The 108,205-nt window shown below is 53.6% G+C and carries 130 protein-coding genes (2 of these 130 cut by a window edge); 85 read left to right on the plus strand and 45 right to left on the minus strand.

Annotated features, from left to right (window positions below; all coding sequences use genetic code 11):
• Positions 1-714, minus strand: the 5' portion of a protein-coding gene (locus QBD29_RS03165; protein ID WP_280099872.1) for a sterol desaturase family protein. The gene continues 54 nt to the left of window position 1, outside the view; 714 of the gene's 768 nt are visible here — the first part of the coding sequence; the start codon lies at positions 712-714; the stop codon falls past the left edge of the window.
• Positions 715-850: 136 nt separating this feature from the next.
• On the opposite strand from QBD29_RS03165, the gene QBD29_RS03170 reads away from it, so the two are divergent.
• Together QBD29_RS03170 and QBD29_RS03175 are read left to right on the plus strand one after the other, a co-directional pair.
• Positions 851-1,528, plus strand: a complete 678-nt coding sequence (locus tag QBD29_RS03170; RefSeq protein WP_280101024.1) for a nitroreductase — start codon at positions 851-853, stop codon at positions 1,526-1,528.
• Positions 1,529-1,661: 133 nt separating this feature from the next.
• A complete protein-coding gene (locus QBD29_RS03175; RefSeq protein WP_280099873.1) occupies positions 1,662-2,462 on the plus strand; it encodes a mechanosensitive ion channel domain-containing protein in 801 nt (266 codons plus the stop codon).
• An 82-nt stretch (positions 2,463-2,544) separates the two neighbouring features.
• On the opposite strand, the gene QBD29_RS03180 is transcribed toward QBD29_RS03175, so the two are convergent.
• Positions 2,545-3,744 carry a DUF2235 domain-containing protein gene (locus QBD29_RS03180; protein ID WP_280099874.1) on the minus strand — a complete coding sequence of 400 codons (1,200 nt, stop codon included), beginning with the start codon at positions 3,742-3,744 and terminating at the stop codon, positions 2,545-2,547.
• A 439-nt stretch (positions 3,745-4,183) separates the two neighbouring features.
• Here QBD29_RS03180 and rpsL point away from each other — a divergent pair, with 439 nt between their 5' ends.
• From rpsL to QBD29_RS03240, 12 genes are all read left to right on the plus strand, one after another.
• Positions 4,184-4,555 carry a 30S ribosomal protein S12 gene (gene rpsL, locus QBD29_RS03185; RefSeq protein ID WP_280099875.1) on the plus strand — a complete coding sequence of 124 codons (372 nt, stop codon included), beginning with the start codon at positions 4,184-4,186 and terminating at the stop codon, positions 4,553-4,555.
• Positions 4,556-4,567: 12 nt separating this feature from the next.
• Positions 4,568-5,038 (plus strand): 30S ribosomal protein S7, encoded by a 471-nt coding sequence (rpsG, locus tag QBD29_RS03190; RefSeq protein ID WP_280099876.1) that lies wholly within the window; start codon positions 4,568-4,570, stop codon positions 5,036-5,038.
• A gap of 15 nt (positions 5,039-5,053) precedes the next feature.
• On the plus strand, positions 5,054-7,171 hold the full coding sequence (gene fusA, locus QBD29_RS03195) for an elongation factor G (RefSeq protein WP_280099877.1): 2,118 nt from the start codon (positions 5,054-5,056) through the stop codon (positions 7,169-7,171).
• An 85-nt stretch (positions 7,172-7,256) separates the two neighbouring features.
• Positions 7,257-8,435 (plus strand): elongation factor Tu, encoded by a 1,179-nt coding sequence (gene tuf, locus QBD29_RS03200; RefSeq protein ID WP_280099878.1) that lies wholly within the window; start codon positions 7,257-7,259, stop codon positions 8,433-8,435.
• A 70-nt stretch (positions 8,436-8,505) separates the two neighbouring features.
• Positions 8,506-9,267: a hypothetical protein gene (locus QBD29_RS03205; protein ID WP_280099879.1), complete on the plus strand. Its 762-nt coding sequence runs from the start codon at positions 8,506-8,508 to the stop codon at positions 9,265-9,267.
• A 30-nt stretch (positions 9,268-9,297) separates the two neighbouring features.
• A complete protein-coding gene (locus QBD29_RS03210; RefSeq protein WP_280099880.1) occupies positions 9,298-10,023 on the plus strand; it encodes a hypothetical protein in 726 nt (241 codons plus the stop codon).
• Positions 10,024-10,215: 192 nt separating this feature from the next.
• Positions 10,216-10,530 (plus strand): 30S ribosomal protein S10, encoded by a 315-nt coding sequence (gene rpsJ / locus QBD29_RS03215; protein WP_280099881.1) that lies wholly within the window; start codon positions 10,216-10,218, stop codon positions 10,528-10,530.
• Between the two features lie 14 nt (positions 10,531-10,544).
• Positions 10,545-11,414 (plus strand): 50S ribosomal protein L3, encoded by an 870-nt coding sequence (gene rplC / locus QBD29_RS03220; RefSeq protein ID WP_280099882.1) that lies wholly within the window; start codon positions 10,545-10,547, stop codon positions 11,412-11,414.
• Positions 11,411-12,031 carry a 50S ribosomal protein L4 gene (gene rplD / locus QBD29_RS03225; protein ID WP_280099883.1) on the plus strand — a complete coding sequence of 207 codons (621 nt, stop codon included), beginning with the start codon at positions 11,411-11,413 and terminating at the stop codon, positions 12,029-12,031. Before rplC ends, rplD begins: the two co-directional genes overlap by 4 nt.
• Complete coding sequence (locus QBD29_RS03230; protein WP_280099884.1) at positions 12,028-12,324, plus strand: 50S ribosomal protein L23; 297 nt, start codon at positions 12,028-12,030, stop codon at positions 12,322-12,324. Before rplD ends, QBD29_RS03230 begins: the two co-directional genes overlap by 4 nt.
• A 131-nt stretch (positions 12,325-12,455) precedes the next feature.
• Positions 12,456-12,734, plus strand: coding sequence for a hypothetical protein (locus QBD29_RS03235; RefSeq protein WP_280099885.1), 279 nt, complete (start codon positions 12,456-12,458; stop codon positions 12,732-12,734).
• A gap of 230 nt (positions 12,735-12,964) precedes the next feature.
• Positions 12,965-13,243 carry a hypothetical protein gene (locus tag QBD29_RS03240; protein WP_280099886.1) on the plus strand — a complete coding sequence of 93 codons (279 nt, stop codon included), beginning with the start codon at positions 12,965-12,967 and terminating at the stop codon, positions 13,241-13,243.
• 73 nt (positions 13,244-13,316) lie between these two features.
• Here QBD29_RS03240 and QBD29_RS03245 read toward each other — a convergent pair whose 3' ends face one another.
• On the minus strand, positions 13,317-14,171 hold the full coding sequence (locus tag QBD29_RS03245) for an alpha/beta fold hydrolase (protein ID WP_280099887.1): 855 nt from the start codon (positions 14,169-14,171) through the stop codon (positions 13,317-13,319).
• Positions 14,172-14,584: 413 nt separating this feature from the next.
• On the opposite strand from QBD29_RS03245, the gene rplB reads away from it, so the two are divergent.
• The 11 genes from rplB to QBD29_RS03300 all read left to right on the plus strand — a co-directional run bounded on the left by rplB (position 14,585) and on the right by QBD29_RS03300 (position 21,046).
• Positions 14,585-15,424, plus strand: a complete 840-nt coding sequence (gene rplB, locus QBD29_RS03250) for a 50S ribosomal protein L2 (RefSeq protein WP_280099888.1) — start codon at positions 14,585-14,587, stop codon at positions 15,422-15,424.
• Positions 15,425-15,427: 3 nt separating this feature from the next.
• A complete protein-coding gene (rpsS, locus tag QBD29_RS03255; protein WP_280099889.1) occupies positions 15,428-15,706 on the plus strand; it encodes a 30S ribosomal protein S19 in 279 nt (92 codons plus the stop codon).
• Positions 15,707-15,709: 3 nt separating this feature from the next.
• Entirely contained in the window at positions 15,710-16,096 is a 387-nt protein-coding gene (gene rplV, locus QBD29_RS03260; protein ID WP_280099890.1) for a 50S ribosomal protein L22, read from the plus strand.
• Positions 16,096-16,797, plus strand: a complete 702-nt coding sequence (gene rpsC, locus QBD29_RS03265; RefSeq protein ID WP_280099891.1) for a 30S ribosomal protein S3 — start codon at positions 16,096-16,098, stop codon at positions 16,795-16,797. The genes rplV and rpsC overlap by 1 nt, the downstream gene beginning before the upstream one ends.
• An 11-nt stretch (positions 16,798-16,808) precedes the next feature.
• Positions 16,809-17,222, plus strand: coding sequence for a 50S ribosomal protein L16 (rplP, locus tag QBD29_RS03270; RefSeq protein ID WP_280099892.1), 414 nt, complete (start codon positions 16,809-16,811; stop codon positions 17,220-17,222).
• 200 nt (positions 17,223-17,422) lie between these two features.
• A complete protein-coding gene (locus tag QBD29_RS03275; protein WP_280099893.1) occupies positions 17,423-17,830 on the plus strand; it encodes a WYL domain-containing protein in 408 nt (135 codons plus the stop codon).
• Complete coding sequence (locus QBD29_RS03280) at positions 17,827-18,816, plus strand: TauD/TfdA family dioxygenase (protein ID WP_280099894.1); 990 nt, start codon at positions 17,827-17,829, stop codon at positions 18,814-18,816. Before QBD29_RS03275 ends, QBD29_RS03280 begins: the two co-directional genes overlap by 4 nt.
• Complete coding sequence (locus tag QBD29_RS03285) at positions 18,816-19,445, plus strand: DsbA family protein (RefSeq protein WP_280099895.1); 630 nt, start codon at positions 18,816-18,818, stop codon at positions 19,443-19,445. The genes QBD29_RS03280 and QBD29_RS03285 overlap by 1 nt, the downstream gene beginning before the upstream one ends.
• 9 nt (positions 19,446-19,454) lie before the next feature.
• A complete protein-coding gene (locus QBD29_RS03290; RefSeq protein WP_280099896.1) occupies positions 19,455-20,081 on the plus strand; it encodes a 2OG-Fe(II) oxygenase family protein in 627 nt (208 codons plus the stop codon).
• Positions 20,078-20,482: a hypothetical protein gene (locus QBD29_RS03295; RefSeq protein WP_280099897.1), complete on the plus strand. Its 405-nt coding sequence runs from the start codon at positions 20,078-20,080 to the stop codon at positions 20,480-20,482. The genes QBD29_RS03290 and QBD29_RS03295 overlap by 4 nt, the downstream gene beginning before the upstream one ends.
• 9 nt (positions 20,483-20,491) lie before the next feature.
• Positions 20,492-21,046 (plus strand): hypothetical protein, encoded by a 555-nt coding sequence (locus QBD29_RS03300; RefSeq protein WP_280099898.1) that lies wholly within the window; start codon positions 20,492-20,494, stop codon positions 21,044-21,046.
• 19 nt (positions 21,047-21,065) lie between these two features.
• On the opposite strand, the gene QBD29_RS03305 is transcribed toward QBD29_RS03300, so the two are convergent.
• From QBD29_RS03305 to QBD29_RS03315, 3 genes are all read right to left on the minus strand, one after another.
• Positions 21,066-21,923 (minus strand): hypothetical protein, encoded by an 858-nt coding sequence (locus QBD29_RS03305; RefSeq protein WP_280099899.1) that lies wholly within the window; start codon positions 21,921-21,923, stop codon positions 21,066-21,068.
• 199 nt (positions 21,924-22,122) lie between these two features.
• Entirely contained in the window at positions 22,123-23,013 is an 891-nt protein-coding gene (locus QBD29_RS03310; RefSeq protein WP_280099900.1) for a hypothetical protein, read from the minus strand.
• A gap of 3 nt (positions 23,014-23,016) precedes the next feature.
• Positions 23,017-23,499 (minus strand): hypothetical protein, encoded by a 483-nt coding sequence (locus tag QBD29_RS03315; RefSeq protein WP_280099901.1) that lies wholly within the window; start codon positions 23,497-23,499, stop codon positions 23,017-23,019.
• Positions 23,500-23,718: 219 nt separating this feature from the next.
• On the opposite strand from QBD29_RS03315, the gene rpmC reads away from it, so the two are divergent.
• From rpmC to rpmD, 11 genes are all read left to right on the plus strand, one after another.
• Positions 23,719-23,925 carry a 50S ribosomal protein L29 gene (gene rpmC, locus QBD29_RS03320; protein ID WP_280099902.1) on the plus strand — a complete coding sequence of 69 codons (207 nt, stop codon included), beginning with the start codon at positions 23,719-23,721 and terminating at the stop codon, positions 23,923-23,925.
• Positions 23,926-23,939: 14 nt separating this feature from the next.
• Positions 23,940-24,170, plus strand: coding sequence for a 30S ribosomal protein S17 (gene rpsQ / locus QBD29_RS03325; protein WP_280099903.1), 231 nt, complete (start codon positions 23,940-23,942; stop codon positions 24,168-24,170).
• Positions 24,171-24,242: 72 nt separating this feature from the next.
• The gene (rplN, locus tag QBD29_RS03330) at positions 24,243-24,611 is read left to right on the plus strand and encodes a 50S ribosomal protein L14 (protein ID WP_280099904.1); all 369 of its coding nucleotides are present in this window, start codon (positions 24,243-24,245) and stop codon (positions 24,609-24,611) included.
• Positions 24,612-24,613: 2 nt separating this feature from the next.
• A complete protein-coding gene (rplX, locus tag QBD29_RS03335) occupies positions 24,614-24,928 on the plus strand; it encodes a 50S ribosomal protein L24 (RefSeq protein WP_280099905.1) in 315 nt (104 codons plus the stop codon).
• Positions 24,921-25,472 (plus strand): 50S ribosomal protein L5, encoded by a 552-nt coding sequence (gene rplE, locus QBD29_RS03340; RefSeq protein WP_280099906.1) that lies wholly within the window; start codon positions 24,921-24,923, stop codon positions 25,470-25,472. Before rplX ends, rplE begins: the two co-directional genes overlap by 8 nt.
• A gap of 19 nt (positions 25,473-25,491) precedes the next feature.
• Positions 25,492-25,797 (plus strand): 30S ribosomal protein S14, encoded by a 306-nt coding sequence (gene rpsN / locus QBD29_RS03345; RefSeq protein WP_280099907.1) that lies wholly within the window; start codon positions 25,492-25,494, stop codon positions 25,795-25,797.
• 12 nt (positions 25,798-25,809) lie between these two features.
• Positions 25,810-26,202, plus strand: a complete 393-nt coding sequence (gene rpsH, locus QBD29_RS03350) for a 30S ribosomal protein S8 (protein WP_280099908.1) — start codon at positions 25,810-25,812, stop codon at positions 26,200-26,202.
• Between the two features lie 10 nt (positions 26,203-26,212).
• Positions 26,213-26,746 carry a 50S ribosomal protein L6 gene (gene rplF / locus QBD29_RS03355; protein ID WP_280099909.1) on the plus strand — a complete coding sequence of 178 codons (534 nt, stop codon included), beginning with the start codon at positions 26,213-26,215 and terminating at the stop codon, positions 26,744-26,746.
• A gap of 11 nt (positions 26,747-26,757) precedes the next feature.
• On the plus strand, positions 26,758-27,117 hold the full coding sequence (rplR, locus tag QBD29_RS03360) for a 50S ribosomal protein L18 (protein WP_280099910.1): 360 nt from the start codon (positions 26,758-26,760) through the stop codon (positions 27,115-27,117).
• 130 nt (positions 27,118-27,247) lie between these two features.
• Positions 27,248-27,829 (plus strand): 30S ribosomal protein S5, encoded by a 582-nt coding sequence (gene rpsE / locus QBD29_RS03365; protein ID WP_280099911.1) that lies wholly within the window; start codon positions 27,248-27,250, stop codon positions 27,827-27,829.
• Between the two features lie 5 nt (positions 27,830-27,834).
• Positions 27,835-28,023, plus strand: coding sequence for a 50S ribosomal protein L30 (gene rpmD, locus QBD29_RS03370; RefSeq protein ID WP_280099912.1), 189 nt, complete (start codon positions 27,835-27,837; stop codon positions 28,021-28,023).
• A 115-nt stretch (positions 28,024-28,138) separates the two neighbouring features.
• Here the strand turns inward: rpmD and QBD29_RS03375 are convergent, their stop codons facing one another.
• Positions 28,139-28,864, minus strand: a complete 726-nt coding sequence (locus tag QBD29_RS03375; protein ID WP_280099913.1) for a hypothetical protein — start codon at positions 28,862-28,864, stop codon at positions 28,139-28,141.
• 300 nt (positions 28,865-29,164) lie between these two features.
• Between QBD29_RS03375 and QBD29_RS03380 the strand changes: the two genes are divergently transcribed.
• Positions 29,165-29,506, plus strand: a complete 342-nt coding sequence (locus QBD29_RS03380) for a DUF805 domain-containing protein (protein ID WP_280099914.1) — start codon at positions 29,165-29,167, stop codon at positions 29,504-29,506.
• On the opposite strand, the gene QBD29_RS03385 is transcribed toward QBD29_RS03380, so the two are convergent.
• From QBD29_RS03385 to QBD29_RS03400, 4 genes are all read right to left on the minus strand, one after another.
• Complete coding sequence (locus QBD29_RS03385; RefSeq protein ID WP_280099915.1) at positions 29,503-30,123, minus strand: hypothetical protein; 621 nt, start codon at positions 30,121-30,123, stop codon at positions 29,503-29,505. The two genes, QBD29_RS03380 and QBD29_RS03385, sit on opposite strands and share 4 nt — an antisense overlap.
• Before the next feature lie 74 nt (positions 30,124-30,197).
• The gene (locus tag QBD29_RS03390) at positions 30,198-31,061 is read right to left on the minus strand and encodes a sterol desaturase family protein (RefSeq protein WP_280099916.1); all 864 of its coding nucleotides are present in this window, start codon (positions 31,059-31,061) and stop codon (positions 30,198-30,200) included.
• Positions 31,043-31,606 carry a helix-turn-helix domain-containing protein gene (locus QBD29_RS03395; protein ID WP_280099917.1) on the minus strand — a complete coding sequence of 188 codons (564 nt, stop codon included), beginning with the start codon at positions 31,604-31,606 and terminating at the stop codon, positions 31,043-31,045. Before QBD29_RS03395 ends, QBD29_RS03390 begins: the two co-directional genes overlap by 19 nt.
• 54 nt (positions 31,607-31,660) lie before the next feature.
• Positions 31,661-32,092, minus strand: a complete 432-nt coding sequence (locus QBD29_RS03400) for a hypothetical protein (protein WP_280099918.1) — start codon at positions 32,090-32,092, stop codon at positions 31,661-31,663.
• A gap of 182 nt (positions 32,093-32,274) precedes the next feature.
• Between QBD29_RS03400 and rplO the strand changes: the two genes are divergently transcribed.
• The 17 genes from rplO (at position 32,275) to QBD29_RS03485 (ending at position 49,441) form a co-directional block, all read left to right on the plus strand.
• Complete coding sequence (gene rplO, locus QBD29_RS03405) at positions 32,275-32,757, plus strand: 50S ribosomal protein L15 (protein WP_280099919.1); 483 nt, start codon at positions 32,275-32,277, stop codon at positions 32,755-32,757.
• Between the two features lie 137 nt (positions 32,758-32,894).
• Entirely contained in the window at positions 32,895-34,259 is a 1,365-nt protein-coding gene (secY, locus tag QBD29_RS03410; RefSeq protein WP_280099920.1) for a preprotein translocase subunit SecY, read from the plus strand.
• 167 nt (positions 34,260-34,426) lie between these two features.
• The gene (locus QBD29_RS03415; protein WP_280099921.1) at positions 34,427-35,077 is read left to right on the plus strand and encodes an adenylate kinase; all 651 of its coding nucleotides are present in this window, start codon (positions 34,427-34,429) and stop codon (positions 35,075-35,077) included.
• A 235-nt stretch (positions 35,078-35,312) separates the two neighbouring features.
• The gene (locus tag QBD29_RS03420; RefSeq protein ID WP_280099922.1) at positions 35,313-37,004 is read left to right on the plus strand and encodes an AMP-binding protein; all 1,692 of its coding nucleotides are present in this window, start codon (positions 35,313-35,315) and stop codon (positions 37,002-37,004) included.
• A gap of 609 nt (positions 37,005-37,613) precedes the next feature.
• Positions 37,614-37,982 (plus strand): 30S ribosomal protein S13, encoded by a 369-nt coding sequence (gene rpsM / locus QBD29_RS03425; protein ID WP_280099923.1) that lies wholly within the window; start codon positions 37,614-37,616, stop codon positions 37,980-37,982.
• 14 nt (positions 37,983-37,996) lie between these two features.
• Entirely contained in the window at positions 37,997-38,386 is a 390-nt protein-coding gene (gene rpsK, locus QBD29_RS03430) for a 30S ribosomal protein S11 (RefSeq protein WP_280099924.1), read from the plus strand.
• Between the two features lie 111 nt (positions 38,387-38,497).
• Entirely contained in the window at positions 38,498-39,514 is a 1,017-nt protein-coding gene (locus tag QBD29_RS03435) for a DNA-directed RNA polymerase subunit alpha (RefSeq protein WP_280099925.1), read from the plus strand.
• A 145-nt stretch (positions 39,515-39,659) separates the two neighbouring features.
• Positions 39,660-40,079: a 50S ribosomal protein L17 gene (gene rplQ, locus QBD29_RS03440; RefSeq protein WP_280099926.1), complete on the plus strand. Its 420-nt coding sequence runs from the start codon at positions 39,660-39,662 to the stop codon at positions 40,077-40,079.
• 152 nt (positions 40,080-40,231) lie between these two features.
• Positions 40,232-41,542 carry a replication-associated recombination protein A gene (locus QBD29_RS03445; RefSeq protein ID WP_280099927.1) on the plus strand — a complete coding sequence of 437 codons (1,311 nt, stop codon included), beginning with the start codon at positions 40,232-40,234 and terminating at the stop codon, positions 41,540-41,542.
• A gap of 211 nt (positions 41,543-41,753) precedes the next feature.
• On the plus strand, positions 41,754-42,131 hold the full coding sequence (locus QBD29_RS03450) for a hypothetical protein (RefSeq protein WP_280099928.1): 378 nt from the start codon (positions 41,754-41,756) through the stop codon (positions 42,129-42,131).
• Positions 42,132-42,153: 22 nt separating this feature from the next.
• Positions 42,154-42,564 carry a fluoride efflux transporter CrcB gene (gene crcB, locus QBD29_RS03455; RefSeq protein ID WP_280099929.1) on the plus strand — a complete coding sequence of 137 codons (411 nt, stop codon included), beginning with the start codon at positions 42,154-42,156 and terminating at the stop codon, positions 42,562-42,564.
• Complete coding sequence (locus QBD29_RS03460; protein ID WP_280099930.1) at positions 42,561-43,613, plus strand: RluA family pseudouridine synthase; 1,053 nt, start codon at positions 42,561-42,563, stop codon at positions 43,611-43,613. Before crcB ends, QBD29_RS03460 begins: the two co-directional genes overlap by 4 nt.
• Before the next feature lie 2 nt (positions 43,614-43,615).
• Positions 43,616-44,332, plus strand: a complete 717-nt coding sequence (locus QBD29_RS03465; protein ID WP_280099931.1) for an ATP12 family protein — start codon at positions 43,616-43,618, stop codon at positions 44,330-44,332.
• 305 nt (positions 44,333-44,637) lie between these two features.
• Entirely contained in the window at positions 44,638-45,657 is a 1,020-nt protein-coding gene (locus QBD29_RS03470) for an amino acid ABC transporter substrate-binding protein (RefSeq protein WP_280099932.1), read from the plus strand.
• A gap of 145 nt (positions 45,658-45,802) precedes the next feature.
• Positions 45,803-47,020, plus strand: a complete 1,218-nt coding sequence (locus QBD29_RS03475) for an ABC transporter permease subunit (RefSeq protein WP_280099933.1) — start codon at positions 45,803-45,805, stop codon at positions 47,018-47,020.
• Between the two features lies 1 nt (position 47,021).
• Positions 47,022-48,638: an amino acid ABC transporter permease gene (locus tag QBD29_RS03480; RefSeq protein WP_280099934.1), complete on the plus strand. Its 1,617-nt coding sequence runs from the start codon at positions 47,022-47,024 to the stop codon at positions 48,636-48,638.
• Positions 48,639-48,649: 11 nt separating this feature from the next.
• Positions 48,650-49,441 carry an amino acid ABC transporter ATP-binding protein gene (locus QBD29_RS03485; protein WP_280099935.1) on the plus strand — a complete coding sequence of 264 codons (792 nt, stop codon included), beginning with the start codon at positions 48,650-48,652 and terminating at the stop codon, positions 49,439-49,441.
• Between the two features lie 93 nt (positions 49,442-49,534).
• Here QBD29_RS03485 and QBD29_RS03490 read toward each other — a convergent pair whose 3' ends face one another.
• From QBD29_RS03490 to argB, 5 genes are read right to left on the minus strand one after another with little or no spacing between them, the layout of a single operon-like run.
• The gene (locus tag QBD29_RS03490) at positions 49,535-50,959 is read right to left on the minus strand and encodes a M20 family metallopeptidase (RefSeq protein WP_280099936.1); all 1,425 of its coding nucleotides are present in this window, start codon (positions 50,957-50,959) and stop codon (positions 49,535-49,537) included.
• Positions 50,960-50,963: 4 nt separating this feature from the next.
• Positions 50,964-51,467 carry a histidine phosphatase family protein gene (locus tag QBD29_RS03495; protein ID WP_280099937.1) on the minus strand — a complete coding sequence of 168 codons (504 nt, stop codon included), beginning with the start codon at positions 51,465-51,467 and terminating at the stop codon, positions 50,964-50,966.
• Positions 51,464-52,123: a ferredoxin gene (locus QBD29_RS03500; RefSeq protein ID WP_280099938.1), complete on the minus strand. Its 660-nt coding sequence runs from the start codon at positions 52,121-52,123 to the stop codon at positions 51,464-51,466. The genes QBD29_RS03495 and QBD29_RS03500 overlap by 4 nt, the downstream gene beginning before the upstream one ends.
• Positions 52,120-52,914, minus strand: coding sequence for a sterol desaturase family protein (locus tag QBD29_RS03505; protein WP_280099939.1), 795 nt, complete (start codon positions 52,912-52,914; stop codon positions 52,120-52,122). The genes QBD29_RS03500 and QBD29_RS03505 overlap by 4 nt, the downstream gene beginning before the upstream one ends.
• A 17-nt stretch (positions 52,915-52,931) precedes the next feature.
• Positions 52,932-53,795: an acetylglutamate kinase gene (gene argB, locus QBD29_RS03510; RefSeq protein WP_280099940.1), complete on the minus strand. Its 864-nt coding sequence runs from the start codon at positions 53,793-53,795 to the stop codon at positions 52,932-52,934.
• Positions 53,796-53,889: 94 nt separating this feature from the next.
• Here argB and QBD29_RS03515 point away from each other — a divergent pair, with 94 nt between their 5' ends.
• Entirely contained in the window at positions 53,890-54,621 is a 732-nt protein-coding gene (locus QBD29_RS03515; RefSeq protein WP_280099941.1) for an SDR family oxidoreductase, read from the plus strand.
• A gap of 74 nt (positions 54,622-54,695) precedes the next feature.
• Here the strand turns inward: QBD29_RS03515 and maiA are convergent, their stop codons facing one another.
• Positions 54,696-55,313, minus strand: coding sequence for a maleylacetoacetate isomerase (gene maiA, locus QBD29_RS03520; RefSeq protein WP_280099942.1), 618 nt, complete (start codon positions 55,311-55,313; stop codon positions 54,696-54,698).
• Positions 55,310-55,738: a MarR family winged helix-turn-helix transcriptional regulator gene (locus QBD29_RS03525; RefSeq protein ID WP_280099943.1), complete on the minus strand. Its 429-nt coding sequence runs from the start codon at positions 55,736-55,738 to the stop codon at positions 55,310-55,312. The genes maiA and QBD29_RS03525 overlap by 4 nt, the downstream gene beginning before the upstream one ends.
• A gap of 133 nt (positions 55,739-55,871) precedes the next feature.
• Between QBD29_RS03525 and hmgA the strand changes: the two genes are divergently transcribed.
• From hmgA to QBD29_RS03550, 5 genes are all read left to right on the plus strand, one after another.
• Positions 55,872-57,236: a homogentisate 1,2-dioxygenase gene (gene hmgA, locus QBD29_RS03530; RefSeq protein WP_280099944.1), complete on the plus strand. Its 1,365-nt coding sequence runs from the start codon at positions 55,872-55,874 to the stop codon at positions 57,234-57,236.
• 57 nt (positions 57,237-57,293) lie between these two features.
• Positions 57,294-58,565, plus strand: coding sequence for a fumarylacetoacetase (gene fahA / locus QBD29_RS03535; protein WP_280099945.1), 1,272 nt, complete (start codon positions 57,294-57,296; stop codon positions 58,563-58,565).
• A 96-nt stretch (positions 58,566-58,661) separates the two neighbouring features.
• Complete coding sequence (locus QBD29_RS03540; protein ID WP_280099946.1) at positions 58,662-59,612, plus strand: MBL fold metallo-hydrolase; 951 nt, start codon at positions 58,662-58,664, stop codon at positions 59,610-59,612.
• A gap of 101 nt (positions 59,613-59,713) precedes the next feature.
• Positions 59,714-61,300 carry an FAD-dependent oxidoreductase gene (locus QBD29_RS03545; RefSeq protein WP_280099947.1) on the plus strand — a complete coding sequence of 529 codons (1,587 nt, stop codon included), beginning with the start codon at positions 59,714-59,716 and terminating at the stop codon, positions 61,298-61,300.
• Between the two features lie 4 nt (positions 61,301-61,304).
• Positions 61,305-61,499 carry a DUF2783 domain-containing protein gene (locus QBD29_RS03550; protein WP_280099948.1) on the plus strand — a complete coding sequence of 65 codons (195 nt, stop codon included), beginning with the start codon at positions 61,305-61,307 and terminating at the stop codon, positions 61,497-61,499.
• Positions 61,500-61,769: 270 nt separating this feature from the next.
• Here QBD29_RS03550 and QBD29_RS03555 read toward each other — a convergent pair whose 3' ends face one another.
• Complete coding sequence (locus tag QBD29_RS03555) at positions 61,770-62,522, minus strand: metallophosphoesterase (RefSeq protein ID WP_280099949.1); 753 nt, start codon at positions 62,520-62,522, stop codon at positions 61,770-61,772.
• 42 nt (positions 62,523-62,564) lie between these two features.
• Between QBD29_RS03555 and QBD29_RS03560 the strand changes: the two genes are divergently transcribed.
• On the plus strand, positions 62,565-64,118 hold the full coding sequence (locus tag QBD29_RS03560; protein ID WP_280099950.1) for a hypothetical protein: 1,554 nt from the start codon (positions 62,565-62,567) through the stop codon (positions 64,116-64,118).
• 628 nt (positions 64,119-64,746) lie between these two features.
• Here QBD29_RS03560 and QBD29_RS03565 read toward each other — a convergent pair.
• The 7 genes from QBD29_RS03565 to QBD29_RS03595 all read right to left on the minus strand — a co-directional run bounded on the left by QBD29_RS03565 (position 64,747) and on the right by QBD29_RS03595 (position 72,206).
• Complete coding sequence (locus tag QBD29_RS03565; RefSeq protein ID WP_280099951.1) at positions 64,747-65,706, minus strand: acetyl-CoA carboxylase carboxyltransferase subunit alpha; 960 nt, start codon at positions 65,704-65,706, stop codon at positions 64,747-64,749.
• Positions 65,707-65,834: 128 nt separating this feature from the next.
• Positions 65,835-66,668, minus strand: a complete 834-nt coding sequence (locus QBD29_RS03570; RefSeq protein WP_280099952.1) for a class I SAM-dependent methyltransferase — start codon at positions 66,666-66,668, stop codon at positions 65,835-65,837.
• 93 nt (positions 66,669-66,761) lie between these two features.
• A complete protein-coding gene (locus QBD29_RS03575) occupies positions 66,762-68,696 on the minus strand; it encodes a malonate decarboxylase subunit alpha (protein WP_280099953.1) in 1,935 nt (644 codons plus the stop codon).
• 164 nt (positions 68,697-68,860) lie between these two features.
• Positions 68,861-69,832: a CoA ester lyase gene (locus QBD29_RS03580; protein WP_280099954.1), complete on the minus strand. Its 972-nt coding sequence runs from the start codon at positions 69,830-69,832 to the stop codon at positions 68,861-68,863.
• 118 nt (positions 69,833-69,950) lie between these two features.
• Positions 69,951-70,427 carry a hypothetical protein gene (locus QBD29_RS03585; protein ID WP_280099955.1) on the minus strand — a complete coding sequence of 159 codons (477 nt, stop codon included), beginning with the start codon at positions 70,425-70,427 and terminating at the stop codon, positions 69,951-69,953.
• Positions 70,428-70,444: 17 nt separating this feature from the next.
• Positions 70,445-70,981, minus strand: a complete 537-nt coding sequence (locus QBD29_RS03590) for a L,D-transpeptidase family protein (RefSeq protein WP_280099956.1) — start codon at positions 70,979-70,981, stop codon at positions 70,445-70,447.
• A 52-nt stretch (positions 70,982-71,033) separates the two neighbouring features.
• Positions 71,034-72,206 carry a MalY/PatB family protein gene (locus QBD29_RS03595; RefSeq protein WP_280099957.1) on the minus strand — a complete coding sequence of 391 codons (1,173 nt, stop codon included), beginning with the start codon at positions 72,204-72,206 and terminating at the stop codon, positions 71,034-71,036.
• Positions 72,207-72,314: 108 nt separating this feature from the next.
• Here QBD29_RS03595 and def (QBD29_RS03600) point away from each other — a divergent pair, with 108 nt between their 5' ends.
• The 3 genes from def (QBD29_RS03600) to fmt are packed head-to-tail and all read left to right on the plus strand — an operon-like array spanning position 72,315 to position 74,250.
• Positions 72,315-72,833, plus strand: coding sequence for a peptide deformylase (gene def, locus QBD29_RS03600; protein ID WP_280099958.1), 519 nt, complete (start codon positions 72,315-72,317; stop codon positions 72,831-72,833).
• Positions 72,830-73,333, plus strand: coding sequence for a peptide deformylase (gene def / locus QBD29_RS03605; RefSeq protein ID WP_280099959.1), 504 nt, complete (start codon positions 72,830-72,832; stop codon positions 73,331-73,333). Before def (QBD29_RS03600) ends, def (QBD29_RS03605) begins: the two co-directional genes overlap by 4 nt.
• Complete coding sequence (fmt, locus tag QBD29_RS03610) at positions 73,330-74,250, plus strand: methionyl-tRNA formyltransferase (RefSeq protein WP_280099960.1); 921 nt, start codon at positions 73,330-73,332, stop codon at positions 74,248-74,250. Before def (QBD29_RS03605) ends, fmt begins: the two co-directional genes overlap by 4 nt.
• Before the next feature lie 70 nt (positions 74,251-74,320).
• Here fmt and QBD29_RS03615 read toward each other — a convergent pair whose 3' ends face one another.
• The 8 genes from QBD29_RS03615 to QBD29_RS03650 all read right to left on the minus strand — a co-directional run bounded on the left by QBD29_RS03615 (position 74,321) and on the right by QBD29_RS03650 (position 79,766).
• A complete protein-coding gene (locus QBD29_RS03615) occupies positions 74,321-74,944 on the minus strand; it encodes a trimeric intracellular cation channel family protein (RefSeq protein ID WP_280099961.1) in 624 nt (207 codons plus the stop codon).
• Positions 74,941-75,396, minus strand: coding sequence for a ribonuclease HI (rnhA, locus tag QBD29_RS03620; RefSeq protein ID WP_280099962.1), 456 nt, complete (start codon positions 75,394-75,396; stop codon positions 74,941-74,943). Before rnhA ends, QBD29_RS03615 begins: the two co-directional genes overlap by 4 nt.
• Positions 75,389-75,979 (minus strand): class I SAM-dependent methyltransferase, encoded by a 591-nt coding sequence (locus tag QBD29_RS03625; RefSeq protein WP_280099963.1) that lies wholly within the window; start codon positions 75,977-75,979, stop codon positions 75,389-75,391. Before QBD29_RS03625 ends, rnhA begins: the two co-directional genes overlap by 8 nt.
• A 5-nt stretch (positions 75,980-75,984) precedes the next feature.
• Complete coding sequence (locus QBD29_RS03630) at positions 75,985-76,599, minus strand: LysE family translocator (RefSeq protein ID WP_280099964.1); 615 nt, start codon at positions 76,597-76,599, stop codon at positions 75,985-75,987.
• A gap of 178 nt (positions 76,600-76,777) precedes the next feature.
• Positions 76,778-77,215, minus strand: coding sequence for a DUF3429 domain-containing protein (locus QBD29_RS03635; protein WP_280099965.1), 438 nt, complete (start codon positions 77,213-77,215; stop codon positions 76,778-76,780).
• Positions 77,212-78,165, minus strand: coding sequence for a 4-hydroxy-3-methylbut-2-enyl diphosphate reductase (gene ispH, locus QBD29_RS03640; protein ID WP_280099966.1), 954 nt, complete (start codon positions 78,163-78,165; stop codon positions 77,212-77,214). Before ispH ends, QBD29_RS03635 begins: the two co-directional genes overlap by 4 nt.
• Before the next feature lie 76 nt (positions 78,166-78,241).
• On the minus strand, positions 78,242-78,595 hold the full coding sequence (locus QBD29_RS03645) for an MmcQ/YjbR family DNA-binding protein (protein ID WP_280101025.1): 354 nt from the start codon (positions 78,593-78,595) through the stop codon (positions 78,242-78,244).
• A 136-nt stretch (positions 78,596-78,731) separates the two neighbouring features.
• Entirely contained in the window at positions 78,732-79,766 is a 1,035-nt protein-coding gene (locus QBD29_RS03650) for a prolyl oligopeptidase family serine peptidase (RefSeq protein WP_280099967.1), read from the minus strand.
• 135 nt (positions 79,767-79,901) lie between these two features.
• Between QBD29_RS03650 and QBD29_RS03655 the strand changes: the two genes are divergently transcribed.
• Complete coding sequence (locus tag QBD29_RS03655; protein ID WP_280099968.1) at positions 79,902-80,867, plus strand: AraC family transcriptional regulator; 966 nt, start codon at positions 79,902-79,904, stop codon at positions 80,865-80,867.
• Positions 80,868-80,914: 47 nt separating this feature from the next.
• Here the strand turns inward: QBD29_RS03655 and QBD29_RS03660 are convergent, their stop codons facing one another.
• A complete protein-coding gene (locus QBD29_RS03660) occupies positions 80,915-81,496 on the minus strand; it encodes an NYN domain-containing protein (RefSeq protein WP_280099969.1) in 582 nt (193 codons plus the stop codon).
• A 133-nt stretch (positions 81,497-81,629) separates the two neighbouring features.
• Between QBD29_RS03660 and folK the strand changes: the two genes are divergently transcribed.
• From folK to QBD29_RS03725, 13 genes are all read left to right on the plus strand, one after another.
• Entirely contained in the window at positions 81,630-82,193 is a 564-nt protein-coding gene (gene folK, locus QBD29_RS03665; RefSeq protein WP_280101026.1) for a 2-amino-4-hydroxy-6-hydroxymethyldihydropteridine diphosphokinase, read from the plus strand.
• An 88-nt stretch (positions 82,194-82,281) separates the two neighbouring features.
• Complete coding sequence (gene rpoZ, locus QBD29_RS03670; protein ID WP_280099970.1) at positions 82,282-82,632, plus strand: DNA-directed RNA polymerase subunit omega; 351 nt, start codon at positions 82,282-82,284, stop codon at positions 82,630-82,632.
• A 36-nt stretch (positions 82,633-82,668) separates the two neighbouring features.
• Positions 82,669-84,792, plus strand: a complete 2,124-nt coding sequence (locus QBD29_RS03675; RefSeq protein ID WP_280101027.1) for a bifunctional (p)ppGpp synthetase/guanosine-3',5'-bis(diphosphate) 3'-pyrophosphohydrolase — start codon at positions 82,669-82,671, stop codon at positions 84,790-84,792.
• A gap of 73 nt (positions 84,793-84,865) precedes the next feature.
• A complete protein-coding gene (locus QBD29_RS03680) occupies positions 84,866-85,501 on the plus strand; it encodes a DUF2062 domain-containing protein (protein WP_280099971.1) in 636 nt (211 codons plus the stop codon).
• A gap of 10 nt (positions 85,502-85,511) precedes the next feature.
• Positions 85,512-86,264, plus strand: a complete 753-nt coding sequence (locus QBD29_RS03685; protein ID WP_280099972.1) for a pyridoxine 5'-phosphate synthase — start codon at positions 85,512-85,514, stop codon at positions 86,262-86,264.
• Positions 86,264-86,887: a LysE family translocator gene (locus tag QBD29_RS03690; RefSeq protein ID WP_280099973.1), complete on the plus strand. Its 624-nt coding sequence runs from the start codon at positions 86,264-86,266 to the stop codon at positions 86,885-86,887. Before QBD29_RS03685 ends, QBD29_RS03690 begins: the two co-directional genes overlap by 1 nt.
• A complete protein-coding gene (acpS, locus tag QBD29_RS03695) occupies positions 86,884-87,291 on the plus strand; it encodes a holo-ACP synthase (protein WP_280099974.1) in 408 nt (135 codons plus the stop codon). Before QBD29_RS03690 ends, acpS begins: the two co-directional genes overlap by 4 nt.
• Before the next feature lie 50 nt (positions 87,292-87,341).
• On the plus strand, positions 87,342-88,148 hold the full coding sequence (lepB, locus tag QBD29_RS03700) for a signal peptidase I (protein ID WP_280099975.1): 807 nt from the start codon (positions 87,342-87,344) through the stop codon (positions 88,146-88,148).
• A complete protein-coding gene (gene rnc / locus QBD29_RS03705) occupies positions 88,145-88,834 on the plus strand; it encodes a ribonuclease III (RefSeq protein ID WP_280099976.1) in 690 nt (229 codons plus the stop codon). The genes lepB and rnc overlap by 4 nt, the downstream gene beginning before the upstream one ends.
• Positions 88,827-89,753 carry a GTPase Era gene (gene era, locus QBD29_RS03710; protein ID WP_280099977.1) on the plus strand — a complete coding sequence of 309 codons (927 nt, stop codon included), beginning with the start codon at positions 88,827-88,829 and terminating at the stop codon, positions 89,751-89,753. The genes rnc and era overlap by 8 nt, the downstream gene beginning before the upstream one ends.
• Positions 89,754-89,756: 3 nt before the next feature.
• A complete protein-coding gene (locus QBD29_RS03715) occupies positions 89,757-90,086 on the plus strand; it encodes a DUF1491 family protein (RefSeq protein ID WP_280099978.1) in 330 nt (109 codons plus the stop codon).
• 84 nt (positions 90,087-90,170) lie between these two features.
• Positions 90,171-90,626 (plus strand): methylated-DNA--[protein]-cysteine S-methyltransferase, encoded by a 456-nt coding sequence (locus QBD29_RS03720; protein ID WP_280099979.1) that lies wholly within the window; start codon positions 90,171-90,173, stop codon positions 90,624-90,626.
• Positions 90,627-90,635: 9 nt separating this feature from the next.
• The gene (locus QBD29_RS03725) at positions 90,636-91,472 is read left to right on the plus strand and encodes a peptide ABC transporter permease (protein WP_280099980.1); all 837 of its coding nucleotides are present in this window, start codon (positions 90,636-90,638) and stop codon (positions 91,470-91,472) included.
• On the opposite strand, the gene QBD29_RS03730 is transcribed toward QBD29_RS03725, so the two are convergent.
• Genes QBD29_RS03730 through fsa form a run of 4 tightly spaced genes read right to left on the minus strand, consistent with a single transcriptional unit; the run spans position 91,462 to position 94,534 of the window.
• The gene (locus QBD29_RS03730; RefSeq protein WP_280099981.1) at positions 91,462-92,160 is read right to left on the minus strand and encodes a CDP-alcohol phosphatidyltransferase family protein; all 699 of its coding nucleotides are present in this window, start codon (positions 92,158-92,160) and stop codon (positions 91,462-91,464) included. The genes QBD29_RS03725 and QBD29_RS03730 overlap by 11 nt on opposite strands.
• Positions 92,161-92,219: 59 nt before the next feature.
• The gene (locus tag QBD29_RS03735) at positions 92,220-93,140 is read right to left on the minus strand and encodes a tyrosine recombinase XerC (RefSeq protein ID WP_280099982.1); all 921 of its coding nucleotides are present in this window, start codon (positions 93,138-93,140) and stop codon (positions 92,220-92,222) included.
• Positions 93,140-93,856, minus strand: coding sequence for a DUF484 family protein (locus QBD29_RS03740; RefSeq protein ID WP_280099983.1), 717 nt, complete (start codon positions 93,854-93,856; stop codon positions 93,140-93,142). The genes QBD29_RS03735 and QBD29_RS03740 overlap by 1 nt, the downstream gene beginning before the upstream one ends.
• Before the next feature lie 24 nt (positions 93,857-93,880).
• Entirely contained in the window at positions 93,881-94,534 is a 654-nt protein-coding gene (gene fsa / locus QBD29_RS03745) for a fructose-6-phosphate aldolase (protein WP_280099984.1), read from the minus strand.
• An 83-nt stretch (positions 94,535-94,617) separates the two neighbouring features.
• Between fsa and QBD29_RS03750 the strand changes: the two genes are divergently transcribed.
• From QBD29_RS03750 to QBD29_RS03765, 4 genes are read left to right on the plus strand one after another with little or no spacing between them, the layout of a single operon-like run.
• Positions 94,618-96,840 (plus strand): primosomal protein N', encoded by a 2,223-nt coding sequence (locus tag QBD29_RS03750; protein ID WP_280099985.1) that lies wholly within the window; start codon positions 94,618-94,620, stop codon positions 96,838-96,840.
• A gap of 57 nt (positions 96,841-96,897) precedes the next feature.
• Positions 96,898-97,989: a histidinol-phosphate transaminase gene (hisC, locus tag QBD29_RS03755; RefSeq protein WP_280099986.1), complete on the plus strand. Its 1,092-nt coding sequence runs from the start codon at positions 96,898-96,900 to the stop codon at positions 97,987-97,989.
• Positions 97,986-98,909, plus strand: a complete 924-nt coding sequence (locus QBD29_RS03760) for a prephenate/arogenate dehydrogenase family protein (protein WP_280099987.1) — start codon at positions 97,986-97,988, stop codon at positions 98,907-98,909. Before hisC ends, QBD29_RS03760 begins: the two co-directional genes overlap by 4 nt.
• The gene (locus QBD29_RS03765) at positions 98,910-99,872 is read left to right on the plus strand and encodes an extensin family protein (protein ID WP_280099988.1); all 963 of its coding nucleotides are present in this window, start codon (positions 98,910-98,912) and stop codon (positions 99,870-99,872) included.
• On the opposite strand, the gene QBD29_RS03770 is transcribed toward QBD29_RS03765, so the two are convergent.
• Positions 99,869-100,882, minus strand: a complete 1,014-nt coding sequence (locus tag QBD29_RS03770) for a DUF2125 domain-containing protein (protein WP_280099989.1) — start codon at positions 100,880-100,882, stop codon at positions 99,869-99,871. The genes QBD29_RS03765 and QBD29_RS03770 overlap by 4 nt on opposite strands.
• A gap of 65 nt (positions 100,883-100,947) precedes the next feature.
• Between QBD29_RS03770 and QBD29_RS03775 the strand changes: the two genes are divergently transcribed.
• Positions 100,948-101,490, plus strand: a complete 543-nt coding sequence (locus QBD29_RS03775) for a gamma-glutamylcyclotransferase (protein WP_280099990.1) — start codon at positions 100,948-100,950, stop codon at positions 101,488-101,490.
• Between the two features lie 4 nt (positions 101,491-101,494).
• On the opposite strand, the gene QBD29_RS03780 is transcribed toward QBD29_RS03775, so the two are convergent.
• Together QBD29_RS03780 and QBD29_RS03785 are read right to left on the minus strand one after the other, a co-directional pair.
• The gene (locus QBD29_RS03780; protein ID WP_280099991.1) at positions 101,495-101,965 is read right to left on the minus strand and encodes an NfeD family protein; all 471 of its coding nucleotides are present in this window, start codon (positions 101,963-101,965) and stop codon (positions 101,495-101,497) included.
• Between the two features lie 9 nt (positions 101,966-101,974).
• Complete coding sequence (locus QBD29_RS03785; protein ID WP_280099992.1) at positions 101,975-102,916, minus strand: SPFH domain-containing protein; 942 nt, start codon at positions 102,914-102,916, stop codon at positions 101,975-101,977.
• A gap of 151 nt (positions 102,917-103,067) precedes the next feature.
• Between QBD29_RS03785 and QBD29_RS03790 the strand changes: the two genes are divergently transcribed.
• Together QBD29_RS03790 and QBD29_RS03795 are read left to right on the plus strand one after the other, a co-directional pair.
• Entirely contained in the window at positions 103,068-104,261 is a 1,194-nt protein-coding gene (locus tag QBD29_RS03790) for a biopolymer transporter ExbB (protein WP_280099993.1), read from the plus strand.
• 3 nt (positions 104,262-104,264) lie between these two features.
• Entirely contained in the window at positions 104,265-106,202 is a 1,938-nt protein-coding gene (locus QBD29_RS03795) for a peptidoglycan -binding protein (protein ID WP_280099994.1), read from the plus strand.
• Here the strand turns inward: QBD29_RS03795 and QBD29_RS03800 are convergent.
• The 3 genes in view from QBD29_RS03800 to QBD29_RS03810 are tightly spaced (at most 12 nt apart) and all read right to left on the minus strand, a layout consistent with a single transcriptional unit that may run on beyond the window.
• Complete coding sequence (locus QBD29_RS03800; RefSeq protein WP_280099995.1) at positions 106,189-106,860, minus strand: glutathione S-transferase N-terminal domain-containing protein; 672 nt, start codon at positions 106,858-106,860, stop codon at positions 106,189-106,191. The genes QBD29_RS03795 and QBD29_RS03800 overlap by 14 nt on opposite strands.
• Positions 106,857-107,276 (minus strand): GFA family protein, encoded by a 420-nt coding sequence (locus QBD29_RS03805; RefSeq protein WP_280099996.1) that lies wholly within the window; start codon positions 107,274-107,276, stop codon positions 106,857-106,859. The genes QBD29_RS03800 and QBD29_RS03805 overlap by 4 nt, the downstream gene beginning before the upstream one ends.
• A 12-nt stretch (positions 107,277-107,288) precedes the next feature.
• Positions 107,289-108,205 carry the 3' portion of a DNA polymerase IV gene (locus tag QBD29_RS03810; protein WP_280099997.1) on the minus strand. 337 nt of this gene lie beyond the right edge of the window, so the window shows 917 of its 1,254 coding nt (coding positions 338-1,254); its start codon lies off the right edge, out of view; it ends in the stop codon at positions 107,289-107,291.

The raw sequence follows: 108,205 nt of genomic DNA on the forward strand, positions 1-108,205 counted from the left end.
TGTTTCACGTGCCGTGATAAGCCGTGGATCATCCGGGGCCATGCCCAATGTGCGGATAAATTCAGAGCGCGACAGCCGATCACGGGTATCCGGGTCGATTTCGGTTCCCATGGCTCGGTCGATGATTTGGCCGCCCCATGACACGTGATAGTTGCGGGTGAAATCTTTGAAATGATGGATGTTGTGGCGCCGTGTGACGGCCACTTCGGGCATGAATTTGCGGATATTGAGGTGCGCGGTCATATGGTACCACTCATATCCCAGAAACGTGGCCACATGCCCCACGAAAACAAAGGCAACTGCCATGGGCAGGGCGCTGTCAAATCCAAGCAGTGCGAAAACGCCCCAGTAGATGAAAAAACCCGCCATGAGAACGGGTAGCATAAACCAGATCGGCACAAAGAACAGTTTCGGATTTGTTGGAAAATCGTGATGGCCATAGTGGCACAGGTACAAAAGGTTAAACAACCGTTGGTTTTTCGGTGGTGGCAGGTGAAAGGTATACCGGTGGATGTTGTATTCTGTTGTCATTTGTCCTGCGACGCCCGCCAACATCAACAGGATCAAAGCGTTTGACCAATGCGTGGCGCAATACCAAACCGCCCCGAATAAAATGCAGGTCATAATCCAGATCGACGCATGACTGTACAGCAGTCGAAACCGCAGGCCGATGGCGCGGGTTCTTGGGGATAAGGCAGAGGTATCAGCAAACATAGCCTCAACTTACGCCTGTTCCCCCTGTTCTGAGAAGGGGTGACTTTGCGATAACTGGCGACGCTACGGCGTTTTGTCGATCTGTTGACGCCCATGGCCCATCAGGCCAGTGTTTGGCAAAACAGGGAGAGCGATGATGAACCTAGAAGAGGCGATGCAAGATCGGCGCAGCATTCGGGGATTTTTGGACAAACCCGTGCCAAGGCCCTTGCTGGAAGAGATTATCGCTCTGGCCAATCGCGCGCCCAGTTCTATGAACACGCAGCCGTGGCATTTGCATGTGCTGACGGGCGCGCCGCTGGAAGCTGTGCGAAACGGAAATTCCGAACGGATGTTGGCGGGTGTTCCGCCCGTGCGCGAAATTTCGGCCCATGCGGCGTATACGGGCCCGCACCGTGAACGCCAGATTGAAATTGCCGTGCAACTGTTTGAGGCCATGGGCATTGAGCGCCACGACAAAGAGATGCGACAGGATTGGGTCATGCGTGGATTTCGCCAATTCGATGCGCCCGTGTCCATTGTGGTGTGCTTGGACAAAGCGCTTGAACAAGACACCATTGGACATTTCGATTTAGGTGCTGTGACCTATGGCTTGACGCTGGCCGCGTGGTCCAAGGGGCTCGGTTGTGTGATCAATGGGCAGGGTATTATGCAGTCCCCTGTGGTGCGCGAACATGCTGGCATTCCTGATGATCAGATTATCATGACCTGTGTGGCGATGGGCTGGCCAGATGAGGGTTTTGCCGCAAACAGCGTTGTGTCGCGCCGTCGCCCCGTTGATAATGTCACCCGATTTGTCGGCTTTGATGACTAAGGTCCTGTAATCTTACCCGCGGTTCGCTTTCTTGCAGAAATTGGACAACCACGCCGTTGAAATTCGGATTATGATCCCCAAATAGGGTCCAATGCCGTTTGGGCATAAGAAACTGATTTGGGGGAAAAATCACATGGAAACGATGTCTTCTTGGGGGGCGTGGGCCTCTGGCAATGGGATGAACATTTTATACGCGATTATTATTATTCTGGTCGCGCTTTGGCTGTCGGGGTTTGTCAAAGCGATGATCGTGCGTATGGGCAAAAGCTATGAAGCGCTTGATGAAACGCTGTTCCATTTTTTAGGATCGTTGGCGCGATATGCTGTTTTGGCTTTTGCAGGCATCGCTGTTTTAGGACGGTTTGGCGTTGAAACCACTTCGCTTGTGGCGCTGATCGGTGCAGCGGGTTTGGCCATTGGTTTGGCGTTGCAAGGCACGTTGTCGAATTTGGCCGCAGGAGTCATGTTGTTGATGTTCCGCCCGTTCAAAGTGGGTGACTTTGTGGATGTGGCAGGCACAGGGGGCAAAGTGGAAGGCATCACATTGTTCACCACGGATTTGGTGACGTTTGACAATCAACAAATCATCGTTCCGAACGCCGAAATCTGGGGCACAAAAATCACCAACCATTCTCATCACCCTGTGCGTGGTGTGGATATGATTGTGAACGTGGCCTACGGCACGGATATCAAAAAGGCCAAGGCGTCTATTGCCAAGGTTTTGGAAGCAAACGCAAATGTGTTGGCAGAGCCTGCGCCGTTTGTCGAAGTGGAAAGCCTTGGGGCATCTTCCGTTGATATTCTGGTGCGTCCGTTCGCCCAAGGGGCTCATTATTTCGATGTGAAATATTCACTGCCCCAAGAGGTGTATGAACAGTTCAAGAAGGACAAAATCGAAATCCCGTTTCAACAGATTGTCGTTCACAACGCGTAAGGTTTGCTTGTAACGAGTATCTGATTTCCGAAAGGGCCGCGCGGTATGCGCGGCCCTTTTTGGTTTTGCGGGCCTGTGTGGACTAGAACGGTTTCAAATTTGGCGGATCGTAGGTGTTGGCTTTATCCGCCCGGCGTTCAAGTGCGGTTGGATGAATGTCAGACTCAGGCGGGATGTAGCGGTATTGGCCCCATGGGATGTAATATCCAAGGATCGACCATTGTTTGGGCCAGCGGCATCGGCGACGTAAACGAGGGAAAATTTCGAGGATGAACCACCCTTTTTTCATCTGACTGTGCAAAGGGGCGGATGGATCGGGCTTGGAAACCGTGAGGCCCATTTTCGCCGTAACTTTATCCTCTTTACCCAAGACATAGCGGTTGTAGCTGATGGTGCGGAAGGCAAGTTTATCGACTTTGAGCCCATCGAGTTCTTGGCGCATCCAGTTCATGGTAATTTTGGCAAGGCCTGCTTCGGGTTCATAGACGCTGCCTGCGACATCTGTGTGCGTGCCTGCAAACCAGACTTGTTTCACGTCTTGGTCTGGCGGGTTCTTTTTGGATTTGAACCGATTACCGTAATATTTTTGCCCTTCGGTCCAGAACTGGTGCCGGAAAAAGCGGCGGGTTTCGTCGATGGCCAACACGTGGCGCACGGATTCCACTGATGGGTTTTCATCGACGCTGGAATGTGTGCCGTATTGGATGAACGTGCCCTTGCCGAGTTTGACACGCAACAGCGAGCTGACGGTATCCCACAGGCCCAAGAAACGGATCGCGGGGTAGCGCATGGTAAAGGCATGTTCGAGCATTCGAATTTTGGCATAAGCCTTGCGATCATCTGCGTTGCTGATGGCGCGCCATGCGCGAAACACAGGGGCGACGAGGTGAAATTCCTGAGGGTCCACGAGGCCGAAATCATTGATGAACCCCGCCAACGCACGGGCGGTATAGGCGCCACGAGAATAGCCAAAGAAGTAGAGGCGATCCCCGTCGATATTGTTCTTTTTGTCGCCTTCTTGGTAGTGGCGGCACAAAAATTCATAAGCGCGTAGGACGTTGGTTTCGAGCCCTGCGCCAAAAATCAGCCCAGCGATAAGTTTGGGTTTGGACCAGAACAATTTGGCAAAGGGGTTGGTGTCCATTGTGCCGACACCAGGATGATAATAGACCAGCTGATCTTCGGATCGTTCCAGCGTTTTATAAAGGCGAAGAACGTTCGATTCATTGGTTTCAATTTCGTTTCCCGTGCCATCGAGGCACACGATAATCTTGCGCGACATGGGGTAAATCCTTAACTCTCAAAATATGGAGCCTAGGCTAGCGTGGTTGGGCTATCTGCTCAACTGTTAATAGTTGTGGGATTTGTTGAGCCCGGCGACGCATGGGCAACACCTGCGGTGCGTCGAGCCATGATTTCAGTCTCTGGGTAAATGGGGCGGCTGGTATTGTGATTGGGTGGCCTGTTTGATTAGCGGTTAACCCCACCCCTGTTGACACACAAACCGACTCCCCCTATACGCGCGGCACACGGAATGGTTCCTGTCTTGGGAATCGTTTCTAGCCATAATTTGGCGGTCATGATCCGAGTGTAGTCTCCGATCCTCTGGTATTTAACCGCGGTTGTTCATCCACTTGTGTGCGAGCAGCCGTGTTCGCGGTGTTTGATCGACAGATCAAGCGCCATTTCGAGTTTGAAATAGGTATAACGGGAGTATCCGAATGCCAACAATCCAACAGCTGATCCGCAAGCCGCGCCAGCCGAAAGTTAAAAGATCCAAGTCGTTGCACTTGCAATCTTGTCCGCAAAAACGGGGTGTATGTACCCGCGTTTATACAACAACACCTAAGAAGCCGAACTCCGCTATGCGTAAGGTTGCCAAAGTGCGCCTGACAAATGGTTTTGAGGTTATCTCTTACATCCCAGGTGAAAGCCACAACCTTCAGGAACACTCTGTGGTTCTGATCCGTGGCGGCCGTGTAAAAGACCTTCCGGGTGTCCGTTACCACATCCTGCGCGGTGTGTTGGATACCCAAGGTGTTAAAGATCGTAAACAACGTCGTTCGAAATACGGCGCGAAGAAGCCGAAGTAAGGATTTCAAGATATGTCTAGACGCCACCGCGCCGAAAAACGTGAAATTCTGCCAGACGCAAAATTTCATGACCGCGTTCTCTCTAAGTTCATGAACAACCTCATGCTGGACGGCAAAAAGTCCGCTGCTGAGCGTATTGTTTATGGTGCGCTTGACCGCGTAGAAGAGAAAACAAAACGTGCTCCTGTGGAAGTATTCCACGAAGCGCTCGACAACATCAAACCTGCCGTGGAAGTTCGCTCCCGCCGTGTAGGTGGTGCCACATATCAGGTGCCTGTTGAAGTGCGCCCTGAGCGCCGCGAAGCCTTGGCCATCCGCTGGTTGATCAAAGCGTCGCGCACACGCAACGAGAACACAATGGAAGAACGCCTTGCATCAGAATTGATGGATGCCGTGAACTCCCGTGGTTCCGCTGTGAAAAAGCGTGAAGACACGCATAAAATGGCAGAGGCGAACAAAGCGTTCAGCCACTACCGCTGGTAAGAGGATCACACCAAAATGGCACGTGAATATCCACTCGAACTGTACCGCAACTTTGGTATCATGGCGCACATCGACGCCGGTAAAACCACATGTTCGGAACGTATCCTGTATTACACAGGTAAAGAGCATAACATTGGCGAAGTTCATGATGGCGCAGCCACAATGGACTGGATGGAGCAAGAGCAAGAGCGTGGCATCACGATCACCTCTGCGGCGACAACTACATTCTGGGAGCGTACCGAAGACGGCACAACTCCAGACACGCCTAAGCACCGTTTGAACATCATCGATACACCAGGCCACGTTGACTTCACAATCGAAGTTGAGCGGTCCTTGGCGGTTCTTGATGGCGCGGTTTGTGTTCTGGACGCCAACGCTGGTGTTGAGCCGCAAACAGAAACTGTTTGGCGTCAGGCTGACCGTTACAAAGTTCCACGTATGGTCTTTGTTAACAAAATGGACAAAATCGGCGCTGACTTCTTCAACTGTGTGAACATGATTGAAGAGCGTACAGGTGCGGTTGCCGTTCCTGTTGCTTTCCCAATCGGTGCTGAAACCGAGCTGGAAGGTTTGGTTGATCTGGTCACTATGGAAGAGTGGTTGTGGCAGGGTGAAGATCTGGGCGCGTCCTGGGTTAAAGCTCCGATCCGTGATGAGTTGCAAGCAACTGCGGAAGAATGGCGCAACAAGCTGGTTGAGAACGCCGTTGAAATGGACGACGACGCGATGGAAGCGTACCTTGAAGGTAACGAGCCAGACGTTGCAACACTGCGCAAGCTGATCCGTAAGGGTACATTGTCCTTGTCATTCGTTCCTGTTTTGGGCGGCTCTGCGTTCAAAAACAAAGGTGTTCAGCCGCTGTTGAACGCTGTGATCGACTATCTGCCGTCCCCATTGGACGTTGTTGATTACATGGGCTTTAAGCCAGGTGACGAAACAGAAACTCGTGACATCCCGCGTCGTGCGGATGATGACATGGCGTTTTCTGGCCTTGCGTTTAAAATCATGAACGACCCGTTTGTGGGTTCCTTGACGTTCACACGTATCTACTCTGGTACGCTGAACAAAGGCGACACAATGCTCAACTCTACTAAGGGTAAAAAAGAGCGTGTTGGTCGTATGATGATGATGCACTCCATTGATCGCGAAGAGATCACGGAAGCATTCGCTGGTGACATTATCGCGCTTGCAGGTCTGAAAGACACAACAACAGGTGACACCATCTGTGCTGTGAACGATCCTGTGGTTCTTGAAACAATGACATTCCCAGATCCTGTGATCGAGATTGCCGTTGAGCCAAAAACAAAAGCCGACCAAGAGAAAATGTCGCAAGGCTTGGGCCGTTTGGCTGCTGAAGATCCATCCTTCCGCGTGGAAACTGATCTGGAATCAGGTCAGACCATCATGAAGGGTATGGGCGAATTGCACTTGGACATCCTCGTGGATCGTCTGAAGCGTGAGTTCAAAGTTGAAGCGAACATCGGTGCGCCTCAGGTTGCATATCGTGAGACAATTTCTCATGAGGCTGAAATCACTTACACCCACAAAAAGCAGTCTGGTGGTTCTGGCCAGTATGCTGAGGTGAAGATGAACATCATCCCAACCGAGCCAGGCGAGGGTTACTCTTTTGAATCCAAGATCGTTGGTGGTGCTATTCCGAAGGAATACATCCCAGGTGTTGAAAAAGGCATCGAATCTGTGATGGACAGCGGCCCATTGGCTGGCTTCCCCGTGATCGACTTCAAGGTTGAACTGATCGACGGTAAATTCCACGACGTTGACTCCAGCGTTATGGCGTTTGAAATCGCAGGTCGCATGGGTATGCGCGAAGGCATGAAAAAAGCCGGCGCGAAAATGCTCGAGCCGATCATGAAAGTTGAAGTTGTGACACCTGATGAATACACAGGTGGTATCATCGGTGATCTGACATCCCGTCGTGGGCAGGTTCAGGGTCAGGAAACACGCGGTAACGCAATTGCAATCGACGCACGTGTGCCACTGGCAAACATGTTCGGTTACATCAACACATTGCGGTCCATGTCTTCTGGTCGTGCGAACTTCACCATGCAGTTCTCACACTACGAAGCCGTTCCATCGAACATCTCAGAAGAGATTCAATCGAAATACGCATAATCGGTGCGGCGGGGATAACCCCGCCCTACCACAACCCGTAGGGCGGGGATCACCTCGCCACCCGTAAAATAGAAGGAGCCTTAAGATGGCAAAAGAGAAGTTTGAACGTAATAAGCCGCACGTAAACATCGGCACGATTGGCCACGTTGACCACGGTAAGACAACGTTGACAGCTGCGATTACAAAGCAGTTTTCGAATGAGTTTAAAGCCTACGACGAGATCGACGGCGCGCCAGAAGAAAAAGCCCGTGGGATCACCATTTCCACAGCGCACGTTGAGTATGAGACTGAAGGTCGTCACTACGCCCACGTTGATTGCCCAGGCCACGCTGACTATGTGAAAAACATGATCACGGGTGCGGCGCAGATGGACGGCGCGATCTTGGTTGTGAACGCGGCTGATGGCCCTATGCCACAAACACGCGAGCACATCTTGCTGGGTCGCCAGGTTGGCATCCCGCACATGGTTGTGTTCATGAACAAAGTGGACCAAGTGGACGACGAAGAGCTGCTGGAACTCGTTGAAATGGAGATCCGTGAGCTGTTGTCCGAGTACGATTACCCAGGTGATGATATCCCAATCATCGCGGGCTCTGCTCTGGCTGCTTTGGAAGACCGCGACGACAACATTGGTAAAGACAAGATCGCTGAGCTGATGGCGGCTGTGGATGAGTACATCCCGACACCCGCCCGTGCGGTTGACCAGCCGTTCCTGATGCCAATCGAGGACGTGTTCTCAATCTCTGGCCGTGGTACAGTTGTAACAGGCCGTGTAGAGCGTGGCGCGATCAACGTTGGCGACAGCATCGAGATCGTTGGTATCAAAGACACGACAACAACCACATGTACGGGTGTTGAAATGTTCCGCAAGCTGCTGGATCGCGGTGAAGCAGGCGACAACATCGGCGCGTTGCTGCGTGGTGTTGACCGTGATGCGGTTGAGCGTGGTCAGGTATTGTGTGCGCCGGGTTCTGTGAACCCACACACAAAGTTCGAAGCTGAGGTTTACATCTTGACCAAAGAAGAGGGTGGCCGTCACACGCCGTTCTTTGCGAACTACCGTCCACAGTTCTACTTCCGTACAACGGACGTGACAGGCACAGTTGAGCTGCCATCTGGCACAGAAATGGTGATGCCGGGCGATAACCTGAAGTTCAACGTTGAGCTGATCGCCCCAATCGCGATGGAACAAGGCCTGCGCTTTGCGATCCGCGAAGGCGGCCGCACAGTGGGCTCCGGTGTTGTGTCCAAAATCAACGAGTAAGCCTTAGGCTGATCGAATTAGAAGGGCGCGTGAGCAATCACGCGCCCTTTTGCATTTGGGGGAAGAAAAGATGTTTGGGCGTCTGTTTTTAAGGTACATGCCGTGGTGGGCGTTTCTGCCGATCCTGTTCGTTATGGTGCCTTTGGCGATTTCGACGGTCAAAGACTATCTGGCCCTGCGCGCAGGATTAGACGCGGCCAAGTCAGCGCCCGCCCCAGAGGTGCGCCCCCTGTCCGATTTTTCGCTTGATCCAGCGCGAACCGGCGCGGTGGAAGTGGCTGTATTGGGGCAGTACAAAGGGTTCGCGCGGGGTATTGAAGCGGGTAAAATTGATTTTGCTTTTGCTCTGCTGGAGCCGTTGGACGGAGAAGGGGCCACGGTTGCGTTGGTAAGTGAAGGGTATCTATTTGACCTGCTATTGGAACGAATTGCAAAGGCCAAAGTAGATGGAGGCGCGAGCCTGATCCGTGGGTTTGAAGAAAAGGATCATAGGTTCAAATCCCGTATTGAACGCGCGTTGAAAGACGCAGGACAAACGCGGCACGTTTATGTTGTGGAGCCCTATTGGGGCACGCGGGACGCGGCGTTGGATGGGCGACTTGGATCGAACTTGTTGCTTGTGTTTGTTTCGGTCGGGTTCACAGTCATCTTTGCCCTGATCTCTGGTACAAAGTTGGTGCGGTGGATTTTACGGGTGCGTGCCAAGCAAGGAGAGGTGCGACTGACTGACGTGGATGGAGAGCCGAACAAGAAACGATCCATCCCGCACACGTCTGCGCGGGAAGAAACACGATCTGATGATGACACACCTGTGATGCGCCGACGGCGTTGAAACGGAGTTACAGGGCAAGTGTTTGGATGGATGAAAAAGTTGCGCGCTGGGGGGCATACGCATAGCCCGCCGTTGGACAAACAGGCACGAGCTGATTGGATCAAGGCACAACAGGCCAATTGGCAGGTCCAATGGCATGACCTATTTGACGCTGATCCGTTTCTAGGCCGATCCGTTTCGAGCGATCGCCCCGACCCGATGCCCGACACACTTGATGACGATTACCGTCTGATCTTTGATCTGTCTCAGGCACACCCCAAGACACAAGCGGCGTGTTTCGCGGTATTCCCCCACGGCACAGAAATGCACGCCCGGTTTGACGCGTTCAGAGTGCGCAAGCCAGTTGCTATGTCTGAAACAGCGGCAAGACAGGCCCTAGCGGAAGTGATCGCGCTTGTTCAAAAGATCGGCCCGAATGAAGACGTGGATTTTTCCAAGGTTGAAGTGGTGGATCGGGATACGGAGGATGGGCTTGCAGCGCTGTCGTTTGTGGATGAAATCAACATCCTTTTGGAAGAGAGTCTGCTGGAACCACGTCCTGTCCGAGATATGGCCCACACGGCGGCAGAACGTTTCTTGCGAGAGCCGTTGTACGCAATGGCAGGGAATTATTATCAACTGCATACATGGGTGACGGGTGTTCTGATCGGGGGGGATAAAGATTTGCTGTTCACGGTCTTGTATGAGATGTGGCACGGGGGCTGGCAGGTTTTTGTCGGGGATGAGGGTGTTGTATTGGCCAAGCGGCGGGTGTGACACCTGCACAAAGGGATGTGAAAAAATCCACGATTTTCCCTTGCTTTCATAAGCGACTCACCCTAAACGGGCCAAGTCCTGAGAGGGTGCGTTTCGCGTGCCCTTTTTTGGTTCACATACGATGCGATGAGGGTTGGCGGTGGTCGTCTGTCCTCCTCTCCATGGAAATCCCTAATTCAAGGGGTATGTTTTATGGCAGTACAAAGCCAAAATATCCGAATTCGGCTGAAAGCGTTTGATTACCGTGTTCTGGATGCGTCCACACAGGAAATCGTAAACACAGCCAAGCGCACTGGCGCACAGGTTCGTGGTCCTATTCCACTTCCTAATCACATCGAAAAGTACACGGTTCTGCGTGGTCCACACGTAAACAAAAAGTCCCGTGAGCAGTTCGAAATCCGCACGCACAAGCGTTTGCTCGACATCGTTGACCCAACTCCACAAACAGTAGACGCGCTGATGAAGCTCGATCTGGCTGCTGGTGTGGATGTTGAGATCAAGCTTTAAGGGAGTATTGAGAGATGCGCTCTGGAGTAATTGCAAAGAAACTGGGCATGACCCGGTTGTTCATGGAAGACGGTAAGCAGGTTCCTGTAACTGTTCTTCAAATGGAAAACCTGCAGGTTGTGGCACAACGCACTGGCGAAAAAGACGGCTACACAGCTGTTCAGCTGGGTGCTGGCACAGCCAAAGCGAAACGCACATCCGCAGCGATGCGCGGCCATTTCGCGGCTGCAAAGGTTGAACCAAAACGCAAGATCGCGGAATTCCGCGTGTCTGCTGACAACCTGATTGAGGTTGGCGAAGAAATCATCGCTGATCACTATTTTGAAGGTCAGTTCGTAGACGTATCTGGCACATCCATCGGTAAAGGTTTTGCGGGTGCGATGAAGCGTTGGAACTTTGGCGGTTTGCGCGCGACACACGGTGTGTCGATTTCGCACCGTTCGCACGGTTCCACGGGTCAGTGTCAAGAACCTGGTCGTGTTTTCAAAGGTAAGAAAATGGCCGGTCACATGGGCGCTGCGAAGGTAACAACGCAGAACCTGCAAGTTGTCAAAACTGACAGCGACCGTGGTTTGCTGATGATCAAAGGTGCCGTTCCTGGTTCCAAAGGTGGTTGGGTGACAATCAAGGATGCGGTGAAGAAGCCGTTCCCTGAGAACGCCATTTTGCCTGCTGCGCTGCGCTCTGCCGCTGCTGCTGCTGCGAAAGCCGCTGAAGAAGCTGCTGCTGAGGCTGCTGCTGAAGAGGCTGCGGCCGCTGAAGCCGCTGCTGCGGAAGCTGCTGCTGCAGAAGAAGCTGCGTTGAAGGCTGCTGAAGCTGAAATCGCTGCGGACGCTGCTGCAGAAGGGGCACCTGCTGACGAGAAGAAAGAAGGTGACGCATGAAACTTGACGTGATCAAACTCGACGGCGGCAAAGCCGGTTCTGTTGACTTGGACGAGGCCCTGTTTGGCCTTGAGCCACGCAAGGACATTCTGCACCGTGTTGTGCGTTACCAACTGGCGAAACGTCAGGCGGGGACACACAAGGTTAAGACACGGTCTGAAACCAGCTATTCCACAAAGAAGATCTATCGCCAAAAGGGCACAGGTGGCGCACGCCATGGTGACCGTAATGCGCCGATCTTCCGTGGTGGTGGTGTTTACAAAGGCCCGAAAGTGCGCAGCCACGCGCATGATCTGACCAAAAAGTTCCGTAAGCTGGGCTTGCGCCACGCATTGTCTGCAAAGGCAACTGCGGGTGAGTTGGTGATTGTAGACAACGCTGAAATGGCGTCTGCAAAAACTGGTGAGCTGGCGAAGGCAGTAAAGAACCTCGGTTGGAAGCGTGCACTGGTTGTAGATGGCGCGGAAGTGAATGCAAACTTTGCATTGGCTGCTCGTAACATCGACGGTGTGAACGTTCTGCCAAGCCAAGGTGCCAACGTTTACGACATCCTGAAAAGCGACACTTTGGTGATCACCAAAGCTGGCGTTGAAGCATTGGAGGCCCGTTTGAAATGAGCACTAAAGCTGAACTCTATGACGTGATCCGCAAGCCGATCATCACGGAAAAAGCAACCATGGCGTCCGAGCATAACGCCGTTGTTTTCGAAGTGGCGATTGACGCGAACAAACCACAGATCAAAGAAGCCGTTGAAGGCCTGTTTGGTGTGAAGGTGAAGGCTGTGAACACATCCATCACCAAAGGTAAAGTAAAGCGGTTCCGCGGTAAGCTGGGCGTTCGTAAGGACGTGAAAAAGGCTTACGTGACGCTTGAAGAAGGTAACACGATCGACGTGTCTACTGGTCTTTAAGTTAGATCGTCTTTGAATAGAAAAGGCCCTGTCGGAAACGGCGGGGCCTTTTCACGTTTGTGTGCGTTCGCTCGAAACATTGGGAAATTAATCTATGTTTTCAGTTGAAGTGGAAATATGGAGCAAAACCAATGATAAGAACAATTTCCTTTGCAACGCTTGCCTTTGCATTGATGGCAACGGGCCCAAGTTTTGCCGGTTCTAAAGTGAGCCTTCAATCGGCTGAAGCGATTTGTTTGGACCGTGTCGCCAAGTTTGCGCAAGCTGCGTCTGTTGGGGATGGCGGTGGGCCGCAGCCCAGTCGAATTAAGGATCAGTTTCGCGCATGCGTGTTTGCAAAATCCGGTCAGTATCCGCAAAACGAACTGAAAATCCGCGGACAAGTCGTGACTTTAGGGGCCAATGGCTAAGTTGCTTTTGGCAATTCTAGGCGGAGATTAATCGGGTCTTTGACGAGGGCGACAGGATTGACGCGTCTACTGATCTTTTAGGTGGATCGTTTTTGAGTGGAAAAGGCCCTGTCGGAAACGGCAGGGCCTTTTTGCATGCTCCCTTTTGGTCACACACGCGTGTGGAGGGCTAGGCGGTGAAACCCGTTGGTATAGGTTGGATTTAAGAACCCAACAAAAGGAGTATTAAAATGTTAACGAGAATATCCCTTATGGCGCTGGCCCTGTCTGTGTCCGTCGCTGCGCCAACTTTTGCCACATCATCGAAGGTCAGCCTGAGCGCGGCAGAGCAGATTTGTTTTGATCGTGCCGAGCGGTTTGCCCAGACGCCCCGTTATTTTGCCGTGGATGAATTTCCTACGCCAAACCAGATCAAAGACAAATACCGCGCCTGTGTGTATGCGAAATCGGGCGAGTATCCTGCGCAAAAGTTGATCGTGCGTGGGCAGCGTTTGAAGTTGCATTCTTAGGGGGGGTAGGGCTGAAGCCCGATCTACGGTAAGAGTTGGGAAAGTCCTGCTGGTTGCAGTGGGGCTTTTTTCGCTACTGCAAATGTTCGTCGAAAAAACTCAAAACCTGCCGAGTATATTCAGTTTTGGCAAATCGGTAGAAGTCTTGATGCCTCGCTTCTGGGATTTCCCAAATTTCTTTTGGTGAATTGGCATTCGAAAACAGTTCGCGGGAGTTTACCAGCGTTGTCCTTTGATCCTTGGTGCCTGCAATAACCAAAATAGGCGCTTGGATGGCTTCAATTTTGTTCTTTGGAGAAATTTCGTGTGTGCTTACACCGATTTGGAGAGGAGCTTGCCAAAGTAACAGCATTGATAGACGAACGCTCCAATCTCCGAGTTTTACGCGCAGCCTGTTTTCCGTGGCATCTTTAAGATCAGAAAAGACAGCCTCTAATACGTAAGCATCAGCTTGTTGTTTGGACCCAGCCAAAATTGCAGCAGCGCCGCCAAGAGATGAACCGATCACGCCAACCTTCTTGTCTGGCCATTTTCGTTCAATAAAGCTGTATGCAGCCTGAACGCTGACTGCTTCTAAGTGCCCAAAGGTTACGGTTTTGCCATCGCTCTCTCCATGGGCTTGAAGGTCGATGAGTACCACTGAATATTCATTTTCAATGAGCATCTGCGCTCTAGGAAGCATAGAGCGTTTGTCAGACTTGATGCCGTGAAGAAGTAGAACCACAGGATTATTCGATGGTGAAACATAGTACCAAGCTGAAACGTGATTTCCATCAGCGTCGGCAAGGGAAATGGGTGCCAGTTTTATATTGCTCGGGGGTGGGCCGACGAACTGTTTGTTTGGCGTCACTGCATAACGCCCTGCTAACATTAGCAGCAGAATGCCAATGGAAAAGAAAGTAAATAAAATACTCAGACTACGTTTCATTCTGTGATGATATTGATTTTTTCCCACGGCTTACAGACTCATCCCTAAATGTACGGAAATTGGGTCAAAAGGCGCCGTTCCTTCGCGGCTCTTTAGAGTTGCTAATAATCCGTATAGTGAGCGCCATCCTGCGGGTCAGCGCTGGCACGGCTTGGCGTTCGTTGAGAGCGGTCCCCGATCAAGTCGGGGACAGTAGTGGCTAATTAGCCATTTATGCTTGACCCACGCCCCCCTTATTCATAGAAGCCACTATCTGCACCGTCCTAGATTCGTCTGGGGCGTTGTTGTTTTGGGTGAACGGTTTGTTCATCTGCCTAACTCGGGCACCTTTGGGGGCCTATAATCTTGGAACCTTCGGGGTCCTATCACTTTGCGGACCTACGGGGCCGCCACATAAACGAAAGACAGTAAGAATGGCACTTAAGTCGTATAAGCCGACGACGCCGGGCCAGCGTGGACTGGTACTGATTGATCGTTCAGAGTTGTACAAAGGCCGTCCGGTCAAAGCCCTTACACAGGGTTTGACCAAGAATGGCGGACGTAACAACACTGGGCGTATTACTATGCGTCGCAAAGGTGGGGGTGCAAAGCGCCTGTACCGGATCGTTGATTTCAAACGCAACAAAATGGATGTACCGGCAACCGTTGAACGGATCGAATATGACCCGAACCGGACCGCGTTCATCGCACTCATCAAATACGAAGATGGCCAGCAGGCTTACATCATCGCACCACAGCGTTTGGCTGTTGGCGATAAGGTAATCTCTTCTGCGAAGGCTGACGTGAAGCCAGGCAACACCATGCCGTTCACAGGTCTGCCCATCGGGACAATCATCCACAACATCGAGTTGAAGCCAGGCAAAGGCGGGCAGATTGCTCGTGCTGCTGGGACTTATGCTCAGTTTGTTGGTCGTGATGGTTCTTACGCTCAGATCCGCCTGTCCTCAGGGGAACTGCGCATCGTTCGTCAGGAATGCATGGCCACCGTTGGTGCCGTGTCTAACCCAGACAACTCCAACCAGAACTTTGGTAAAGCGGGCCGCAACCGTCACAAGGGCATCCGCCCATCTGTGCGTGGTGTGGTTATGAACCCTGTCGATCACCCACACGGTGGTGGTGAAGGTCGTACATCGGGTGGTCGTCACCCAGTGTCCCCTTGGGGTAAGCCAACAAAGGGTGCGCGCACTCGTTCCAACAAGACTACGGATAAATACATTATCCGGTCCCGTCACGCCAAGAAGAAGGGTCGTTAACAGATGCCTCGTTCAGTATGGAAAGGCCCTTTCGTCGATGCTTATGTGCTTAAAAAAGCCGAAGCATCCCGCGAATCTGGCCGTAATGAAGTAATCAAAATCTGGTCTCGTCGTTCGACGATCCTGCCACAGTTCGTGGGTTTGACTTTCGGCGTGTACAACGGCCGCAAGCACATCCCTGTGTCAGTATCTGAGGATATGATTGGCCAGAAGTTCGGTGAATACTCCCCATCGCGCACCTATTACGGGCACGCTGCGGACAAAAAAGCGAAACGGAAATAAGCCATGGGAAAGTCTAAAAACGCCCGTCGCGTAGCAGAGAACGAAGCGTATGCCGTTTCTCGTATGCTCAAGACAAGCCCACAGAAGCTGAACCTTGTGGCTCAGTTGATCCGTGGTCAAAAAGTCGAAAAAGCATTGACCAACCTTACGTTTTCTAAAAAGCGTATCGCGGCTGATGTGAAAAAGGCGCTGCAATCTGCGATTGCCAACGCTGAAAACAACCACGGTCTGGATGTTGACGAGCTGATCGTTGCAGAGGCTTGGGTTGGTAAGAACCTGACAATGAAACGCGGGCGCCCTCGGGCTCGTGGTCGTTACGGCCGCATCCTGAAGCCTTTCGCACAAGTAACCATTCTGGTGCGTCAGCCAGCAGAAGAGGAGCAAGCATAATGGGTCAGAAGATCAATCCAATTGGCTTCCGTCTGCAAGTCAACCGTACATGGGACAGCCGCTGGTATGCCAACAAGGCAGAATACGGCGATCTGTTGCTCGAAGATCTGAAGATCCGCGAGTTCATCAAGAAAGAGTGCATGCAGGCTGGTATCGCCCGTGTGATCATCGAACGTCCGCACAAAAAATGCCGCGTGACAATCCATTCGGCACGTCCGGGTGTGATCATCGGCAAAAAAGGTGCTGACATCGAAACACTGCGCAAAAAGCTGTCAAACCTGACAGATTCTGAATTGCACCTCAACATTGTTGAAGTTCGCAAGCCAGAGCTGGACGCGCAATTGGTTGCCGAAAGCGTTGCACAGCAGTTGGAGCGTCGGGTGTCTTTCCGTCGTGCCATGAAACGTGCCGTACAAAACGCGATGCGCATGGGTGCCCTTGGTATCCGCATCAACTGTGCGGGTCGTTTGGGTGGTGCAGAGATCGCGCGGACCGAATGGTACCGCGAAGGTCGCGTGCCGTTGCACACACTGCGTGCTGACATCGATTACGCACGTGCCGAAGGTCTGACTGCTTATGGTATCATCGGTATCAAAGTGATGATCTTTAAAGGTGAGATCATGGAACATGATCCATCTGCACGGGATCGTCGTCAGGCTGAAATGCAAGAAGGCGGGCCTTCGCGTCCACCTCGTCGCTAAGGAGAGTATAGATGCTATCACCAAAGCGTACCAAATTCCGCAAGGCGTTTAAGGGCCGGATCAAAGGCCAAGCCAAGGGCGGTTCCGATCTGAACTTTGGGTCATATGGCCTGAAGACAACAGAACCAGAGCGTATCACTGCGCGTCAGATTGAGGCTGCTCGTCGTGCGATGACCCGCCACATGAAACGTCAGGGTCGTGTATGGATCCGGATCTTCCCTGATCTGCCAGTGACAAAGAAACCTACCGAAGTCCGTATGGGTAAAGGTAAAGGTTCTGTCGAATTCTGGGCAGCCAAGGTTAAGCCTGGCCGTATCATGTTCGAAATCGACGGTGTGTCTGACGCTGTTGCACGCGAGGCGCTTCGCCTTGCTGCGATGAAGCTGCCAGTGAAAACACGCGTCGTTCAGCGCGAAGACTGGTAAGCAGTTTTGGTCGAATGACCAAAAGCTGCGCGGTGTAAGCGATATGCAATATCGCTGGGCCGCTGGTGTCGGGCTGAAGCCCGACCTACGATAAGAATTGAGAGACCCCCGTCTGGAAACAGGCGGGGGTTTTTTCTTTTGGGGTTTGGGCTGGTGCGTAAATCTGGTTAACTGGACGCAAGATTTATGGGAGCATTGTGATGATGGTTAGAACACTCGGCTGGGGCGTCTTGGGTGCAATTGGATGTGCGGCCATGGCAAATGCGCAATCTGAAACTGAAGTCCTGTTGTGCGAGGCGGCGAAGGCGGGGCAGACGATTGAACTTGTCTATGACAAGGACGCCAGCAAAGGGTGTGAGCCCCGTTTGCTGGATGTGCATATTGTAGCGCTGGGGAACAATGGGTCGTTGTATTTGCGCGGGTGGCAGACGCGGGGGTGTACCAAAGGCCGTGATTTTGAGGCAGCGCGGTTGTTCAAGTTTGAAAAGATCAAATCGGTGAAGGTTATCGACGGCGTCTTTAACGAAAAGTCGCAAGCGTCCAAGGAGAAGGGCTGGGACGGTTGTCTTGGGTCTAATTGTTTTATCAAGGAGATGGTGTGCGAATGAGTGTGATGTTGAAAGAGCCGATCACGGGACCAGCGGCGTGGGTGGCGGCGGATGTTCAAGAAGATGGCAGCTGGTTGCATGTGTTGTCCGATGCAGAAATTGCAGGCATTGATGCGGCGGTTGTCGCGGCGCGCGGGGCAGGGGTGTCCTATCCCAAGATGACCGCAGGGGATGTGGATTTCGGATTCTTGGAGCCAAAATTTGCAGTATTTCGCGAGGAATTGGAAAACGGTCGCGGATTTTTGTTGCTGCGTGGATTGCCTGTGGAACGGTATACAGAGGATGAGGTGAAGTTGATCTATTACGGGATCGGCTTGCACCTTGGGGTGCCTGTCGGGCAGAACCCGCAGGGTGATCTGCTGGGCAATGTGATGGCCGTGGGCGACCCCGCCAAGAAAGAAACGCGGGTGTTTCAGACAAACCTGTACCTGCCCTATCACACGGACCCATCGGATGTGGTTGGTCTGTTGTGTCTGCGCAAGGCCAAGACGGGCGGGCTGAGCAGTTTGGTCAGTATGGCGTCGGTTTACAACGAAATTTTGGCACATCATCCCGAACTGCTCGGGCTGTTTTATAAACAGTTCTATTACGCCTATTTGGGCGAGGGAGAGCCGAAGCTGACATCGTTGTTTTCCTATCATGAGGGCAAGCTGAGTGCGCGGTATCTGCGCCAGTACATCGAGCTGGGCCATGAGCAGATGAACCTGCCGTTGTCGAGCGTGGAGATCGAGGCGCTCGATACGTTTGACCGGATAATGCATGATCCAAAGCTGCGCATTGATATGATGTTGGAGCCAGGTGATTTGCAGTTTGCCAACAATTACGCTGTGCTGCATTCGCGCACGGATTTTGAGGACCACATGGAAGAGGAAAAGCGGCGCAAGATGCTGCGGCTGTGGCTCAAGATGGACAATGCGCGCACCCCTGGGCCAGAGTTTCCAGGGCGCAATGGGTTTGATTTGCCTGCGGAGCAAGCGGCCCCCTGATGCGTAAGATAGAGTATTTCTATTCTGCGCATTCTGCCTTTGCTTATATCGGGTCGCGCAAGTTAGCGCAGATTTGTCGCGACACGGGTTGTGTGCTGGATCATCGCCCCATTGCGTTGTCTCCTGTGGTGGAGGCGGTTGGTGGGCTGTCTTTTGCCGCGCGGACCAAGCCCCATGTGAATTACTATTTCGGGCGCGAAGTGGAGCGTTGGGCCGAGTATCGTGGTGCAGAGATTTTGAATTACCGTCCGACTTATCATGACAATCCGCTTGATCTGTCGAACGGGATGTTGATTGCAGCGATAGAGCAAGGCGCGGATGTGGATGCGCTGGCCCAAGCGGTGTTGCAGGCCCATTGGCGTGACGACATTGATCTGGCGGACGCAGCAGCATTGGCGGTGGTGGCCGAAGGGATCGGGTTGGAGGCAGCACCCTTGTTGGAAGCGGCCCTGTCCGAACCAATTCAAGCCATTCACGCGGCCAATACCGCAGAGGCGATTGCGCGAAACGTGTTTGGATCGCCAACATATTTTCTGGACGGCGATATGTTTTACGGGCAGGACCATCTGGAATTGCTGGAGCGTGCGATCACCGATCCCTTTGCGCCACATACGTTTAAAAACCCATAGGAGTGGGCCATGGCCGAGATAAAATCCCTGTTTGTGACGCGTCTGTATCAGGCGGCTTTGTCCGAACATAACCCCGCTGTTGATAGTGCAGAGTTAGAGGCGACTTGCCTGTCCATTGCCGATGATGATGAGGCGGGGCAGGATTGGTGTGAGGAAAACGATTTCCCAGGCTATACCAGTTATGCGAGCCTTGATGATCTGCCGTGGCGGTTTCCGATTTTTGCGGATTTGGTTAAGGCGCTCGATGCGCATGTGGCTGAATTTACCAAGGATTTGGCGTTCGATCTGAATGGTCGCACGCTGGTGTTGGACAGTTTGTGGGTGAACATTTTGCCAACGGGCGGCACGCATTCTGCGCATATCCATCCCCATTCGGTGATTTCTGGCACGACTTATGTGGCGATGCCTGAAGATGCGAGCGCGATTAAATATGAAGACCCGCGTTTGGCGATGATGATGGCAGCCCCACCACGCCAAAAAGATGCGCGCGAGGATATGCAGCAATTCCATTATGTGGCGCCATCCGTTGGGGATGTGCTGCTGTGGGAAAGCTGGTTGCGCCATGAGGTGCCGTTGAACATGTCCGATGAAGAGCGGATTTCTGTGAGCTTTAACTACGCTTGGTCGGACGCGTGATTGCAAAGGCGCTGTATCTGATCTGTGTGCAGTTCTTGCTGGTTGCCATCGCCATTGCCTTGGCGGCGGCAGCGGCGCTGGTGATGCCTGCTGGGGTCATGCAGCAGGCCGTGGTGATTTTGCCTTTGTTTTTTCTGGCCACATCGAGCGCATTGACGCAGATTTTGCGGGTGCTGGTGATCCCCGTGAGCGATCAAGGCCGAAGTTTCACCCGTATCGCGTTTTGGGGGACACTTGGTTTGATGATTGTCATCACAGGAATTTTAATCGGTGTGGCGTATTTTGCGCTTGTCTCTTTGACAGAGGCGACGGTCATATGGGTGGTGTTGTTTCTGGTGGGGCAAATGGGGTTGATGCGCTGGCTCCCAACGCCAGATAAGAATTTTGAAGTGTTTGACTGAGGGCGACGCATGACACGGATTTTAATGGTTTTGACGATGCTGGTTCTTACGGCCTGTGGTGCGCGGGAATTGCCGCCTGTGACGCAAAACGAGTTTGATCGGCTGGAAGCGCGGATTTTGGCGCTGGGCCCTGATGTGAGTGCAGAGGAAGCAGCGCGTGCGGCGCGTATCGCGCTGATGTATCCGCGCCAGTTGCGGGTGGAATACGGCGTGACCGATGGGCCGCTTATTCACAACACCAAGGTGAACGCAGGCACGCGGCCGCGCGGGCTGTGCTGGCACTGGGCCGAGGATATGCAGAAACGATTGGCGGCGGAGCGGTTTGAAACGCTCGATCTGCACCGCGCCATTGCCAATTCGGACGTGGCATTGCGGATCGATCATTCAACGGTGCTGATCAGTGCGAAGGGCGACACCATGCAAGAGGCGCTGATCCTAGACCCGTGGCGGTATGGCGGGGCGTTGTATTTCGGATCGCTGGCAGAAGACGTGCGGTATAAGTGGTTGCCGCAGACGGAGGTGCTGCGAAAGCGGGCGGAGAAGCAAGCGAAGGAGGGGTGGTAACCCCCGACGCCTGTCTACATCACTGAATGATGTTGATGTCCTCGGCCGTGGGGAATGGACCACCGCTTAGGTTGATGATGGACGTGAAGTCTTGGCCGCTTTCCAGTTCAAAGTTCAGGCGCATTTCTACGTAAGCGGGGACGTCATCGGTCGCGGGAACTTCGGTTAAGGTGAAGCCCGTGTAGGTTGGGTTTTCCTCGGTGTCTTCGACAAAGCTGGTGATGTCCACATTCAGAGTGTCTTCTTCGGCGTTAAAATCTTGAATGCGTGCGACAAGGTCTGATCCGCTGTCTGGGGTTTCTCCGCTGTCGTCAAAGCTGTCGAAATCTATTCGGCCTTCGGTCAAGTTGATGTTGAATGTGTCATCGCCTGCGTCACCGTAAAGGGCTGGGGTTACGCTGGGGGCGTCGAACGCATCAAATTCTGCGGAGGTGTACAGGTCTAGTTGATCGTCGCCATCGCCGCCGTAGAAATCAGATGATCCGTCAAAAGTGGAATAGGTTTCCCCTTGTAGGATGTCATCGCCCGCGCCGCCGTAAACATCGGCTGTGGCAGCTTGCCGTGCATCAATCTGATCGTCACCTTCACCGCCATAAATTTCGGGGGAGAGGGGGGTGTCTTCTTCGCCCGCTTGGGTCGTGATGATGTCGTCGCCATCCCCTGCGAGTACATCCGATATTTCGGCAGAGTCCACGAGCAGGGTATCGGCCAAGCTGGTTCCTGTGATGGTCCCGTCTTCTGTCGTGACGGTTTCTTCAGTCGTTTCTTCTGTTTCGGTGTCTGCGTCTGTTGTGGTGTCTTCCGCAACGACGTCGTCTTCGGTGAACGTCATCGCAATTACGCCAACGGCGAACAGCGCCAAAAATGCCAGTCCCATATCTTTTCCCCTAAAATGTTTTGCTACCCATGAATGCTGCGAGCAGTGCAGCTAAATATGGTTAACGTAGGGGTGGGGCGAGCTAAAGTGGAAACTGAGTTTCCAAGGTGGGGACAATGGGGGTGGGGGGTGTTAGGGATGGGGGGTTGCCGCAGACGGAAGTGTTGCGGAAGAGGGCGAAAGACGGGTGGTGAGAGCACTACTTTTTACTAAAGTTTAAAGTTCCAATGTAATAACCATGAGTGTCTTTTTGGTTTTCATTTGACAAAAAATCGACGGAGTAACTCGGTTCAGAACAAAATACGTGAACCTTTTTCCCCTCGGTTTCAAAAACCACGTCTCCAGCGCTGTTTTGTTTGATTGTGTTGAAATTTGAGTAGTATTCCAAGTGAGCGGAAGGAGCTTCACCTAAAACGATAATTTTTGGTTTAAGCTTATCTAACCAAGATTGAGGCAATCGCCCACTTTTTCGGCCATGGTGAGGCGCGAAAACTATTTGCGACTCGACTAATGCAATATCGTCATAAATGTTCTCCATAAATTCGGTCTCCAAATCTCCAAACCATGAAAAAATTGGACCTTCTTCTATCGAGTAAGTAGCTACGATGGAAATATTATTGGGGCTTCCTCCAGCCGCAGCCTGATTTAAAGCTTCTTTGTAATATTTGTTGTCAGTATTTGGCCAAAGGATATTTATGCCTGAACTTCCCCGAACATCGTCGGACTCATTCATCCACTTTCTTGAACATCCGCGATAAATTGTGAACTGCTTGTCCCCATCTCTTAATTTTTTATAATGTTTGAAACTGTCAGTTTCAGGGTCTTTTGTGGTTTTGTTTGCAACACAGTAGAAATTAACGATGGTTTTCCGCGCATCAAGGTAATCTATCCCTCGGTAATGATCATCGTCTGGATGAGTGGAAATGAAACGTGAAATTTCCTTGTCGGCAGATTTTTCAATGATTTCGTCAACAATCTGTAATTTGCGGTCATCTTCGAGATTACAATCAATGACAGTGAAATTATCACTTCCATGTTGAATGTAATAAGTATCACCGTCACCAACTGAAAATGTTTTTACTAGAGGCATCTTTTATTTCCTAAAATCAACGCGCTTTTTTATGTAGGAAACCTGTTTCCTGTAGCTTTGCTGAAGAATAAGAGCTGTCCCAATGCCGAACACTGAAAGTGATTGGTTAACTGAAACAATTTGGTGATGGATTGCAATTTGAGCCACCCAAACGAGAAGGAAGACAAACAGCCCTCCCAAAATTGACCGATAAAAATTTGCAGTGCATAATAGTTCTTCTAACTTGGTATCGTTTTTTTCTGCGATCAAATAATCTTGATATTCAGAAAATGAAACGAATTTGAATTTTTGAAGAACTGGTTCGACCATAACCGATCCAACCCTACTGACGCACATGCCAACGAAGTAATATATGAAGACTGAGGCAACCAAATCTGTTCCTGCTAAATCAATGGCCCAAATCCGCTTTGTTGCAGAGCAAAAAATGACACCGGGGATCAAGAAATTGATAAAATTATAAGGTGATAACTTATTAAGTAGTTCCAACAACGCCCTCCACACTCATGGGTTGTAGTCTATTTTGTGCATTTAGAAAATACAAGTAAGCCTATTTTCAGTTGTTCTTTCTCGAGATAATGGTTGCCACACAGCCCCATCCCCCCTATAGAACGCGCTCGTACTGTACTCCATTGGAATCAGTGTGACCTTTGTGCTGCGCGAGTGGTGCATGTCGGGGCACTCCAATGATGTTGAAAAGGAAATGGCATGAAAGCCGAAGAACTCCGGGGTAAAACCCCTGATGAGTTGCGTGAGCAGCTCGTTTCATTGAAAAAAGAAGCGTTCAACCTGCGTTTCCAAGCTGCGACGAACCAGCTGGAAAACACTGCACGTGTGCGCCAAGTTCGCCGTGACGTTGCGCGGGTGAACACAATTCTGAACCAAAAAGCTGCTGAAGCAGCTGCATCTGAGTAAGAGGAGCCTGAATTATGCCAAAGCGTATTTTGTCCGGCACAGTCACAAGCGACCAGAATGCTCAGACTGTAACAGTTTCTGTTGAACGTCGGTTTAAACACCCCGTTATGAAGAAAACCATTCGTAAGTCCAAAAAGTATCGGGCGCATGATGCGAATGAGCAATTCAAAGTTGGTGACACAGTTCGCATCCAAGAATGCGCACCAATTTCGAAGACCAAACGCTGGGAAGTTTTGGCCGACTAAGCCAAAACTCCAGTTAATCGAAACCCTGGGGCTTGAACTGCATTCAAGTCCCCAAAGGTCGGAGTATCTACCATGATCCAGATGCAGACCAATCTTGAGGTAGCTGACAACAGCGGCGCACGTCGTGTTCAGTGTATCAAGGTTCTGGGCGGTTCCCACAGACGTTACGCGTCTGTTGGAGACATTATCGTTGTTTCTGTGAAAGAAGCCATTCCACGCGGTCGCGTGAAAAAGGGTGAAGTTCGCAAGGCAGTGGTTGTGCGTACCGCTAAAGAAGTCCGTCGCGAAGACGGCACAGCAATTCGCTTTGACAGCAATGCTGCAGTTCTTTTGAACAATGCGGGTGAGCCTGTTGGCACACGTATCTTTGGCCCTGTTGTTCGTGAGCTTCGCTCCAAGAACTTCATGAAGATCATTTCGCTTGCTCCGGAGGTTCTGTAACAATGGCTGCTAAGTTGAAAAAAGGTGACAAGGTCATCGTTCTTGCTGGCAAGGATAAGGGCAAAGAGGGTTCTATCAACTCTATCAACCCATCCACTGGCAAAGCTGTTGTGTCTGGCGTGAATGTTGCCATTCGCCACCAAGCGCAAACTCAATCTTCTCAGGGTGGACGCGTTCCAACCGAGATGCCGATCCAACTGAGCAACCTTGCTTTGGTCGATCCTAAAGATGGCGGCCCAACACGGGTTGGCTTCAAAATGGACGGCGACAAAAAAGTACGTTTTGCCAAGAAGTCGGGAGAAGTGATCGATGGCTGATTATCAACCACGTCTCAAGACAGCGTATAAGGAAAAAATCCGCGCTGCGATGAAAGAAGAGTTCGGCTACAAGAACGACATGCAAATCCCAAAGCTCGAGAAAATCGTGCTGAACATGGGTGTTGGTGAAGCTGTAAACGACTCTAAGAAAATCCGTTCTGCTGTTGCTGATATGGCCGCTATTGCTGGTCAGCAGCCGGTGATTACCAAAGCGAAGAAATCCATCGCTGGTTTCCGCGTTCGTGAAGACATGCCTTTGGGTGTGAAGGTCACGCTGCGTGGCGATCAGATGTATGAATTCTTGGATCGTTTGGTAACCGTTGCAATGCCACGTATTCGTGACTTTCGCGGCGTATCGGCCAAGAGCTTTGATGGGCGTGGCAACTATGCCATGGGCCTGAAAGAGCACATCGTATTCCCAGAGATCGACTACGACAAAGTAGACGTGATGTGGGGCATGGATATTGCGTTTAACACAAACGCAAGCACAGACGCAGAAGCGAAAAGTTTGTTGGCGCACTTTAACGTGCCGTTCATGAACTGATCGCGGAGGAGAAAAGAACATGGCTAAAAAAGCAATGGTTCAGCGCGAATTGAAGCGTCAGAAGCTGGTAGAGAAATATGCTGCCAAGCGTGCTGCGCTGAAAGAGATCGCAACTAACATGGACCTTCCGATGGAAGAGCGTTTCAAGGCCCGCCTTAAATTGGCGGAACTTCCACGCAATTCTTCGGCCACACGCCTGCACAACCGTTGTCAGGTAACCGGTCGTCCGAAGGCCTATTATCGTAAACTGAAAATGTCCCGGATCGCGTTGCGCCAATTGGCGTCTGACGGCCAGATTCCTGGCATGGTCAAATCGAGCTGGTAAGGAGTAGTACTTATGAACGATCCTATCGGTGATATGCTCACACGGATTCGCAACGCACAACTGCGCGGCAAATCTACCGTAAAAACACCAGCATCTAAACTGCGTGGTTGGGTTTTGGACGTGCTCCAGAACGAAGGCTACATTCGCGGTTACGAAGCGGGTACTGGCGCTAATGGTCATCCAGAGTTGGAGATTTCTTTGAAATACTTCGACGGGGCACCAGTGATCAAAGAATTGAAGCGGGTTTCCACACCTGGCCGTCGCGTTTACGCGGGTGCCAAGGACATCCCTTCTGTTCGTCAAGGTCTTGGCGTTTCAATCGTATCTACACCGCAAGGTGTTATGTCAGATGCACAAGCACGCGCAGCCAATGTTGGCGGCGAAGTGTTGTGCACAATCTTCTAAGGGGTGTCAGATGTCTCGTATTGGTAAAAAACCGGTCGAGCTGCCCAGCGGCGTAACTGCCTCTGTGTCTGGCCAGACCGTAGAAATTAAGGGTCCTAAAGGTGTTCGCACATTTACGGCCACTGACGATGTAACCATCACAACCGGCGATGACGGTGTGGAAGTGAAGCCACGTGGCTTGTCCAAGCGGGCACGTCAGCAGTGGGGCATGTCCCGCACTCAGGTTGCCAACTGTGTAACAGGTGTGACCGAAGGCTTTAAGAAAGAGCTGGAGATCAACGGTGTTGGTTATCGTGCAAGCATGCAGGGCAACGTCCTGAAGCTGGCGCTGGGCCTGTCCCATGATGTGGAATACCAAGTGCCAGATGGCATCACGGTAACTGCACCAAAGCCAACTGAAATCATTGTGGAAGGCATCGATCAGCAAGTTGTTGGTCAAGTTGCCGCGAATATTCGTCAGTACCGCAAGCCAGAGCCTTACAAGGGCAAGGGCATCAAGTACAAAGATGAGTATATCTTCCGCAAAGAAGGTAAGAAGAAGTAAGGAGCGTAATAATGGCTATGAGCAAGAGAAATCTGTTCCTGAAGCGCCGTATGCGCAACCGGAGCAAAATGCGGAAGGTGGCTGCTGGTCGCCCCCGTCTGAGCGTACACCGTTCAAACAAGAACATCAGCGTGCAGCTGATCGACGACGTAAACGGCGTAACACTGGCATCTGCTTCCTCTTTGGAAAAGGCGCTGGGCGTTATCGGCAAGAACAACGTCGAAGCATCTGCAAAAGTTGGCACAGCTATCGCAGAACGTGCAAAGAAAGCGGGCGTAGAAGTCTGTTACTTTGACCGTGGCGGTTTCCTGTTCCACGGCAAGGTGAAAGCCTTGGCTGACGCTGCCCGTGAAGGTGGCTTGAAGTTCTAAGATATTGCAGGCGGCCTTCGGGCCGCCTCGATGATCCAGGTCGCTTAATGCAATTTCAGAAAATCTGAAAAAGCATAGGTGTCACTAGGATTGGATTTACGGGCAATGCCCACAAAAATGGAGGCCTTCAATGGCTAGAGATGACAATCGCCGCGGTCGTGATCGTGACGAAACACCAGAATTTCAGGATCGCTTGGTTGCAATCAACCGCGTATCCAAAACAGTAAAAGGCGGTAAGCGCTTTGGTTTTGCAGCACTCGTTGTTGTAGGCGACCAAAAGGGCCGCGTTGGGTTCGGCAAAGGTAAAGCAAAAGAAGTACCTGAAGCGATCCGCAAAGCGACCGAAGCTGCAAAACGCAAAATGATCCGCGTGCCACTGCGCGAAGGTCGGACATTGCACCACGACATGGAAGGCCGTCACGGCGCTGGTAAAGTTGTGATGCGGACAGCCCCACAAGGTACTGGTATTATTGCTGGTGGTCCAATGCGTGCGGTTTTCGAAATGTTGGGTGTTCAGGACGTTGTGTCCAAATCCATCGGGTCTGCAAACCCATACAACATGATCCGTGCGACCATGAATGGCCTGACCAAAGAAGCATCCCCACGCAACGTTGCACAACGTCGTGGCAAGAAAGTTTCTGACATCCTGCCAAAATCAGATGCACCTGCGGCGGCCCCTGCCGAAGCAGAAGCTGAAAAAGCGGAGGCATAAGCACAATGGCTAAGACTATCGTAATCAAGCAGATTGGTTCGCCAATCCGTCGCCCAAAAGACCAGCGTCAAACACTGGTTGGTCTGGGTCTGAACAAGATGCACAAAACACGCGAGTTGGAAGACACGCCATCCGTGCGCGGCATGATCAACAAGATCCCGCACATGGTAGAGATCATCGAAGAAAAAGGTTGAGTGGTGTCGGGCTCCGTTCTCGTGTTTTTAGCAAAACACTGACACGGTTGTAGAACCTCGACCTACGAGATTGAGTTAGGCGCCTCCGCTTTGCGGGGGCGTTTTTTTTGTTGCTTTAGGATTTCGCGATTTTGACCATGGCCTCAAATTCGGGACTTCCTATAAATTCACGATATAGGACATGGAAAGGGTTTCCTGAACTAAGAGCTAGATCAAGGTATGTTTCTGGAAATTTTCGCTTATCAAGCTTAATGAAGCAAGAGTTCCCAGCCAGTGAAATTTCATATCCATTTACTCCTTCCATTTTGATTGCAGAGGGCCCAAGTACGGCCTGAATGGCGTCATCTTGAAATTTAGTCACAATTACATCAAATTCTGGCACTTCAAATGGATCAGCATTTTGCAGAGCGCTGCGAAGCTTTTCTTTATAGGGGCCGAGGCGTACAGATGAGAACATAGCCCGAGTTGTGACTTCCATTCTCCACATTAAACTCATGAAGAAAAGTTGAAGTTTTTGAGTGTCGATCTTGTCGATTATCCCAACCAAGGAATTGCCTTTGTGATAAAAAGCAGGCTCGAATTTCGTTCGAAATAGAATGTCATAAGCATAATCATCATAAGGCGAAAAAGACGCTTCGCATTTGAGGCACAGAATTTCTCTGTCATATTCGCCCTTAGGTGAACGAGTAGGATGGACGTCTTTTAATGTAGTGACAATTTGTGCAGGCCCAGCACTCGACTTAAGAGTATCGCCATACATACTTCGCGGAATAATATGAGCCTTTGCAAACTTTTCCGTGTGTTCACAGCATAGCAGGCAAAGGTTTGCATTCTGAGCCATAACAAGTTTCTCTTCATTTGGTCGTATCAGAACTGTAATTGTTTTCTATTTAGCATGTAGTCTTAATTTAAAGGTTCGCCTTGGCCGAGACATCTTAGGCCGTTCCGCTTGCGGGACGGCCTGCGCCGACCTCCCCCATGGGAGGCGCATTCGCGCCCCCCGAGGTCTGCGAAGGCCTGTGTTGGTGTTTGAGACGGCTCAGCGTTCGGCCAAATTGCCAAGAAACTCACCATTTATGGCCCAAGTTTAACCATCTTTGAGCGTGATCTTGTCCTGAGAATTCACAGGATTGGAAATGCTATGCTCTATTTGTTGAACCCGCTTCACGGAACCATGGGCCGTGGTCGTTGGTGGCTGATGCAGGTCGCCATTTTCGTTTTGGCGATTGTCGCGATGTTTGGCACGGCTTTTGCCTTTGCCGATTTCGACGCGCCTGCAGGCACGCGAAACGCGAGTGAGAACTTGATGTTGGCGCTTATTATCTTGGGTGTGTTTTACATGAACCTCGCCACCTGCGTGAACCGCTTGCGGGATTCTGGACGCAGTGCGTTTTGGTATCTAACCTTCTTGCTGCCGATGGTTGGCACGGGGCTGATGATCTATTTCTGCGGTTTGGAAGCTGGGCAGAAGCAAGCGGCCTAGGCCACAGGCACACCGAACACGATCAGCACGGCGTAATCCTTTTTGTTGCAATCCGCTACGGGGGGCAGTTGATCCCCTGGGCCAAGTGGGAATTTGCTGATGTCTGCGTTGGCGGGTGTGCAGCTGGCCTCTGAAAACTCGGGCGTGTAGCGGGCGGAGCGGCAGGGGCCGTGGGTCACGTCCTTGAGCCGCTTGTCATCTGACAAAGACCACGCTTGTGCGCCGTTTTCATCCGGGGCTTCAACCGTGAGCAAAGAAATATGTTCTTCGCCGTTGGTGACGTAGTATTGTCCTGCGGGCAACGGAAATTCGGGCGCCTTCATGATCAGGCCGTTTTCATCCAGCCACCAATCATTGATATCGAACCGCCAGCCAGAGGGGGCGATGTTGCCTGCCTTGGCGAGGAGTTGGTAGAATTTCAGCCAAACACCGATGGGACCCGGATCTTCGCGCCAGAGGCCCCATGTTTCAGCGCCCGTGCCAGAGGTGGCGTTGTCCAACCCCAAGGCCGCGATGTATTTCAAACGCTTGAAGCGATAGAATTTCTTTTGGGCAAGCACTGGCGTTGCAAAAAACGCAAGAGCAGAAGCAAGAAGCGTGCGGCGGGTGAGTTTCATTGCAGGTTCCGTGGTTGTGGCGACGATAGGTGTTTAAGCAGTCTTAACGCATACGCTGCCGTAGGCCAAACAGATCACTCCGCAGGGGTTTGCTTTTTTGGCCGCCAGCCTGGACCTTTGAAAAGATATCCCGCCACTTCGGATGTGGATTTGGCGTTTTTGAGATCACGGCCAAGTTCAGGGAGTTCTGATGTCCAGACGCGCAGGGGATTTTGGCTGTCAAAATCCGTGGTCAGGCCGTAGCGGGGTGTTTCCTCTTCTGCTTGAAAGCTGCCGAACATACGGTCCCAGATGATCAGGATGCCAGCGTAGTTTTTATCGAGGTATTTGCGATCTGATCCATGGTGGACGCGGTGGTGGGATGGGGTGTTCAGTATCCATTCGAGCGGGCCGAGTTTGCCAATGGTTTCCGTGTGAATCCATGTTTGATAGGCGAGCACGGTGATGATGCCAAAGAAGATGGCCTCGGGTGGGAAGCCCATGAAAATCATCGGCACGTGGGCGAGAATGGACCAGACGCCTTCGAGCGCACCAAAGCGAACGCCCGTGATGATGTTGAAGTCCCGTGAGGAGTGGTGGACGGCGTGTTGGGTCCACAAGATGCGGACCTGATGGGCGATGCGGTGTTCCCAATAGTATGTGATGTCGGCCACCAGCACGGCGAGCGCGATGGTTGTCCAGGTGAGGGGCATCATCCAAGAAATGTTTTCATAAGCGAAGACGTAAAAGAGTGTGTAGGCGCCTGTTAAAATGAGCGCTTCGACGACGAGGTAGGGGATTTGTGTGGAGGCGCTGGCCACCATTTCAAGCAGGCGTTTGCCCTTGTGGCTGCCTTTAAAGAACACTTCGGCCAATTCGATGGCAAAGATCAGGGCGCTGAAGATGATGAAGGTGAATTCGATGTTTTCACCGAGTTTGGTCAGAGTTTCAGGGGGCATTTCGGGTCTCCGTTCAGGCCGTGTGTCAGGCTGCGCCATGCAAAATCCGTGGCTTGTGTGGGGGTGGCTTCGCCGTCGCGGACAAGGGTCCATGCGGTGTAGACGAGGTTTTCGTAGAGGGTTGCGATCCACGCGCTGGGAATGGTGAGGTCGAACGTGCCCTCTGCCTTGGCTTTGTCGATGGTTTCGATCAGTTCGTTTTTGTCGGCCAATCGTTTTTCGAGATTTGTGTTTTTGTGTTCGTGGGACAGAAACCATTGCCGATCCCCGAGCGGGATGATTGCGCCAAGCGAGAGGCGGAGCGCCTCGGTGTAGCTGGAGGCATCCTGCACAGCGGCATCAACGGCGGTGTCGAGTTCTTGGGTGGCGTGTTTGGACAGGGCCGACATCAGTACGTCGCGGCCCGAAAACTGGCGGTGCAGGGTGGCACGGCCAACGCCCGCAGCCTGCGCCACATCGGCAAGAGAGGCGGTTGGATTGCGGTTATAGGTTTGAAACGCAGCTTCGAGAATCGCGTCGTGTGTGGTCGGTCTGATTTTGTTCATGAGACATATGTGTCTCATTTGATACATCAATTCAAGAGGAACGCGAAATTTAAGTTAAGTCGTGTCCCTTGCCGTTGACGATTGATCTTCATCGTCTGGGATATCTGTTGTGTGAGATTCCTCCACCTCATCAACCGTTTCGTTCAAGCGCGAGATCAGTTCTTTCACTTTGTCACGGCGGGCTTTGAAATCGGCCAAATACTCCGTGCTGGTGCGGCTAATACCTGTGGCATCGGGTGCAGTGAGGATATTCTCGGCCATCAGGCGGCGCATCATGCCTTTTGCATCCGTGTCAGAAAATCCAAGGAAGGTTTTGAGCATTTCAGGCGTGAGCTGTTTGTTGATCCGCGCGGTATATTTGGCGAGCGCATAGGGCGACATGCCATAGCGAACGGGCGTGGCCGCCGCAGCAGATAATCCTTGCAGGGGGAGAGCGGTCATCGATGCCGCCGCACCGATGGATTTCAAAAAGGTTCTACGTTCCATGCAGTGTATATGGGAATGGGGTGCGGATTTTCCAGATTAGGAGTGTTTTGAGGCCCTTGCTTTGCGGATCAAGCGGGTCTATACGCCACCAGTCTGGGAACCTTTCCAGAATCACATCGTAACGCCGTGTTTGCCCCTTTGTCGCTCATCGGGGGTAGTTCCGGCAAAAGGAGATAGCGACAATGAAACTGAATCAACTTTCAGACAATCCAGGTGCAACTAAAAAGCGTAAGCGCATTGGCCGTGGTCCGGGTTCCGGCACAGGTAAAATGGGTGGCCGTGGTATCAAGGGTCAAAAATCCCGTTCAGGTGTTGCCATTGGTGGTTACGAGGGCGGCCAAATGCCTTTGTACCAACGTCTGCCAAAGCGTGGCTTTAACAACATCAACGCAAAAACACATGCTGTTGTGAACCTTGGCCTGCTGCAAAAGTTCATCGACGAAAAGAAAATTGACGCGGGTAAGCCGATCACAGAGGAATCTCTGGTGGAATCCGGTCTCGTGCGTCGCATCAAAGATGGCGTTCGTATCCTGAATAAAGGCGCGATCACATCCAAGATTGATCTGACTGTTTCAGGCGCATCCAAGACAGCTGTTGCAGCTGTTGAAGCAGCTGGCGGTAAACTTACTGTCACAACTGCGCCAAAAGCGGACGCTGAAGCTTAATTGCTCTTGTGAGCGGCGGTCCTGCCGCTTACATATTCTTCCGATCAAGTTTTTCGGCGCCGCGTGGTCTGCAAATGATCTCGCGGCGTTCGTGTTTTACGCCCCAAGGGGCGACTGTTCTTTAGAAAGGAACGTTCATGGCGTCTGCTGCTGAACAAATGGCATCCAACATCAGTTGGGGTGCTTTCGGGAAAGCCAAAGAGCTGCAATCGCGTATCTTGTTCGCGATTGGTTTGCTGATTGTCTATCGCATTGGAACATTCATTCCGACACCGGGCATCAACCCCGTTGAATTGGCACAGTTTGTGGAAAACTTGCGTGGTGGCGTTGGCGGCATTCTGGACATGTTCACAGGCGGCGCGCTGAGCCGTATGGGAATCTTTGCCCTTGGCATCATGCCGTATATTTCCGCGTCGATTATTGTTCAGCTTTTGACCGCAATGGTTCCATCTTTGGAGCAATTGAAAAAAGAAGGTGAACAGGGCCGCAAAAAGATCAACCAATACACCCGTTACGGTACGGTTGCGCTGGCGATTTTCCAATCCTACGGCATCACTGCAGGGATGCAGTCCCAAGGGTTGGCGTTGAACCCTGGGTTCATGACATTCCAAGTACCAGCGATGATCACGCTGGTGGGTGGTACAATGTTCCTGATGTGGTTGGGTGAGCAAATCACGGCACGGGGTATCGGCAACGGTATTTCCTTGATCATCTTTGTAGGCATTATTGCCGAGCTGCCAGCCGCCTTGGCGCAGTTCTTTGCCTCTGGTCGGTCCGGTGCGTTGTCCCCTGCAGTAATCATCGGTGTCATGGTGATGGTTGTTCTGGTGATTGCATTCATCGTTTACATGGAACGTGCGCTGCGAAAGGTGCATATTCAGTATCCAAAACGCCAAGTGGGCATGAAGGTTTATGGCGGTGAGAGCTCTCACCTGCCGATCAAACTGAACCCAGCAGGGGTTATTCCACCGATCTTTGCATCTGCGCTGTTGCTGTTGCCAACGACGATTTCTACCTTCTCTGGCACACAGACAAGCCCGTTCATGAACGCAGTGCTCGCGTATTTTGGCCCAGGTCAGCCGCTGTATCTGGCGTTCTTTGTCGGGATGATCGTTTTCTTCAGCTATTTCTACACGGCCAACGTTTCGTTCAAAACGGATGATGTTGCGGACAACCTGAAAAAGCAGAACGGTTTCGTGCCAGGCATTCGTCCGGGTAAAAAGACCGAAGAGTATCTGGATTACGTGGTTGCACGTTTGCTGGTGGTTGGTTCTGCTTACCTATCTGCGGTGTGTTTGCTGCCAGAAATCCTGCGGGCGCAATTGGCGATCCCGTTCTATTTCGGCGGTACATCTTTGTTGATTGTTGTGTCTGTGACCATGGATACCATCACACAGGTTCAATCGCACCTGTTGGCGCACCAATATGAAAGCCTGATCGAGAAATCGAAATTGCGTGGCAAAGGCCGTAGCAAGAAACGCGGCGGTCGTCAGGGGCGTTAAGCCGCATATCATACACATTCAAAGGCCGTGCTGTTTCCAGCACGGCCTTTTTTCTTTGGCGTGTTTGGACCCTGCTGCGACGTGTATACACAGGTATGCGTTTGTGTTTTCGCTAGGCTTTGATTGGCGCTATGCTAAACGCTGCTGGACTATAAAGGGATTCTCTTATGAACATCATTTTGCTTGGGCCTCCGGGCGCTGGGAAGGGAACGCAAGCTGCCATGTTGGTAGACGAGCGGAACATGGTTCAATTGTCCACAGGGGATATGCTGCGTGCCGCGCGCACGTCTGGCACGGAAATGGGCAAAATGGTTGCGGGCGTTATGGATCGCGGCGAACTTGTCACAGATGAGATCGTGATTGGGTTGATCCGCGAACAGTTGGAAACTGCGGACGCAAGCGGCGGATTTATTTTTGATGGCTTCCCACGGACATTGGCACAGGCTGATGCGTTGGGCGAATTGTTGCAAAGTGTTGGTCAATCGCTCGACACGGTTGTGGAAATGCGCGTGGATGACACGGCGCTCGTGGCGCGGATCACTGGGCGATACACCTGCGGAAATTGCGGCGAAGGCTATCACGATGAGGCAAAGAAGCCGAAGGTTGAAGGCACATGTGACAAATGCGGCGGCACAGAGTTTAAACGCCGTGCCGATGACAACGAAGACAGTTTGAAGACGCGCTTGATGGCATATTACAAAGACACATCCCCGTTGATCGGCTATTATTATGCCAACAAAAAACTGCAGAGCATTGATGGGCTGGCGTCTATTGATGCGGTGAAATCATCCATTTCTGCAGCGCTTGAAAACGCGTAGCCCCGCGGGGGTGCGCTGCGCCATTCTTCTTTAGCCGCTGCGCGGCGATGGCCTGCGGCGCGGATATTCGAAAAACAAAAAGACGTGACAGCCGTTCGATCAATCGGGCGGCTTTCTCTGTTTCAGGGGGGCGGGTGGCACGCAGGCGCCAAGTGCCGCGTAAAGTAGTGGCAATTCAGTTTCTTTTGGTCTTAGGTGTGAAGCGGGAGACAATCAGCACCAAAGGGAGGCCGCCATGAACCAGCCGTGGACCAAGTATTTCTCAGAAGAAGCCAAGAATTTTGATCTGGCGAACATGGGTGCGCAGACCTTTTCCGCGTTGTGTGACACGGCGGCGGAAAAATATGCGTCCAAAACGGCGCTGACGACGATCTTGCCCACAGGGGCGGAAGCGTCGATTTCGTTCACGGAGCTGAAAGCCGAGGCAGAGGCCTTTGCGGTGTATCTGCGCGAGGTGCTGAAGCTAAACGCTGGGGACACGGTTGCGGTGATGACCCCCAATTGCATTGGGTTTGGTGTGGCTTGTATGGGGATCGCCAAGGCGGGCTGCATTAGTACAAATGTGAATCCGCTTTATACCGCGCCAGAGTTGGAGCATCAGCTGAACGACAGTTCGGCCAAGGTGCTGGTGATTATTGATCTGTTTGGGGACAAGGTGGGTGAGGTGGTTCACAAAACGGGTGTAGAAACCGTGGTGACCATGTCTTTGCTGGAATATTTTCCGGGGCTGAAGCGGGCAATTTTGGGTTTTGTGTTAAAGCGGGTGAAGAAGGTTATCCCTGACATGCGCACATCCCATGTGACGCTGAAATCGGCATTGGCGGCTGGTAAGGCCGCATCGGGGGATGTGGCCAGTTATACGGCGGATGTATCCCCTGATGATGTGGCGCTGTATCAGTATACCTCTGGCACGACGGGCCGCAGCAAGGGTGCGGAGCTGAGCCATCGTTCTGTGATTGCCAATGCCTATCAGGCGGAACTGATGACTGAGGATTTGATGAGCGGACAGGGGGAAACCGTTCTGGTGATCCTGCCGCTCTATCATATCACGGCGTTTTCGCTGATCTTTATTGCGGGGCTGCGCACAGGGGCACATAGCGTTTTGGTGCCAAGTCCGCGTCCGCCATCGAACCTGAAAGCGGCGTTTGAAAAGCACAAGATTACATGGTTCACGGGAATCAACACCCTTTATGCGGCGCTGTTGGTGGAAGATTGGGCCAAGAAAGAGCTGTTTGAAAACGTGCGGTTCTGTGGGTCCGGTGGGGCGGCGCAAACCACGGGTGTGGCCATGAAATGGGAAGAAAAGATGGGCGTGCCAATCCGTCAGGGCTGGGGCATGACAGAATGTTGTGGTGTGATGACGTTCAATCCGTCCGAGGACAACCGTTTGGGGTCGGTTGGGGTTCCTGTGCCAGGGATGGACGTGCGTATTGTGGACGACAATGGCAATGATGTGTCCAATGGAGAGCCAGGCGAAGTGATTGGGCGTGGGCCGACGATTATGAAGGGATATATCAACCGCCCCGATGCTACGGCGGAAACCATTGTGGATGGTTGGCTGCATTCAGGTGATATCGGCGTGATGGACGCGGACGGGTATATTGAGATCGTGGATCGTAAAAAGGATATGATCCTAGTGTCAGGCTTTAACGTGGCCCCGAATGAGGTGGAGGACACGATTTCCACCATGGAAGGTGTCGTGCAAGTGGGGGTTGTGGGGTATCCAGACGACAAAACAGGCGAAGCGGTTGCCGCGTTTGTTGTTCGTGCGGATGACAGCGTGACCGAAGAAACGGTGCGCATGACGTGCAAAGCGGGGCTGACGAATTACAAGGTTCCCAAGCGGGTTGAGTTTGTGGATGAGGTGCCTGTGACGCTTTCGGGCAAGGTACTGCGGCGGGAGTTGCGGGATACGTATTTGGGGTGAGATGAATGAAAACCTAACTGGTCTAAAACCAGTTAGGTTTTGTTGCCTTTATCTATTTATTTTTTACGATTAGTACTAATTTTAAGGGCTATGAATCGCCTGTAGAATGTTAAAACGAAAATTATTTTGACGAGGTAAGACATGATTGAAGCACTTGTTATTTTTGCAATCTGCTATTTTATTGCATCGAAACTCTTTGGCTCGGGAAGTAAAAGCTCGTCGAACGGGTGTTGCAGCAGTCCAGATATACGAGATTCACACAGCCCGAGGTATTCGAGTAAGTGTAGAAATTGTGGGACAGATTTTCCTTAGAAGAAGAAAAATCGAAATTGAGATTTCGAAAGCCTTTTTAGATGGAGAGCAAAAAATTCGTATAAGGGCTAGTATTGTTTCTACAAGGTAGTTTTCCATTTTCACCCATCCCCACTTGACGAAACGCCGCTTCCCCCGTATGGCACAGCTTCCTTAATGAATCGGTCACTTTTCTCCCTATGGGTGATTCGGCCTTAACGTTCAGGAAAATCGGCCCGACGCCGTGGTGGTGTTGGGCTTTTGTTGTGAAAAAAGGTTCCGGAGATACGGAACCGCAACCTTGAAGGAAGATGCACTTTGGCACGTATTGCTGGCGTGAACTTGCCGACCCACAAACGGGTCCCAATCGCCCTCACATATATTCACGGTATCGGACACACATCCGCTGCTAAGATTTGCGAAGACACTGGTATCGACGTAACTCGTCGTATCAACGAGCTTTCCGATGCGGAAATCTTGAAAATTCGTGAAAACATCGATGCGAACTTTGACGTAGAAGGTGATCTGCGTCGTGAAGTTTCCATGAACATCAAACGTCTGATGGACCTTGGCTGCTATCGCGGTCTGCGTCACCGTCGCGGTTTGCCCGTTCGTGGTCAGCGCACACACACAAACGCACGCACTCGTAAGGGCCCAGCCCGCGCGATTGCTGGCAAGAAGAAATAAGGAGGGCTTGATCAATGGCACGTGAAAAACTGCGCGTTAAGAAGAAGATCAAGAAGAACATCACCACTGGTGTTGCTCACATCAACTCTTCTTTCAACAACACAAAGATCCTGATCGCAGATGCCCAAGGCAACGCAATCAGCTGGTCTTCTGCTGGCACAATGGGCTTCAAGGGCTCGCGTAAATCCACACCTTATGCAGCACAGATGGCTGCAGAAGATGCTGCGAAAAAAGCGCAAGAGCACGGCGTGAAAACGCTGGAAGTTGAAGTGCAAGGTCCAGGCTCTGGTCGTGAAAGCGCATTGCGCGGATTGGCGTCTGCAGGGTTTAACATCACATCTATTCGTGACGTGACCCCGATTGCCCACAACGGCTGTCGCCCGCCAAAGCGTCGTCGGGTTTAATCCTGACAAGAATTCTTGCGGAACCGTTCATGAGGACGGTTCCGGATTTTTAAATACCCTCGGGTGTTCCCGATCAACCGGATCCGGTCGGCGAACGAGAATGGAGGCACTATGATCCATAAGAATTGGCAAGAGCTTATCCGTCCAACACAATTGGACATCAAACCAGGTGGCGACCCGCTGCGTCAGGCAACATGTGTTGCTGAACCGCTCGAGCGTGGCTTTGGTCTGACACTCGGCAACGCGCTGCGTCGTGTTTTGCTGTCATCCTTGCAGGGTGCGGCGATCACATCCGTACAGATCGACAACGTTCTGCACGAGTTTTCATCCGTTGCGGGTGTACGTGAAGACGTCACAGACATCGTTCTGAACCTCAAGGGTGTGGCTGTGGCCATGGAAGCAGAAGGCACCAAGCGCGTGTCTATTGCAGCCAAAGGCCCAGGCATTGTGACTGCTGGTGATATTTCTGAAACTGCGGATATCCAAATCCTGAACAAAGACCACGTGATCTGTCACTTGGACGATGGCGCAAGCCTGTTCATGGAAATGACTGTGGAAACAGGCAAAGGCTATGTTGCAGCGGACAAGAACCGCCCAGAAGATGCACCGATTGGTTTGATCCCAATTGATGCGCTGTTCTCACCTGTTGTGAAAGTGTCTTATGACGTTCAGCCAACACGTGAAGGTCAGGTTCTGGACTACGATAAGCTGACACTGAAACTGGAAACAGATGGCTCCATCAGCCCAGAAGACGCGGTGGCCTTTGCTGCGCGCATTCTGCAAGATCAACTGTCTGTGTTCGTCAACTTCGACGAGCCAGAAAGTGCATCCCGTCAGGAAGAAGAAGACGATCTGGAATTCAACCCGCTCTTGCTCAAGAAAGTGGACGAGTTGGAATTGTCAGTGCGGTCTGCAAACTGCCTGAAGAACGACAACATCGTTTACATCGGCGATCTGATCCAAAAGACCGAAGCAGAAATGCTGCGCACGCCAAACTTTGGCCGCAAGTCTTTGAACGAGATCAAAGAAGTGCTGACAGGCATGGGCTTGCACCTCGGTATGGATATCGTGGACTGGCCACCGGACAACATCGAAGATCTGGCCAAGAAGTACGAAGACCAGTTCTAAAAGTTAGGCAGCGGCCCCGGAGTAAATCCGGGGCGGTTGTTGGTTAAAATGCCCGCAAATGGCGGGGAACATCTGGCAATAATGCCCAAGGAGTGTGAGACCCAACGCAGGCTCACCAGACAAAGCATAGAGAAGGAAGACTGAAATGCGTCACGCACGTGGTTACCGCCGCCTAAACCGGACACACGAACATCGTAAAGCGTTGTTCTCCAACATGGCTGGCTCGCTCATTGAGCATGAACAAATCAAAACAACTTTGCCAAAAGCAAAAGAACTGCGCCCGATCGTTGAAAAAATGATCACACTGGCAAAACGCGGTGACTTGCACGCGCGCCGTCAGGCCGCGGCAAAGTTGAAAGAGGACAAGTACGTTTCCAAATTGTTTGACGTTCTTGGCCCACGTTACGCGGAGCGCCAAGGCGGCTATATCCGTGTGATGAAAGCTGGCTTCCGTTACGGCGACATGGCCCCAATGGCGATCATCGAATTTGTTGATCGTGATGTGGATGCCAAAGGCGCGGCTGACAAAGCCCGCGTTGCAGCCGAGATGGATGCAGAAGAATAAAAACACCGAAGAATTCGGGACAGTGGAACCCCCGCAGCGACGTGATCGCTGCGGGGGTTTTTCTTTGAGTATTTGCAGAACAAAGAAGCTGGGTGCAGGTGCTTTACCTTTTGGGGGTGTGCGTTCAGAATACTGTGTGATTGAGAGGGCAGATGGCCGATTTATTTGACAGTGTGGAACCGAGCGCGGCAGGCGGAAAGCCTGCACCGTTGGCGGATCGGCTGCGGCCTGCCACGTTTTCCGATGTGATCGGGCAGCAGCATTTATTGGGCGAAGAGGGTGCGCTGCGCGTGATGCTGGAAAGTGGGAACCTGTCGTCGATCATTTTCTGGGGCCCCCCTGGGGTTGGGAAAACCACGCTGGCAAAGCTGTTGGCAGATGAGACCGAGATGGAGTTCGTGCAGATTAGCGCGATCTTTTCTGGTGTGGCGGACCTAAAGAAAGTGTTTGAAGCGGCAAAGCTGCGGCGGCAAACAGGGCGGGGCACGTTGCTGTTTGTGGATGAGATTCATCGGTTCAACAAAGCGCAGCAAGACGGATTTTTGCCCCATATGGAAGACGGGACCATTGTGCTGGTGGGGGCCACAACCGAAAATCCGTCGTTTGAATTGAACGCGGCGGTGATGAGCCGAAGTCAGGTTATGGTGCTGGAGCGCCTGACCTTGGCGGATTTGGAGTTGATGGCGCAGCGGGCGGAAAAACTGGTAGACCGCGCGTTGCCGTTAATGGCGGATGCGCGAGAGGCGGTTTTGGAAATGGCCGATGGGGATGGCCGTGCGCTCATTAACATACTGGAGCAAGTGTTTTCGTGGAATGTGACCAGCAAGGTCAAACTGGAAGATTTGCAAAAACGTTTGTCGCGTCGCGCACCAAAGTACGACAAATCGGGTGAGGAGCATTACAATCTGATTTCTGCTTTGCACAAATCCGTGCGCGGATCGGATCCTGATGCGTCGATGTATTGGTTTTGTCGTATGCTTGAAGGGGGCGAGGACCCACGGTTTTTGGCGCGCCGAATCACGCGCATGGCTGTGGAGGATATCGGGCTGGCGGACCCGCAAGCCCAGCATGTATGTTTACAGGCGTGGGAAACGTATGAACGGTTGGGGTCGCCCGAGGGGGAGTTGGCCTTAGCTCAAGCGGTGATTTACATCGCGCTGGCGCCGAAATCTAACGCGACTTATGTGGCATATAAAGCTGCGCGCAATGCGGCAAAGAAGACGGGTTCAGAGCCACCGCCAAAGATCATCCGCAATGCGCCAACACAGTTGATGAAAGACGAAGGCTATGGTGCGGGATATCAATACGATCACGATGCCGAAGACGGGTTTTCGGGCCAGAATTATTTCCCCGACGATATGAAGCGGGGCATTTACTATATCCCTGTGGATCGCGGATTTGAGCGAGAGCTGAAAAAACGAGTCGATTATTTTTCTAAACTGCGCAGTTCCAAAGAGTCCTGACGCATTGTTTAATTCAAGGCGTTTCGCCTGCTGTCCTGAGGATATTAGGTATTCGGTGCGTGGCGAAATTGACCTTTACGTAAAATCAACTCTAAATAACTGTACTTCCTGAAAATTGAGGTTAAAACACTTTAGAGTTGATTGGGTCGTTATTGGGAAGAACGGCTTTTTGTGGCGCGATTTTTCGCGTTTGCAGGAAGCAGAGATTTAAATGCTTCGTCTTTTATTCATTTGTCAGTGTAAACCCGTGCAGACCAAAGCACAGGTTCGATTGGTGCAAAGAGATGTGTGGCGACGCTGTGAAAATAAAAAGTTTGGCGGATTTCTAGTACGCAAAGGTCACTTTTTGATCGGCCTGTTTGAAGCCACCCCCAAAAACGCCATTGGCCAAGTGGAGCATATGATCCGCAAGCATGGTGTTCAATCCGTGCATGTTGTGCGCGAAACACCCATCGAAAAACGGGAATGGACCACGTGGTGTTCGCAGTATGAACGGCTCGAAGATGTTCCACATTCCGACACGTTAAACCTCGCGGGCCTTGCGCAGAATATCATGGATGCGGTAGAGGCGAGCGACAGCATCACCTGAATCCCTTAGGTGAGCATGGAGCATGTGCGGTATTTCTATTGCACTGTGGTTGGCGATGAATGTGATCTTGCAAATAGCATTGGGTGGCGCGCTTGGCGCGGTGCTGCGCTATGCCTCGGTTCAGGGGGCGGTGCGGCTGTTTGGTCTTGGCACGCCTGTTGGCACGGTGTTTGTGAACATCCTTGGGTCTTTCCTGATGGGGGTGATCGCCGTTTGGATGTTGGAACGGATTGGTGAGCCGCGGTTTGCGCCTTTCTTAATGGCGGGCTTGTTGGGCGGGTTCACAACGTTCTCTGCCTTTTCCCTTGATGCGATCAATCTCTGGGAACAGGGGCGGCAAATGGCAGCCATGATCTATGTGACAGGATCGGTTTTTGGTGCGATCATAGCCTTATTGGTAGGAGTTTTAACAATGCGGGCGGTATTGGCATGAGTGGTACAGGTGTGCAGCATATTGCGGTGGCAGATGATGCCGCGGAACAACGTGTGGATCGTTGGATCAGGCGGATGTTTCCCCATGTCAGCCAAGGGCGCGTTGAAAAGATGTGTCGCAAAGGGGATTTGCGCGTGGATAAAGGTCGCGTAAAGGCCAGCACGCGTTTGCAACCTGGTCAGATTGTGCGTGTGCCGCCGCTGCCGGATGCGGATCGGCCTGCGCCAAAGCCAGAGGCGTTTGTATCGGATGCAGATGCGCGCATGTTGCGCGATGCGGTGATTTACAAGGATGATGATATCATTGTGTTGAACAAACCTGCGGGTTTGCCAGTGCAGGGTGGGTCAGGCCAGACACGACACATTGATGGCATGGCGGATGCTTTGCGGTTTGATTTGGATGCGAAACCCAAGCTGGTGCATCGGTTGGACAAAGACACAAGCGGCGTATTTGTGATGGCTCGCACAGGGCGGGCCGCAGCGGGCTTGGCCAAGAGTTTTCACCTTCGCAACACGCGCAAGATTTACTGGGCTGTTGTGGCAGGTAATCCGATGCCAAAGGTCGGGACCATTCGGTATGGATTGGTCAAAGCGTCAGGGCATGGCCCAAATGGGGCAGGTGAACGCATGCATTGTATTCACCCTGATGCCATTGATGAGACACCAGGCGCAAAACGGGCCACCACGGATTTTGCGGTGATTGAAAGCATGGGACAGCGGGCGGCGTGGGTTGGGCTCGCGCCGATCACTGGGCGCACCCACCAACTGCGCGCGCACATGGCCGAGATGGGGCACCCGATTGTGGGTGACGGGAAATACGGCGGCAATGCGCAAACAAATGAAGGTGATGGTTGGGGGGCGCAACTGGGTGGTGAAATCAGCCGCAAGCTGCATTTGCACGCACGCACGCTTAAGATCACGCATCCTGTGACGGACAAAGTGATGATCTTCACTGCGCCGCCGCCAGAGCATATGAAACGCACATTGGACATGTTTGGGTTCAATCTGGCCTATGCGCCAGAAGATCCCTTTGAGTATTACGAGGGTTAATTGTGAGCTTTCTGAAAAAGAAACGGTTTTGGACCGACGTTGCTGTTGTAGGCAGTACGGGTGGATTTGTGGTGCATCTGGATGGGCGGGTGCTCAAAACACCAGCAAAAAACGATTTAAATGTGCCAACGCGCGCTGCGGCGGATTTGATCGCAGCGGAATGGGCGGCGGTGGATGAAACGGTTGATCCAACGGTCATGCCCGCCACGCAATGGGCCAATGTTGCCATAGATCGTGTTGGCGAAAAACACGCCGATGTTGTTGAGATGCTGGCCGCGTATGGAGGCAGTGATTTGCTGTGCTACCGCGCCACCAGCCCAGAAGAATTGATTGCCCGTCAAGCGGCGGTTTGGGATGGCCCACTGGCATGGGCAGAAGCGCGGATAAAGGCGCCTTTGACCGTGACCAATGGTGTGATTCCAGTGGATCAGCCGAATCAGTCTTTGCAAAATTTGCATGCCGAAGTGGCCCAAATGGAGCCTTTCACGCTTTCTGCGTTTCATGATCTTGTACACATTTCAGGGTCTTTGGTGCTGTCTCTTGCGATTTTTCATAAAGAAATGAGCGTTGAAGAGGCTTGGAACGCGTCTCAGGTGGATGAAATCTGGCAAAACGAGATTTGGGGCGAAGATGAAGAGGCAACGGCGGCCACTGCAACGAAGCGTAAGAGCTTTGTCTTTGCGTCTAATTTGTTGGAATCTGTGCGTGAGTGCGCGTAAACGCTACGATTTGGGTCATGATTGCTTACTTAATGGCCTAAACTGACAAAACATGAGTGTTTTGACGCGCTGTGCTTCCTTACGTTCTTTCACAGGTGCGGTTTTTAAGGTCAGTGATTGCGACCCATTGGGTGCCGTAAGGTAAATAAGCACCAGTAACAAAAGATGAAAACTCCTTGACCTCAACGGGTTGCGCGAACATGATGGAGCCTACCTTTTTGGCTATTGCCAAAAGGGTGGGAGAACGCCGCTCACACGCGCGGCACGCCGTTCGACCATGAACGGTTCATCAGGAAGAGGTAAAAATGAAAAAATCAACATTCGTCGGCACTTTGGCCGCTGCAACGTTTGCAGCTGGTTTCGCTGCTGCTGGCACACTCGACGACGTCAAAGCTAAAGGTTTCTTGCAGTGTGGTGTTTCCACCGGTCTCGTAGGCTTTGCTGCTGCTGACGCAAACGGCAACTGGGATGGTTTTGACGTAGCTGTATGCCGCGCTGTTGCGGCCGCTGTACTCGGCGATCCACAAGCTGTTAAATTCACACCAACAACTGGTAAGACACGCTTCACAGCGCTGGCTTCTGGTGAAGTTGACATGTTGGCACGTAACACAACATGGACATTCTCACGTGACGTTGACCTGAAATTCACTTTCGTAGGCGTTAACTACTACGACGGTCAGGGCTTCATGGTTCCAAAAGAGCTGGGCGTTGCATCTGCAAAAGACCTGGACGGCGCAACTGTATGTATCCAAACTGGTACAACAACAGAGCTGAACTTGGCGGACTTCTTCCGTACAAACAACATCTCTTACGAGCCTGTTCCAATCGAAACAAACGCAGAAGCACAACAGCAGTATCTGGCTGGCGCTTGTGACGTTTACACAACTGACGCATCTGGTTTGGCTGCGACACGTGCAACTTTCGAAGATCCTGCTGCACACGTTCTGCTGCCAGAAATCATCTCCAAAGAGCCACTCGGCCCGCTGGTACGTCACGGCGATGACCAATGGGGTGACATCGTTCGCTGGACATTGAACGCATTGGTAGCAGCGGAAGAGCTGGGCGTAACATCTGCAAACGTTGCTGAATCAGCAGCTGCAGCTGGCAACAACCCAGAAGTAAACCGTTTGCTCGGCACTGAAGGCAACCTCGGCGAGCAGCTGGGTCTGTCCGCAGACTGGGCTAAGAACGCTATCATGGCTGGTGGTAACTACGGTGAAATCTTCTCGAAGAACATCGGTGAATCCACTCCGATCGGTCTGGCTCGTGGCCTGAACGCTCAGTGGACAGATGGTGGCCTGATCTACACGCCTCCATTCCGCTAATATATTGAGAAGGGCGCAACTTCGGTTGCGCCCTTTTTTTCTGCTACTTGAACTACACAAAAATTAAGGTGCAATCAGTTCGCCACGTCCTGCCCGTGGAGTTGGAAATTGCCACCAATGGAACAGACAAAGGGAGCGTAGACACATGTCTGCAATAACCGATCCTCCAAAGGGCGGCTTCCAATTTAGTCAACTAATCTACGACACGCGTTACCGATCCATGACGATTCAAATCGTTGCGCTGGTGTTGTTTTTGCTTGGCGTATTTTGGTTGCTGAACAATGCGGCGCAGAACCTTGCGGCCTTGGGAAAACCTCTTGGCTTTAGCTTTCTAGGCGAAGCCGCGGGTTATGATATTAACCAGAAGCTCATCGAATATAACAACCAGATGTCGCATGGTCGTGCTGCGTTGGTTGGGGTTCTTAACACATTGTTGGTTGCGGTCTTAGGCTGCTTCCTTGCAACGATGTTAGGTGTGATTATTGGCGTGCTACGTTTGTCCAGCAACTGGATCGTGGCGCGGATCATGACCGTTTACATCGAAGCCTTCCGCAATGTGCCAGTGCTGTTGTGGATTGTTTTGATGATGGCGATCTTCATCGAGAACTTGCCAACACCCAAAGCGTTTCGCGGAGACAACGCGACGGCGTCGATGTGGTTCTGGGACACGGTTGCGTTTACGAACCGTGGTTTCTACCTACCGAAACCAGATTTCTTGTCTGGGTCGATGGTCGTAGTCATCGTATTCTTGTTGTCCATTGTTGGTGTTTTCGTTTTCCGTCGTTGGTCGCGCAAGCGGCAAGAGGCGACAGGGGAAATCCTGCCGAACTTTTGGATCAGTTTGGGTATCCTTGTGATCCCAACTTTGCTCGTTTACTTTGTGATGGGCCGTCCAATCGGATTGGAATCCCCTGAATTGAAAGGTTTTAACTTCAAGGGTGGCATTTACATGCGGAACTCCTTGATCGCGCTGACCTTGGCGCTTGCGCTTTACACGGCGGCCTTTATTGCCGAAATCGTGCGCGCAGGGATCATGGCGATTAACAAGGGACAGTCCGAAGCTGCCTTTGCGCTGGGCCTGCGGCCTAATCGGACAATGAACTTGATCATTCTGCCACAAGCGCTGCGCGTTATCATTCCGCCGCTGATTTCCAACTATCTGAACCTGACCAAAAACTCGTCTCTGGCGATTGCGGTGGGGTACATGGATATCACGGGTACTTTGGGTGGTATCACGTTGAACCAGACAGGCCGTGAAATGGAATGTTTGTTGATCCTTATGGCAATTTACCTTGCGATCAGTCTGACCATTTCAACGATCATGAACTGGTACAATGAATCTGTAAAATTGAGGGAGCGTTGATATGAGCGATATTGGTTATGTTCGCACAGAGATGCTGCCGGAACAGGCGCCGCCTAATGCGACGTCTGGGCCGATCAAATGGATACAAGACAACCTGTTTAACGGTGTTTTGAATTCGATCCTGACAGTCTTGTCGATTGTGTTCCTATATTATGTCCTGAGCATTGTTCTGCCATGGATTTGGAACGGCTCTTGGACGGCTGGTTCATTGAAAGAATGTCGCGAAGTGATCGCCGCAGCAGCGGGTGATCATGCGGGTGGCCATGGTCACGGCGCGGCCTGTTGGGCTGTTATCCGTGAGCGGTATTTGCAGCTGATTTATGGGTTCTATCCGTCGGAGTTGTACTGGCGTCCGAACCTTGCGTTTATCGGGATGTTGGTTGCGTTGCTGCCAATCCTGTTTAGCAATCTTCCGCGCAAGATGCTGTGGTTCTCTGCTTGCTATCCTTTCTTGGCGTTCTGGCTGTTGTGGGGCGGATCAATCTTTGTCCCACTCGGGATCATGGTTGGTTTCGTGTTGGGCTACGCGTGGATGCAAGTTCTGGGGAAACGCTTTGGCTCCATTGTTGGTGTGATCGCGGCGATCCTTGCCCCCGTTTTGTGGTGGGGTCTTGCGGTTGGTCCAATTGACACAGCGTTGTCGGGTATGGTTGCAAATTCTCGGATGGATACAGTGCCAGCCAAGCTGGAGCGCGAGATCGAGGCTATGACGTCCATTAACTTGCAAGAAGAAGAGAATGGTTTGCCAAAAACGCAAACGTTCACGCTGGACGCAAAAAAGGCGCAGCTGAATGCGTTCAATAACCTTCCGATCCTTCCAGCAAAGGTAGAAGCCGCTGAAGCAGCTTTGTCGGAAGGCGTGGCGCAAGGTGTGACAGGTGAAGACTTAGAAAAGCTGGAAGCAGCGGTATCTAATGCCAAAAACGAGCTAGCGTTGACGAAACGCACAGCGGGACGCATTGGTCTCATCCCTGTTGAATCCGCAAAGTTCGGTGGCTTTATGCTGTCGATCATCATTGGTGTGACGGGCATTGTTCTGTCGTTGCCATTGGGGATTTTGCTCGCGCTTGGGCGTCAAACAAACCTGTTTATCGTGAAATCTTTGTGTGTGGGCTTTATCGAGTTCATTCGCGGTGTTCCACTGATCACCTTGTTGTTTGTGGCTTCAACCCTGTTGAACTACTTCCTGCCGCCCGGCACGACGTTTGACATCATCTTGCGTGTTGTCATCATGGTAACGCTGTTTGCTGCGGCCTATATGGCCGAGACAATTCGGGGTGGTTTGGCGGCGTTGCCAACAGGCCAGTACGAAGCAGCAGATGCGCTGGGTTTGGATTATTGGAAAGCGACGCGGCTGATCATCATGCCGCAAGCCCTGAAGATTTCCATTCCTGGGATCGTTTCAAACTTTATCGGGTTGTTCAAAGACTCTGTGTTGGTGTCTATCATTGGTTTGATGGATCCAATCGGTCTGACCAACAACATTCGTGCAGATGCAAACTGGAACGGCATCGTGTGGGAGCTTTACGGCTTTATCGCGCTGTTGTTCTTCATCGCTTGTTTCAGCATGTCCCGTTATTCCATGTATCTTGAGCGCAAGCTTAAGACTGGCCACTAAGGAGCCACATTATGTCAACAATAGCTTCTGATCGTGAAATCGATCGCTCTAACATGAACGTCTCTGATGAGGTGGCGATTCAGATCAACAAGATGAACAAGTGGTACGGCGCGTTCCACGTTCTGCGCGACATTGATATGACCGTGCAGCGCGGCGAACGGATCGTTATTGCGGGGCCATCTGGGTCCGGTAAATCCACGCTCATCCGCTGTATCAACCGTCTGGAAGAGCACCAGCAAGGCGACATCATCGTAGATGGTATCGAACTGACGTCTGATCTGAAAAACATCGACAAAATTCGGCGCGAGGTTGGCATGTGCTTTCAGCACTTTAACCTGTTCCCGCATTTGTCGATCCTAGAGAACTGTACGCTTGCGCCTATGTGGGTTCGCAACATTCCAAAGAAAGAAGCCGAAGAAACGGCGATGCATTTCTTGGAAAAAGTGAAAATCCCAGAGCAAGCGGATAAGTTCCCAGGGCAATTGTCTGGTGGTCAGCAGCAGCGTGTGGCGATTGCCCGTTCGCTGTGTATGCGCCCACGGATCATGTTGTTTGATGAGCCGACATCGGCGCTGGACCCTGAGATGATTAAAGAGGTTCTGGATACGATGGTAGAGCTGGCCGAAGAAGGCATGACCATGTTGTGTGTGACGCACGAGATGGGCTTTGCCAAACAGGTTGCCAACCGCGTTATCTTTATGGACCAAGGTCAGATCGTGGAGCAGAACGAACCCGAAGAGTTCTTTAACAATCCGCAATCAGAACGCACGAAACTGTTCTTGAGCCAGATTTTGGGTCACTAAGGTTTCAGTGCTTAAAGAATTGAAAAGCCCCGCCATTGAGCGGGGCTTTTTGTTGCGGTGTTGGGATTTGGATATTTTTGGCCAGAAGAAAACTTAGGGTGCGGTTTTGATCGGTGGCATCGTGTCATCTGGGATCGGGCAGACGTAAGGAGTTTTTTGAAGCTGCGCTTGGTGTTCGGCCTTTGCGGCCGCCAAGGCATCGGGGTTTTCGATCAATGCGCGGCCTGTGGCTGCCATGACTTTGGCCGCGTGAATAAGCCCCTTGTGTGCAATCGGTGTTTTACCGTGCGCCACCACCTGCCATGTATGAAACGGCGTGCCGAGCGTCCATGTGGTACCCCATAATTGCACTGTGGGCACGGCCCAGCTTACATCGCCCACATCGGTGGACCCTGCCCGCACGTCACCATCCCGTTCAAGTGGATTGATCCAGTCGCACAAGGAAATGTCTTGGTCAGGGGCGGGGGTGTAATTGATCACGGCAAGGTTGCTGTCCACGGCTCCTTTGGGCAGGGTTGCTTGAATTTTGGCAGCAAAGGCACGATCCTCGGCATCGAAATCCGCTGGGCCGAGAGACTCCAATTCCGCCTGCATGACCTGTTCCAACGCGCGGTTGGGCAAGAGATTGGAAACGCCTGAAAACACTTTGCGTTCCAGCGTTGTTTCCGTCATCAGCGCCGCCCCTTGCGCAATTTTATCAACGCGGGCGATCAAGTCTTGGCAGCCTTGCAGATCAGGGTGGCGGATCAATTGGCGCACAGTTGCTTTGGCTTGGACCACATTTGGTGCTTCGCCCCCTGCGTTGAGGTAGGCGTAATGGACGCGGGCCGCATCGGGCATATGTTCGCGCAGATAGTTTACACCGATGTTCATCAATTCCACCGCGTCGAGCCCACTGCGGCCCATATCAGGTTCAAACGCCGCGTGGGATGCGATGCCATGAAACGTGTAATCTATGCGTGCGTTCGCAAGGCTCGGTTCTTGGTTCACAGCGGTGAATGGGGCGGGATGCCAGCTGATAGCCACATCCACATCGTCAAACAGCCCTTCGCGGACCATATAGGTTTTCGCGGCCCCCCCTTCTTCGGCGGGGCAACCGTAATAGCGCACGGTGGCCTTTATGTTGTTGGCCGCGATCCAATCTTTCAGCGCTGTAGCGGCAAGCATGGCCGCCGCGCCAAACATGTTGTGACCACAGCCGTGCCCGTGGGCGCCGTCTTCGATGGCGTTTGGTTCCGTTTTGCCTGAATGTTGTGACAACCCAGGAAGCGCGTCGTATTCCCCAAGAATGGCAATGACAGGGCCACCTGTGCCCGCTTCGCCGATTACCGCAGTGGGCAGGCCACCTGCATTGTCGGTGATGCGAAAGCCGTGCTCGGCCAATGTGTCGCGATGTGCGGCACAGGATTTGAATTCAGAATACAGGGTTTCTGGTGTGTCGAACACATCGTCGGACAGTTTAACAAAACGCTGTGCATGATCATCGGTCAGTTGCCAAATTGGGTTTTCGTTTTGCATGCGTTTACTCCGTCAAATCGCGCGGAACGATGAAATCCACGACCGTGCCTGTGCCCAAAAATGGCGTGGACCAATCGGGAATGTCAAACCGCAACACCGTTGTGGCCGCCGTTGGATACATCTGAAATTTTGGATGATCGGGGTGGTTTTGCGCCAATTGCATGGCCAGTTCACCGAACCCGGGATTGTGGCCAAGCATGATGACCGTGTCACCGCTGGCTTGTTTCAACGCTTCGTAAATGGTTGTGGGCGCCGCGAGGTACAGCCGTTGATGAAAGCTGGATTTTTCAACAGGTGGGAGTTCTGCGCTGATCAAATCCCATGTTTCAACACAGCGCGCCGCGTTTGAAGAAATGGCCTGATCTGGGTGGTGTCCTTTTTCCTGCAACCATTTGCCGATAGCCGTTGCAGATGCGCGTCCCCGTGCATTCAGCGTGCGTTCGTGATCCGACAGTGTCAGATCATCCCAGCTGGATTTGGCGTGTCGGGTGAAGATGAGGGTTTTCATGACGGCTCGGTTCTATGGAAATAGGACATGTGATGGGCGGATTGTTCCGCGGTTCGGTTCGCGCCTTTGGATACTGGGCAGGCGCGGCGGGCAAGGCAACCCTTGGTGAGGCACGTTTTACCAGCGGGGGTGCGCAAATGGGCGTGGCAGGCCTCGGTATTATAGCCATATTCGGCGGATAGGGCATCAACAGGACAAGCGGTGAGGCAAGGTTTGACACAGGGCGTGCAGGGCTGTTCGGGGGGCGTTGGCAAGTCTAAGCGATCCCGAAAAGCGAGCGCACCACGGTAGCTGACCATCAGCCCCGTGGTGTCGTGAACAAGCATCCCTACAGGCGAAGACCACGCGCGGCCTGTTTTGATCGCCCAAGTCAGGAAAGGCGCATAGGGTGGGCCACCGAAAGGCAGAAACGCGGTGGCGTTTAACTGTGTCGCAAGTTCGGTCAGGATGCGGTTGGACCAACGGTCGATTGGGTCTGGTGTCCCGTCCGCAAATTCGGGTGTGGTTTTAAAGTGGGGCCAAAAAGACGGGCTGGGCCCCAGCATCAACAGGGTTTGATGCCCTTCTGGCAAGCCGTCCGCGGTGTCACCATGAAAGCCGCCGTAAATGCTCAGCCCGTTTTGCACGATGAGGGTTTCAACGGCGGCATAGCTCATTTGCGAAAAAACGGTAGGGCGAGGGACCAGCCAATCCGCGTGGGGCGTTCGTCCTGCCATTGCAGGCCAATGGTCATGTCATCATGCCCTTTGGCAGGTTGCGCGATGTAGGTTTTAAACAGCCGATCCCAAAGCGAGATTGAAAACCCATAGTTGCTGTCATGTTCGGATCGTTTGTCTGAATGGTGAACGCGGTGCATGTCTGGTGTCACAAGGAACAGGCGCAAAACCGCATCAACGTTTTTGGACAGTTTCAGGTTGGCGTGGTTGAACATAGCGCAGCCGTTCAGAACGATTTCAAACACCAGCACCGCAACCGCCGCAGGGCCAAGCGCATAGACGGCACCGATTTTCAAAAGCATCGAGAGGGCGATTTCCACAGGGTGGAAACGGATGGCGGTGGTGACGTCGATATCTGTGTCCGCATGATGAACGCGGTGTAAGCGCCACAAGAACGGCACTTTGTGGGTGATGAGGTGCTGTGCCCAGATCAGGAAGTCGAGGATGAGCATGGCCAGAATAAATTCGACCCAAAGCGGCCAATCGGTTTGGTTGAACAGGCCATATCCCCGTGCGCTGGCGTCCCATGCAGCCCCAACCGCGAGGGCAGGGATGGCAATGGCCAAGAGCCGCAGGGTCAGGCTGTCAAAGATGATGATGGCCCAGTTTGTGAACCAGCGTCGGGGCTTTTTCGCGCGCAGCTTGCGGCGCGGGAGAAAGTGTTCAGCGGCAGCCAAAATCAGAAACAGGCCGATAAAGATGCCAAGGCGGTATGTTGCTTCGTTTTCCATTTGCCTGATCTAGCGCGTTAGGCGCGGATCATCGACCCCGCTCCGTAAGTTGTGAACAGTTCGAGCAGACAGGCGTTTTCTTGTTGTCCGTTCATGATGACCACCGCATTTACACCGCCGCGCACAGCTTTGAGCGCTGTTTCGGTTTTAGGGATCATCCCCCCTGCGATCACGCCATCTTTGGTCAGTTCGGTCACTTGATCGGCAGTGAGCGAGGTGATGACATCGCCATCCGCATCTTTGACGCCGTCTACATCCGTCAGGAGCAACAGGCGATCCGCCTTTAAGCCTGCGGCAACGGCCCCCGCTGCGGTGTCCCCGTTGATGTTAAAGGTTTCGCCGTTTTCACCAGAACCAAGAGGCGCGATGACGGGGATCATGCCATCGGCAATCAGTGAATGCACAACCGTGGCGTCCACGGTTTGTGGATCACCCACAAGACCCAGTTCTGGATTGGCTTGCGTGCATTTCAGCAGGTTCGCATCCTTGCCTGAAATGCCCACCGCGCGGCCGCCTTGATCGTTGATGGCCTGAACGATGGCTTTGTTCACCTTGCCAGACAGCACCATTTCGACCACTTCGACAGTGGCCGCATCTGTGACCCGTTTCCCGTTCACAAATTCGGATTTGATATCCAGCTTTTTCAACATGTCATTGATCATCGGCCCGCCACCGTGAACGATTACAGGGTTCACATTGCACTGACGCATCAAAACAATGTCTCGGGCAAAGCTGGCCATGGCGTCGTCTGATGACATGGCATGACCGCCCAATTTAATCACAATGATCGAGCCGTCATGACGCTGCATATGGGGCAGCGCATCCGAGAGCACTTTGGCGGTGGCGATGCTGTCGCGTTTCATGGCTTTTGATTTCTCCATCGGGGGCGTCCCTTTTGCTTTGATCCTGATTAGCCGTTTGCCGCGGATGCGCCAAGGGGCTAAGTTCACCTCTGAACGAAGAAGGAAATCAGTGATGGAACGCAAAACCTTGTTGTTGACGGGAGCAAGCCGCGGAATTGGTCATGCCACAGTCAAGAAATTCAGCGCCGAAGGCTGGCGTGTTCTGACCTGTTCACGTCAAGCGTTTTCAGAACATTGCCCGTGGCCAGGGGGAGAGGAAAACCACATCCAAGTGGACCTGAGCAGCCCTGATAGCACGATGGACGCGGTGGCGCGGGTGCAAAAGCGCCTGCAAGGCGGCAAACTTGATGCACTGGTGAACAATGCGGGGATATCGCCAAAAGGGCCAGATGGCGAGCGGCTGAATACCATTGATACGGATTTGCGCACATGGGGGCAGGTGTTTCATGTAAACTTTTTCGCGCCCGTGGTTCTGGCGCGGGGGTTGCAAGCAGAGCTGGCGGCAGCAAAAGGATCGGTTGTAAATATCACGTCCATTGCGGGCGCACGGGTGCATCCATTTGCAGGGGCCGCCTATGCCACATCAAAGGCGGCTTTGGCGGCGCTGACGCGGGAAATGGCCCATGATTTTGGCCCAATGGGCGTGCGCGTCAATGCGATTGCGCCTGGTGAAGTGGAAACCAGTATTTTGTCCCCAGGAACGGACAAGATTGTAAAACGCCTCCCCATGCAACGGCTGGGACAGCCCGAAGAAGTGGCGGATGTAATTTATTTTCTATGTACGTCGGGCAGTTCGTATGTGTCGGGAACTGAGATCGAGGTGAATGGCGCGCAACACGTTTGAGGTGCGTGCCTGTTTGCAAGTTCAGACTTTGGATTTTTGAATAACAAAAAAAAGGGGCAGGTTTGTGCGCCCCATTAAGGTTGGAAGTGGTCTGGATGGGCCGCGTTTACCGCATCCAGTTGATATAGGTTTTCTGCGATGGAGCGAATTTTGGGGAAGGGTGTCAGGTCCACCTCCCAACGGTCCGCATTGTAAAGCTGCGGGATCAGGCAGAGGTCGGCCATCGTTACCGTATCACCAAAACAATACATTCCTGATTTTGTCAGCATACCTTCAAGTCCAGTTAGGCCTTTGGGAATGAACTGCTGCATCCAGCTTTTCATGGTGATTGTGTCTGAGTTTTCTGACGCAAATTTTGCGACCGACAGATTACAGACAGGGTGAATTTCCATCGCAATTGCGTAGGACAAGGCGCGTACGTGTGCTTTGTCCAAGGGGGCGCGGGGCAGGAAGTGGTGGTAGCCCGCATCGGACAGGTATTCGATAATCGCAAGGGACTGCGTGAGGGTTTCATCATTGATCGACACGCTTGGCACGAGCCCTTGGGGGTTGCGTGCAAGATTTTCAGCACCGCGATGTTCCCCCGTGAGCAGATCAACAGAGATGGCATTAAAATCTAGGCCCGCAAGACCAAAGGCAATGCGTAGGCGATAGGCGGCAGACGAGCGCCAGTAGTCATAGAGAGTAATCATGTGTTTGCTTTCACAAATTTGGCCAGAATGGCGCGAAATTCATCATTTTCCGCGCCGAGCCGTTCGGTGAGTTTGTCTTCAAAGCTATGTGCCAATGGGATGATCTGGGTCATTAGATCATGCCCTTTTGCTGTTAACGCAAGTTTGAGCAAGCGGCGATCATCGGCATTGGTTTCTTTGGTGATATGGCCCGATTTTTCGAGCCGCGTAGCCGCGCGCGAGACTTTGGATTTATCCATGTCCACACGGGCCTGAATTTCGCGCACGGAAACGGGGCCAGTGTTGTGCAGATGCACAATCACCCGCCATTCGGGTACTGTGAGGCCGAAGTTTTCGGCGTAAACTTGGGAAAACTCGCGACTGATCCGCGAAGACAGAACCGCCAGCTGATAGGGAAGAAAGTCATCTAAGGAAAAATCAGACACGAGTGTTCCGTATAATCGTTGCGTTTGATACGAATTTGGCGGTTTGTGGCCAGCTTTGCAACCTTTGGTTTGACTTCGTTGCATTTGCAACGATACAATGAGGGAAGCGAATCCGTAGCGCAGGAGACTTCACATGAACAAACAATCGTTGCCAAAAGGCGTGACGCAAGCGGTGTCAAATGTCGGTGTGACGGAAGGGTACATGCCCGGCTTTGGGAATGATTTTGAAACCGAGGCTTTGCCAGGGGCCTTGCCCATTGGGCGCAACAGCCCGCAACGGATTGAATATGGTCTGTATGCGGAACAGCTGTCAGGTTCGCCCTTTACCGCGCCACATGCCACATTGGAGCGGTCATGGATGTATCGCATTCGCCCAAGTGTGAAACACACAAGCAAGTTTGCCAAAGTGGACATGCCCTATTGGAAGACCGCACCTCATGTTGTGGAGGATGTGATTTCGCTTGGCCAGTATCGTTGGGACCCCGTGCCGTTTAGCGATGAACCCCTGACGTTTGTCACGGGGATGCGCACCTTTACCACGGCGGGGGATGTGGGCACGCAAGTGGGCATGGCGAGCCATGTGTATTTGGCGAACACGGATATGGAAGACGAGTATTTTTACTCTGCGGATTCCGAATTGTTGGTTGTGCCGCAAGATGGCCGTTTGAAGATTTTTACAGAGTTCGGGATCATTGATCTGGAGCCGTTGGAAATTTGTGTTCTGCCCCGTGGCATGGTGTTCAAAGTGTCTTTGCCAGACGGGCAAGCGCGTGGGTTTGTGTGCGAGAATTACGGCGCGAAATTCACTTTGCCTGATCGCGGGCCGATTGGTGCAAACTGTTTGGCCAACCCACGGGATTTCAAAACACCTGTGGCCGCATTTGAAGAAAAAGAAACGCCGTGTCGTGTGACGATCAAATGGTGTGGGCAATTCCACACCTGTGAAATTGGCCACAGCCCGTTAGACGTTGTGGCGTGGCACGGAAATTACGCACCGTATAAATACGATCTGCGCACTTATGCGACCATTGGCTCGATCAGTTTTGATCATCCTGACCCGTCAATTTTCACGGTGCTGACTGCCCCAACTGCCGAAGTGGGCACAGCGAACATTGATTTCGTGATCTTCCCTGAGCGCTGGCTTGCGAATGAAAACACATTCCGTCCGCCGTGGTATCACAAGAACATCATGTCCGAATTGATGGGGAACGTGTATGGCGTATATGACGCGAAACCGAAGGGATTTATTCCAGGTGGGATTTCGTTGCACAACTGTATGTTGCCGCATGGACCGGACGGGAATGCGTTTGATCATGCGACAAAAGAAAGCTGGGACCCTGTGAAATTGACCAATACGATGGCATTTATGTTTGAAACGCGGTTCCCACAGCAGCTGACGGAATTTGCCGCCAAGGATGCGCCTATTCAGGATGATTACCAAGATTGCTGGGATGGGTTGGAGAAGAAATTCGACGGCACACCTGGGCTTAAAGACTAAGAAACACGGCCCCGCATCGAGTGCGGGGCGGTTGAGACCAAAAGAAGGATCGCCAACATGGCATTGATGAAAAGTTGGGTGGAGTCTGCGAACTCTGCTGAAAGCCAATTCCCGCTAAATAACCTGCCCTATGGTGTGTTTTTGGATGCGGATGGCGCCGGCAGCCCCTGTGTGGCCATTGGCGATATGATCGTGGATTTGGGCGTGCTGGAAGATGAAGGCGTGATCGAGACGGGATCAGAAGATCCAGTATTTGATGTGCCGTTCCTGAACGAGTTTATGGACCTTGGTTCCGAAGCATGGGACGCCGTGCGCGCGCGTTTGATGGACCTGTTGAAAGAGGGTGGCGATGATGCGCTGTCTGGGAATGCAGACCTGCGCGAGGCAGCAATGGTTGCGCAAGCAGACGTGCAAATGGCGATGCCGTTTGTGGTGGGCGAGTACACGGATTTTTATGCGGGCCGGCACCATGCAACGAACGTAGGTACCATGTTCCGTGGCAAAGAAAACGCATTGCCACCTAACTGGCTTCACATCCCGATTGGGTATAATGGCCGCGCCAGCACAGTTGTTGTGTCTGGCACAGATTTTCCTCGCCCGAATGGCCAGCTGAAAGGGCCGAACGATGCAGTTCCGAGCTTTGGTCCATGTAAGCGGCTGGATATCGAGCTGGAGATGGGCGCAGTTGTGGGCACAGGAAACAAGATGGGACAACCTGTTTCTGTGGCCGAAGCGGATGAGATGATTTTCGGTTATGTGATCCTGAACGACTGGTCCGCGCGGGATATTCAAGCCTGGGAATACCAGCCACTTGGCCCGTTTCAGGCAAAAGTATTTGCATCAACGATTTCCCCGTGGGTGGTGACAAAAGCGGCGCTCGAACCGTTCCGCACCAACACGCCAGAGCGGGAGTTTGAATTGTTGCCATACCTGCAAGAGCCTGGTCCGATGCTCTATGATATCGATCTAGAAGTTGCGCTTGCCCCAGAAGGCAAAGCGGAAACGATTATCAGCCGCACCAACTACAACGAGATGTATTACTCGTCTGCACAACAGCTGGCGCATCACGCGTCTGGTGGGTGTGAAATGACGACGGGTGATTTGCTCGGCTCTGGGACGATTTCTGGCCCTGAGAAGGATCAACGTGGAGCGCTGCTCGAGATCACTTGGGCTGGGGCGGAGCCGATTGAATTGGATACAGGTGAGACGCGCACGTTCCTTGAAGATGGGGACACTGTCACGCTGCGCGGCGCGGCCAAGGGCGATGGATATACCATCGGGTTTGGCGACTGTGCGGGGACGATTTTGCCTGCGGTGAAGTTTCCGTAATTGCAAGCGGCCCCGCATCATGTGCGGGGCGTTTGGCTTTCGACGGCGACCGCAGAACTGAGTATTTAAAGAACAAAGAAACCAAGGAAGAATATCATGGCGAAGGCGTTTGCATCCCAAGGGGACATGACGGAGAAGAAGATCAGCTTTACCGAAGTGGGGAAGGATCTTTGGGCGTTTACCGCCGAGGGGGATCCGAACTCGGGCGTGATTATTGGCGATGACAGTGTGATGATCGTCGAGGCGCAGGCAACGCCGCGGCTGGCGAATATGGTGATTGAAAAGGTGCGTGAGGTTACGGACAAGCCGATCACCCATGTGGTTTTGACCCATTATCACGCGGTGCGTGTGCTGGGTGCGTCTGCGTTCAATGCGGATCAGATCATCATGTCTGACGCGGCGCGCGGCATGGTGATGGAGCGGGGCCAAGAGGATTGGGACAGTGAGTTTCAACGGTTCCCACGATTGTTTGAAGGCCATGAAAGCATTCCGGGTCTGACCTATCCAACGACGACGTTTAGCGATTCCATGACGGTGTATCTGGGCAATCGTAAGGTTGAGATTAAGCAGATTGGTCGCGCCCATACGGCGGGGGACTCTGTGATTTGGGTGCCAGATGAGCAGGTGATGTTCACTGGCGATATCGTGGAAAAACACTCTGCTTGTTACTGCGGTGATGGCTATTTTGGCGAGTGGGGTCAAACGCTCGACAACGTAAAAGCCTATGATCCGCAATCAGTTGCCCCTGGTCGTGGTGATGCCTTGGTGGGGCGCGAAGCGGTAGATGAAGCCATTGAATTGACACGTGATTTCGTTGACAGCACCTATCGCCCGATTGCACAGGTGGCCGCAAAAAATGGCACGTTGAAGGATGCGTGGGATGCCTGCCGCGAGGTCTGTGATCCGAAATTCAAGGATTACGCGATCTATGAACACTGCTTGCCGTTCAACGTGTCCCGCGCCTATGACGAAGCGCGTGGCATCGCGCACCCACGCATTTGGACAGCGCAGCGTGATCTGGATATGTGGGACGCGTTGCAGGGGTGATTGAACGTCTTTTAGCGAAGTGTTTGGGCTGACTTTGAGCGTCCTGCACTTTGTGCATTGGATGGTAAACTTGATAACGCCCTAAATTCGAGGAGGTCGATATGGTTGATGTAAGATACGAAACTGCCTTTACGCTTTACCCATATCAGCGGTCAGCGGATCAGGATGCGGCGACCCCCGTGCGCCATCCCGTGGTTATCGTGGGCGGTGGCCCTGTCGGGATGGGCATGGCGTTAGACCTTGGGCAAAAGGGTGTGCCCTGTGTGGTGCTCGATGATCATGACGGGGTTGGCGTTGGATCACGTGCGATTTGTTTTGCCAAACGTACGCTTGAGATTTGTGATCGGATGGGCGCTGGCGACCCGATGGTTGATCTGGGTGTGGTATGGAATGTGGGCAAAGTGTTCCGCGAGGAGCGCCAAATTTACGACTTTAATTTGCTGCCAGAAGAGGGGCACAAACGGCCTGCGTTTATCAACCTGCAACAGCCCTATTTCGAAAAGTTCTTGGTTGAGCGCATTCGTGCAGCACAAAGCGAAGGTGCGCCGATTGATATTCGCGGTAAGAACGCGGTTTTAAGCGTGGATGCGCAAGATGATTTTGTCACGCTGGAGGTGGATTCACCCGAGGGGCCGTATACAATTGAAGCGGATTATCTGATTGCCTGTGATGGCGCACGATCCCCTGTGCGCGGGATGCTCGGCCATGATTTCACGGGGCGGGTGTTTGAAGATAACTTCTTGATTTGCGACGTTAAAATGAAAGCGCAGTTTCCAACAGAGCGGTGGTTCTGGTTTGATCCGCCGTTCAATCCTGGCCAGTCTGTATTGCTGCACAAACAGCCCGATGACATTTGGCGGATCGACTTTCAGCTGGGTTGGGATATCGACCGCAAGGCGGTGGTGCAGCCCGAATATTACATGCCCAAAGTGCAGGCCATGTTGGGCCCTGATGTAGCGTTCGAACCCGAATGGGTGAGCGTTTATACGTTCCAATGTATGTCCATGGATTCGTACCGTCATGGGCCTGTTTTCTTTGCTGGGGACAGTGCGCATCAGGTGTCGCCGTTTGGGGCACGGGGCTGCAATGGTGGGATGCAGGATGTGGACAATCTGGCGTGGAAATTGGCTGCTGTGTACCACGGTGAGGCGGATGCAAAACTGCTTGAGTCCTATAACGAAGAACGCAAGCACGGGGCAGAGGAGAATATCCTTAATTCTTCCCGCACCACGGATTTCATGACACCGAAATCCCCGATTGCAAAACTGTTTCGCGAGAGCGTTTTGGACTTGGTGGAACATACGGATGCGATGCGCCCGTTGGTCAATTCCGGGCGCTTGTCGATGCCGTGTGTGTATGATGGATCGTCGCTGAACGGACCAGATGATGCCCGGATGCCAGCGCGCACGCGGGTGGGGGCAACAGTGGTGGATGCGCCTGTGAGCGGAGGGTGGTTGATTGATCAATTGGGGAATGATTTCAAGGTCTTGGCGGTCAATTGCGACATAACCGTTGAAGGATTGGAAACCCTGCGCGTTGATGCGGATCCGCTGATGTCAGAGCGGTATTTGGGGGATGCAGGGCAAGCGGTTTACCTTATTCGCCCTGATCAAATCGTGGCGGCGCGGTGGAAAACCGCAACCCCAGCGGATGTGATTTCGGCATTGCAAACGGCCAAAGGGGGCTGAAGACATGGATGTTTTGAACACGCCTAGAATTGAAGACCCTGATGGGTTTTACGCGGAGCTGCTCGGGGCGCATGAAGGTCTGTCTGAAGCGGAAAGCCATGCCCTGAATGCGCGTTTGGTCTTGTTATTGGCCAATGCGGTTGGGGATCGCGATGTGCTGACAGCCACGCTCAATTTAGCAAAAAAGGCAGGGGGCTAAACCGCAGCGCACGGTGGGGTAAGGATTCCCACCTTAACAATCGGTAAATGTGCTGAAAACATACCAGAAGTGTACCCGCAACGTACCCGCCTTTGTGTGTGGACCGTGCCGTTAGTCCTTTACGCAACGGGCAAAGGTTAACCAAAACCTAACTTAGACGCGTCATATATGAAGCGTCTAATAAGACGCGTCTTGAGCGCAGTGTCTTGAATTGCGTTGGGCAATTGGGGGGCGCTTGGAGGTTCTGACCTCGGTGACTTTGGGACGGATTCAGCTGGGCTCGTCGCTGACCAAAATTTCGCCACGCCCATCGGCGTTTAATTGCCAGATGCCTGTGTCGTCCAAAACGATGGCAGACAGCAGTTTGCCATAGGCTGCGCCCGTGTCGATGTTGATCCGATTGTTGGCATAGCGTGTGACCACATCCACGGGTGTGTGGCCGTGGACGATCAGCTTTTCATAAGGGTGTGGGTGATCATGAAACGGGGCGCGGACCCAGATCAGATCATCCTCCGTTTGATCGGCCAGTGATTTTTCGGGGTTCACGCCTGCATGGGCAAAGAAAGCGCGCGGTGTGTCGAGGTGATCTGGCAGTTTGCGCAGGTAATCGCGGTGGGCGGTTGGCACTTTGGCAATCGCTTCTGCTCTGATTTCGGTTTCTTGTTCGTGATCGAACCCGGTGATGCCGTAACTTTCAAGCGTGGTGAGCCCGCCCAATCGCGGGTGCAGCCATGTGAGGTCTTTTCGCAGGATTGGATCCTGTTCTTGGTGGTCGAGAAACAGGGTCATCATTCGATCATGATTGCCTTTGAGTACGGTCCAAGGTTTACCTGCTGATTGTCCAGCGATCAGAAAGTCGATGACCTCTTTCGAATGGAACCGCCGATCCACCAAATCGCCCACGTGAATGATATGGTGATTATCGCTGGGGTGGGCGGCGAGGTCGGTTGAAATGCGATCGTGGATCAGAGACAGCTGATCCATGTCCCCGTGAATGTCACCTATTGCATAGAGGGTCGTCATATCGGGGTTCCTTGGCGTAAAATCGCGTGATAGCGTTTTCATATGCAGAGATTGAATGAATTTGAACCCCTTCTTCCCGCAGAGTTGAAATTGGTTGAGTTGGCGGGGTCTGGCACGCGTGTGGAAATTGGCGATGGCAACCTGCCCCTGGCAGAGGCAGAGGGTGTGGAAATTCGCGCGGGATTGATCCGATTGATCCTGCTGGGATTAGACCCAGCCGCCGTGCCCCACGCTAAGGGAATACGGGTGCGCGGTGCGCGGATAACGGGGGTTTTGGATTTTCAAGGCGTGGATTGCGCCAATGATCTAAGCCTGTCGCGTTGTGTGATCGACAACGCCCCTGTGTTTGTGAATGCGCAGATGCGGGGTGTGTATTTATCGGGTTGCACCTGCCCAGGCATCAGCGCGGATAATGCGGTGTTTGACGGGTCGGTTTACCTGCGCAGCGGGTTTGAAAGTGCGGGCGAGATTTCCTTACCTGGAGCGCGGATCAGAGGAGATTTGCAAATCTGTAATGCCCGCATTGATGGAGGCGGTCGCGCGGCAGTGTTCGCCAATTCAATCCGTGTGGGTGGGTCGGTGTATTTGGGGGATTACCCCTATGACACGGCTGATACAGAGCTGCATTCTGTTGGGGCGATTGTGTTGTCCAATGCGGATATTGATGAGGATTTTTACTGTCGCAATGTGGCCGTTTCCTCCCCAAGCCTTGGGGCGCAATTGGTGCTGGATGGGGCTGAGGGAGACAATGTGATTGCCCTGTCCATTGCCCGTGCGGAAATTCGGGGGGTTTTGTATTTCAAAAACAACCAGATTTCAGGCGGCATCGTGAATTTTTCAGGGGCGCAAACACGGCGGTTGAATGATGAACCCGTGGGCATTGGAAATGGGCAGGCCATTCGGCTCGATGGATTTGAATATCAGGATTTTGCGCAGCACACAGATGTCAGCGTTGAGGCACGGTTGAATTGGTTGGGGCGGCGCCCTGATGGGATTGATTTCCGCTCGCAACCTTATGAACAATTGGCGCGGGTGTTGTACCGCATTGGCCACCGTGATGATGCGGAATTGGTGTTGATCGAAAAAGAGAACCTGCAAAGGGCCGCAAACCGCGAGGTTTCGGGTGGGGGCATGTGGTTGGCCATGGCGCTGCGTGACAGTTTCAGCCGCATTCTGATCGCCTATGGATATCGCCCTGTACGGGTTTTGGTATGGGCGGCGCTGTTGATGGTGGCGCTGGGCCTGTATTTTCACAAGACGTGGCAGGCGGGCGATATGACCCCTGCGGCGGCGCCGATTTTGGTGTCGGCGGGGTGGGTGTCGGCGACACAAACCCATCCAGAAAATCCAGGTGCGTTTTGGTCCAGCCCAGGGCAGGCAGGGCAGGATTATGAAACGTTTGAAGCCTTTGCCTATGCTGCCGATCTGCTGATTCCCATTGTGAATTTGGGACAAGAGGATGCGTGGGGGCCGAGTACATCACGCAGTGCGTGGGGCTGGCATGGCTGGTGGATACGCTGGCTGGCCAAAGTGATCGGCTGGGTGATTACGGCGCTGGGCGCAGCGGCGGTGACGGGGGTTATTCGGCGGGGGTAGGAGTGAGTTTGGTCTGTCGGGTGCCAGTGCGTCAGGTTAATGGTCGTTCTTACAACATACTTTTTTCGAACAGTTTTCGGATTTTTAGGAAAATAATTGACCCCAAAAAGGAAAATTTTTAACGTTACGAGATTGAACAGCTTTATTCAGAGAAGGAGCATTGTGTGAGAAATTTATTGTTCACCAGTTTTGCTATTGGAATGTTTGCTAGCAGCGCCAGCGCATGTGTTTCCGCTAGTGGGAAGGTGTTTTCAAATAGCTGTGGTTCCTTGAAGAAAGTATGGTATTGCACGCCATCAAACTTTCGGACAAGTTCAGGGGTTCTTTTTAAAGCTACGTGTGGTAGAGGTTCTGGACGCAACAAGTATTATTCCCATGCTTTTACTCTGGGTGCATACGAAACATATACATTGCCAGTACGCAAAGAGCGTTCAGTAAATTATGCTATTTGTGAGTATGGTGAAAATCTAACTTCTGACTCTTCTGGCCGTTACGGATGTGATTGAGAAATTTTACTGCAACGGTCTCTTTGAAATAATTTTTTGATAGTAATATTGCTCTTCTCGTCGGATCGATGACGTTTTGGTTAGGCGCTCGACTTTATGACGGACAGCGTGGATCTAGTGTTTTAAGCCAGCGTCTTTGACCCAACATCCAAAAACTTCTTCCGTCGCGCTTTGCGCAGGGCGTCTGGTTTTTTCTTTTCCAGTTCCGTGAGCATCGCGATTAGGGCGGATTTCACGTTGTTGATCGTGTCTTCCTTGTGGCGTTGTGCGCCGCCAATGGGTTCGGGGATCACCACGTCGGCCACGCCGAGTTGTGTGAGGTCTTGGGCGGTGAGGCGCAGGGCTTCTGCCGCTTCGCGCATTTTGCCAGCGTCTTTCCACAGGATGGAAGCGCAGCCTTCGGGGGAAATGACCGAGTAAACGGAGTGTTCGAGCATCGCGAGTTTGTCGGCGGTGGCGAATGCGACCGCGCCCCCTGATCCGCCTTCGCCGATGATGACGGAGATGACTGGGACTTTGACTTGCAGACATTTTTCGGTGCTGCGTGCGATGGCTTCGGATTGGCCGCGTTCTTCGGCGCCTTTGCCGGGGAATGCGCCCTGTGTGTCCACCAATGTGATGATCGGCAGGCCGAAGCGATCAGCCATGTCCATCAGGCGGATGGCTTTGCGATAGCCTTCGGGGCGAGCCATGCCAAAGTTGTGGTGGATGCGGGATTTGGTGTCTTTGCCCTTTTCATGGCCGATGACCATGACAGGTTTGTCGTTCAGTCGCGCGATGCCGCCCATGACGGCATAATCATCGGCGAAGTTGCGGTCCCCTGCAAGCGGTGTGTATTCGGTAAAGATCGCGTCGATATAATCGGAACACTGTGGGCGATCTGGGTGGCGGGCCACCTGACACTTGCGCCAAGGGGTGAGTTTTTCGTAAAGGTCGACGAGCAGCTCTTCGGCTTTTTTATCAAGGGCCTTGGCCTCTTTCTCTACGTCCATTTCAGGGTTTTGACGGGCCATGGCGCGCAGCTCTTCGGCTTTGCCTTCGATCTCTGCCAGAGGTTTTTCAAATTCGAGATAATTTTGCATCTTACCCTGCGGTGACGTTGATTTTGTTGCGTATTATATGGCGCTTTGGCGGCTGGATTGCAATGGCGGAGCGTGTCGTGGTGACGGATGCCTGCGGCGCGGATATTTATGGCCAGAAGAAGGGTGGGTCAGTGGTTTTTTGCGGTGTAGAGGTGGATTTTGGCGGGGACTGTTACCGTGCCGTTTTGTTCATAGTCGCGTAATTTTTCTTGGGTTTTGGCGATGATTTTAGCTTTGTCTGCGGCGGTGCCGTTCATGGCGCGGATCACGCTGTCGGCGGGGCCGATGTAGGAGGAGAGCTTTGCGGCGTGTGCGGCGTTCCCTGACAAGGAGAGGGGAATGTCGTGGGTTTGTACCGCCGCGTTGATAAAGCCAGCGTCACCAAGGATGCCGAGCGCATAGTCAGTATCGGCAAAAGCAAAGGGGCCCGGGGCGCGGGGATCAAACGGGGGAGGGGAGCCGAGCAAATCTGTGGCAATGAAACGGGGGATTGTGAACCATGGGTTTTGTTTGAACGGGGCCCAGCAGGCCATGGTGAGCTGACCTGTGGGTTTGAGCGCGCGGCGCACGTTGGCAAATGCGGCGATAGGGTTGTCAAAGAACATGACGCCGAACCGAGACACGAGATGATCGTAGTGATCGGCTGGTAGGAGTTCGGTTTGCGCATCCGCACGGGTGAATGTGGTGTTGGTAGGGGCCGTTTTCTGCGCGTGGGCAAGCATGGTTGTGGAAATGTCGATGCCGTCTGCTTGCGCCGTTTGGGCGGCAAAGTCGCGCGTGGTGGCCCCTGTGCCGCAGCCAATATCAAGCACGGTGTCGGTGGGTTTGGGTTTGGCGATGCGCAATAGCGCGGCGTTGACGCCTGCAAAGAGTTCGTCAAGCTGGGTGTCGAACGTAACCCAATCAAGACCGCCGCCATCGGACCAGAATTCGGCCTGTTCAGAATTTGGATTGTCTGTCACGTCCTGCGCTCCGCGTTGATTGCTCGTAGAATAGAAGCGGATCAGTCCATTTGCCAGCGCGGAATGGGGAGATGTGGTGCGCGGCAACGGGTTCTATCGGGCGTTTTGCACGGCGCGTCTGGCTTCCTCGCTGCTTTCGAAAATATGTGGGCGAACGCCGCGTTCAAAGAGCGATGTTTGCATTTTGAGCCGCATAAAGGCGCTGGTGGTGTAGCGTGCGGTGGTGATGCTGTATTCCGTTAACACGTCTTCAATGGCCGCTGTGTAGTCATCGTAAAGGTCTTCGGCGATCCTGAAGTGGTTTTGATTTATGACAGAGTTTACCCTTTTGCCCGTCTTTTTGCAGGCGGCGGTTAAGACGCGCCCCAAGTCTTCGATGTCGCGTTTGCTTTTGATGCGCCAACCTTCAAGGTTGACGAACATGATGTTGCGTTCTGCCTCGTAGGTTACGCGTTCTTCGAGGTTTACGTTCAACAGGTCATCCAGAAGGCCCATTGGTTCATCGCGGAAGATGCGTGGGTCCATTTGCGTGACGTTTTCGACGATGGGTTGGAAGGCCATTTTCGCAAGGATGTCTTTTTCGATGTCGATGCCAGGGGCCACTTCGATCAGTTCGAGCCCACGCTTGTTGAGTTCAAAAACGCAGCGTTCGGTGACGTAGAGCACGGGTTGTGAACGGTCTTGGGCGTAGGTGCCTGAGAAGGTGATTTGCTCGACCCAGCGGACGAATTTTTGGTTGCGGCCTTCTTGTAGGATTTTCAACTGGCCATCGACGATTTCTGTCTTGAGGCCGCCTGCGGTGAAGGTGCCTGTGAAGACCACCGCGCGGGAGTTTTGCGAGATGTTAATGAAGCCGCCAGAGCCGTTGAGCCGCCCGCCGAATTTGGAGGCGTTGATGTTGCCAGCGTGATCGCATTCGGCCATGCCAAGGCAAGTAAGGTCCAAACCGCCGCCGTCGTAGAAATCGAACATTTGGTTTTGATCGATCACGGAATCTGCGTTGGTGGAGGAGCCAAAGCTGGAGCCGCTGGCCAATACGCCACCCACAGCGCCTGCTTCGGTGGTGAGCGTGATGTAGGGGGTGACGCCTTCTTCGTTGGCGATGGTGGCAACGCCATCGGGCGCGCCCACGCCAAGGTTTACCGCGCCGTTTGGTGGGAGTTCAAAGGCGGCGCGGCGGGCGATAATTTTGCGGTTGTCGAGCGGCATTCTGGCCATGCCTTCGACGGGGACCCGAATTTCGCCTGATAGGGCTGGATTGTGCTGCACCTGATAGTTCATTTTGTGCATTTCAGGGTCTTCAGCCACCACCACGCAATCCACGAGAATGCCGGGGATTTGTACGTCTTTAGGGGGGATGGAGCCGTTTTCGACGATGCGTTCCACCTGAACGATGACAATGCCGCCGTTGTTGTGAGCGGCCATGGCTTGGGCCAAACAATCGAGTGTGAGGGCTTCGCGTTCGACGCTGATATTGCCTGATGCGTCTGCGCTGGTGCCGCGCAGGAGGGCCACGTCGATTTTGGTGGCTTTGTAAAAGAGCCATTCTTCGCCGTCGAAATCGACCCGTTTAACGATGTCTTCTTCGGTGATGTCATTGACCTTTGCACCGCCGTGGCGCGGGTCCACAAAGGTATGAAGACCGACTTTGGAAAAGAGACCCGGTTGGCCCGCAGCACAGGCGCGATACAATTGTGAGATCACGCCTTGGGGCAGGTTATAGCCGCAGATTTTGTTTTCTTGCGCGGCTTGGGCCACGCCTGGCATACGGCCAAAGTTGCCCGCAATGACCCGTTTTAAAAGTCCGTCGTGATGCAGGCGGCCTGTGCCAAGACCTTTGCTATCCCCGGCACCTGCGCACATGATCAGGGTCAGGTCGCTCGGGGTGCGTTCTTTGAGGTATCGTTTTTCAAGAGAGGCGTGCAGCAGTTCGGGAATGCAGCTTTGCACGAAACCAGTGGTGGTGATGACGTCGCCATCGCGGATCAGTGCCATGGCCTCTTGGGCGGTCGTGAGTTTGCTTTTCATTCATCACCTGTTGATTTCGCGAATAATTCGAAAACTGTAGCGGGGAAGATGGGTGTGAATTGCTGCAATCAGGACATTTTAAGGGTGATTATCGCCGAGACTTTGGCTCTGGCGTGGGAGCAGTGGGAACGGGCGGGGTGAACGCCCGTTCCAATTTGGTGTGTTTATCCGATCATTTCGGCCTGTTTTACGATCACATGGGCCTGACGAATGGAGGCAAGATCCACAAGGCGGCCTTTGTACACGGCGGCCCCTTGGCCTGATTTCTCGGCCTCTTCCATGGCGGCGAGGATTTCGCGGGCTTCGGTGATTTGGGCTTCGGATGGGGTGAAGACCTCGTTCGCGAGTGCCACCTGTTTGGGGTGGATCGCCCATTTGCCAACCATGCCGAGCGTTGCGGAGCGGCGGGCCTGTGCGGTGAAGCCAGCGTCATCGGAGAAATCACCGAACGGGCCATCGACGGGCAAGAGACCATGTGTGCGGCAGGCAGAAACGATGGCCACGGTGACGGCGTGCCACGGGTCGCCGAGGTAGGACGCGCGGGCGGCGTCGCCATTTGCGTCATCAAGCATGTAGTAGTTGGATTGCGTGCCACCGATACCTGTTGTTTGCATTCCCATAGAGGCGGCATAGTCAGCAGCGCCGAGCGACATGGCGGCCATGCGTGGAGAGGATGCTGCGATTTCTTCCACATGGGCGAGGCCCGCGGCGGTTTCGATGATGACTTCGAAGGTCACAGGTTTTTTGCGACCTTTCGCCATTTCGACGGCGGAAACGAGGGCGTCTACGGCGTAGATGTCGCCAGCGCAGCCCACTTTGGGAATCATGAACTGGTCGATGCGGTCGCCTGCCTGTTCCATGATATCAACGATGTCGCGATACCAGTATTCTGTGTCCAGACCGTTAATGCGCACGGAGACGGTTTTTGTGCCCCAGTCCACTTCGTTCAGGCCCTTGATGACGTTTTGGCGTGCTTCGGCTTTGTCCGCTGGGGACACGGAATCTTCGAGGTCGATGTTGATAACGTCAGCGGCGGATGCGGCGGCTTTTTCGAAAATTGCAGGGCGGGAGCCTGGTACGAAAAGTTGGCAGCGGTTTGGGCGATCTGGGCTGGCAGGTTGGACTTTGAAGCTCATGGGAATCCCTCTGGGTAATGATGTTTCAGTGCTGGTTGACGGTTTGGTAGATTATTGCGCACAGGGCTGCAAGTGCTGCGCTGCGGCATTTGGGGCTTGGCGATAGAAATTGGGTTGCTTAGGCGCGCAGAATAAAGGCAGCGCGGCCCAAGAAGGACCCAGCGGCGAGGCCGATGATCACGGCAAAGGCAGCGGTAAAGATCGGGCTGGCTTGGGCCGTGGGCGCGACCGACAACATGAAGCCGTTTACGAAGTTGGAAAAGAAGATGACCATCATCACGGTCATGGTGAACCATTCGCCCTGCAGGGTGAGGCGGGCGCCTGATTTTTCGATCAGCCAGTTGGATTGACGGGAATAGCCAACGGCGATGCCCATGACATAGCCTGTTACAAAACAGGCCCATGCGATTGCCGCGTTGGGCTGGTTGGCGATGGCGTTGATTGACATGATGCCGAGCAAGGGCAAGCCATAGTACAAATAGGCGGAGGTTGTGCGGTCACGCGAGGAGCGGATACCTATTAGGATAAGGACAATAAGCAGCGGCCAAACCCAGATGGGTGCGTTCGTGGCAATACCTGAAATCAATTGAGACATAAAAACCCCTTAAGAAACTATGCCTTGATTTCTACCGTGGTTCCGATGGGCGTAACAGCCCAAACTTCGCGAATTTCCGGGTTTGTGAGGGCAATGCAGCCCGCTGTCCAATCGCCTGCATATTTTCGGTTGTCTGGTAGGCGGTTGGGTTGGCCGTGGATAAAAATATCCCCTCCTGCGGAATAACCGCCTTCGCGGGCGCGTTGCAGATCTTCGGGCAGCGGGTAGTTGATGCCAAGCGAAAGGTGAAAGCTGCTTTGGGGGTTGCGGCGGTCGATTTTGTAAAGACCTTCGGGCGTTTTGCCATCGCCTTCGCGGACTTTATCGCCAATCGGGCCAAACCCGAGTGCGATGGAATAGACGCGTACGGGTTGACCGTTTTGGAAAAGGGTCATTTTGCGCGCGGCTTTTTCGATCAAAATGTGATCAATTTCGCCTTCGATGCTGGTTTGGATTTGGGGCGGAGGTGTGATGCGATCCGTGTACCAGATGGCTAACAGACGCGCCCCGCCGAAAAGGGCGAGGCACGATAGGATGCGAAGGGTTCGGATCATTTAAGGTTTACTCGTGACTGGCGTGTTCCGAATTCTATGCGGAATTTTATAGTTACTGCAAATCGGCGAAGGCGGATTGTAGGCGGGAAATGGCCTCTTCTACGTTGGCGCGGGGGGTGCCGAGGTTAAAGCGCAGGAAGGGTTCGCCGCCTGTGCCAAAGGTGGGGCCATCGTTCGGGGCGATTTTCGCCTGTTTGCGGACGCGATCCAAAACTTCGGACATGGGCATACCCGTGCCAGAGAAATCGACCCATGCGAGATAAGTTGAGTCCATCGGCATGGATTTGAGACCCGGAATGGCGTTGATGCCTTCGTCAAAGACGCGGGCGTTTTCGGCAATGTATTCACGCATTTCATCGACCCATTTCGCGCCCTCGGGGGAATAGGCCGCTTTGGTCATTTCGGTCCCGTAGAGGGTAGAGGACACGCCAAGCGAAAGCATGGTGGCGTTGAATTTTGCACGCAGGTCGGCGTCGTGGATGATAACGTTGCCATCGTGGTTGCCCGCGATGTTGAAGGTTTTTGACGGCGCGGTCAGCATAATCAGACGGTCGAGGCAATCAGGTGCGGCGAGCGGCATGGGGTGGTGTTTTTTGCCAGGGTAAACGATGTCATGGTGGATTTCATCCGACACGATCAACAGGTCGTGGCGTTGGGCAAAGGCGGCCACATCGCGCAATTCTTGTTCGGACCACAGACGCCCAGATGGGTTGTGAGGCGAGCAGAGGATCAACATTTTTTCCGCGCCCGTCATTTGCGCGTCATAGGCATCGAAATCCATGTGATAGACGCCGTCTTTTTGCACCAATTCACATTCTTTCACACGGCGGCCTGCGTTGTTAATCACCTTGGCAAAGGCGTGATAGACGGGGGTAAAGAGAACGATTTCATCGCCCTTTTCGGTGTAGGTGTTCAGGCACATGCCCACCGCGTTCACGAGGCCGTAGGTGGTGAAGATTTCTTCTGGTTTAACGGTCCAGTTGTGGCGGTTTTCCATCCACCAGATGATCGCAGCTTTGTAATCATCGTTGCCAGCGCGATAGCCAAAGACGCCGTGATCGGTGAGGTCTTGAGCCGCTTTGATCACGCATTCAGGGGAGCGGAAATCCATGTCGGCCACCCACATGGCCAGACCGTCATCCGGAGACACGCCATAGAGCGGTTCCATTGCGTCCCATTTGGCGGAGCGTGTTCCGCGGCGGTCGATGATGTCGTCAAAGCTCATGTTGGATTTCCCTTGTCGTATTTTGCGCGATGCTACGATTTGGGCGCGGGGGTGCAAGTGGTTTTTGGGTGTCTTGCAGCGGGAACGTGTTTGTCCTAAATGGCAGGTATGTCTGTGAAACAAATATTGATCCATCCCGATCCGCTTTTGAAAAAGCAATGCGCCGCTGTGGACACTGTGTCGCCCGAGGTTCAGACCTTGGCGCGGGATATGTTGGACACGATGTATGATGCCCCAGGTGTTGGCTTGGCCGCACCACAGGTGGGTGTGTTGAGCCGCATTTTTGTAATGGATTGTACCGCCAAAGAAGAAGAGCCAGAGCCGTTGGTTTTGATCAACCCGCAAGTGGTTTGGACATCAGAAGAAACCAGCGTTTACAACGAGGGCTGTTTGTCACTGCCTGAGATGTATGAAGATGTGGAGCGGCCAGCAAAAGCTGTTATGCAGTTTTTGGATATTGATGGGGCCCAGCAGGAACGTGAGTTTGACGGGTTGTGGGCCACATGTGCGCAGCATGAGTTGGACCATCTGAACGGCAAGTTGTTCATTGATTATCTGAGCGGGTTGAAGCGGTCGATGATCACCAAAAAGATGATGAAACTGAAAAAAGAGCGGGCGCGGGCGTGAGTATTCGGCCCTATGTGCCTTGGCCTGATGCGCGGCTGCGCACGGTGTGTGATCCCGTGGAAACGGTGGATGACGCCGTGCGCGCGGTTTGGGATGATCTGCTTGATACGATGTATGCGATGCCAGGTGTTGGTATGGCGGCCTGTCAGATTGGCGTGATGCGGCGCATAGCGGTGGTGGATGCGAGCGAGAGTGGCAAAGAGCCGATCCGAATGGCGAACCCTGAAATTCTGGATGCGAGTTTGAAGTTGCGCGAGCATACGGAAGCGTCCCCGAATTTACCGGGTGTTTCGGCGAAAATTGCGCGGCCTCGTGGTGTGACAGTGTCGTATCTGGATGAAACGGGAATGCGGGTGCGCAAGGATCTGGTTGGGTTGTGGGCCACATCGGTGCAGCACCAGATCGATCATCTGAACGGGAAAATGTATTTCGATCATCTGTCGGCCGTAAAACGCAAAATGCTGATCGCCAAAGCGCAGAAAAAGGCCCGCAGAGCATGAAGGTTGTGTTCATGGGCACGCCTGAGTTTTCGGTTCCGATTCTGGAAGGCATTGTTGCGGCAGGGCATGAAGTGTGTGCGGTGTATTGCCAGCCTCCCAGACCTGCGGGGCGTGGCAAGAAAGATCGCCCCTCTGCGGTGCAAGTCGCTGCCGAACGATTGGGACTGCCAGTTCGGCATCCTGTGAACTTCAAGGATACTGTTGATGTTGCGGCGTTTGAGGCGCTGAATGCAGATGTTGGGGTTGTGGTGGCCTATGGGTTGATCTTGCCACAGGTGATGTTGGATGCGCCGACAAAAGGCTGTTTGAATATCCACGCGAGTTTGCTGCCCCGATGGCGGGGGGCTGCGCCGATCCATCGTGCGATTATGGCGGGGGATTCCGAAACGGGTGTGTGTGTGATGCAGATGGAAGCGGGGCTCGATACGGGGCCGGTGCGAGTTACTGTGCGGACGGATATTTTGGCCAGTGACACGACAGGTGTTTTGCATGACCGGTTGAGCATCATGGGGCGGGATGCGATTTTGGACGTGCTGGCCGATGGTGTTTCTGGGGACGCGATCACGCAGTCCAAAGAGGGCGTTGTTTACGCCGCAAAGATCGACAAAGCCGAAGCGGAAGTGGATTGGTCGCGCCCTGCTGGCGACGTAGATTGCCATATTCGGGGGCTATCGCCGTTTCCGGGGGCTTGGACGATGATGGAAGAGCAGCGTGTGAAACTGTTGATGTCCACGGTTGCGGGCGGTTCTGGAGCGGCGGGTGTTGTGATAAACGACGCGCTGCGTGTGGCCTGTGGTGAGGGTGCGGTGGATTTGATCCGTTTGCAGCGTGCCGGCAAGGGTGCGATGGACGTGGATGCGTTTTTACAGGGCTTCCCCGTTGCAAACGGTGCGCGTTTGGGTGGGCCTGCGCTGTAATTTTCTATGCCTTCGGCGAGGATATTTGAGCCAAGAAAAAGGCTCGGAGACTTTTGGTAAAAGTGTTGGGTTATTGTTTGGGTGGGCGGCTTTTGTAGACGGGCAAGCGCCAGCCGAATGCGATGGACCCTGCGCGTAGGGTGAGTGTGACAAGCGTACAGGCCGCGAGGGCGGCCAGTGGATTGTCGGTGAGTTGTGTTGTGGTAAGCGCGGCGATGGCCCCTGCGAAGGCTGCGGTGACGTAAAGTTCCCCTTGTTTCAGCGCGAGCGGCAGTTCGTTGGCCACCACGTCGCGCAAAAGGCCGCCCATTGTGCCTGTGACCGCGCCCATAATGGCAACAATGATCGGGGAGTGGCCCAGTGAGAGGGCGACACCTGCACCCGCGGCAACAGCCACGGACAGGGCGAGCGCATCAAGCCAGAGGAGTGCGCGTTGGCGGGACTCAAACAGGTGGGCGGTGGCAAAGACTACTGCGGCGGCGAAGGTTGTGACGAGGATAAAGCTCGGGGCGTCGATCCAGAAGATGGGGTTTCGGTCGAGGAGCAGATCGCGGATGGTGCCACCACCAACGGCGGTGAGGTTGGCGAGGAAAGCAAAGCCGATAAGATCAAGTTGGGCGCGGGATGCCGTGAGTGCGCCCGTGAGCGCAAAAATGAAGACCGAAGCGTAGTCGAGAAATTCGAGGGCGGTCATTTCGATTTAAACGGTTCCATGCCTGCGCGGGCGAGTTCGTCTGCTTTTTCGTTTTCTTCAAAGCCTGCGTGGCCTTTGACCCATTCCCATGTGATGGTGTGGCGCTGGGTGGCGGCGTCGAGGTCTTTCCACAGGTCTTCGTTTTTGACGGGTTTTTTGGCGGCGGTTTTCCAGCCGCGCGATTTCCAGCCGTGAATCCACTTGGTGATACCGTCTTTGACATAAACACTGTCTGTCACAACGGTGATGGTGCTGGGTTTATCGAGCGCGTTCAACGCGTTGATCGCGGCGAGCAGTTCCATGCGGTTGTTGGTGGTTTCCGCTTCGCCGCCCGAAAGTTCGCGCGATTTGAGGACGGTGTCGCCGTCTTTGGCAAGCAGCAGTGCGCCCCAGCCACCCGGGCCAGGATTTCCAGAACAGGCGCCATCTGTGTAGGCATAGAGTTTAGGCATGGGCGGTTACGATGATGAAGGGGTCAATGGTGCCTGCGAGGCCTGCTTCTTCGCCTTCAAAATGATGTGTGGGTGTGAGGCCAGCGTCAATGAGAAGAGAATCAAGTTCTGTGCGGGTAAAATAGGTGTAGCGGCGCCCGATGCCATCGCGTTCTTCGCCCGTGCCTGTTTTCACGCCGATCACTAATGTGCCGTTTGGTTTGAGCGCTTTGCGCATGGCGGCAAGGTGGCGGGGAACATCGACGCGGGGGATGTGCAGCATAGAAAAGCTCGACCAAATACCGTCGTATTGGGCCGTTTCAGTGATGTCGTCATAGGTGCCTTGGGTGATATCTATGCCGAATTTTTTGCTGCCCAAAGCGACCATTTCGGTGCTTGGGTCAATGGCTTTGACGGTAAGTCCAGCGGCGATCATAGCGGCGGCAGAATTGCCTGGTCCACAGCCGATATCAAGCGCGTGTCCGCCTGATGGAAGGGCGGCGATGAAGGCGCGAAGGTGGCGGTTTGGTTTATCCGTTGAGACCAAATCCACGTAGTCTTGGGCCTTGGCGTCATAAACGGCAATTGTTTCGAGGTCGGTCATGGGCGTTATGCTCTTTCAAATGCGAGGCGAGCGGCAAGGGCCGCGAATATGGCCGCAAAGCTGCGCGACATCCAGCGCATGGCTGTTTCAGATCCAAGAAGCCATTCGCGTGCGGTGGCGGCAAACAAGCCATAGAGCACGAAAACGGCAAAGGTGAGGGCCATAAAGATGAGGCCGAGGAGGGTCATTTCTGCGGTCGCGGTGGTGGCGGTTCCGGACAGGAAGGGTGGCAGCAGTGCGAGGAAGAAGACCGAGAGTTTCGGGTTAAGGATATTGATCAGTGCGCCGCGCATGGCGATTTTCGGGCCTAATGTGGCGGTGCGTTCGGGCGTAACGTTGAGTGTACCGCCTGTCAGAAGAGCTTGGTAGGCGAGGTAGAGGAGGTACGCGACGCCTGCGAATTTTACGACTTGGAACAGGAGTGCGGAGGAATGCAACAGGGCGGCGAGACCGAGAGTTGCGGCGGCAAGGTGAGGGACGATGCCGAAGGTGCATCCCAAAGCAGCCCAGATGGCGGCGCGTCGGCCTTGGCCAAGACCCATGGCAAGTGTGTAAACCACGCCTGTTCCCGGGATGAGGACGACGACGAGGGCGGTGATGAGGAATTGAGCTGATATCATTTCTGCAAGGTGTCAGAAAACCGACCCGAGGAGCAACCCACACATTGGGATTTATTTCATGCGTTCGCCCGCTGTGCGGTGGGCAAAGGGGGAAGGTCAGGTTGGTTTGAAATTGGTCGCTGTGGTGTGTGGATGTGGGGATTGAAGCCTGAGGCGGCGAGGTGATTGTCCACAGGCCCTAGATGCTGATGCGTGTGAGGATGAGGGCGGCGAGGACCACCAGTGTGACGGGGATGCGCAGGGTCATCCACCACGGGGGTGCGAGTTTTGCCTTTTGGAAGGACAAGTCGATGGCGAGTAGGAAGAAGAAGCCGAACATGAGCGCTTCGAGTTTGTCGGCGTCTGTGCCGACCACGAAGAAGAACACGTAAAGGGCTGGCAGGACGCTGGTGATGTAAGCATAGGAGGATTTGCCGTCTTCTGCGCGGGACGCGAATCCCCAGAGAATGCCTGTCATGAAGGATAGTATGATGATGCCGTAGTGGATGACGGTTTCAACACTGGAATAGGGAAACAGCGTGAGAACGGTATCGGTGTATGCACCAACTGCGCCAATCACGAAAGGGGCGGCCCCAAGGGCGGTAAGCGCGGTGGGTGTGCGAGGGGGGAGGATCATGCGGCGGTGTCGCGCAACACGCGGGGGACTTTGAAGGTCACGTTTTCCACAGCGGTTTCGACCACTTCGCTGGTGACGTCATAGCGGGCTTTGAAAGCATCGATGACCTCGTTAATCAACACCTCGGGGGCTGAGGCCCCTGCGGTGATGCCGATGGATTTGATGCCTTCCAGCGCGCGCCAGTCGATGTCTGCGGCCCTTTGGACAAGCTGGGAATAGGTGCATCCAGCGGTTTTACCCACTTCGACCAGACGTTTAGAGTTGGAAGAGTTGGGCGCGCCGATCACCAATAGCGCGTCGATTTTCGGGGCGACGGCCTTTACTGCTTCTTGGCGGTTGGTTGTGGCGTAGCAGATGTCTTCTTTGTGGGGGCCAACGATGGCGGGGAAGCGGGATTTCAGCGCATTCACGATTTCGATTGTGTCATCCACAGACAAGGTGGTTTGCGTGATGTAGGCGAGTTTGTCCGCATCGCGCGGTTGGAGGGTTGCCACATCCGCAGGGGTTTCCACCAAAAGGACTTCGCCTTCGGGGAGCTGGCCCATGGTACCAACGGTTTCGGGGTGGCCGTCGTGGCCGATCATCACCATTTGTAGGCCGTTGGCGTGGTGGCGTTCTGCTTCGATGTGTACTTTGCTCACCAGCGGGCAAGTGGCATCGACAAAGACCATTTCGCGTGCCTGAGCGGCGGCGGGAACGGATTTTGGGACACCGTGGGCGGAAAAGATCACTGGGCGGTCGTCGGGGCATTCTTCGAGTTCTTCCACGAAGATTGCGCCTTGATCGCGCAGGGAGTCCACCACGTATTTGTTGTGGACGATTTCATGACGCACATAGACAGGTGCGCCCCATTTTTCGATGGCCATTTCGACGATTTTAATGGCGCGATCGACGCCTGCGCAAAAGCCGCGCGGGGCGGCGAGGTAGAGATTCAGCGGTGGTTTTGTCATGGCATGGCCTGTTGGAGTTCCTGAGCCATTAGATAGCGCGGGTTCGAAAAAGTTTCCACCACCCCAATGGTCGCGGTTACAGACCGAGATCGGCGCGCAGTTTTTTCGTGAGTTTTGCGACCACCATGTCATAGGAGAGGACGATGTGGTTTTTAAGTTCTTCGTCGGACAGGCCGGGATCATCGTAGACTTGCAGCCATTTCATGCCGCGCGATGCGAGATAGGGTGCAGGGCGAATGCCAGGTTGATCGCCAAGGACCTCGTAAGCGATGTCGGAGGCTTTGAAGGTGAAAGCGTCTTTGCCATCGTTCCAGCCGCAGACGGCAAAGAGTTTGCCGCCCACTTTCCACACATCGGAATTGCCCCATTGCACCACATGCGTGGTTTGTTTGAGCGAAGCGCAGAAGGCGTTGAATTCGTCGCGTGTCATCATGAAGGGAGTGTAGCGGCATGCGCGGCCCTTTGGGAAGGGCCGCACCGAGATTTAAGGGAGCAGTGCGTTGGTGTGCCACCATGTAGAAAACAGAGACAATCGACGCTTTGCCCGTGCAAATGAGCGGTTTGTTTTACGCGCCATTGGGATCACCGATCAGATGTTCATTGAGGAAGCTGCCAATTTTCTGTTGCAGTTCTTTGTGAATATCGGCGCGTTCGCGGCTGCCTGTTTCAGAACAGATCGGGTCTTCGCCAGCCATTTTAACCAGCAACCACCCTTTGCCAGTGCATTCCCCCAAGAAGGAGAAGTGGTTGGCTTGGTCGACAAATTCCAACTGAGCGCTGGGCAAATCGGCCTTGATCGTGGCCCCATCAACGGCAGCTGGGATTTCGCCTTCTTGGCCCAAGTTGATGATCTGAACGGGCAGATCAAACTGCGCGAAGCTGTCGGCTTGGTAGGCCTGTGCGACGGCGGGGTCGATGGCAACAACGGTAGTTACACGCGGGTCACGGTGGGATTGTTCATAGCGGTCCGTGTCGATTGTATTGAAATCAATGTTGGCGTTATTGAACCATGCGCAATCGAGTTTGCCATAATGTTCAGCGCAGTAGGACACGTAATCATCCTGAGAGATTTGCGCCCCAGCGGTGGCCAGCGCGGTGTATCCGCCAAGAGAGAACCCCATGGACGCCACGCGAGTGGTGTCTGCTTTGATGCCTTTTGGCAGGCCAGATTCTGCCAGATCAATCAGCGCGGATTGGTCCGCAGGGCGCAGCCATGTTTTGAGCGTTTGTTCAGGTGTGCTGTCCCCTGATGTTGTGCCAGGATGATTGGCCGCCATAACGATCATGCCTTGATCCGCCAGATAGGACGCGATCCAAGCGAGATTGGCCGCGTTGCCGCCAGAGCCGTGGGAGAGAACAACCAGCGGATAAGATCCGTCTTTGGCACGGGCGCCTGCGGTGACTGGGTGGCCTTTGAACACGCCGTTTTGGCCGAGTTGGATTGTCTCGCCACCCAATTGGGCTGGATACCAAATAAATGCTTTCAACGGCTGGTCGCGGTGTGCGGCAGGGGCTGGTGTTGTGGTGAAACCAGACGCGTGCAGCGATGTGGCGGCAACCGTTGCCAGCAAGGAAGCGGTGAGTGTGTGAGCAAGTTTCATTCGTTTGATCCTTTGTTTGTGTGAACGATGAGATCAAACTGGGGGAATGTTGCGAACAAAGCGTCCTAGATCGTGATATTGGTCGTCCGTGATCGCGATATAGGTCATAAAGGGATAGGTTTTCTGAATGGTGAAATGATGTTGATGATCCCGCTTACCTATGTTTTTGCAGCGTTTTCTTTGGCTTTGGCCGTTTTGGTGTGGCGCAATCAGACGCCGCGTTGGGGATGGCCTGTGGCGTTTCTTATTGCGTTTGCGTTTCAAGAATTTCTGGTTGGGTCGCGGTTTGGATATGGCTGGGAGTGGTTTCGAGAAGTGCAACCCTATACGGCTGCTTTGTTGCCGCCACTGGGATATTTGGCGTTTCGCAGGCCATCGTTCGATGTGTCGGCGTCGATCCATCTGCTGCCTTTTATTGCGGTGAGTATTTCAGTGCCTCTGTGGATCGAAGCGATGGATTTGTCGCTGGGGATTTCGAACCTTGTCTATGTGGGGCTGTTGGTGCGGTTGGGGTTGCGTGGGCCAGATGGATTGGCGTGGGTGAACCTGAACAATGCGCGGGTTGCTGTGTCCCTGATTTGGGTCGTGGCGGCCGTGTTGTTTGTGTCGGGCATTACAGATGTGATCATCGGGTATGATTTTCTGGTCACAAGCGGGGCGAATACGGGCAAGATTGCGGGGGCGGCATCCACGGGGTCTTTGTTTGTTTTGGCCCTATTGTGGTATTTGTTTTTGCGCCGTCGCCCCGTGGCTGTGGATACGGAAACGGATCAGGCCAGCCTGTTTCCAAAGGTGGACGCATTGGTGCGTGATGAACGCTTGTTCGCAGACCCTGATATCAATTTGTCACGGATGGCGCGGCGGCTGCATATGCCCGCGCGGGATGTATCAAAAGCGATCAATCAGGCAACAGGTTTTAATGTGTCCCAATATGTGAATGGGCTGCGGATTGAAGAGGCGTGTCGTGTGATGTCTGAAACCAACACCAGCATTACGGAAGTTGTGTTTCAATCGGGGTTCAACACGAAATCCAATTTCAACCGCGAGTTTTTACGCGTCAAAGGCGTGGCTCCATCGGTGTGGCGCAAGGCACAAGCATAAAAAAACCCGCCTCAGCGGCGGGTTCTTTTCTTGATAGTTGGGGCAGATTAATCTTCTGCTTCCAGTTCTGGTTCAACGCCAGGCATGTCAGGTGCATCTGGGCGCGGTGGGCGACCGATAACATCCCGCAGTTCATCAAGTTCGATGAAGTTGTCTGCTTGGCGACGCAGTTCATCCGAAATCATCGGAGGTTGGCTGCGAATTGTGGAGACCACAGACACACGCACACCGTTGCGTTGCAGGCTTTCCACCAATGGACGATAGTCGCCATCCCCAGAGAAGATCACAATGTGATCCACGTGGGGGGCCAATTCCATAGCATCGACACAGAGTTCGATGTCCATGTTGCCCTTTACCTTACGCCGACCCATGCTGTCGGTGTATTCTTTGGCGGGCTTTGTCACCATATTAAAGCCGTTGTAGTTCAGCCAATCCACCAAGGGGCGGATGGGCGAATACTCGTCACTTTCTAACAGAGCAGTATAGTAGAACGCGCGAAGCAATTTTCCGCGGCGCATAAATTCTGTTCTGAGAAGTTTGTAGTCAATGTCAAAACCAAGGGCTTTGGCAGCGGCATAGAGATTTGAGCCGTCAATGAACAATGCCAGACGCTCGTCGCGATAGAACATAAATGATCCTTCCATAATGTCTGTTCAACTGAGGCGATGTTAGGTATTGCGTGTTGTCGACCCAGTAAAACATAGGGGAAAATAGGTAAAAATTTTGGCACTGCAACACAAAAAGCCGTTACACAACCAATCCGTGTGCATAATTGCGTTTGGATCGAATTTGTCCCGCGATTTTGGCGCTTCAGTTGAATTACTAAACGGCGCTTCGCGTTCATTGTCAAGAAATGGACTATCCATGGTGGAAATGAGCGGATTTTACCAAACCCCCGCGTTTCCTAAGGAATCAGGACCTGATTTTGTGAACTGCGTGGCAAAGGCGACAACGGAGCTGTCGGCAGAGGATGTGTTGGCGGTATTGCACAAGGTTGAAGCGGAGTTTGGCCGCACGCGAGACAAGCGTTGGGAGGCGCGGGTTTTGGATTTGGATCTGATTGATTACGCGGGTGAGATTGCCCCAGATCAGACGGTCCATGCGGCGTGGCGGAATATGGCATTGGAAGATCAGATGCGGCGCGCGCCCGAGCAGATGATTTTGCCCCATCCACGGGTTCAAGACCGTCCATTTGTTCTGGTTCCGATGCGGGATGTTGCGCCCGATTGGGTGCATCCTGTGACGGGCGTTTCGATGACGGACATGCTGGCGCAATTCAGTGCAGCAGAATTGGCGGAAATTCAGCTGTTGCGGGGGCTGGAATAACGCGCGATTTCCGTGGCTTTGCCCTTGCAATCCTTACTGAAACGAGATACGTCCGCATCCTTGATAACCCGCATAACCGGAGTGACCCATGGCACGTGTAACTGTAGAAGACTGTGTAGACAAAGTTCCTAACCGTTTTGAGTTGGTGATGTTGGCTGCCCACCGTGCGCGTGAAATTTCAACGGGTGCGGAAATCACTGTGCCACGCGACAACGACAAAAACCCTGTTGTTGCCCTGCGTGAAATCGCGGAAGAAACGCTGACATCCGAGCAATTGCGCGAAGCGGCGATTGAAAGCCACCAGACTCAGATCGAAGTTGACGAGCCTGAAGAAGATCAGATGGCGCTGTTGATGGGCACAGAGCAAGACAAGCCAGAGGACGACATGTCCGAGGAAAATCTGTTGCGGGCGCTGATGGAAGCGCAAGAAATGAAGTAAGGCCCTGTGCGGCCTGACGACCAAAACGATCATGAAATGCAGGGTGCGCAGGTTCTGATTGACCTGATTCGCGCCTATAACCCGAATTGCAATGCTTCCCGCATCGAAGCCGCCTATGACTATGGCAAAGAGATGCACGAAGGGCAGTTGCGCCATTCGGGTGAGCCGTATTTCACGCATCCGCTTGCAGTTGCAACGATCCTGACTGAACAGCGTTTGGATGACGACACGATCATTACGGCGCTGTTGCACGACACCATCGAAGACACAAAATCCACGTATCAGGGTGTGGCGGATCGGTTTGGCACAGATGTGGCGCAGTTGGTTGATGGTGTGACCAAGCTGACCAATCTGGAACTGTCCTCCAACGACAACAAGCAGGCGGAGAACTTTCGCAAACTGCTTTTGGCCATGTCCAAGGACGTGCGGGTGATTCTGGTTAAACTGGCGGACCGTTTGCACAATATGCGCACCATTCGACATATGGTGAGCCACAAGCAAGAACGCAAAGCGCATGAAACCATGGATATCTATGCCCCGTTGGCGGGCCGTATGGGTATGCAGTGGATGCGTGAAGAGTTGGAAGATTTGTCGTTTCGGGTGCTGAACCCAGAGGCCCGCAATTCGATCATGCGCCGTTTCCTGACGTTGCGCAAAGAAACCGGCGATGTGACCCCGCAGATTACGCAAGACATTCGCGATGTTTTGGCCAAAGCGGGGATCGAAGCCGAGGTGTTTGGCCGCGAGAAAAAGCCCTATTCCATCTGGCGAAAGATGGAAGAAAAGAAAGAGGGTTTTTCGCGGCTGTCGGATATTTTTGGGTTTCGGATTATTACTCAGACTGAAGACGATGTTTATGCGGCATTGGGGTTGGTGCATCGGCGCTGGCGTGCGGTGCCTGGGCGGTTCAAGGATTATGTGAGCCAGCCAAAATCGAACGGCTATCGCTCGATCCATACCACCGTGTCTGGACGCGATGGGAAACGTGTGGAAATCCAAATTCGCACGCGACAAATGCACGATGTGGCGGAATCGGGTGTGGCGGCGCATTGGTCTTATCGCGATGGGGAACGCACAGAAAACCCGTTTGCGGTGGACCCGTTCAAGTGGTTGGCTGATCTGACCGAACATGTGGCCAACAATGATATGAACGAGGAGTTCCTTGAGCATGTGAAGTTGGATATGTTTGCGGATCAAGTGTTTTGCTTCACGCCCAAGGGCGATGTGATCCAGTTGCCGCGCGGTGCAACGCCGATTGATTTTGCTTATGCCATTCACACGCGGATCGGGTCTGCTTGTGTGGGGGCCAAGGTGGATGGGCGGCGGGTTCCGTTGTGGACGCGTTTGCGCAACGGGCAATCGGTTGAAGTGACAACGGCGGATGGGCAGCGCCCGCAATCCACGTGGATGGATATTGCGGTGACAGGCCGCGCGAAGTCGGCCATTCGACGCGCATTGCGTGAAGAACACCGTGAAGGATTTGTGCGTTTGGGCCGTGAATTGGCCCGAGTGGCGCTGGAGCGTGTGGGCAAGAAGGCCACGGACAAAGCCTTGGCCACGGCGGCGGCGCATATGGGGATCAATTCCACCGAAGAGTTGTTGGCCAAGGTTGGCAGTGCCGAAATGACGGGCAAAGAGCTGGTCGAGGTTTTGTATCCCGAATTGATGCGTGTTGATGAAATCGGCACAGAAGAGCCAACAGAGCGGATTATCGGTTTGGCAGCAGATCAATATGCCCAGCCTTCTGAATGTTGCCAGCCCCTGCCAGGTGAGCGGATCGTGGGTATTGCCACGCGTGGACGTGGGGTTTTGGTGCATCGTATTGATTGCGATAAATTGATTGATTACGAAAACGAGCCTGCCCGCTGGATTGACCTGCATTGGCCCGAAGGACGGCGCACGGCCGACCAAAACGCCACGATTGAAGTCACCATGTCGAATGATGCGGGTGTTCTTGGTCGTATTTGCACCCTTGTAGGGGAGCAAAACGCGAATATATCAGATTTAAAGTTCACTGATCGGAAACCCGACTTTTATAGAATGACGATTGATATTGAGGTTCGGGATGTGGAACACCTGATGCATGTCTTAACCGCCGTAGAGGCCGATTCGGACGTGGCGCAGGTTTTGCGCAAAAACAGAAAATATCAGTCAGAGTGATCTGGTGTCTTTGCCCTGATTGGGTGAGGATGGCGTGAGGATCTTTAACAACGATTGAAGAGGTGCGCTGAGCGTGTTCAAACGGCGAAAGCAAAGAACGTGGCTGCAAACATTTGCAGAGTTCATCTATCCCAAATCGGGATGGAAGCGCGCGTTTGAGTATGTGAAACACCGCATCAAACGGTTGCCTGACACTCCTCATAAAATTGCCCTGGGCATTGCGTTCGGAACGTTTGTGACATTTACGCCGTTCTTTGGCCTGCATTTTTTCATGGCGGCGGGGCTGGCTTATGTGTTTCGCGGCAATGTTCTGGCGGCGTTATTGGGGACATTCGTTGGCAATCCGCTGACATTTCCGTTCATTGCAGCGACAAGTTATCGGTTGGGGTTGTGGATTCTTGGCTATGGGCGCGAGGAAAAGGTTTGGGCCAAGGTTAAAAACGGCGTTGGTGAAACGTGGAGCACAATCTGGGCCAACACCAAATCCCTGTTTGGATATGAGCCAAGCCCTTGGGAAGGGGTATTGGCGTTTTTCAACGATGTGTTCTTGCCCTATTTGGTTGGGGGCATTGCGCCAGGTATCGTATGTGCTGTGGCGATGTATTTTGCATCCAAACCGATGATTGGGGCTTATCAAAAGCGCCGTAAAGGGGTCGTGATGGCAAAGTTTCAGGAATTGCGGGCCAAGCGGCAGCAAAACGCGGAATAAGGAGCGGGCCATGTCAGTGGGAAAACTTCGACTGGGTGTGAATATTGACCATGTGGCGACTGTGCGCAACGCGCGTGGTGGTGATACGCCTGATCCGCTGCGTGCGGCCTTGTTGGCCGAAGCTGCGGGGGCGGACGGAATTACCGCGCATTTGCGTGAGGATCGCCGCCACATCACAGACCCAGACATCGAGGCGTTGATGGAAGGTCTGACGTTGCCGCTCAACTTTGAAATGGCGGCAACGGATGAGATGCAGGCGATTGCGTTGCGGCACAAACCCCATGCGGTGTGTATTGTTCCCGAAAAGCGCGAGGAGCGCACGACCGAGGGCGGGTTGGAAGTTGCCCGTGAAGAAAACAAATTGGCGCATTTTATTGCACCGCTTCGTGATGCGGGCTGTCGGGTGTCGATTTTTATCGCGGCGGATCAGCGCCAGATTGAAGCGGCCGCACGTATTGGAGCGCCTGTGATTGAACTGCACACAGGGGCGTATTGCGATGCCCATGCCGAGGGTCGGTTCGAAGAGCGCGATGCGGAATTTGCGCGGTTGCGCGATATGGCAGCATTTGCGGCTAATCTGGGGCTGGAGGTTCATGCGGGGCATGGGCTGACGTTTGATACGGTGAAGCCGATTGCGGCCTTGCCCGAAGTGCAAGAGCTGAACATTGGGCATTTCCTGATTGGTGAGGCGATTTTCACTGGTTTGGAAAACGCGATTCTGCGGATGCGTGTTTTGATGGATGAAGCCCGCGCGGGGATTTGATGTTTACCTTTGAATTCATGCTGATCTGGGTGGGCTGGCTGATGGCGGGCGGCAGCCCCGGGCCTGCGACCTTGTCGATTGCTGGGACGGCCATGCAAAGGGGGCGTGGGCCGGCGTTGATTGTCAGCCTTGGGATTTTGGCGGGGTCTGCAAGTTGGGGGATCGCCGCCGCATTGGGGTTAAGCGCGATTATGTTGGCGAATGCTTGGATCTTTGAGATTGTGCGGTATTTCGGCGCTGGGTATCTGCTGTGGTTGGCGATCAAAGCGCTGCGATCTGCAACAAAACCTGCGGGTGCAATGAGCGGGACACCGTTTTCAGGCGGGCCGAAAACCCTGTTTGCTAAGGGTATGGCGCTACACATCACCAACCCCAAAGCAATCCTTAGCTGGGGGTCGATTTATGCGATTGTTGCACCTGCTGGGGCGACAGTGGTGGATTTGTTCGGCTATTTCGGTGTTTTATATGCTGGGTCGATTATGATTTTCATCGGTTATGCGTTTTTGTTTTCATCCCCTTGGATTGTCGCAGGGTATAGCCGCGCACGGCGCTGGTTCGATTTGGCGTTCGCGGGGTTCTTTGGTTTTGCCAGCGTGAAGATTTTGACGGCGAAATTGACATGATCCTAGGTATTGGCACAGATTTGGCAAACATAGAGCGCATCGCGGGGACGCTCGATCGGTTTGGAGATCGGTTTCGCAATCGGGTGTTTACTGAGCGTGAGCAGGCCAAAGCGGCGCGGCGTAAGGATGAGGCGGGGACCTATGCCAAACGTTGGGCCGCAAAAGAGGCGTGTTCAAAGGCGCTGGGCACGGGGCTCGCCATGGGAATATCATGGAAAGATATGTCTGTTTCAAACTTGCGCACGGGCCAACCCGTGATGGAATTGACGGGCTGGGCGGCTGAACGATTGGCCGAGATGACGCCAGCGGGGCATAAGGCCACCGTGCATGTGTCTTTGACCGACGATCACCCGTGGGCGCAGGCTTTTGTGGTGATCGAGGCGGAGCCTGTGCAGGTTGACTAATTCCCCACCACGCGCCATGTAGCGTTGGAGCAAACTGACAGGCGGACGCTATGGTTGACGAACCCAAAAAGACGAATGGTATAGCAGAAACGTTCAAAACTGTGTTTTGGGCGTTGTTCATTGCGGGCATCATTCGCACCATCTTGTTTCAGCCGTTTTGGATTCCGTCTGGATCGATGAAATCCACCATGTTGATTGGGGATTTTCTGTTCGTGAATAAATACGCTTACGGCTATAGCTGGGCGTCTTGTCCGACCATTCGGGGCGTTGATTTCTGCGGGTTTGCCAAAGACTGGGACGGACGTGTGTGGCAAGGAGAGCCAGAGCGCGGCGATATTATCGTGTTTAAACACCCGACCACGGAAACGGATTTCATCAAGCGTTTGATCGGTTTGCCTGGTGACAAGGTTCAAGTGACTGATGGCCAGCTGAGCATCAATGGTGTTGCGGTTCCGCGCGTGGCCAATGGCGTGTTTACTGAGACATTCGAAGAGCAGGGTCCGATGCGCAATCAACCCCGTTGCGGCAATGGAACGGTTGGAATCGGCGCGGATTGCAACAAGGCGATTTTCACAGAAACATTGCCTGAAGGGAAAACCTATCAAACCTTGGATATTGGTTTGGGTCAGGGCGACAACACCCCTGTTTTCACGGTTCCAGAGGGCAAATATTTCTTTATGGGTGACAACCGCGACAATTCAACGGACAGCCGCTATCGCCAGCCGAATGGTGTTGGGTTTGTGCCCGCGAGTTATCTGGTTGGCCGCGCGGATCGTGTGATGTTTTCCAGTGCGGGGACGTCGATCCTTGCGTTTTGGACATGGCGCGGTGATCGTTTCTTTAAGAGTTTGAATTGAAGTTAGCTGCAGAACTGCGGGAGTTTAGTGCTCGGTTGGGGCATGATTTTGCAGAGCCAGAACACCTGATCCAGGCGGTAACGCATTCTTCGTTGTCGTCCACCACGCGCAGTGACAATCAGCGGTTGGAATTCCTTGGGGATCGGGTGTTGGGGCTGGTGATTGCAGAGGCCCTGTCTGATCGAGATCCAAGCGCATCTGAAGGGCAGATGGCCCCACGGTTTAATGCGTTGGTGCGCAAGGAGACCTGTGCGGATATTGCGCGGGAATTGGATTTGGGTGCGGCGTTGAAAATGGGCCGATCCGAGATGTTATCAGGCGGGCGGCGCAAACAGGCGATTTTGGCCGATGCAATGGAAGCGGTGATTGCCGCTGTGTACCGTGACGCAGGATTTGATGTGGCGCGGGCCTTGGTGTTACGCCTGTGGGATGATCGTATTGATGCAGCAAAAGACGATGCGCGCGATGCCAAGACCACATTACAAGAATGGGCGCAGGCCCGTGGCATGAAGCCACCAAAATACGTGGAAGTGGGCCGCACGGGCCCAGATCATGCGCCGATCTTTGAAATCGAGGCGCAATTGTCCAATGGGATGGCGGGATCAGGGTCTGCGGAAAGCAAACGAAATGCGCAACAAGCGGCGGCAAAGGCCGTGCTGGCGCAAGTGGAGAATTTGAATGACTGACACGCAAGCGCAAACGCGCGCAGGATTTGTGGCGCTGATTGGCGAGCCGAATGCGGGGAAATCAACGCTGATGAACCGTTTGGTGGGTGCGAAAGTGTCAATCGTTACTCATAAGGTGCAGACCACCCGCGCCCGCATTCGCGGTATTGCCCAGCACGAAGACAGCCAATTGGTGTTTGTGGACACGCCTGGCCTGTTTCGCACGCGGCGCAATTTGGACCGTGCGATGGTTGCGGCTGCTTGGGCGGGCGCTGGGGATGCGGATATCACCGTTTTGCTGGTGGAGGCCCATCGGGGTGTGACCCCAGGTGTGAAGATGATTTTGGAAGAGCTGGGCAATAAGGTGAATAAATCCGCCAAAGTTGCGCTGGCGATTAACAGAATCGACAAGGTGAAATCAGATCGGTTGTTGGCGATGACACAAGAGTTATCCGCCGCGTTTCCGTTTGAAGAAGTGTTTATGATTTCAGCGGAAAAGGGGCATGGGGTCGGTGATCTGATGTCTTATCTGGCGAAGTCGGTTCCAGCGGGGCCATGGCTGTACCCTGACGATCAAATCGCAGATGTGCCGATGAAAATGATCGCGGCGGAAACCACGCGCGAGAAGTTGATGCTACGTTTGCATCAGGAATTGCCCTATTTCCTGACCGTAGAGACCGAAGGTTGGGAGCAGAAAAAAGACGGCTCTGTGCGTATTGATCAGGTGATTTACGTGACCCGTGAGGGGCACAAAGGGATCACTGTGGGGCCAAAGGGTGAAACCATCAAAGCGGTGAGCATGGCGGCGCGAACAGAATTGAAGGAACTGATGGGCGTGGACGTGCATCTGTTTTTGCAAGTGAAGGTACGGCCAAAGTGGGAGAGCGAGGCCGAGCGGTTCACGGAGATGGGGCTCGATTTCAAAGACACGCGGGAATAAGCCTTGGCGCGGTTGACCACCGAATTTTGGGTAAGTGCCTATATTCGCCGTTTGGCGCTGGCTGATATTCCAGCGTTTGTGACAGCCAAAGGCGATGCAACGGCGGGGGCGGTTTTGATCAAACAAGCGCCGTTGGATGGAACGGCCAAATTGTTTCAGCGATCCTACGATCTGGATGGCAACCGTGTTTGGGTTACATTGGCCGAAGGTGAAGAACGTGGTGTGGACGAGGCCGTTCAGCGCCAGCGGTCTTTTGATCCTGACATCTGGGTGATTGAGGTTGAGGATCGTGCGGGGCGGCATTTGCTCGATGAAGAGGGCCTGAGCGGTTAAAGCGGGATACCTGCGGCGCGCGTATTTTTTGACAAAAGAAACAGGGGCTGGTCTTTCTTTTGAGAGGGGCGCATTCTGGTGTGTATGAATGCTGCGAAAATCAAAACTCCTGTTGGTGTGCTGGGCCTGATCGAGGTTGATGGCGCAATTACTCAGCTGGTTTGGGATGGGTGGAACGAAGGTGCGCGCACTCCTGTTTTGAAAGAGGGTTTGGCGCAGTTGGAAGCCTATTTCGCGGGTGAATTAGAGTGGTTTGATCTGCCGCTGGCCCCGAAAGGAACGGAATTTCAGCAGCAAGTTTATGCAGCAATGTCGGCGATTCCACGGGGGCAAACTTTGACCTATGGGGATATTGCGAATGCACTGGGTGTGCCAGCGCAGCCTGTTGGACAGGCCTGTGGCAGCAATCCGATCCCTGTAATTATTCCGTGTCATCGCGTGGTGGGTGCAGATGGGCTCGGCGGGTTTTCAGGGGATGGCGGTGTTGAGATGAAGGTGAAGTTGCTGCAGGGCGAAGGGGCATATTCGCTGCTTCTGTAAAGGGTTTCCATGACTGTTTTTGTGTTTGCTGCTGTTTTGTTTGCTGCGCTGTTGCATGCCAGTTGGAATGCGATTGTCAAATTTGGCGATGATAAGTTTCAGGGCATGGTTCTTTTGTCCATTGCCCATGGGATTATCGGGTTGATGATGATTGCGGCGTTCCCGATGCCAAAGGTGGAAAGCTGGCCTTTGTTGGCGGGGTCGGTGCTGTTCCATCTGATTTACAAGTCATTTCTGACGGTAGCTTATATGCGTGGTGATTTGAGCCGCGTGTATCCAATTGCCCGTGGGACTGCGCCGATGATCGTTTTGGCGGTGAGTTTGGTCATACTGTCGGATGTGGTGACGGGCACGCAAATTGGTGGGATTCTGCTGGTGGGGCTCGGTATTATCCTGATGGCACGCGGGGTTTTCACGCAAGGGGAAGAGCGTGCGTTGATCCCATATGCGTTGCTGGCGGCGGTGGGGACGGCTGGCTATTCTTTGTTTGATGGGCTGGGTGCGCGGGCGTCTGGCAATGCGTCAGGTTATGTTGGGTGGCTGTTTTTTCTGGACGCGTTTTTGTTCACCCTTGGCGGGTTGTTCATCAAAGGGCGGGCGGTTTTACCAAAATCAGCCAAAATTTGGACGCTGGGGATGATCGCAGGGGCGTTTTCTGTTGGGGCCTATTGGATTGCGGTTTGGGCCATGACCATTGCGCCGATTGCGCTGGTTACGGCGTTGCGCGAGGTATCGGTTTTGTTTGCGGTTTTGATCGGTGTTTTGTTTTTCAAAGACAAAGCGGATGCGGGCAAGATTGTTGCCGCATTGGTGATCGTCGCGGGTGTGATCGCGATTAGGATTTAGCGCGTTCTGGGATCAGTTCTTGGACGATGCCAACGCCAAGCAGGTAGATGCTGGTGAGGCCGAGGGCGGTTGTCACAAACGGGCCAGCGTGGAAATCAGCGAGGGCCGAGATACAGGCGAGTGCGGTCCAGATAATTGCGATGGGCAAGCTGAGCAAGCGCCAGCGTTCAGTGCGCACAGGGTGAATGAATTTCAGCGGTGTGAACATGGCAATGGCGCAGAGCACAACCACGATGAGGATGATCCAGAAGTTGGGTTCAGTGGCGAACATCACCAGCACAACCATATTCCAGCAACCAGGGAAGCCAGCAAAGGAATTATCCTTTGTTTTCATGCCATTGTCGGCGAAGTACATCGCCGAGGTGAAGGTGATGATCAAGATACAAACCCAGCCTGTCCAATCAGGCAGAAGGCCGCTTTTGAAAAGGGCGAAGGCGGGGATAAATACGTAGGTGAGGTAGTCGATGATAAGATCGAGCAGCACGCCGTCATATTCGGGGGCATTGGTTTTTACATCGTATTTGCGGGCCAAGGGGCCGTCGATGCCATCTACGAAAAAAGCCACAACCAGCCAGAAATACATAAGATCCCATTTCGCATCCACGGCCGCGAGCATGGCAAGCATGGCGAAAACGGCACCTGTGGCGGTGAGGAGATGGACGGAGAGAGCTTTGATACGTAGTGACATTTGGTCTTAATACTCGGTTTTTTGGGAAATGCGAATGTTAAAGCGGCGTGAGAAGCGCTCTATGCGCCTTTTGGGTGGGCTTTTTTATACACGTCCATAAGTCGAGCTTGGTCCAAGGCGGTATAGGCTTGGGTTGTGGAGAGCGAGGCGTGACCGAGCAGTTCTTGGATGGCGCGAAGATCACCGCCAGCCTCTAACAGGTGGGTGGCGAAGGAGTGGCGCATGGCGTGCGGGGTTGCTGTGGCGGGCAGGCCCAATTGCATACGCGTTTGTTCCATCACCTTTTGAATGTGGCGTGGGTTGAGTCGTTTGCCCCGCTTGCCAATGAAGAGCGGGTGTTCCGCGTCGAGGGGGTAGGGACAAAGTTGCAGGTATTCGTCCACGGCGCGGCGTGCGGCGGGCAGGACGGGGACGATGCGGTCTTTGTCACCTTTGCCGCGAATGCGGAGTGTTTCCCCAAAGGGGGCGGCGGCGCGGTTGAGGCCGAGGGCTTCGGATATGCGCAGGCCGCAGCCGTAGAGCAGAGTGATAACGGCGGCGTCCCGTGCCCCTGTCCAGCCGTCCATGGTTTGCAATTCTGCTGTGTCGATCATGGCTTTGGCCTGATCGCGGGCCATGGGGCGCGGCAATTGAGGTTTGAATTTTGGCGCGCGGGTGGCCAAAGGAGCGGTGACTTCGATGCCTTCGGCTTCGCCCAGCCAGCGAAAAAAGGATTTTACCGCAGAAAGCTCGCGGGCGAGCGAACGGGGGCCAACGCCACGGCGGCGTTCATGGGCCATCCATGCCCGCATGTCGGTGATTTTGATCTGGCTAAGTTTGGTTTTGCCCACATCGCCGCCAAGGTGGTTGGACAAAAAACCGATGAACCCTGCAACATCCCGTTGGTAGGCCTCGATGGTTTTGTCTGCGACCCCTTGCAAGGCGGTGATGCTGGCAAGCCAACGCTGAAGAAGATCGAATGCGCCTGAAGAGGCGTGCATCAGTTTAACCAGCGGCGCAAAACCCGTTCAAAGGCGCTGGCGAAAAAGACCAGAAGGTCGGCGCCTTTTTGTGGGGTAAATTGATCGGTGGACACAGAGCCGAGCACCAGCATGGCGGGCAGGTTGCCTTGGCCAAGGTCAATGCGAAGCAGGGCTTCGGAGGTGACGGTGTTGGCGGCATCGCCAAACAGGATCGGATCGGCGTCTTGGATCGCGCGGAGGGTGACAGGGCGCACGGTCGCATCGCGGCCACGGGTGATGTATTCGGCGATTGCCCCCGGGGCGCAGAAGCATACGCCAGAGCCGAATTCTTCTTGCAGCTGTTCTTCCATTTCTGGGGTGGCGGCTGGGCTTTCGAGAACCAGACGGGCAGAGGCCACGTTCAGAATGCGGGCCAGTTCGCCTTTGAGCAGTTCGAGAAATTCCGCAAAGGTGTCTGGTTCCAGAATGGCCAAAGTGGCGCGGTGGATTTGATTGGTGCTGGCGAGATTGTCATAAGCGGCGGCGATGACATGGCGATGCGTATCTTCGAGCCGATCAAGCCGACTTTCGAGGCGTTCAAGCGCGATAGTGCGCAGATCGACCACGTTTTTGCCACGCGCCTGTTCATCTGCTGAGATTAGCGCGCGCATGATGTCGTGGTCTTCTAAGACCCTGTTGGGGTTTTTGAGAATCTGTTTTCGCACCGCGTCTTGCGGTTTCGCCTGCTCGCTCATTCGTTACGCCTCGTACTCTTGGCGTTACAGGATCTTTTGTCCCGTTTTCGCCCAATCCTTCATGAATGCATCCAAACCTTTATCGGTCAGCGGGTGTTTTGCAAGGTTTTGAAGCACGCTGGGTGGCGCTGTTACCACATCTGCGCCAATTTTAGCACAATCGGAAATGTGGTTCACAGTGCGAATAGAGGCCGCGAGGATTTCCGTTTCGAAGGCGTAGTTGTCGTAAATTGTGCGGATATCTTCGATCAATTCCAGCCCGTCGATGTTGATATCATCAAGGCGGCCAATGAACGGAGAGATGAATGTTGCGCCTGCTTTGGCGGCCAAAAGCGCCTGATTTGCGGAGAAGCACAGGGTTACGTTGACCATGGTGCCTTCTTCGGAGAGGGTTTTACAGGTTTTCAAACCATCCCATGTGAGGGGCACTTTGACCGCGATGTTTTCCGCGATTTTGGCCAGTTTACGGCCCTCTTTGATCATTTCGTCGTATTCCATGGCCACAACTTCGGCGGAGACTGGGCCGTCGATCATGTCGCAGATTTCTTTGGTCACTTCGAGGATATCACGGCCTGATTTCATGATCAGGGACGGGTTGGTTGTGACGCCATCCACAAAGCCAAGGTCGTTTAGGTCTGCGATTGCGTCTACGTCTGCGGTATCAACGAAAAATTTCATCTGTCTGGCCTTCTGGGTTCGGTTGGTTTCTTGCGCCGCGTGGGCGCGAGTGTCATGTTGGGGTTTACCGCAATGCGCCTTAAATGAGAACCCCGCTTATCGTGACTAGTTTCCCCGATCAGAGTTATTTTGAGGCTGGCCAGCTGGTTGCGGTTCTGACGACGCAGCCGCTCGACCGATTCTTGGATTACAAAGCGCCTGAAGGAGGGGTGTTTCAGGGTGCGTTTGTTGAGGTTCCACTGGGACCGCGCAAGGTGATTGGTGTTGTTTGGGGCAAAGGTGCTGGGGGGTATGACCCCAAGAAAATCCGTTCGATCATCAGTGTGATTGATGTGCCGCCAATGCGTGAAGAAATGCAGGTGTTTCTGGGAAAGGTGGGGGATTACACGCTGACGGCGATGTCATCCATGTTGCGGTTGGCGACCCGTGCGCCGGGGCTGACCGATCCACCCGGGATGCGCAAGATTTATGGGCTGGGGGATAAGGAACCTGACCGCATGACGCCTGCGCGGGAAAAGGTAATTGGGGTTTTGGAGGATCACGGCGGGCTGCGGTTCACGGCAAGTGAGTTGGCGCAATTGGCGGGGGTGACGTCTTCGGTTGTGAAGGGGTTGATGAAGCAGGACGTGCTGGTGGAATATGAGACCCCACGCGATGTGGCCTATCCGCATTTGGATGCCCGTATGGACGGCAAGGCGTTGACCGATGATCAGGCGCGGGTTGGGGGTATATTGCGCGGCAAGGTGGCCTCGCGATCCTATTCCACGTCCCTGCTGAAGGGTGTGACGGGGTCGGGCAAGACCGAGGTGTATTTGGAAGCGGTGGCGGAGTGTTTGGCGCAGGGGCGGCAGGCGTTGGTGTTGTTGCCTGAAATCGCGTTGACGGTGGAGTTTTTAGACCGTGTTGAAGAACGGTTCGGCGCGCGGCCAGCAGAGTGGCATTCGGGAGTGACCGTGACGGAACGGCGGCGGTGCTGGCGTATGGTAGGCGAAGGCAAAGCGCAGTTGGTGGTTGGCGCGCGATCATCGCTGTATCTGCCGTTTCAGAACCTTGGGCTGATCGTTGTGGATGAGGAACATGACCCGTCTTACAAGCAGGAAGACGGGGTTTTGTACAACGCGCGGGATATGGCGGTTTTGCGGGCGTCGATCTGTGGGGCGTCTGTGGTTTTGGCCAGTGCCACGCCGTCACTGGAAAGCTGGGCCAACGCGAAAGCAGGGAAGTACGAGCGATTTGATTTGGCGCAGCGGTTTGGGGCGGCGGAATTGCCGACGATGAAGCCGATTGATTTGCGTGGGGATGAATTGGCGCCAGGACGTTGGATTTCGAACACGCTGGCGCGGGAGGTGTTCGCACGGCTGGATCGCGGTGAACAATCGTTGCTGTTTTTGAACCGTCGTGGCTATGCCCCTGTAACGGTGTGTCGGGCTTGTGGGTTTCAGATTGGGTGTGACGATTGCGATGCGCGGATGGTGGAGCATCGGTTTCACGGGCGGTTGATGTGCCATCAGTGCGGTGAAACAAAGCCGATGCCAGAGGCATGTCCAAGCTGTGAGGTTGAGGGGAAACTGGCAGCGGTTGGACCAGGTGTGGAGCGGTTGGCCGAAGAAGCCGAGGCGCGGTTTGAAGGGGCGAAGATTTCGGTGCTGTCATCGGACATGCACCTGTCGGCGCGCAGTTTGAAAGAACGGATTAAGTCCATTGCGGAAGGGGAAGCGGATATCATCATCGGCACGCAATTGGTGGCGAAAGGGCATAATTTTCCGCTACTGACTTGTGTGGGTGTGATTGATGCGGATTTGGGGTTGCAAGGCAGTGATTTGCGGGCAGCGGAGCGCACGTTCCAACTCATCCGTCAGGTGGCAGGGCGTGCTGGACGAGCGGATAAGAAGGGCACGGCGTTTATTCAGACGCTGCAGCCTGAACATCCTGTTATTCAAGCGATCTTGTCAGGTGAAGAAGAAGAGTTCTGGGCCGCAGAGGCAGCGCAGCGGAATTTGGCGGGCGTTCCCCCCTATGGGCGTATGGCGGGGGTCGTGGTTTCTGGACCTGATTTGGCGCAAGTATTTGATGTGGCACAGTATATGGTGCGCAACGCAGAGCCATTGTTGCGGATTAATGCAGAGATTTTTGGCCCTGCGCCTGCGCCCATTGCACGGGTGCGTGGGCGACATCGGGTGCGTATTTTGGTTAAAGCTGCCAAGGGTGTGGTGATCCAGCCCGCACTGTCCGCGTGGTATGCCAGCATAAAGCCGCCCACGAATGTGCGTGTGAGCATAGATATCGACCCGCAGACGTTCTATTAATGCTTTAACAGGCAGGCTGGCGGCGCTACACCTTGCGCGAGCCATGAAGGAAGACGGATGAGCACGCGGATCAAACCACAGCCAGGTATTATGGATATTGAGCTTTATGTGGGCGGCAAAGGGGCCGTTAAAGGGCAATCCAATACCGTTAAGTTGTCGAGCAATGAGAACCCTTGGGGGCCGTCTGAGGACGCAAAGCAAGCCTATCGTGCGGTGGCGGGGGATTTGCATGTATATCCGTCTGGAGATCATGGCCCGCTGCGCACGGCCATAGCCGAGGTTACAGGATTGGACGCGGAACGGATCATTTGTTCGAACGGGTCGGATGAGCTGATTTCATTTCTGTGTCAGGTTTATGCGGGTCCAGGTGATGAGGTGTTGTTCACCGAGCATGGTTTTTTGATGTATAAATTGTGCGCCCAAGCGGCAGGGGCGACTCCTGTGGCTGTGCCAGAAAAAGAACGCCATACGGATGTGGATGCGTTGTTGGCGGCGGCGAATGAGAATACGAAACTGGTGTTTATTGCCAATCCGAACAACCCTACAGGCACGATGATTTCTGCCTCTGACGTTGCGCGGTTGGCGGATGGTTTGCCAGAACAGGCGTTGCTGGTACTGGACGGTGCGTATGCCGAGTTTGTGGACGGATTTGATGGCCATGCGGATTTGGTAGACGAACGTGAGAACGTGTTTATGACGCGGACGTTTTCCAAGATTTATGGGCTGGGTGGATTGCGGCTTGGCTGGGGATATGGCCCTGCAGAGATTGTGAACACGCTGCACCGAGTGCGCGGTCCGTTTAATGTAAACGCAAGCGCATTGGCTGCGGGTGAAGCGGCAATGCGGGATGTGAATTACACAGTTAAATGCCGCGAAACGAATGCGCAGTGGCGCGAGTTTCTGCGTGAAAAGCTGTTGGGCATAGGCATTGCCTGTGATGCCAGCCAAACGAATTTTGTGCTAGCGCGGTTTGGATCAGAGGCGGAGGCCGACGCGGCGGATCAGGCGCTGAGCGATGCTGGGTTGCTTGTGCGGGCCGTGAAAAGTTACGGGTTGGCAGAGTGTTTGCGCATCACTGTTGGCAAAGGCGCGGATTGCAAGCGGGTGGTTCAGGTGTTGCAAGAGTTTAAAGACGGTTGGGTTGCATGACACAGATTTACGACAAAGTGGCGCTGATCGGGCTGGGCCTGATTGCGGGGTCCATGGGGCTGGCCATGAAAAAGGCTGGGCTGGCGGGAACAATCGTGGGCCATGCGAAATCCGAGGCCACGCGCACAACGGCGTTGCAATTGGGGCTGGTGGACACGGTGTGCGCAACGGCAGCAGAGGCAGTGGCCGATGCGGATTTGGTGGTGTTGTGTGTGCCAGTTGGGGCGATGAATACCGTGGCCGCAGAAATTGGCCCTGCATTGAAAGTGGGAGCGACCGTATCTGACGTGGGGTCAGTAAAGGCCCGCGTGATCGAAATGGTTCAACCGCATTTGCCCAACACGGTGCATTTTGTGCCTGCGCACCCGATTGCAGGGACAGAGAACTCTGGCCCGAATGCAGGGTTTGCGGAGTTGTTTATGGGCAAGTGGACCATTTTGACCCCTGTGCCAAATGCCAACGAAGCGGCGACTGAACAGCTGCGCCAATTGTGGGCGGCCATGGGTGCAAAAGTGGATGTTATGGAACCTGAGCGCCATGATTTGGTGCTGTCTGTAACCAGCCACGTGCCCCATTTGATCGCCTACACAATGGTCGGTGTGGCTGATGATCTGGAGCGCGTGACTGATAAGGAAGTTATCGAATTTTCTACAGGTGGCTTTCGTGATTTCACGCGTATTGCCGCGTCTGATCCGACCATGTGGCGCGATGTGTTTTTGAACAATAAGGAAGCGACGCTCGATATTTTGGGGCGGTTCACGGAAGAGCTGTTTGATCTGCAAAGGGCCATTCGGCGCGGGGACGGGGATCAGTTGTTTGATCATTTCACGCGCACGCGGGCGATCCGTCGGGGGATTGTTGAAGCAGGGCATGATACGTCTGCTGATGATTTTGGACGTGCGCCAAAGAAGGACGATTAGATGCGGTTTGGGGGCATTTGGATGGTTTTGATGCTGGCCTTTGGGCCAAGCATGGCGGCTGCGCAAGCGGTTGAAACTTCGCCCCGACCTGTGCTGCGTCCGGTGGAGATTGAGGCGAAATTCACCACGGGTGCGGCGCCCTTTGTCTCAAAACGCCCCCGTTTGCGGCCTGTTGCGGGGCCATCGGCCACCGCGGTTGCGGTGCAAAAAGTGGTGGTGGAGCAAACCATCAGCGATGATCTGTCTGCGCGTAAGGTGACAAAGACAGAGCCGTTGAAAAACGTTGTGGCGCAAACAAATACGGGCGTTGTGACAGTGACAAGCCCGTTTGCGGTGGCCAAATCGTTGCGACCCAAGGCGCGTCCGCGCAAGTTACGCGTGGCATTGGTGGAGCCTTACAAACCGGGCAAGGTGGAAAAGGCCGTGCGGTATCGCAAAAAAGGTTCCGTTTGCGGGATCAACGGGTTGCGCGGGTATCACGTGAAGCGGATCAGCGGCAAAGGCGGATGCGGAATCAAGAACCCTGTGAAACTGACCGAAGTGGATGGCGTGAAAATGACGCGCGAAGTATCCATTGGGTGTAACACCGCCAAAGCGTTTTACAGTTGGATGCAGAACAGCGCGAAACCTGCGGTGGGGCGCAAAGGGGGCGGTTTGGGCAAGGTGCAAATCATTGCAGGTTATTCCTGTCGAAACCGTAACAGCGCCAAAAGCGGCAAATTGTCGGAACATGCGAAGGGCAATGCGCTCGATATTGCGGGGTTTGTGTTGAAGGACGGGACCATGTTATCGGTGCTGCGCGATTGGCGGGGTCGATCCAAAGGGCGTATTCTAAAGCAGATGCACAAGACCGCCTGCGGGCCGTTTAAAACCGTGCTGGGGCCAAACGCGAACCGGTTTCATCAGGATCATTTCCATTTTGATGTGGCATCACATCGTGGTGGCGGGACCTATTGCCGTTAAGGTGTGGTGTTGAAGCGGATCGCGGGGGCGCGGCCGATTGGAATCGGGCCAAGCGAGATAAATCCGTTTTTAAACGATAAAGGCGCATCGAGCGTATCTGGATTTCCTGACAATCGAGCGAGCAGACCAAGACCACCTGTGAGTGTGCTTTGCATTTCGGCGGGGATGGCCCCTGCGCGTACACCAAGGGCGATCATGTTTTCCCAGTTTTTGGCGCGCACGGAAACTTTGCCACTGGCGGTGCCTGCAGCATCAACGGTGAGGTCGCCTTTGGCTTCGAAGTTCATTTCGCCCCATGTGGCAGAGAAATCTTTGATTTTGAGCGCGGTCAATTCTGGTTTTGTGCCTTCCACTGCGTGACGGTCCCATGGGGCATCAAACCCTGCGCTGATGTCGAGGCGCATGGTGTCAAACACGTCGGGCAATTGGCTGTCTGGGTCGATGAGTTTGGTAAAGATGCGGGCAGGTTTTACGCCATCGGCCTGAAAGAAAATATCGTGGCTGTTTGCTATGCCGGCTGTTTGGCGGGTGGCCAATTTTGCGGCTTTGAGTTCGGATGTCCAACCTTCGCTAGAGGTCAGGGTGACGTTGGTCATTTCCCCTGTCAAAGCATTGAGCGCTAGATCGGTGTCTGCGGTGAATTTAATGCTGGTGCGGATCGCATCGGAGTTTACGTTGATGCGTTCATTGGGGGTGGAAACCGTGTGTTCGGGGGGCAGCACAGCGATGATATGGTTTGGCTTGTAGCTGAGCGAGAGGATTTGCAATTCGGGTGTGCGCCATGCCCAGCGGGATTTTGGGTCTGCTAGGTTGAGGTTCGTGATCTTTGTGTCAAAGCGGCTCGGGTAGCCTTGGACCTTGAGGCTGTCGTAATCTGCGACCCAGCCAGCGGTGCGGCGTTCTTCGAGCCAAGTTTCAAGCCCTGATTGTTGTGCCGAAGAGCCGACATACCAATATCCAGACCAGCCAAGGGTGACGACGATCAGAATTCCAAAGAAGATGCGAACCATGGGCGAGGCCCCTTTTCATTTCTATTTGCAGCGGGTTATAGCAGGCCAACGAAGGGTTGCCAGTGATGAATATAAAAGACGGTTTTTGGGTATTTGGGTACGGATCTTTGGTCTGGCAACCAGGATTTGAATTTTCCGAGAGTCAAATTGCGCGGATGGATGGGTTTTCACGTAGTTTTTGCATGTGGTCGATCCATCATCGCGGCACAGAAGAAAACCCAGGATTGGTGTTGGCATTGGACCGCGCGGACGATGCTTTTTGCGATGGAGTGGCGTTTTTTGTGCCCCCTGAAACAGCGCCAGAGGCATTGCAGTATTTGCGGGATCGGGAGCTGATTTCATCGGCGTATCTGGAGGAAATTCATCCGATCTTGTTGCGCGATGGGCGTGTTGTGGACAGCGTGGCTTATGTGATCAATCGCGATCATGTGCAGTATTGTGGTGGCATGGCGTTGGAAAAACAGGCGGAAATTATTGCGCGGTCTGTTGGGGGACGTGGCCCGAATACGGAGTATTTGTACAATACAGCGGAAGGGCTGGCCAAGATCGGGTTAAGCGATCCTGAGTTGGATTGGTTGGCTGACAGGGTTCGCACCCTATCAGCCTGATGTGTTAGCTGGTGGATTCCACCGTGAGGTTCATACCTTTTGCGGCACGAATGCGAACTGTTTCGCCCGTGGCCGAGGATTGCCCAGCGGCCCATGTGGCCCGCCAGCGCATACCTTCGATTTCCACTGCACCGCTGTTTGAACCTGCATCGTAATCCAACACTTTGGCGGTGCGTCCGATCAGGTGGTTAGACCGTTGGTTCAGCGTGGCGTGGGTTTCGCCCCCATCGCCAAATCGGCCAAGCGCCCAGCGGCCCGCAAATGTGAGGCCGATGGACAGAACCGCAAACAATGTGATCTGCAATTCGCCCGACATGGCGGGGAACAGCGCCGTTAGGGCCGCCATCACCAATGTGGCCAAAGCCACCCAGATCAGAACCGCCGTGCCTGTCAGCATTTCCAGCGCACCAAGGGCGAAGGCGGCGGCGACCCACCACCACGGAGACAGACCTTCAAGGATGTCTAAAAACGGCATGTGTCCTCCTTAAGCTTTGTCTTTGTCGCTAATGACAGCTTTGGCGATATCTGCGATGCCCCCGATGGAACCGATCAGGTTTGACGCTTCGAGCGGGATCATCACGGTTTTTGCAGATGGGCTGGAGGCCACATCGCGCAGAGCTTCGGTGTATTTTTGCGCCACGAAGTAGTTCACGGCTTGGACATCACCTGCGGCAATCGCTTCGGATACCATGCGGGTTGCTTCGGCTTCGGCTTGGGCGGCCCTTTCGCGGGCTTCCGCGTCAAGGAAAGCGGCTTGTTTGCGGCCCTCGGCTTCGCGGATTTGCGCTTCGCGTTCCCCTTCGGATTTCAGGATCGCGGACTGCTTCATACCTTCGGCCTGAAGGATTTCCGCACGTTTGTCCCGTTCTGCCTTCATCTGGCGGGCCATTGCTTCGGAAATGTCAGGCGGCGGTGCGAGGTCTTTGATTTCAACGCGGGTTACTTTGATGCCCCATGGATGCGCGGCTTCGTCGATAACGGACAGCAATTTTGCGTTGATGACTTCGCGGTTTGAGAGGCTTTCGTCCAAGTCCATGGAGCCCACAACAGACCGAATGTTGGTTTGTGTGAGGTTGGCCAGCGCACGATACAAATCACGCACTTCATAAGCGGCAGCGGCGGCATCAACGACCTGATAGAAGGTCACAGCGTCTGTGACGACCATAGCGTTGTCGCGCGTGATGACCTCTTGGCTGTCGATATCAAGCACGGTTTCCATCATGTTAATCTTGGCGCCAATTTTATCCATGATCGGGATCAAAAAGCGCAGACCAGGGGACAGGGTGCGAGTGTAGCGGCCAAAACGTTCAACGGTCCATTCTTCGCCCTGTGGGACGGAACGCACCATCATAAAGATAAGGACTACGGCAAATATGAGAATTGCGACGGCGGTGATGCCAACGGATTCAAATCCGAGAAGTTCCAAAATATTTCCTCCAAAAGTAACTTGTTTGATTGATATTTGGGGATTTTCAACGCGATTTACAATGGTTTAGTTGGCTTTTCGCGCGGTAACTTTGCATTTGGCATCGCAACGGGGACGCGATAGGGTACGGCCAAGCAGGTGTCAGGCAAAAATGATGTTACAGGCAGATCGAAAAGCAGACCCGCACTTTACCCAACCTGTGCGGCAGATCCTCATGATGCTGATGTTCGTCGTGATGGTAACGATTGGGGCGTTTTTGTCCTATCAATCGTTGCTGCCGATTTTCATGGCGAATGTACTGCTGAACGGCTTTATCATGTTCGTGTTTGTGTTCGGCATTATAGCGTGTTTTTGGCAGGTGTTTACGTTGGTCAGTTCGGTCAGTTGGATCGAAGGGTTTGCGCTGGATCGCCCGGGACATGAGTTTGTTGATCCACCAGGATTGCTGGCCCCTTTGGCGCATTTGTTGCGCAAGCGGGGCGCGCGCACATCGCTGACATCAACCAGCACGCAGAGCATTCAGGACAGTGTGGCGACGCGATTGGACGAAGGGCGCGAGATTACCCGTTATGTGATTAACCTGTTGATCTTTTTAGGATTGTTGGGGACGTTTTACGGACTTGCCGTGACCGTTCCTGCGGTTGTGGACACGATCCGATCTTTGGCACCGCAAGAGGGTGCAAATTCGATGGATGTGTTTGACAACCTGATGACAGGGTTGGAACGTCAGCTTGGCGGGATGGGCACGGCATTTGGGTCATCCCTGTTGGGCTTGGCGGGATCACTGGTTGTTGGGTTGTTGGATTTGCTGGCGGGGCGCGGGCAAAATCGGTTTTACCGCGAATTAGAAGAATGGCTGTCATCAATCACGCGCATTGGTGTTGGGACCAGTGATGGGGACATGGGCAATGTCGAGAATTTTGCCATTGCGGATATGCTGGAGCACACAACATATCAGATTGAAAACCTGCATGATTTGCTGCGCCAAAGCCAAGAGCGGCGCAATGAAACGGATAAACGCGTGGCGCGATTGACCCAAGTGGTAGAGCGATTGGCCGAGAGTACCGCGCAGGCGCAGGGCAGTGGTGACAAGCTGGTTGAGCAAATCGCCTATGGTCAAAAGCAGATGATTGACGTGATGCAAAATGGCCAAAAGGACGAAGTTTGGGATGCGGAGGCCAAGATGCGGCTGCGCAATATCGACACGCAATTGTTGCGCATTCTGGAAGAAATGACCGCAGGCCGCCAAGACGCAGTGAGCGATTTGCGCAGTGATTTGCTGGGGCTGACATCCACCTTGCGCAAGGCCATTGGTGTTTCGAGCAATTCTGGTGACGAGGGGTAAATTATGGCCCTGAACCGCCGTTCGGCAAACCGATTTTCTGCCAATATCTGGCCTGGCTTTGTGGATGCGATGACGGCGCTGTTGCTGGTGCTGATGTTTGTGCTGACCATTTTTATGGTGGTGCAATTTGTGTTGCGTGACACGATCACCGGCCAAGACGCAGAATTGGATGCCTTGTCAAATGAGCTGGCGGGGTTGTCCCAAGCGTTGGGGTTGGAACAGGCGCGATCAAGTGATTTGCAGGGCAATGTTGATTTGCTGACGGCCACGTTGGAAACGGCCCGCACAGAAGCCGAAGCGCAGGCCGCGTTGATTGCGTCCCTGTCTTCGCAAACGGAAAATCAGGCGGCGCAGATTGCAGAGTTTGAAGATCAAGTTGCATCGCTGTTGGCGCAAAACAGCGATTTGGCCAGCACACTGGAGCAAAGCCAATCGCGGGTTGCTGTGCTGACAGGCGAAGTGGCTGAGGCCGCTGATCGCGAAGCGGATTTGCAGGATCAAAACCGCGTTTTGCTGGCGGATAAGGCGGCGTTGGAGCAGGCCAATCTGACGGTGATTTCAGAGAAAGAGGCGCTGCAATTGGCTTTGGCGCAAGCGCGCAGCGAAATCGACGAAGGTGTCGAGGCCGCACGTTTGGCAGCGGCGCGGCGCGAAGCCTTGGAAGCACTGATCGCAGATTTGCGCAGTGATGTTTCGCAAAAAGAAGGATCGTTGGCGGATGCTTTGGCGTTGCTGGCGCAGACGCAGGCGGATTTGGAAGGGTCACGTGGATCCCTGAGCGCGGCGTTGTCTGCGATGGGAAACACGGGAACGGATTTGTCGGACGCGCAAAGGGAATTGCGCCAAGCGCAGGCGGAATTGGCAGAGCGGGATGCGGTTATCGCAGCGCAAGGATTAACCGAACAGGAATTGCGCGCGCGGCTTGATGAATTGGTGCAGGGGCTAACGGATGCGGAGAAGGCGAAGCTGGCCGAAGCAGCCGCAGCGGCGGCACTGCGTGAACGATTGAAAGGCGCAGAGGACGAATTGACGGCCATGACATTGGCGTTAGAGGCGCAGCGCAAAGAAGCGGAAAATACACTGACCCTGTTGGCGGCGGCCCGTGCCGAGATCAGTGATGCAGATGTTAAGGCGGCGGAAAACCTGTCTGAGGCGGAGCGCCAAGCAGCGCTGTTGGTGGTTGCGCGTCAAGAGTTGGCAGAGGAGCAAGAAGTGAGTTTAGAGGCGCAGCGCAAGGTGGCGCTGTTGAACTCGCAAACTGTGGAATTGCGCAAACAGCTCGATACGTTGCAAGGCTTGCTCGATTTTGCAAACGCGGCAGATCAGAAGAGCAAAGTTCAGATCGAAGCGTTGGGCAAAAATCTGAATACAGCGCTGGCGCGAGTGGCCGCAGAGCAAAAGAAATTGGCCGAACAAACGCAAAAAACCGCCAAACTGGAAGAGGCCGAGCGCAAACGTTTGGAAGAAGAAGCGAAAGACCTACGTAAATTCCGATCTGAGTTCTTTGGGCGTTTGCGCGATGTTCTTGGCAGCCGCGAAGGCATTCGGATTGTGGGTGACCGATTTGTGTTTTCATCCGAAATTTTGTTTGGCGCTGGGTCGGCCGAGCTTGGCCCCCGTGGCCAAGAAGAAATCGCCAAGGTTGCGAACATTATTTTGGATGTGGCGGATCAAATTCCCAGCGAGATCGACTGGATTTTGCGGGTCGATGGGCACACCGACAAGGTTCCGTTGTCTGGGACAGGGCTTTATGCGGATAACTGGGAGCTGAGCCAAGCGCGGGCGCTATCGGTGGTGAAATACCTGATTTCTGATCTGGGTGTGCCCGCTGAACGACTGGCGGCGAACGGTTTCGGGGAGTTTCAACCGATTGTGGACGGGGATAGCCCCGAAGCGTTGGCGTTGAACCGTCGGATTGAGTTGAAGTTTACCGAGAAATAGGCGGTTTTGCCTTTTCAAGGTAATCGTCCATGGCGGGACGGTAGGCCTCAAGCTCTTGGGCAATCACATCAAAACCTTGCAGGCGTTTATCGTAGTCGCGCACGATTTCTGGCCAGTCTATGGGAAGGTTTAAAGCGGGTTCAAATGCTTTGATCCACGCGAAAGTCATGGCAAAGCCGCAGTCACACATCCACAACTTGGACGGGTCCAGCGGGTTTTGGGACAGTAGGAGTGCAAGGGAGGCCAGTTGTTTTGAAATAGCCGCGCCCCCTGCGATGACCGCGTTTGTGTCGCGGGTTTCAAAGGCAACTTGGGGGTACATGGCGCGCACGGCAGGTTCCAAACGGGTGTCGTGCGAGCGGCTGAATTCACGCGCTTTTGCCCGTAGTTTTGGGGTGTCGGGCAACATGGGTGTGGCTGGGAATGTTTCTTCTAGGTATTCGGCGATGGCTTCGGAATCGGACAGCATGAACCCGTCGTGGATCATTGCGGGGATGTTGCCTGAAGGGACGATGGCGCGGTAGGCATCCGAGCCGTAGCCGCCAGGTGGGGGCAGCTGTTCAAAGGGGATGTTTTTGTGGCGTAACAGGATGCGCAGTTTGGCCGAATAAACAGCGACTGGGACGGAATAGATGGTGAGCATGGGCGTTGATTTCATTCGTTGAGCCGAGAGCGTGCAGAGGTTGGGAACCGTTCCAGATCATCGTCGATCTGCAACCATTGAAGTTTGCTGCCCACATGTGCGTGAAGCGCTGGCGGGAGATCATCTGCTTGGTCAATCAGGCCGACAGAAATGTAGATTGTGTCGGGTAGATAATCGTATTGGCCTGTGAGTGGTGAACCGCAGTTTTTGCAAAACCCGCGTTTGACGCCAGTGGTGATGGTTGCGAATTTTCGCGCGTCTGGCGAGAAGTTTATGGCAGAGATGTCGAACGCGGCAAAGGCAGCGACAGGCGCGCCTGTGACCCGCCGGCAATCGGTGCAGTGGCAATAGGTGACGATGGAAGGTGGTTTTGCCGCGTGAAACCGCGTCGCGCCGCAGTAGCATTGGCCTGAGAAAGTTTTGGGAGACATGGGTAAACCGATCTAGCGCAGGGAGCGCCCTTTGAGGATTGCGTCTTTGCCGAACCGTTCGCGGATGGCGTCGGTGGCGCGTTCGGCCTTAGCGCGTTTGGCGGCGTCTTGTTCGAGCAGGTCCATGTAGTGGTCTGCCTCTTCGGGGCGGGTGAGGTGGCTGACGCCAACGCCGATCAGGCGAAAGGGCGCGCGATCCATCACGCCGTCGAGCATTTGGCGGGCGTTGGAATAGATGCGGTCGGCCATTTGGGTCGGTTCGTTTAATGTGGTGGAGCGGGTGAGGGATTTAAAATCAGATTTCTTGACCTTAAGGGTCACGGTTTTGCCCGCGTATTCTTTGGCTTTGCAGCGATCCGATACCTGTTCGGCCAAGCGCCAGAGGTGGCCGTCGAGGAGGTCGGCATCAGAGGTGTCTTCAAAGAATGTGGTTTCTTTGGAGATGCTTTTGACGGGGTCGCGGCCCGTAATACGGCGCTGATCGAGACCGCGCGCGAGATGCCAAAGGCGGTCGCCCATGCTGCCGTATCGTTCGCCAAGGGCCTTACGTTCGCGCCGACGTAGATCGGCAAAGGTCTGGATGCCGTCGCTTTGCAGCTTCTTTTGCAATACAGGGCCCGCGCCCCAGATTTTTTTGATCGGGAGTGGGGCGAGGAGATCGAGTGTTTCGTCCTGCCCAATGACGGAAAAGCCGCGCGGTTTATCAAGATCAGAGGCGAGTTTGGCGAGGAATTTGTTGTGCGACAGGCCAATGGAGCCAGAAATGCCGATTTCGGTTTCCATGCGTTTCACCAAACGGGCGAGCATGACAGCAGGGGGCGCGCCGTGCAGTTTTTCGGTGCCGCTAAGATCAATGAAGGCTTCGTCCAATGACAGAGGTTCGATGGCGGGGGTGAGATCGGACATCATTGATTTGATTTGTTTTGACA

The sequence above is a fragment of the Amylibacter sp. IMCC11727 genome, assembly GCF_029854195.1.
Lineage (GTDB): Bacteria > Pseudomonadota > Alphaproteobacteria > Rhodobacterales > Rhodobacteraceae > Amylibacter.

What these genes read in the sequence shown, in the direction of transcription:
- QBD29_RS03170 (WP_280101024.1), top strand. Translation starts at nt 851, where the DNA reads ATGAACCTAGAAGAGGCGATGCAAGATCGGCGCAGCATTCGGGGATTT.
- QBD29_RS03175 (WP_280099873.1), top strand. Translation starts at nt 1,662, where the DNA reads ATGGAAACGATGTCTTCTTGGGGGGCGTGGGCCTCTGGCAATGGGATG.
- QBD29_RS03180 (WP_280099874.1), bottom strand. Translation starts at nt 3,744, where the DNA reads ATGTCGCGCAAGATTATCGTGTGCCTCGATGGCACGGGAAACGAAATT.
- rpsL (WP_280099875.1), top strand. Translation starts at nt 4,184, where the DNA reads ATGCCAACAATCCAACAGCTGATCCGCAAGCCGCGCCAGCCGAAAGTT.
- rpsG (WP_280099876.1), top strand. Translation starts at nt 4,568, where the DNA reads ATGTCTAGACGCCACCGCGCCGAAAAACGTGAAATTCTGCCAGACGCA.
- fusA (WP_280099877.1), top strand. Translation starts at nt 5,054, where the DNA reads ATGGCACGTGAATATCCACTCGAACTGTACCGCAACTTTGGTATCATG.
- tuf (WP_280099878.1), top strand. Translation starts at nt 7,257, where the DNA reads ATGGCAAAAGAGAAGTTTGAACGTAATAAGCCGCACGTAAACATCGGC.
- QBD29_RS03205 (WP_280099879.1), top strand. Translation starts at nt 8,506, where the DNA reads ATGTTTGGGCGTCTGTTTTTAAGGTACATGCCGTGGTGGGCGTTTCTG.
- QBD29_RS03210 (WP_280099880.1), top strand. Translation starts at nt 9,298, where the DNA reads ATGAAAAAGTTGCGCGCTGGGGGGCATACGCATAGCCCGCCGTTGGAC.
- rpsJ (WP_280099881.1), top strand. Translation starts at nt 10,216, where the DNA reads ATGGCAGTACAAAGCCAAAATATCCGAATTCGGCTGAAAGCGTTTGAT.
- rplC (WP_280099882.1), top strand. Translation starts at nt 10,545, where the DNA reads ATGCGCTCTGGAGTAATTGCAAAGAAACTGGGCATGACCCGGTTGTTC.
- rplD (WP_280099883.1), top strand. Translation starts at nt 11,411, where the DNA reads ATGAAACTTGACGTGATCAAACTCGACGGCGGCAAAGCCGGTTCTGTT.
- QBD29_RS03230 (WP_280099884.1), top strand. Translation starts at nt 12,028, where the DNA reads ATGAGCACTAAAGCTGAACTCTATGACGTGATCCGCAAGCCGATCATC.
- QBD29_RS03235 (WP_280099885.1), top strand. Translation starts at nt 12,456, where the DNA reads ATGATAAGAACAATTTCCTTTGCAACGCTTGCCTTTGCATTGATGGCA.
- QBD29_RS03240 (WP_280099886.1), top strand. Translation starts at nt 12,965, where the DNA reads ATGTTAACGAGAATATCCCTTATGGCGCTGGCCCTGTCTGTGTCCGTC.
- QBD29_RS03245 (WP_280099887.1), bottom strand. Translation starts at nt 14,171, where the DNA reads ATGAAACGTAGTCTGAGTATTTTATTTACTTTCTTTTCCATTGGCATT.
- rplB (WP_280099888.1), top strand. Translation starts at nt 14,585, where the DNA reads ATGGCACTTAAGTCGTATAAGCCGACGACGCCGGGCCAGCGTGGACTG.
- rpsS (WP_280099889.1), top strand. Translation starts at nt 15,428, where the DNA reads ATGCCTCGTTCAGTATGGAAAGGCCCTTTCGTCGATGCTTATGTGCTT.
- rplV (WP_280099890.1), top strand. Translation starts at nt 15,710, where the DNA reads ATGGGAAAGTCTAAAAACGCCCGTCGCGTAGCAGAGAACGAAGCGTAT.
- rpsC (WP_280099891.1), top strand. Translation starts at nt 16,096, where the DNA reads ATGGGTCAGAAGATCAATCCAATTGGCTTCCGTCTGCAAGTCAACCGT.
- rplP (WP_280099892.1), top strand. Translation starts at nt 16,809, where the DNA reads ATGCTATCACCAAAGCGTACCAAATTCCGCAAGGCGTTTAAGGGCCGG.
- QBD29_RS03275 (WP_280099893.1), top strand. Translation starts at nt 17,423, where the DNA reads ATGATGGTTAGAACACTCGGCTGGGGCGTCTTGGGTGCAATTGGATGT.
- QBD29_RS03280 (WP_280099894.1), top strand. Translation starts at nt 17,827, where the DNA reads ATGAGTGTGATGTTGAAAGAGCCGATCACGGGACCAGCGGCGTGGGTG.
- QBD29_RS03285 (WP_280099895.1), top strand. Translation starts at nt 18,816, where the DNA reads ATGCGTAAGATAGAGTATTTCTATTCTGCGCATTCTGCCTTTGCTTAT.
- QBD29_RS03290 (WP_280099896.1), top strand. Translation starts at nt 19,455, where the DNA reads ATGGCCGAGATAAAATCCCTGTTTGTGACGCGTCTGTATCAGGCGGCT.
- QBD29_RS03300 (WP_280099898.1), top strand. Translation starts at nt 20,492, where the DNA reads ATGACACGGATTTTAATGGTTTTGACGATGCTGGTTCTTACGGCCTGT.
- QBD29_RS03305 (WP_280099899.1), bottom strand. Translation starts at nt 21,923, where the DNA reads ATGGGACTGGCATTTTTGGCGCTGTTCGCCGTTGGCGTAATTGCGATG.
- QBD29_RS03310 (WP_280099900.1), bottom strand. Translation starts at nt 23,013, where the DNA reads ATGCCTCTAGTAAAAACATTTTCAGTTGGTGACGGTGATACTTATTAC.
- rpmC (WP_280099902.1), top strand. Translation starts at nt 23,719, where the DNA reads ATGAAAGCCGAAGAACTCCGGGGTAAAACCCCTGATGAGTTGCGTGAG.
- rpsQ (WP_280099903.1), top strand. Translation starts at nt 23,940, where the DNA reads ATGCCAAAGCGTATTTTGTCCGGCACAGTCACAAGCGACCAGAATGCT.
- rplN (WP_280099904.1), top strand. Translation starts at nt 24,243, where the DNA reads ATGATCCAGATGCAGACCAATCTTGAGGTAGCTGACAACAGCGGCGCA.
- rplX (WP_280099905.1), top strand. Translation starts at nt 24,614, where the DNA reads ATGGCTGCTAAGTTGAAAAAAGGTGACAAGGTCATCGTTCTTGCTGGC.
- rplE (WP_280099906.1), top strand. Translation starts at nt 24,921, where the DNA reads ATGGCTGATTATCAACCACGTCTCAAGACAGCGTATAAGGAAAAAATC.
- rpsN (WP_280099907.1), top strand. Translation starts at nt 25,492, where the DNA reads ATGGCTAAAAAAGCAATGGTTCAGCGCGAATTGAAGCGTCAGAAGCTG.
- rpsH (WP_280099908.1), top strand. Translation starts at nt 25,810, where the DNA reads ATGAACGATCCTATCGGTGATATGCTCACACGGATTCGCAACGCACAA.
- rplF (WP_280099909.1), top strand. Translation starts at nt 26,213, where the DNA reads ATGTCTCGTATTGGTAAAAAACCGGTCGAGCTGCCCAGCGGCGTAACT.
- rplR (WP_280099910.1), top strand. Translation starts at nt 26,758, where the DNA reads ATGGCTATGAGCAAGAGAAATCTGTTCCTGAAGCGCCGTATGCGCAAC.
- rpsE (WP_280099911.1), top strand. Translation starts at nt 27,248, where the DNA reads ATGGCTAGAGATGACAATCGCCGCGGTCGTGATCGTGACGAAACACCA.
- rpmD (WP_280099912.1), top strand. Translation starts at nt 27,835, where the DNA reads ATGGCTAAGACTATCGTAATCAAGCAGATTGGTTCGCCAATCCGTCGC.
- QBD29_RS03375 (WP_280099913.1), bottom strand. Translation starts at nt 28,864, where the DNA reads ATGGCTCAGAATGCAAACCTTTGCCTGCTATGCTGTGAACACACGGAA.
- QBD29_RS03380 (WP_280099914.1), top strand. Translation starts at nt 29,165, where the DNA reads ATGCTCTATTTGTTGAACCCGCTTCACGGAACCATGGGCCGTGGTCGT.
- QBD29_RS03385 (WP_280099915.1), bottom strand. Translation starts at nt 30,123, where the DNA reads ATGAAACTCACCCGCCGCACGCTTCTTGCTTCTGCTCTTGCGTTTTTT.
- QBD29_RS03390 (WP_280099916.1), bottom strand. Translation starts at nt 31,061, where the DNA reads ATGCCCCCTGAAACTCTGACCAAACTCGGTGAAAACATCGAATTCACC.
- QBD29_RS03395 (WP_280099917.1), bottom strand. Translation starts at nt 31,606, where the DNA reads ATGAACAAAATCAGACCGACCACACACGACGCGATTCTCGAAGCTGCG.
- QBD29_RS03400 (WP_280099918.1), bottom strand. Translation starts at nt 32,092, where the DNA reads ATGGAACGTAGAACCTTTTTGAAATCCATCGGTGCGGCGGCATCGATG.
- rplO (WP_280099919.1), top strand. Translation starts at nt 32,275, where the DNA reads ATGAAACTGAATCAACTTTCAGACAATCCAGGTGCAACTAAAAAGCGT.
- secY (WP_280099920.1), top strand. Translation starts at nt 32,895, where the DNA reads ATGGCGTCTGCTGCTGAACAAATGGCATCCAACATCAGTTGGGGTGCT.
- QBD29_RS03415 (WP_280099921.1), top strand. Translation starts at nt 34,427, where the DNA reads ATGAACATCATTTTGCTTGGGCCTCCGGGCGCTGGGAAGGGAACGCAA.
- QBD29_RS03420 (WP_280099922.1), top strand. Translation starts at nt 35,313, where the DNA reads ATGAACCAGCCGTGGACCAAGTATTTCTCAGAAGAAGCCAAGAATTTT.
- rpsK (WP_280099924.1), top strand. Translation starts at nt 37,997, where the DNA reads ATGGCACGTGAAAAACTGCGCGTTAAGAAGAAGATCAAGAAGAACATC.
- QBD29_RS03435 (WP_280099925.1), top strand. Translation starts at nt 38,498, where the DNA reads ATGATCCATAAGAATTGGCAAGAGCTTATCCGTCCAACACAATTGGAC.
- rplQ (WP_280099926.1), top strand. Translation starts at nt 39,660, where the DNA reads ATGCGTCACGCACGTGGTTACCGCCGCCTAAACCGGACACACGAACAT.
- QBD29_RS03445 (WP_280099927.1), top strand. Translation starts at nt 40,232, where the DNA reads ATGGCCGATTTATTTGACAGTGTGGAACCGAGCGCGGCAGGCGGAAAG.
- QBD29_RS03450 (WP_280099928.1), top strand. Translation starts at nt 41,754, where the DNA reads ATGCTTCGTCTTTTATTCATTTGTCAGTGTAAACCCGTGCAGACCAAA.
- crcB (WP_280099929.1), top strand. Translation starts at nt 42,154, where the DNA reads ATGTGCGGTATTTCTATTGCACTGTGGTTGGCGATGAATGTGATCTTG.
- QBD29_RS03460 (WP_280099930.1), top strand. Translation starts at nt 42,561, where the DNA reads ATGAGTGGTACAGGTGTGCAGCATATTGCGGTGGCAGATGATGCCGCG.
- QBD29_RS03470 (WP_280099932.1), top strand. Translation starts at nt 44,638, where the DNA reads ATGAAAAAATCAACATTCGTCGGCACTTTGGCCGCTGCAACGTTTGCA.
- QBD29_RS03475 (WP_280099933.1), top strand. Translation starts at nt 45,803, where the DNA reads ATGTCTGCAATAACCGATCCTCCAAAGGGCGGCTTCCAATTTAGTCAA.
- QBD29_RS03480 (WP_280099934.1), top strand. Translation starts at nt 47,022, where the DNA reads ATGAGCGATATTGGTTATGTTCGCACAGAGATGCTGCCGGAACAGGCG.
- QBD29_RS03485 (WP_280099935.1), top strand. Translation starts at nt 48,650, where the DNA reads ATGTCAACAATAGCTTCTGATCGTGAAATCGATCGCTCTAACATGAAC.
- QBD29_RS03490 (WP_280099936.1), bottom strand. Translation starts at nt 50,959, where the DNA reads ATGCAAAACGAAAACCCAATTTGGCAACTGACCGATGATCATGCACAG.
- QBD29_RS03495 (WP_280099937.1), bottom strand. Translation starts at nt 51,467, where the DNA reads ATGAAAACCCTCATCTTCACCCGACACGCCAAATCCAGCTGGGATGAT.
- QBD29_RS03500 (WP_280099938.1), bottom strand. Translation starts at nt 52,123, where the DNA reads ATGAGCTATGCCGCCGTTGAAACCCTCATCGTGCAAAACGGGCTGAGC.
- QBD29_RS03505 (WP_280099939.1), bottom strand. Translation starts at nt 52,914, where the DNA reads ATGGAAAACGAAGCAACATACCGCCTTGGCATCTTTATCGGCCTGTTT.
- argB (WP_280099940.1), bottom strand. Translation starts at nt 53,795, where the DNA reads ATGGAGAAATCAAAAGCCATGAAACGCGACAGCATCGCCACCGCCAAA.
- QBD29_RS03515 (WP_280099941.1), top strand. Translation starts at nt 53,890, where the DNA reads ATGGAACGCAAAACCTTGTTGTTGACGGGAGCAAGCCGCGGAATTGGT.
- maiA (WP_280099942.1), bottom strand. Translation starts at nt 55,313, where the DNA reads ATGATTACTCTCTATGACTACTGGCGCTCGTCTGCCGCCTATCGCCTA.
- hmgA (WP_280099944.1), top strand. Translation starts at nt 55,872, where the DNA reads ATGAACAAACAATCGTTGCCAAAAGGCGTGACGCAAGCGGTGTCAAAT.
- fahA (WP_280099945.1), top strand. Translation starts at nt 57,294, where the DNA reads ATGGCATTGATGAAAAGTTGGGTGGAGTCTGCGAACTCTGCTGAAAGC.
- QBD29_RS03540 (WP_280099946.1), top strand. Translation starts at nt 58,662, where the DNA reads ATGGCGAAGGCGTTTGCATCCCAAGGGGACATGACGGAGAAGAAGATC.
- QBD29_RS03545 (WP_280099947.1), top strand. Translation starts at nt 59,714, where the DNA reads ATGGTTGATGTAAGATACGAAACTGCCTTTACGCTTTACCCATATCAG.
- QBD29_RS03550 (WP_280099948.1), top strand. Translation starts at nt 61,305, where the DNA reads ATGGATGTTTTGAACACGCCTAGAATTGAAGACCCTGATGGGTTTTAC.
- QBD29_RS03555 (WP_280099949.1), bottom strand. Translation starts at nt 62,522, where the DNA reads ATGACGACCCTCTATGCAATAGGTGACATTCACGGGGACATGGATCAG.
- QBD29_RS03560 (WP_280099950.1), top strand. Translation starts at nt 62,565, where the DNA reads ATGCAGAGATTGAATGAATTTGAACCCCTTCTTCCCGCAGAGTTGAAA.
- QBD29_RS03565 (WP_280099951.1), bottom strand. Translation starts at nt 65,706, where the DNA reads ATGCAAAATTATCTCGAATTTGAAAAACCTCTGGCAGAGATCGAAGGC.
- QBD29_RS03575 (WP_280099953.1), bottom strand. Translation starts at nt 68,696, where the DNA reads ATGAAAAGCAAACTCACGACCGCCCAAGAGGCCATGGCACTGATCCGC.
- QBD29_RS03580 (WP_280099954.1), bottom strand. Translation starts at nt 69,832, where the DNA reads ATGAGCTTCAAAGTCCAACCTGCCAGCCCAGATCGCCCAAACCGCTGC.
- QBD29_RS03585 (WP_280099955.1), bottom strand. Translation starts at nt 70,427, where the DNA reads ATGTCTCAATTGATTTCAGGTATTGCCACGAACGCACCCATCTGGGTT.
- QBD29_RS03590 (WP_280099956.1), bottom strand. Translation starts at nt 70,981, where the DNA reads ATGATCCGAACCCTTCGCATCCTATCGTGCCTCGCCCTTTTCGGCGGG.
- QBD29_RS03595 (WP_280099957.1), bottom strand. Translation starts at nt 72,206, where the DNA reads ATGAGCTTTGACGACATCATCGACCGCCGCGGAACACGCTCCGCCAAA.
- def (WP_280099958.1), top strand. Translation starts at nt 72,315, where the DNA reads ATGTCTGTGAAACAAATATTGATCCATCCCGATCCGCTTTTGAAAAAG.
- fmt (WP_280099960.1), top strand. Translation starts at nt 73,330, where the DNA reads ATGAAGGTTGTGTTCATGGGCACGCCTGAGTTTTCGGTTCCGATTCTG.
- QBD29_RS03615 (WP_280099961.1), bottom strand. Translation starts at nt 74,944, where the DNA reads ATGACCGCCCTCGAATTTCTCGACTACGCTTCGGTCTTCATTTTTGCG.
- rnhA (WP_280099962.1), bottom strand. Translation starts at nt 75,396, where the DNA reads ATGCCTAAACTCTATGCCTACACAGATGGCGCCTGTTCTGGAAATCCT.
- QBD29_RS03625 (WP_280099963.1), bottom strand. Translation starts at nt 75,979, where the DNA reads ATGACCGACCTCGAAACAATTGCCGTTTATGACGCCAAGGCCCAAGAC.
- QBD29_RS03630 (WP_280099964.1), bottom strand. Translation starts at nt 76,599, where the DNA reads ATGATATCAGCTCAATTCCTCATCACCGCCCTCGTCGTCGTCCTCATC.
- QBD29_RS03635 (WP_280099965.1), bottom strand. Translation starts at nt 77,215, where the DNA reads ATGATCCTCCCCCCTCGCACACCCACCGCGCTTACCGCCCTTGGGGCC.
- ispH (WP_280099966.1), bottom strand. Translation starts at nt 78,165, where the DNA reads ATGACAAAACCACCGCTGAATCTCTACCTCGCCGCCCCGCGCGGCTTT.
- QBD29_RS03645 (WP_280101025.1), bottom strand. Translation starts at nt 78,595, where the DNA reads ATGACACGCGACGAATTCAACGCCTTCTGCGCTTCGCTCAAACAAACC.
- QBD29_RS03650 (WP_280099967.1), bottom strand. Translation starts at nt 79,766, where the DNA reads ATGAAACTTGCTCACACACTCACCGCTTCCTTGCTGGCAACGGTTGCC.
- QBD29_RS03655 (WP_280099968.1), top strand. Translation starts at nt 79,902, where the DNA reads ATGATGTTGATGATCCCGCTTACCTATGTTTTTGCAGCGTTTTCTTTG.
- QBD29_RS03660 (WP_280099969.1), bottom strand. Translation starts at nt 81,496, where the DNA reads ATGTTCTATCGCGACGAGCGTCTGGCATTGTTCATTGACGGCTCAAAT.
- rpoZ (WP_280099970.1), top strand. Translation starts at nt 82,282, where the DNA reads ATGGCACGTGTAACTGTAGAAGACTGTGTAGACAAAGTTCCTAACCGT.
- QBD29_RS03675 (WP_280101027.1), top strand. Translation starts at nt 82,669, where the DNA reads ATGCAGGGTGCGCAGGTTCTGATTGACCTGATTCGCGCCTATAACCCG.
- QBD29_RS03685 (WP_280099972.1), top strand. Translation starts at nt 85,512, where the DNA reads ATGTCAGTGGGAAAACTTCGACTGGGTGTGAATATTGACCATGTGGCG.
- QBD29_RS03690 (WP_280099973.1), top strand. Translation starts at nt 86,264, where the DNA reads ATGTTTACCTTTGAATTCATGCTGATCTGGGTGGGCTGGCTGATGGCG.
- acpS (WP_280099974.1), top strand. Translation starts at nt 86,884, where the DNA reads ATGATCCTAGGTATTGGCACAGATTTGGCAAACATAGAGCGCATCGCG.
- lepB (WP_280099975.1), top strand. Translation starts at nt 87,342, where the DNA reads ATGGTTGACGAACCCAAAAAGACGAATGGTATAGCAGAAACGTTCAAA.
- era (WP_280099977.1), top strand. Translation starts at nt 88,827, where the DNA reads ATGACTGACACGCAAGCGCAAACGCGCGCAGGATTTGTGGCGCTGATT.
- QBD29_RS03720 (WP_280099979.1), top strand. Translation starts at nt 90,171, where the DNA reads ATGAATGCTGCGAAAATCAAAACTCCTGTTGGTGTGCTGGGCCTGATC.
- QBD29_RS03725 (WP_280099980.1), top strand. Translation starts at nt 90,636, where the DNA reads ATGACTGTTTTTGTGTTTGCTGCTGTTTTGTTTGCTGCGCTGTTGCAT.
- QBD29_RS03730 (WP_280099981.1), bottom strand. Translation starts at nt 92,160, where the DNA reads ATGTCACTACGTATCAAAGCTCTCTCCGTCCATCTCCTCACCGCCACA.
- QBD29_RS03735 (WP_280099982.1), bottom strand. Translation starts at nt 93,140, where the DNA reads ATGCACGCCTCTTCAGGCGCATTCGATCTTCTTCAGCGTTGGCTTGCC.
- QBD29_RS03740 (WP_280099983.1), bottom strand. Translation starts at nt 93,856, where the DNA reads ATGAGCGAGCAGGCGAAACCGCAAGACGCGGTGCGAAAACAGATTCTC.
- fsa (WP_280099984.1), bottom strand. Translation starts at nt 94,534, where the DNA reads ATGAAATTTTTCGTTGATACCGCAGACGTAGACGCAATCGCAGACCTA.
- QBD29_RS03750 (WP_280099985.1), top strand. Translation starts at nt 94,618, where the DNA reads ATGAGAACCCCGCTTATCGTGACTAGTTTCCCCGATCAGAGTTATTTT.
- hisC (WP_280099986.1), top strand. Translation starts at nt 96,898, where the DNA reads ATGAGCACGCGGATCAAACCACAGCCAGGTATTATGGATATTGAGCTT.
- QBD29_RS03760 (WP_280099987.1), top strand. Translation starts at nt 97,986, where the DNA reads ATGACACAGATTTACGACAAAGTGGCGCTGATCGGGCTGGGCCTGATT.
- QBD29_RS03765 (WP_280099988.1), top strand. Translation starts at nt 98,910, where the DNA reads ATGCGGTTTGGGGGCATTTGGATGGTTTTGATGCTGGCCTTTGGGCCA.
- QBD29_RS03770 (WP_280099989.1), bottom strand. Translation starts at nt 100,882, where the DNA reads ATGGTTCGCATCTTCTTTGGAATTCTGATCGTCGTCACCCTTGGCTGG.
- QBD29_RS03775 (WP_280099990.1), top strand. Translation starts at nt 100,948, where the DNA reads ATGAATATAAAAGACGGTTTTTGGGTATTTGGGTACGGATCTTTGGTC.
- QBD29_RS03780 (WP_280099991.1), bottom strand. Translation starts at nt 101,965, where the DNA reads ATGCCGTTTTTAGACATCCTTGAAGGTCTGTCTCCGTGGTGGTGGGTC.
- QBD29_RS03790 (WP_280099993.1), top strand. Translation starts at nt 103,068, where the DNA reads ATGATGTTACAGGCAGATCGAAAAGCAGACCCGCACTTTACCCAACCT.
- QBD29_RS03795 (WP_280099994.1), top strand. Translation starts at nt 104,265, where the DNA reads ATGGCCCTGAACCGCCGTTCGGCAAACCGATTTTCTGCCAATATCTGG.
- QBD29_RS03800 (WP_280099995.1), bottom strand. Translation starts at nt 106,860, where the DNA reads ATGAAATCAACGCCCATGCTCACCATCTATTCCGTCCCAGTCGCTGTT.
- QBD29_RS03805 (WP_280099996.1), bottom strand. Translation starts at nt 107,276, where the DNA reads ATGTCTCCCAAAACTTTCTCAGGCCAATGCTACTGCGGCGCGACGCGG.